General features: G+C 65.2%; 100 protein-coding genes, 1 tRNA gene, 3 pseudogenes and 1 riboswitch (2 of these 105 only partly in view). Of the genes and pseudogenes, 86 read left to right on the top strand and 18 right to left on the bottom strand.

Annotation, left to right across the window (positions count from 1 at the left end; genetic code table 11):
* Positions 1 to 70, top strand: partial view of an iron donor protein CyaY gene (cyaY, locus tag OEJ37_RS18485; RefSeq protein ID WP_175920901.1) — the end only. It extends 257 nt beyond the left edge of the window; only the last 70 of its 327 coding nucleotides appear in the window; its start codon lies beyond the left edge, outside the window; its stop codon occupies positions 68 to 70.
* 93 nt (positions 71 to 163) lie between these two features.
* Here the strand turns inward: cyaY and OEJ37_RS18480 are convergent, their stop codons facing one another.
* A complete protein-coding gene (locus OEJ37_RS18480; RefSeq protein ID WP_175920903.1) occupies positions 164 to 2,557 on the bottom strand; it encodes a penicillin-binding protein 1A in 2,394 nt (797 codons plus the stop codon).
* 221 nt (positions 2,558 to 2,778) lie between these two features.
* On the opposite strand from OEJ37_RS18480, the gene OEJ37_RS18475 reads away from it, so the two are divergent.
* The 12 genes from OEJ37_RS18475 to ugpQ all read left to right on the top strand — a co-directional run bounded on the left by OEJ37_RS18475 (position 2,779) and on the right by ugpQ (position 14,920).
* Positions 2,779 to 3,702, top strand: coding sequence for a competence protein ComA (locus OEJ37_RS18475; RefSeq protein WP_174417416.1), 924 nt, complete (start codon positions 2,779 to 2,781; stop codon positions 3,700 to 3,702).
* Positions 3,699 to 4,346, top strand: a complete 648-nt coding sequence (locus tag OEJ37_RS18470) for a fimbrial protein (protein ID WP_263345062.1) — start codon at positions 3,699 to 3,701, stop codon at positions 4,344 to 4,346. Before OEJ37_RS18475 ends, OEJ37_RS18470 begins: the two co-directional genes overlap by 4 nt.
* Positions 4,343 to 5,209, top strand: coding sequence for a pilus assembly protein (locus tag OEJ37_RS18465; RefSeq protein ID WP_263345061.1), 867 nt, complete (start codon positions 4,343 to 4,345; stop codon positions 5,207 to 5,209). The genes OEJ37_RS18470 and OEJ37_RS18465 overlap by 4 nt, the downstream gene beginning before the upstream one ends.
* On the top strand, positions 5,206 to 6,840 hold the full coding sequence (locus OEJ37_RS18460; protein ID WP_263345060.1) for a type IV pilus secretin PilQ: 1,635 nt from the start codon (positions 5,206 to 5,208) through the stop codon (positions 6,838 to 6,840). The genes OEJ37_RS18465 and OEJ37_RS18460 overlap by 4 nt, the downstream gene beginning before the upstream one ends.
* A 40-nt stretch (positions 6,841 to 6,880) precedes the next feature.
* Positions 6,881 to 7,435 (top strand): shikimate kinase AroK, encoded by a 555-nt coding sequence (aroK, locus tag OEJ37_RS18455; RefSeq protein WP_027788566.1) that lies wholly within the window; start codon positions 6,881 to 6,883, stop codon positions 7,433 to 7,435.
* Entirely contained in the window at positions 7,432 to 8,511 is a 1,080-nt protein-coding gene (aroB, locus tag OEJ37_RS18450) for a 3-dehydroquinate synthase (protein WP_174417414.1), read from the top strand. Before aroK ends, aroB begins: the two co-directional genes overlap by 4 nt.
* A gap of 41 nt (positions 8,512 to 8,552) precedes the next feature.
* On the top strand, positions 8,553 to 9,761 hold the full coding sequence (locus OEJ37_RS18445) for a deoxyguanosinetriphosphate triphosphohydrolase (protein ID WP_174417413.1): 1,209 nt from the start codon (positions 8,553 to 8,555) through the stop codon (positions 9,759 to 9,761).
* 90 nt (positions 9,762 to 9,851) lie between these two features.
* Positions 9,852 to 11,186, top strand: coding sequence for a sn-glycerol-3-phosphate ABC transporter substrate-binding protein UgpB (gene ugpB / locus OEJ37_RS18440; protein WP_175948080.1), 1,335 nt, complete (start codon positions 9,852 to 9,854; stop codon positions 11,184 to 11,186).
* 96 nt (positions 11,187 to 11,282) lie between these two features.
* Positions 11,283 to 12,167, top strand: coding sequence for a sn-glycerol-3-phosphate ABC transporter permease UgpA (gene ugpA, locus OEJ37_RS18435; protein WP_152859225.1), 885 nt, complete (start codon positions 11,283 to 11,285; stop codon positions 12,165 to 12,167).
* Positions 12,164 to 13,009, top strand: coding sequence for a sn-glycerol-3-phosphate ABC transporter permease UgpE (gene ugpE / locus OEJ37_RS18430; protein WP_174417411.1), 846 nt, complete (start codon positions 12,164 to 12,166; stop codon positions 13,007 to 13,009). Before ugpA ends, ugpE begins: the two co-directional genes overlap by 4 nt.
* 32 nt (positions 13,010 to 13,041) lie before the next feature.
* Complete coding sequence (locus OEJ37_RS18425; RefSeq protein ID WP_152859221.1) at positions 13,042 to 14,127, top strand: sn-glycerol-3-phosphate import ATP-binding protein UgpC; 1,086 nt, start codon at positions 13,042 to 13,044, stop codon at positions 14,125 to 14,127.
* A 28-nt stretch (positions 14,128 to 14,155) separates the two neighbouring features.
* On the top strand, positions 14,156 to 14,920 hold the full coding sequence (gene ugpQ / locus OEJ37_RS18420; RefSeq protein WP_263345059.1) for a glycerophosphodiester phosphodiesterase: 765 nt from the start codon (positions 14,156 to 14,158) through the stop codon (positions 14,918 to 14,920).
* Between the two features lie 163 nt (positions 14,921 to 15,083).
* On the opposite strand, the gene OEJ37_RS18415 is transcribed toward ugpQ, so the two are convergent.
* Positions 15,084 to 15,815, bottom strand: a complete 732-nt coding sequence (locus OEJ37_RS18415; RefSeq protein WP_174417409.1) for an OmpW/AlkL family protein — start codon at positions 15,813 to 15,815, stop codon at positions 15,084 to 15,086.
* A gap of 193 nt (positions 15,816 to 16,008) precedes the next feature.
* Between OEJ37_RS18415 and OEJ37_RS18410 the strand changes: the two genes are divergently transcribed.
* The 5 genes from OEJ37_RS18410 to thpR all read left to right on the top strand — a co-directional run bounded on the left by OEJ37_RS18410 (position 16,009) and on the right by thpR (position 25,631).
* Entirely contained in the window at positions 16,009 to 16,722 is a 714-nt protein-coding gene (locus OEJ37_RS18410) for a transposase (RefSeq protein WP_006477151.1), read from the top strand.
* Positions 16,723 to 17,010: 288 nt separating this feature from the next.
* Entirely contained in the window at positions 17,011 to 21,714 is a 4,704-nt protein-coding gene (locus OEJ37_RS18405) for a glutamate synthase-related protein (RefSeq protein ID WP_174417408.1), read from the top strand.
* 85 nt (positions 21,715 to 21,799) lie between these two features.
* A complete protein-coding gene (locus OEJ37_RS18400) occupies positions 21,800 to 23,266 on the top strand; it encodes a glutamate synthase subunit beta (RefSeq protein WP_034183631.1) in 1,467 nt (488 codons plus the stop codon).
* Between the two features lie 323 nt (positions 23,267 to 23,589).
* On the top strand, positions 23,590 to 25,080 hold the full coding sequence (locus OEJ37_RS18395; protein WP_263345058.1) for an alanine/glycine:cation symporter family protein: 1,491 nt from the start codon (positions 23,590 to 23,592) through the stop codon (positions 25,078 to 25,080).
* Complete coding sequence (gene thpR, locus OEJ37_RS18390; protein ID WP_175920912.1) at positions 25,077 to 25,631, top strand: RNA 2',3'-cyclic phosphodiesterase; 555 nt, start codon at positions 25,077 to 25,079, stop codon at positions 25,629 to 25,631. The genes OEJ37_RS18395 and thpR overlap by 4 nt, the downstream gene beginning before the upstream one ends.
* Positions 25,632 to 25,728: 97 nt before the next feature.
* On the opposite strand, the gene OEJ37_RS18385 is transcribed toward thpR, so the two are convergent.
* From OEJ37_RS18385 to OEJ37_RS18370, 4 genes are all read right to left on the bottom strand, one after another.
* Complete coding sequence (locus tag OEJ37_RS18385) at positions 25,729 to 27,012, bottom strand: D-amino acid dehydrogenase (protein WP_263345057.1); 1,284 nt, start codon at positions 27,010 to 27,012, stop codon at positions 25,729 to 25,731.
* A gap of 25 nt (positions 27,013 to 27,037) precedes the next feature.
* A complete protein-coding gene (locus OEJ37_RS18380) occupies positions 27,038 to 28,300 on the bottom strand; it encodes an MFS transporter (RefSeq protein WP_034183636.1) in 1,263 nt (420 codons plus the stop codon).
* Between the two features lie 216 nt (positions 28,301 to 28,516).
* Positions 28,517 to 29,293 carry an SDR family NAD(P)-dependent oxidoreductase gene (locus tag OEJ37_RS18375; RefSeq protein WP_263345056.1) on the bottom strand — a complete coding sequence of 259 codons (777 nt, stop codon included), beginning with the start codon at positions 29,291 to 29,293 and terminating at the stop codon, positions 28,517 to 28,519.
* Entirely contained in the window at positions 29,290 to 31,062 is a 1,773-nt protein-coding gene (locus OEJ37_RS18370) for an ABC transporter ATP-binding protein/permease (protein WP_175920915.1), read from the bottom strand. Before OEJ37_RS18370 ends, OEJ37_RS18375 begins: the two co-directional genes overlap by 4 nt.
* A gap of 269 nt (positions 31,063 to 31,331) precedes the next feature.
* Positions 31,332 to 31,454, top strand: a riboswitch (TPP riboswitch).
* A 231-nt stretch (positions 31,455 to 31,685) separates the two neighbouring features.
* Between OEJ37_RS18370 and OEJ37_RS18365 the strand changes: the two genes are divergently transcribed.
* The 29 genes from OEJ37_RS18365 to tatC all read left to right on the top strand — a co-directional run bounded on the left by OEJ37_RS18365 (position 31,686) and on the right by tatC (position 53,219).
* Positions 31,686 to 32,822, top strand: a complete 1,137-nt coding sequence (locus OEJ37_RS18365) for an FAD-dependent oxidoreductase (protein ID WP_263345055.1) — start codon at positions 31,686 to 31,688, stop codon at positions 32,820 to 32,822.
* Between the two features lie 32 nt (positions 32,823 to 32,854).
* Positions 32,855 to 33,052 carry a sulfur carrier protein ThiS gene (gene thiS, locus OEJ37_RS18360; protein ID WP_027783340.1) on the top strand — a complete coding sequence of 66 codons (198 nt, stop codon included), beginning with the start codon at positions 32,855 to 32,857 and terminating at the stop codon, positions 33,050 to 33,052.
* Between the two features lie 38 nt (positions 33,053 to 33,090).
* On the top strand, positions 33,091 to 33,906 hold the full coding sequence (locus tag OEJ37_RS18355) for a thiazole synthase (protein ID WP_034183640.1): 816 nt from the start codon (positions 33,091 to 33,093) through the stop codon (positions 33,904 to 33,906).
* Positions 33,903 to 35,027, top strand: a complete 1,125-nt coding sequence (gene thiE, locus OEJ37_RS18350; protein ID WP_263345054.1) for a thiamine phosphate synthase — start codon at positions 33,903 to 33,905, stop codon at positions 35,025 to 35,027. The genes OEJ37_RS18355 and thiE overlap by 4 nt, the downstream gene beginning before the upstream one ends.
* A gap of 84 nt (positions 35,028 to 35,111) precedes the next feature.
* Positions 35,112 to 35,933: an ABC transporter ATP-binding protein gene (locus tag OEJ37_RS18345; RefSeq protein ID WP_006477138.1), complete on the top strand. Its 822-nt coding sequence runs from the start codon at positions 35,112 to 35,114 to the stop codon at positions 35,931 to 35,933.
* Positions 35,930 to 36,697: a lipid asymmetry maintenance ABC transporter permease subunit MlaE gene (gene mlaE / locus OEJ37_RS18340; protein WP_152859195.1), complete on the top strand. Its 768-nt coding sequence runs from the start codon at positions 35,930 to 35,932 to the stop codon at positions 36,695 to 36,697. The genes OEJ37_RS18345 and mlaE overlap by 4 nt, the downstream gene beginning before the upstream one ends.
* Positions 36,698 to 36,721: 24 nt before the next feature.
* Complete coding sequence (gene mlaD / locus OEJ37_RS18335) at positions 36,722 to 37,273, top strand: outer membrane lipid asymmetry maintenance protein MlaD (RefSeq protein WP_174417398.1); 552 nt, start codon at positions 36,722 to 36,724, stop codon at positions 37,271 to 37,273.
* Between the two features lie 31 nt (positions 37,274 to 37,304).
* The gene (locus tag OEJ37_RS18330; protein WP_174417437.1) at positions 37,305 to 38,270 is read left to right on the top strand and encodes a VacJ family lipoprotein; all 966 of its coding nucleotides are present in this window, start codon (positions 37,305 to 37,307) and stop codon (positions 38,268 to 38,270) included.
* A gap of 111 nt (positions 38,271 to 38,381) precedes the next feature.
* The gene (locus OEJ37_RS18325; RefSeq protein WP_174417436.1) at positions 38,382 to 39,011 is read left to right on the top strand and encodes a phospholipid-binding protein MlaC; all 630 of its coding nucleotides are present in this window, start codon (positions 38,382 to 38,384) and stop codon (positions 39,009 to 39,011) included.
* Positions 39,008 to 39,283 (top strand): lipid asymmetry maintenance protein MlaB, encoded by a 276-nt coding sequence (locus tag OEJ37_RS18320; RefSeq protein ID WP_174417397.1) that lies wholly within the window; start codon positions 39,008 to 39,010, stop codon positions 39,281 to 39,283. Before OEJ37_RS18325 ends, OEJ37_RS18320 begins: the two co-directional genes overlap by 4 nt.
* A gap of 192 nt (positions 39,284 to 39,475) precedes the next feature.
* On the top strand, positions 39,476 to 40,402 hold the full coding sequence (locus OEJ37_RS18315) for an ABC transporter ATP-binding protein (protein WP_034189820.1): 927 nt from the start codon (positions 39,476 to 39,478) through the stop codon (positions 40,400 to 40,402).
* Positions 40,399 to 41,238, top strand: a complete 840-nt coding sequence (locus tag OEJ37_RS18310; protein ID WP_244130886.1) for an ABC transporter permease — start codon at positions 40,399 to 40,401, stop codon at positions 41,236 to 41,238. The genes OEJ37_RS18315 and OEJ37_RS18310 overlap by 4 nt, the downstream gene beginning before the upstream one ends.
* A gap of 56 nt (positions 41,239 to 41,294) precedes the next feature.
* Positions 41,295 to 41,534, top strand: coding sequence for a BolA family protein (locus tag OEJ37_RS18305; protein WP_006477131.1), 240 nt, complete (start codon positions 41,295 to 41,297; stop codon positions 41,532 to 41,534).
* Between the two features lie 14 nt (positions 41,535 to 41,548).
* Complete coding sequence (gene murA / locus OEJ37_RS18300) at positions 41,549 to 42,898, top strand: UDP-N-acetylglucosamine 1-carboxyvinyltransferase (protein WP_175920920.1); 1,350 nt, start codon at positions 41,549 to 41,551, stop codon at positions 42,896 to 42,898.
* On the top strand, positions 42,895 to 43,548 hold the full coding sequence (gene hisG / locus OEJ37_RS18295) for an ATP phosphoribosyltransferase (protein WP_034183648.1): 654 nt from the start codon (positions 42,895 to 42,897) through the stop codon (positions 43,546 to 43,548). The genes murA and hisG overlap by 4 nt, the downstream gene beginning before the upstream one ends.
* A 24-nt stretch (positions 43,549 to 43,572) precedes the next feature.
* A complete protein-coding gene (gene hisD / locus OEJ37_RS18290; protein WP_175920921.1) occupies positions 43,573 to 44,889 on the top strand; it encodes a histidinol dehydrogenase in 1,317 nt (438 codons plus the stop codon).
* A gap of 132 nt (positions 44,890 to 45,021) precedes the next feature.
* Positions 45,022 to 46,095, top strand: coding sequence for a histidinol-phosphate transaminase (gene hisC, locus OEJ37_RS18285; RefSeq protein ID WP_105391631.1), 1,074 nt, complete (start codon positions 45,022 to 45,024; stop codon positions 46,093 to 46,095).
* 65 nt (positions 46,096 to 46,160) lie between these two features.
* Complete coding sequence (gene hisB / locus OEJ37_RS18280; RefSeq protein WP_011546606.1) at positions 46,161 to 46,748, top strand: imidazoleglycerol-phosphate dehydratase HisB; 588 nt, start codon at positions 46,161 to 46,163, stop codon at positions 46,746 to 46,748.
* Positions 46,749 to 46,810: 62 nt separating this feature from the next.
* Entirely contained in the window at positions 46,811 to 47,431 is a 621-nt protein-coding gene (locus tag OEJ37_RS18275) for a MarC family protein (RefSeq protein ID WP_072443888.1), read from the top strand.
* The gene (gene hisH / locus OEJ37_RS18270; RefSeq protein WP_034183652.1) at positions 47,428 to 48,069 is read left to right on the top strand and encodes an imidazole glycerol phosphate synthase subunit HisH; all 642 of its coding nucleotides are present in this window, start codon (positions 47,428 to 47,430) and stop codon (positions 48,067 to 48,069) included. Before OEJ37_RS18275 ends, hisH begins: the two co-directional genes overlap by 4 nt.
* A 163-nt stretch (positions 48,070 to 48,232) precedes the next feature.
* Positions 48,233 to 48,988, top strand: coding sequence for a 1-(5-phosphoribosyl)-5-[(5-phosphoribosylamino)methylideneamino]imidazole-4-carboxamide isomerase (hisA, locus tag OEJ37_RS18265; RefSeq protein WP_174417392.1), 756 nt, complete (start codon positions 48,233 to 48,235; stop codon positions 48,986 to 48,988).
* A gap of 106 nt (positions 48,989 to 49,094) precedes the next feature.
* Positions 49,095 to 49,868: an imidazole glycerol phosphate synthase subunit HisF gene (gene hisF, locus OEJ37_RS18260; RefSeq protein WP_034183654.1), complete on the top strand. Its 774-nt coding sequence runs from the start codon at positions 49,095 to 49,097 to the stop codon at positions 49,866 to 49,868.
* A complete protein-coding gene (gene hisI, locus OEJ37_RS18255; RefSeq protein ID WP_263345053.1) occupies positions 49,868 to 50,284 on the top strand; it encodes a phosphoribosyl-AMP cyclohydrolase in 417 nt (138 codons plus the stop codon). Before hisF ends, hisI begins: the two co-directional genes overlap by 1 nt.
* A complete protein-coding gene (locus tag OEJ37_RS18250) occupies positions 50,281 to 50,646 on the top strand; it encodes a phosphoribosyl-ATP diphosphatase (protein ID WP_006485344.1) in 366 nt (121 codons plus the stop codon). Before hisI ends, OEJ37_RS18250 begins: the two co-directional genes overlap by 4 nt.
* Positions 50,647 to 50,717: 71 nt before the next feature.
* Entirely contained in the window at positions 50,718 to 51,110 is a 393-nt protein-coding gene (locus OEJ37_RS18245) for a DUF4870 family protein (RefSeq protein WP_034183656.1), read from the top strand.
* Between the two features lie 31 nt (positions 51,111 to 51,141).
* The gene (locus tag OEJ37_RS18240; RefSeq protein ID WP_034183657.1) at positions 51,142 to 51,507 is read left to right on the top strand and encodes a histidine triad nucleotide-binding protein; all 366 of its coding nucleotides are present in this window, start codon (positions 51,142 to 51,144) and stop codon (positions 51,505 to 51,507) included.
* 94 nt (positions 51,508 to 51,601) lie between these two features.
* Entirely contained in the window at positions 51,602 to 51,832 is a 231-nt protein-coding gene (tatA, locus tag OEJ37_RS18235) for a Sec-independent protein translocase subunit TatA (RefSeq protein ID WP_034183658.1), read from the top strand.
* A 26-nt stretch (positions 51,833 to 51,858) separates the two neighbouring features.
* Positions 51,859 to 52,389, top strand: a complete 531-nt coding sequence (gene tatB / locus OEJ37_RS18230; protein ID WP_175948061.1) for a Sec-independent protein translocase protein TatB — start codon at positions 51,859 to 51,861, stop codon at positions 52,387 to 52,389.
* 41 nt (positions 52,390 to 52,430) lie between these two features.
* On the top strand, positions 52,431 to 53,219 hold the full coding sequence (gene tatC / locus OEJ37_RS18225; RefSeq protein ID WP_174417390.1) for a twin-arginine translocase subunit TatC: 789 nt from the start codon (positions 52,431 to 52,433) through the stop codon (positions 53,217 to 53,219).
* Between the two features lie 198 nt (positions 53,220 to 53,417).
* On the opposite strand, the gene OEJ37_RS18220 is transcribed toward tatC, so the two are convergent.
* Positions 53,418 to 54,623 carry a Do family serine endopeptidase gene (locus OEJ37_RS18220; protein ID WP_152859185.1) on the bottom strand — a complete coding sequence of 402 codons (1,206 nt, stop codon included), beginning with the start codon at positions 54,621 to 54,623 and terminating at the stop codon, positions 53,418 to 53,420.
* Positions 54,624 to 54,644: 21 nt separating this feature from the next.
* Between OEJ37_RS18220 and OEJ37_RS18215 the strand changes: the two genes are divergently transcribed.
* The 13 genes from OEJ37_RS18215 (at position 54,645) to OEJ37_RS18160 (ending at position 68,323) form a co-directional block, all read left to right on the top strand.
* Positions 54,645 to 55,391, top strand: a complete 747-nt coding sequence (locus OEJ37_RS18215) for a Nif3-like dinuclear metal center hexameric protein (RefSeq protein WP_174417389.1) — start codon at positions 54,645 to 54,647, stop codon at positions 55,389 to 55,391.
* 218 nt (positions 55,392 to 55,609) lie between these two features.
* Complete coding sequence (gene petA, locus OEJ37_RS18210; protein WP_152859181.1) at positions 55,610 to 56,230, top strand: ubiquinol-cytochrome c reductase iron-sulfur subunit; 621 nt, start codon at positions 55,610 to 55,612, stop codon at positions 56,228 to 56,230.
* The gene (locus OEJ37_RS18205; protein ID WP_174417388.1) at positions 56,230 to 57,612 is read left to right on the top strand and encodes a cytochrome b; all 1,383 of its coding nucleotides are present in this window, start codon (positions 56,230 to 56,232) and stop codon (positions 57,610 to 57,612) included. The genes petA and OEJ37_RS18205 overlap by 1 nt, the downstream gene beginning before the upstream one ends.
* A 21-nt stretch (positions 57,613 to 57,633) precedes the next feature.
* Positions 57,634 to 58,392, top strand: a complete 759-nt coding sequence (locus OEJ37_RS18200) for a cytochrome c1 (protein WP_263345050.1) — start codon at positions 57,634 to 57,636, stop codon at positions 58,390 to 58,392.
* Positions 58,393 to 58,486: 94 nt separating this feature from the next.
* A complete protein-coding gene (locus OEJ37_RS18195) occupies positions 58,487 to 59,098 on the top strand; it encodes a glutathione S-transferase N-terminal domain-containing protein (RefSeq protein ID WP_006400565.1) in 612 nt (203 codons plus the stop codon).
* A gap of 71 nt (positions 59,099 to 59,169) precedes the next feature.
* Entirely contained in the window at positions 59,170 to 59,697 is a 528-nt protein-coding gene (locus OEJ37_RS18190; protein ID WP_175948058.1) for a ClpXP protease specificity-enhancing factor, read from the top strand.
* Between the two features lie 18 nt (positions 59,698 to 59,715).
* Positions 59,716 to 59,791, top strand: a tRNA-Thr gene (locus OEJ37_RS18185).
* 296 nt (positions 59,792 to 60,087) lie between these two features.
* Positions 60,088 to 60,336: a pyridoxal-phosphate dependent enzyme gene (locus tag OEJ37_RS35135; protein ID WP_368041875.1), complete on the top strand. Its 249-nt coding sequence runs from the start codon at positions 60,088 to 60,090 to the stop codon at positions 60,334 to 60,336.
* A gap of 305 nt (positions 60,337 to 60,641) precedes the next feature.
* Positions 60,642 to 63,392, top strand: a complete 2,751-nt coding sequence (locus OEJ37_RS18180; RefSeq protein ID WP_263345049.1) for a type VI secretion system Vgr family protein — start codon at positions 60,642 to 60,644, stop codon at positions 63,390 to 63,392.
* Positions 63,393 to 63,411: 19 nt separating this feature from the next.
* Positions 63,412 to 65,724 (top strand): hypothetical protein, encoded by a 2,313-nt coding sequence (locus OEJ37_RS18175; protein ID WP_263345047.1) that lies wholly within the window; start codon positions 63,412 to 63,414, stop codon positions 65,722 to 65,724.
* Entirely contained in the window at positions 65,721 to 67,202 is a 1,482-nt protein-coding gene (locus tag OEJ37_RS18170; RefSeq protein ID WP_175947808.1) for a virulence factor, read from the top strand. The genes OEJ37_RS18175 and OEJ37_RS18170 overlap by 4 nt, the downstream gene beginning before the upstream one ends.
* A 14-nt stretch (positions 67,203 to 67,216) precedes the next feature.
* Positions 67,217 to 67,474: a PAAR domain-containing protein gene (locus OEJ37_RS18165; protein ID WP_083214384.1), complete on the top strand. Its 258-nt coding sequence runs from the start codon at positions 67,217 to 67,219 to the stop codon at positions 67,472 to 67,474.
* Positions 67,475 to 67,771: 297 nt separating this feature from the next.
* Positions 67,772 to 68,323 (top strand): hypothetical protein, encoded by a 552-nt coding sequence (locus tag OEJ37_RS18160; RefSeq protein ID WP_263345046.1) that lies wholly within the window; start codon positions 67,772 to 67,774, stop codon positions 68,321 to 68,323.
* A gap of 100 nt (positions 68,324 to 68,423) precedes the next feature.
* Here the strand turns inward: OEJ37_RS18160 and OEJ37_RS18155 are convergent, their stop codons facing one another.
* Together OEJ37_RS18155 and OEJ37_RS18150 are read right to left on the bottom strand one after the other, a co-directional pair.
* Entirely contained in the window at positions 68,424 to 69,158 is a 735-nt protein-coding gene (locus OEJ37_RS18155; RefSeq protein ID WP_263345045.1) for a LytR/AlgR family response regulator transcription factor, read from the bottom strand.
* Position 69,159: 1 nt separating this feature from the next.
* Positions 69,160 to 70,182 carry a sensor histidine kinase gene (locus OEJ37_RS18150; RefSeq protein ID WP_411859271.1) on the bottom strand — a complete coding sequence of 341 codons (1,023 nt, stop codon included), beginning with the start codon at positions 70,180 to 70,182 and terminating at the stop codon, positions 69,160 to 69,162.
* Positions 70,183 to 70,653: 471 nt separating this feature from the next.
* Here OEJ37_RS18150 and OEJ37_RS18145 point away from each other — a divergent pair, with 471 nt between their 5' ends.
* Together OEJ37_RS18145 and OEJ37_RS18140 are read left to right on the top strand one after the other, a co-directional pair.
* On the top strand, positions 70,654 to 71,196 hold the full coding sequence (locus OEJ37_RS18145; protein ID WP_263345044.1) for a hypothetical protein: 543 nt from the start codon (positions 70,654 to 70,656) through the stop codon (positions 71,194 to 71,196).
* 364 nt (positions 71,197 to 71,560) lie between these two features.
* Positions 71,561 to 71,764, top strand: a complete 204-nt coding sequence (locus tag OEJ37_RS18140) for a hypothetical protein (RefSeq protein ID WP_174417328.1) — start codon at positions 71,561 to 71,563, stop codon at positions 71,762 to 71,764.
* A 59-nt stretch (positions 71,765 to 71,823) separates the two neighbouring features.
* Here OEJ37_RS18140 and OEJ37_RS18135 read toward each other — a convergent pair whose 3' ends face one another.
* Positions 71,824 to 72,624, bottom strand: a complete 801-nt coding sequence (locus tag OEJ37_RS18135; RefSeq protein ID WP_263345043.1) for a transporter substrate-binding domain-containing protein — start codon at positions 72,622 to 72,624, stop codon at positions 71,824 to 71,826.
* A 368-nt stretch (positions 72,625 to 72,992) separates the two neighbouring features.
* On the opposite strand from OEJ37_RS18135, the gene tssI reads away from it, so the two are divergent.
* The 8 genes and pseudogenes from tssI (at position 72,993) to OEJ37_RS18090 (ending at position 84,008) form a co-directional block, all read left to right on the top strand.
* Positions 72,993 to 76,172 (top strand): type VI secretion system Vgr family protein, encoded by a 3,180-nt coding sequence (tssI, locus tag OEJ37_RS18130; RefSeq protein ID WP_263345042.1) that lies wholly within the window; start codon positions 72,993 to 72,995, stop codon positions 76,170 to 76,172.
* A 57-nt stretch (positions 76,173 to 76,229) separates the two neighbouring features.
* Positions 76,230 to 80,840 (top strand): RHS repeat-associated core domain-containing protein, encoded by a 4,611-nt coding sequence (locus OEJ37_RS18120; RefSeq protein ID WP_317891536.1) that lies wholly within the window; start codon positions 76,230 to 76,232, stop codon positions 80,838 to 80,840.
* A gap of 7 nt (positions 80,841 to 80,847) precedes the next feature.
* Complete coding sequence (locus tag OEJ37_RS18115) at positions 80,848 to 81,279, top strand: SMI1/KNR4 family protein (protein WP_263345038.1); 432 nt, start codon at positions 80,848 to 80,850, stop codon at positions 81,277 to 81,279.
* Between the two features lie 128 nt (positions 81,280 to 81,407).
* Positions 81,408 to 81,541: pseudogene (locus tag OEJ37_RS35130) on the top strand (RHS repeat-associated core domain-containing protein); the annotation flags it as partial.
* Between the two features lie 383 nt (positions 81,542 to 81,924).
* Positions 81,925 to 82,266 (top strand): hypothetical protein, encoded by a 342-nt coding sequence (locus OEJ37_RS18105; protein ID WP_263345036.1) that lies wholly within the window; start codon positions 81,925 to 81,927, stop codon positions 82,264 to 82,266.
* A gap of 378 nt (positions 82,267 to 82,644) precedes the next feature.
* Positions 82,645 to 83,031 (top strand): hypothetical protein, encoded by a 387-nt coding sequence (locus tag OEJ37_RS18100; RefSeq protein WP_263345035.1) that lies wholly within the window; start codon positions 82,645 to 82,647, stop codon positions 83,029 to 83,031.
* A 215-nt stretch (positions 83,032 to 83,246) separates the two neighbouring features.
* Positions 83,247 to 83,525, top strand: a pseudogene (locus tag OEJ37_RS18095) (transposase); the annotation flags it as partial.
* Between the two features lie 144 nt (positions 83,526 to 83,669).
* Positions 83,670 to 84,008, top strand: coding sequence for a hypothetical protein (locus OEJ37_RS18090; protein WP_263345034.1), 339 nt, complete (start codon positions 83,670 to 83,672; stop codon positions 84,006 to 84,008).
* A 97-nt stretch (positions 84,009 to 84,105) separates the two neighbouring features.
* Here the strand turns inward: OEJ37_RS18090 and icmH are convergent, their stop codons facing one another.
* The 3 genes from icmH to tssJ all read right to left on the bottom strand — a co-directional run bounded on the left by icmH (position 84,106) and on the right by tssJ (position 86,945).
* Complete coding sequence (gene icmH, locus OEJ37_RS18085; RefSeq protein ID WP_174417317.1) at positions 84,106 to 84,888, bottom strand: type IVB secretion system protein IcmH/DotU; 783 nt, start codon at positions 84,886 to 84,888, stop codon at positions 84,106 to 84,108.
* Positions 84,885 to 86,231 (bottom strand): type VI secretion system baseplate subunit TssK, encoded by a 1,347-nt coding sequence (gene tssK, locus OEJ37_RS18080; protein WP_174417316.1) that lies wholly within the window; start codon positions 86,229 to 86,231, stop codon positions 84,885 to 84,887. The genes icmH and tssK overlap by 4 nt, the downstream gene beginning before the upstream one ends.
* 102 nt (positions 86,232 to 86,333) lie before the next feature.
* The gene (gene tssJ, locus OEJ37_RS18075; RefSeq protein ID WP_174417315.1) at positions 86,334 to 86,945 is read right to left on the bottom strand and encodes a type VI secretion system lipoprotein TssJ; all 612 of its coding nucleotides are present in this window, start codon (positions 86,943 to 86,945) and stop codon (positions 86,334 to 86,336) included.
* 374 nt (positions 86,946 to 87,319) lie between these two features.
* Between tssJ and OEJ37_RS18070 the strand changes: the two genes are divergently transcribed.
* The 14 genes from OEJ37_RS18070 (at position 87,320) to OEJ37_RS18005 (ending at position 105,842) form a co-directional block, all read left to right on the top strand.
* The gene (locus OEJ37_RS18070; protein ID WP_174417314.1) at positions 87,320 to 87,967 is read left to right on the top strand and encodes a tetratricopeptide repeat protein; all 648 of its coding nucleotides are present in this window, start codon (positions 87,320 to 87,322) and stop codon (positions 87,965 to 87,967) included.
* Between the two features lie 47 nt (positions 87,968 to 88,014).
* Complete coding sequence (tssB, locus tag OEJ37_RS18065; RefSeq protein WP_174417313.1) at positions 88,015 to 88,530, top strand: type VI secretion system contractile sheath small subunit; 516 nt, start codon at positions 88,015 to 88,017, stop codon at positions 88,528 to 88,530.
* Between the two features lie 15 nt (positions 88,531 to 88,545).
* The gene (gene tssC, locus OEJ37_RS18060; protein ID WP_039320274.1) at positions 88,546 to 90,036 is read left to right on the top strand and encodes a type VI secretion system contractile sheath large subunit; all 1,491 of its coding nucleotides are present in this window, start codon (positions 88,546 to 88,548) and stop codon (positions 90,034 to 90,036) included.
* Between the two features lie 70 nt (positions 90,037 to 90,106).
* The gene (locus OEJ37_RS18055; protein WP_006477093.1) at positions 90,107 to 90,610 is read left to right on the top strand and encodes an Hcp family type VI secretion system effector; all 504 of its coding nucleotides are present in this window, start codon (positions 90,107 to 90,109) and stop codon (positions 90,608 to 90,610) included.
* Between the two features lie 62 nt (positions 90,611 to 90,672).
* Positions 90,673 to 91,158 carry a type VI secretion system baseplate subunit TssE gene (tssE, locus tag OEJ37_RS18050; protein WP_072442955.1) on the top strand — a complete coding sequence of 162 codons (486 nt, stop codon included), beginning with the start codon at positions 90,673 to 90,675 and terminating at the stop codon, positions 91,156 to 91,158.
* Positions 91,159 to 91,234: 76 nt separating this feature from the next.
* The gene (tssF, locus tag OEJ37_RS18045; protein WP_175947796.1) at positions 91,235 to 93,070 is read left to right on the top strand and encodes a type VI secretion system baseplate subunit TssF; all 1,836 of its coding nucleotides are present in this window, start codon (positions 91,235 to 91,237) and stop codon (positions 93,068 to 93,070) included.
* The gene (gene tssG / locus OEJ37_RS18040) at positions 93,034 to 94,134 is read left to right on the top strand and encodes a type VI secretion system baseplate subunit TssG (protein ID WP_263345030.1); all 1,101 of its coding nucleotides are present in this window, start codon (positions 93,034 to 93,036) and stop codon (positions 94,132 to 94,134) included. Before tssF ends, tssG begins: the two co-directional genes overlap by 37 nt.
* 52 nt (positions 94,135 to 94,186) lie before the next feature.
* A complete protein-coding gene (gene tssH / locus OEJ37_RS18035; protein WP_263345029.1) occupies positions 94,187 to 96,856 on the top strand; it encodes a type VI secretion system ATPase TssH in 2,670 nt (889 codons plus the stop codon).
* Between the two features lie 56 nt (positions 96,857 to 96,912).
* Positions 96,913 to 98,034: a type VI secretion system protein TssA gene (gene tssA / locus OEJ37_RS18030; protein WP_175920990.1), complete on the top strand. Its 1,122-nt coding sequence runs from the start codon at positions 96,913 to 96,915 to the stop codon at positions 98,032 to 98,034.
* Positions 98,035 to 98,147: 113 nt separating this feature from the next.
* The gene (locus OEJ37_RS18025) at positions 98,148 to 100,706 is read left to right on the top strand and encodes a type VI secretion system Vgr family protein (protein WP_263345028.1); all 2,559 of its coding nucleotides are present in this window, start codon (positions 98,148 to 98,150) and stop codon (positions 100,704 to 100,706) included.
* A complete protein-coding gene (locus OEJ37_RS18020; protein ID WP_263345027.1) occupies positions 100,706 to 101,746 on the top strand; it encodes a DUF4123 domain-containing protein in 1,041 nt (346 codons plus the stop codon). Before OEJ37_RS18025 ends, OEJ37_RS18020 begins: the two co-directional genes overlap by 1 nt.
* Positions 101,706 to 102,560, top strand: coding sequence for a hypothetical protein (locus OEJ37_RS18015; protein WP_411859270.1), 855 nt, complete (start codon positions 101,706 to 101,708; stop codon positions 102,558 to 102,560). The genes OEJ37_RS18020 and OEJ37_RS18015 overlap by 41 nt, the downstream gene beginning before the upstream one ends.
* A 158-nt stretch (positions 102,561 to 102,718) precedes the next feature.
* Positions 102,719 to 103,561, top strand: coding sequence for a hypothetical protein (locus tag OEJ37_RS18010; protein WP_263345026.1), 843 nt, complete (start codon positions 102,719 to 102,721; stop codon positions 103,559 to 103,561).
* A gap of 1 nt (position 103,562) precedes the next feature.
* The gene (locus OEJ37_RS18005; protein WP_263345025.1) at positions 103,563 to 105,842 is read left to right on the top strand and encodes a phospholipase effector Tle1 domain-containing protein; all 2,280 of its coding nucleotides are present in this window, start codon (positions 103,563 to 103,565) and stop codon (positions 105,840 to 105,842) included.
* Between the two features lie 93 nt (positions 105,843 to 105,935).
* Here OEJ37_RS18005 and OEJ37_RS18000 read toward each other — a convergent pair whose 3' ends face one another.
* The 4 genes from OEJ37_RS18000 to OEJ37_RS17985 form a co-directional block, all read right to left on the bottom strand.
* A complete protein-coding gene (locus tag OEJ37_RS18000) occupies positions 105,936 to 106,886 on the bottom strand; it encodes an OmpA family protein (protein ID WP_263345023.1) in 951 nt (316 codons plus the stop codon).
* Between the two features lie 4 nt (positions 106,887 to 106,890).
* Positions 106,891 to 107,880, bottom strand: a complete 990-nt coding sequence (tagF, locus tag OEJ37_RS17995; protein WP_174417303.1) for a type VI secretion system-associated protein TagF — start codon at positions 107,878 to 107,880, stop codon at positions 106,891 to 106,893.
* Entirely contained in the window at positions 107,877 to 111,821 is a 3,945-nt protein-coding gene (gene tssM, locus OEJ37_RS17990) for a type VI secretion system membrane subunit TssM (protein ID WP_175921006.1), read from the bottom strand. Before tssM ends, tagF begins: the two co-directional genes overlap by 4 nt.
* A gap of 301 nt (positions 111,822 to 112,122) precedes the next feature.
* Positions 112,123 to 112,968, bottom strand: a complete 846-nt coding sequence (locus OEJ37_RS17985) for a M15 family metallopeptidase (protein ID WP_174417301.1) — start codon at positions 112,966 to 112,968, stop codon at positions 112,123 to 112,125.
* Positions 112,969 to 113,089: 121 nt separating this feature from the next.
* Here OEJ37_RS17985 and OEJ37_RS17980 point away from each other — a divergent pair, with 121 nt between their 5' ends.
* Together OEJ37_RS17980 and OEJ37_RS17975 are read left to right on the top strand one after the other, a co-directional pair.
* Entirely contained in the window at positions 113,090 to 114,034 is a 945-nt protein-coding gene (locus OEJ37_RS17980; protein WP_263345022.1) for a phage tail protein, read from the top strand.
* 206 nt (positions 114,035 to 114,240) lie between these two features.
* The gene (locus OEJ37_RS17975) at positions 114,241 to 115,269 is read left to right on the top strand and encodes a transporter (protein ID WP_175947789.1); all 1,029 of its coding nucleotides are present in this window, start codon (positions 114,241 to 114,243) and stop codon (positions 115,267 to 115,269) included.
* Positions 115,270 to 115,293: 24 nt separating this feature from the next.
* Here OEJ37_RS17975 and OEJ37_RS17970 read toward each other — a convergent pair.
* A pseudogene (locus tag OEJ37_RS17970) lies at positions 115,294 to 115,343 on the bottom strand (DUF1427 family protein) (its annotated part continues 95 nt past the right edge of the window); the annotation flags it as partial.

Genomic DNA, 115,343 nt, shown 5'->3' with positions numbered 1-115,343 from the left:
CGAGTTCTACGCGGCGCTCACCGAATACGCGACGCAGCAGGCCGGCCTGCCGATCACGTTCAGCGCGTGACGGCCGGGGCGCCGGGCCCCGAACGTCGTACCAAAAGAAAAAGCGCCCCGCAGTTCATTCACGGGGCGCTTTTTTCATGTCCGGGGCCGCGGGTCAGTGGCCGCGGAACAGGTTCATGATGTCCTGCTTTTCCTGATCGTCGACATGCGGCACTGCTTCGTCGACGTTCTGCGCGGCCGGCGCCTGCGGCACACCGACCGTCGACACGAAACCGTGCCCCGGCGTGAAGTCGGTGAAGTACAGCTCGCTGCCGAGCGACTCGACGCCGTCCGGCACCGTCGGCTTGAACTCCGGCACGCCCTTCAGCGCGGCGCCCATATAGTCGATCCAGACCGGCAACGACAGGCCGCCGCCGGTTTCGCGATCGCCGAGGCTGCGCGGATTGTCGTAGCCGATCCATGCGATCGCGGCGAGCGTGTGCTGGTAGCCGGCGAACCACGCGTCGTGCGAATCGTTCGTCGTGCCGGTCTTGCCCGCGAGGTCGGTGCGCTTCAGGATGTTGGTCCGCGCGCCCGTGCCGCGCTGCGCGACGCTCTGCAGCAGGCTGTTCATCACATATGCGTTGCGCGCGTCGATCGCGCGCGGTGCGTTCTGCTCGGCGACGAGCGGCTGTGCGCGCGCGACGATCGCGCCGTTCGGATCGGTGACTTCGGCGATCAGGTACGGATTGACGCGGTAGCCGCCGTTCGCGAAGACCGAGTACGCGCCGGCCATCTGCAGCGGCGTGACCTGGCCCGCGCCGAGCGCCATCGGCAGGTAGGCCGGATGGCGCTCGGCGTCGAAGCCGAAGCGCGTGATGTACTGCTGCGCGTACTTCGTGCCGATGTGGTTCAGGATCCGGATCGACACGAGGTTGCGCGAGCGCTGCAGCGCGGTGCGCATCGACATCGGGCCTTCGAAGCCGCCGCCGTAGTTCTTCGGCTCCCACGGCTGTCCGCCCGTTTCGGCTGCGCTGAAATACAGCGGGCCGTCGTTGATCACGGTTGCCGGCCCGAGGCCCTTGTCGAGCGACGCCGAGTAGATGAACGGCTTGAACGACGAACCCGGCTGCCGCCACGCCTGCGTGACGTGGTTGAACTTGTTCTTGTTGTAGTCGAAGCCGCCGACGAGCGAGCGGATCGCGCCGTCCTGCGGGATGATCGACAGGAACGCGCCTTCGACCTGCGGCAACTGCGTGATCGACCATTTGCCGGTGTCGTTCTTCACGACGCGGACGATCGCACCGGGACGGATGCGGCGGTTCGGCTGCGCGTTGGTCGATAGCGCGCCCGACGCGAAGCGCAGGTTGTCGCCTTCGATCGTCGCAGTGCTGCCGTCGATGAACGCAACCGTGATCTGGCGCGGGCTCGCGGCCGTGACGACCGCGGCAATCAGCTCGCCGTTGTCGGGGTGCTCGAGCAGCGCGTCGTCGATCGCCTGTTCGCGGTCGTCCGCACCGGCCGGCAGCTCGATGAAGCCTTCCGGCCCGCGATAGCCGTGCCGGCGCTCGTAATCCATGATGCCCTTGCGCAGCGCGGTATACGCGACCTGCTGGTCAGCGGAGTCGATCGTCGTGACGACGTTGAAGCCGCGCGTGTAGGTTTCCTCGCGGTACTGCGCGTACATCATCTGTCTGACCATTTCCGCGACGTACTCGGCGTGCACGCTGAAATCGCGGCCCGGGCCCTTGACGACGAGCGGCTGCGCGACGGCCTCGTCGTACTGCTCGCGCGTGATGAAGTTCAGCTCGAGCATCCGCTGCAGGATGTATTCCTGGCGCACCTTCGCGCGTTTCGGATTCACGACCGGGTTATACGCGGACGGCGCCTTCGGCAGCCCCGCGAGCATCGCCGCCTCCGCGAGCGTGATGTCCTTCAGGTCCTTGCCGAAATAGACCCGCGCGGCGCTCGCGAAGCCGTACGCACGCTGGCCGAGATAGATCTGATTCATGTAGACCTCGAGAATCTGATCCTTCGTCAGCGCGCGCTCGATCCGGTACGCAAGCAGCATCTCGTAGATCTTGCGCGTATAGGTCTTCTCGCTCGACAGGAAGAAGTTGCGCGCGACCTGCATCGTGATGGTGCTCGCGCCCTGCGACGCATGGCCGTTCGTCAGCGCGACGAAGCCGGCGCGGATGATGCCGGTGAGGTCGACGCCGCCGTGATCGTAGAAGCGCGCGTCCTCGATTGCGAGGATCGCCTTCTTCAGCGAGTCGGGCACGTCCTTGAAATGGACGACGTCGCGGCGCTCCTCGCCGAATTCGCCGATCAGCACGTGATCGGACGTATAGATGCGCAACGGCACCTTCGGGCGATAGTCGGTCAGCGCGTCGAGCGACGGCATGTTCGGCCACGCGACGACGAGCGCATAGCCGAGCACGAGGCCGCCGGCCACGACGAGGGCCACGCACATCGCGGCGAAGCCGAGCAGGACTTTTTGCCACCAGGGCCGCTTTTTCGGCTCCGGGGCGGGAGGCGGGGACGTAGGAGTCGTGGATTGCATAGGCATACCGGAAAACAGTCTCGCGATTATAGCTGCCCGGTAAGACCGGTCCTGACGCGGGGGGCCGCCCGCCGGAAAGCCGTGGGTTGCCGTGTCTTCAGCATAGCCCGCGCACGGCTGTTCCGAGCCGATGCTGGCCGTTCGGCCGACTGTCGGCCGAACGCGCCGCTTTGCAGAATCTAGTCTCGGAAACGCGGCGTGGGCCGCGACGATCGCGGGAGGCAGGGATGGCGGGACGATGGATGGCGCGGTTCGCGCAGGGCAGGCACGGGGCGACGGGCATCGACGTCGGTGCGAACGAGGTGAGGGTGGTCGTGCTGAGCCGGCGCGGCCGTGCCGCGGATGTGCGCATCGAGGGGCTCGAGCGGGAGCCGGTCGGGTTGGCGGGCGGGCCGGAAGACGCGCGCTGGGCGGCGGTCGCGCGCTCGCTGGCGGCGGCCGTGTCGCGGCTGGCGGCGGCGGGTGTGCGGTGCGACGCGTGTGGCGTGATGGCGCTGTGCGACGACGAGATACGCACCGCGACGCTCGACCTGGCCGGGCGTGACGACGTCGAGGACGCCGCGCGGCAGGCGGCCGAGCGCATTTCGGGGCTGGCGCCGGACAGCCTCGCGTTCGACTGGCGGCAGGACGGCGGCGCGCAGTCTGGCGAGATCGAGGTTGCCGTGGCCCCGCTGGCGCTGCTCGAACGGCGGATCGACGTGGCCGCCCAGGCCGGTGTCGACCTGACGGCCGTCGACGGCGAGTCGGCGGCCGCGCTGCGCGCGTTGCGTTATGCGGCGCAGTTCGAGCTCGACGCGCACGGTCCCTATGCCGCGCTCTGGTTCAGCGACTCGGGCGTGCGAGCGTGGCGGGTCGACGGTGCGCTGGCCGCGCAGGTGCTCGCGCTGTCAGGCGCCGTGCCGGAGGCGTTCTCCGACGCATTGCGCCAGCGCGTGCTCGGGGCCGTGCGTTGCGTACTCGTGGCCGGGGACGAGCGGTGCATCACCCGCTTCGGGACGTCCGTCGCCGATATCGGCGACGTGCTCGGCGCGGTTGCGGTGCCGTTCGACTGCACTGGCTGGGATGGGCAGCCGTGCCCACCCGCCGGCATGCCGGGCGGCCCGGCATTCGCCGTCTCGTTCGGGCTGGCGTTGCGCGGGGTGTGGGAATGAGGGTCGGTCGTATGCCGGCAAGCGGGTCAGGGCCGGCTGCGGTCGATCGTGCGGGGCTCGGCGGCTTCAACCTGCTGCCGTACCGCGAGCGGCTGGCGCAGGCGTTGCGACGTCGCCGGGCCGCGCAGTGCGGGACGGCAATCCTGCTCGGCGTGCTCGGCGCCGTTCTGTGGACGGGCGCTGCCGCATGGTTGCGGTGGCGCGTGGACGCCGAGCGCGCAAGCGTGGAGACGCGGCTGCGGCAGTTTCAGCCACAGGTGCAAGCCGCGACGCGCGCCGCCAGCGCAGCCGCAGCCGCCGCTCAGAGCGGCGCGCAGGCTGCCGCGCTTGCGGCGCCTTACCGGCGCGTCGCAGCGCTGCTGGCGACACTGGCGCGAGTGCGAGACGACGCGGTTCGGCTCGACACGCTGCGCACGACGCCGACGGGTGCCGAGCTCGATGCGCGCGCCACGAGTTACCGGGCGGCCGAGCGATGGCTTGCCGGAATGGCACGCGAGCAGCGCGACTGGCGGATCGATATCGACGCGTTGAAGCCTGCTTCGGATACACCGGTCGCCTCGGCGGGGATGTCGTTCCGGTTCTCGGTCCAACTGCGCTGGCACGACGCGATGTCGTCGCGGAAAGCGTCGGGAGGTGGCGTATGACGGTGATCGTGCATCGGCCTGCGCCGCCCGGCGAAACATGGCTGCGCGGCATGCGGCGCGTGTCGCCCGCAGCTGCACATGCTGGCGGCTGCGTGCTGGCGTTCGCGGCGGTGCTGGCGGGCGGCATTCATCTGGCGAATGTCGCCGACTGGAGCGGGCTCGCGCACAGTCGCGCGTTGCTGGCAGCGGCGCAGGGGCGTGAGGCCGGCGCACAGCGCGTGCTTGCGGCCGCTGGGCAGCGACGCGACGAACGTCCGGCACCAGCGCGCGACGACCGCTTGTCGCCTGCGCCGGAATGGGCCGCGCTGATGCTGGAACTGGCCGATCTCGCAGCGTCGAGCGGGCTGCGTCACGTATCGATCGAACCGCGGCAAGCCGGCGGTGAGGCGCCGGACGGCCGGCGCACGGTGCGTATTGTCGCGGATGGCGGCTTTCGCGCGTTGTTGCACATGGTCGGCGGGCTGGCGGGCTTCCCGGTGCTGGCAGTGCCGTCGGCGCTGCGTGTCGAGCGAGGATTACAGGCGGCGCGCGTGGAAATGGCCGTCGACGTTTTTCCGGCGCTGCCGGCTGCAATGGTCGCTGGCGGCACGGTGCCGGTTCCGGCCGCGGCGCTCGACGACGACCCGTTCGACACGGCTGGCTTGCCCGCGGCGGATGGTCAGGCGGCCCGCCTGGCCGGCACGATTCGCGATTCGCGTGCCGGTCTTGCGCTGTTCGACGGCGGCGACGGCACGTTCACCGCCGTGGCGCCCGGCGAAGCGTTCGGGGTTGCGCGCGTGGTGCGTGTCGAGCCCGCGGCCGTGACGCTTGCGACGGTGGACGGGGCGCACCGGCTCGTCCTCGACGACGGAGGCCGGCCATGATGAAGTACGGATGTCGGGCGCTCGCCGTCGTCTGGGTCGGATTGATGGCGGCCGGGGCGAGCGCGTCATTGCCACCGCTGCCGGCTGTCTGGCCAGCAGCGGCGATGGATGCGCAGGTGCCGGGCCTGCCACTGCCCGGAGGCTTGGTCGATGGCGTGGGTGAAGCGGTGTCGGCGGAGGTCGGCCCGCAACGGATCGATCAGGCGGCTCACGCGGTGCTTCAGGCGGAAACAGCCACACCGGCTCCCCGGTTGGAGGGGCCGCCGATCCCGTTGGCGCCGCCGGCCCGGATCAGCGACGACGCGTCACGGCAACCGGGCGATGCGGACGATGCGCGGCGGATCTCGCTGAATCTGCAGGGCGTCGGTCTCGCGGCCGCGTTCGACGCGTTCGCGCGGTTCACGGGGCTCAATATCGTTGTCGGCGAGCAGGTGCGCGGCACCGTCACGTTACGTCTGAACAATGTCCGCTGGCGTGATGCATTCGACACGCTGCTCGATACGCACGGGCTCGCGATGTCGCGGCGCGGCAACGTGATATGGGTCACGCCGGCGGCAGAGTTGGCCGCGCGCGAACGCGAGCGCTTCGAAATGCACGCGCGTGCTGCCGATCTGGAGCCGCTCGCAAGCCGTACGTTCGCGCTGCACTACCCGCGCGCGCAGGACGTGCAGCGGCTGCTGGCAGGCGCGACCGGCCAGCACCTGCTGTCGAAGCGCGGCGCCGCGGCGGCCGATCCGCGCACGAACCTGCTGTTCGTCACCGATCTCGAACCGCGTATCGCACAGATCGCGGGCCTGATCGACGCGATCGACCGTCCGTCGCGGCAGGTCCGGATCGAGGCGCGCATCGTCGAGGGCGAACAGGGCTTCTCGCGCAATCTCGGCGCTCGCGTCGCGCTGCGTGCGCAGGGGCGCCCGCCGTCGGGCGACGGCACCACGTTCACGACGGACGTGCGCAACGCGCTCGACCTTGCCGCGCGGCCGCTCGGCGGCTTCGAGGCGGCAACTGCCGGCTTCACGCTGTTCGCCGCGCCGCTCAGCCGGGTACTCGACGTCGAACTGAGCGCGCTCGAGGCGCAAGGGCGGGGCCAGATCGTTTCGCGTCCGCGCGTGGTGACCGCCGATCGCGTCAAGGCCATCGTCGAGCAGGGTTCGGAGCTGCCGTATCAGGCGAAGGTCGGCAACGGCGTGAGCGGCGTGCAGTTTCGCCGCGCGACGCTCAAGCTCGAGGTCGAGCCGCAGATCACGCCCGACGGGCGCGTGGTGCTCGACCTGGACGTGACGAAGGACAGCGTTGGCGAGCCGACGGCGGCCGGCCCGGCGATCCATACGAAGCACGTGAAGACGCGCGTCGAGGTCGAGGACGGCGGGACGGTCGCGATCGGCGGGATCTACGAGCAACTGCGCCGGAACGATGTGACGCGCGTGCCGCTCTTGGGCAAAATACCGATTCTGGGCGCGCTTTTCCGGCACCGCGCGCAGCGCGACCAGCGCAGTGAACTGGTCGTTTTCATCACGCCGACCGTCGTCGATGCGCGCTGCGACGCGCGCGGCGCGGCGGGCGCGAATCCCGAGAAAACGGGGCCGGAAGCCGCCGGCGCAGGCTCGACAAGGCAGCCGCTTTGCCAGTAAGCTGCGCCACACACCAGCAAGATTGAAGCAGAGGAAGCCGTTGCAAGCGCGGGACCCACATGCAAACGTATTTTTCGTCGGCCTTATGGGAGCGGGTAAGACCACCGTGGGCCGTGCGGTCGCGCGTCGTCTCGACAGGACGTTCTTCGACTCCGACCACGAAATCGAGGCCCGCACGGGCGCGCGCATTCCGGTGATCTTCGAGCTGGAGGGCGAGGCCGGGTTTCGCGATCGCGAAACGCAGGTGATCGCCGATCTCACGCAGCGCGAGAACATCGTGCTTGCGACGGGCGGTGGCGCGGTGCTGCGCCCGGAAAATCGCGATTGCCTGAAAAGCAATGGCATCGTCGTCTATCTGCGTGCCAATCCGCACGATCTGTGGCTGCGCACGCGCAAGGACAAGAACCGCCCGCTGCTGCAGACCGAAGATCCGAAGGGGCGTCTCGAAGCGCTGTACGAAGTGCGCGACCCGCTGTACCGCGAATGCGCGGATTTCGTCATCGAGACCGGCCGTCCGTCGGTCAACGGCCTCGTCAACATGGTGCTGATGCAACTCGAACTGGCGGGCGTCATCGCCAAGCCGCTACAAGCATGATTACTGTCAACGTCGATCTGGGCGACCGCGCCTATCCGATTCATATTGGCGCCGGCCTGATCGGCCGCGCCGAGCTGTTCGCGCCTCACATCAAGGGTTCGTCCGTCACGATCGTCACGAACACGACGGTCGATCCGCTTTACGGCGACGCGCTGCGCGCGGCGCTCGCACCGCTTGGCAAGCAGGTGTCGACGGTCGTGTTGCCGGACGGCGAGGCGTACAAGAACTGGGAAACGCTGAACCTGATCTTCGACGGCCTGCTGACCGGGCGCGCGGATCGCAAGACGACGCTCGTCGCGCTCGGCGGCGGCGTGGTGGGCGACATGACGGGCTTCGCCGCCGCATGCTACATGCGCGGCGTGCCGTTCATCCAGGTGCCGACGACGCTGCTGTCGCAGGTCGATTCGTCGGTCGGCGGCAAGACGGGCATCAACCACCCGCTCGGCAAGAACATGATCGGCGCGTTCTACCAGCCGCAGGCCGTGATCGCGGACATCGGCGCGCTGACGACGCTGCCCGAGCGCGAACTGGCGGCCGGCGTCGCCGAGATCATCAAGACCGGCGCGATCGCCGATGCGGAATTCTTCGACTGGATCGAGGCGAACGTCGACGCGCTGAACCGTCGCGAGCCGGCTGCGCTCGCGCACGCCGTGAAGCGCTCGTGCGAGATCAAGGCGAGCGTGGTCGCGGCCGACGAGCGCGAAGGCGGCCTGCGCGCGATCCTGAACTTCGGTCACACGTTCGGCCATGCGATCGAGGCCGGGCTCGGCTACGGCGAGTGGCTGCACGGCGAGGCGGTCGGCTGCGGGATGGTGATGGCGGGCGACCTGTCGGTGCGGCTCGGCCTGCTCGACGAAGCGTCGCGGCAGCGGCTCGACGCGGTGATCGCGGCCGCGCACCTGCCGACCCGCGGGCCCGCGCTCGGCGATGCGCGCTACATGGATTTGATGCGCGTGGACAAGAAGGCTGAAGCTGGCGCGATCAAGTTCATCCTGTTGAAGCGATTCGGCGATACGCTGATCACGCAGGCGCCGGACGAAGCCGTATTCGCTACACTGGCGCAGACGACCCGCTAATGGCGGCCCGGATGCCCCGGCGCCCCTGACATGGAGGAGACGTGAGCGAGACATCCAGCAGCACACTGCCCGAAGCCGGCCGCGCATCCGTTGCGCCGGTGGCCGAGCCGCCGACGCTGGCGGCGCTGGAAGCCCATCTCGCTCCGTATGCCGCACACGCGTCGCAGTCGCGCGGCCGCCGCCATCCGGAAACGCCGCCGGCGGCGCGCACCGAATTCCAGCGCGACCGCGATCGCATCGTCCATTCGACCGCGTTTCGCCGGCTCGAATACAAGACGCAGGTCTTCGTCAATCACGAAGGCGACCTGTTCCGCACACGCCTCACGCACAGCCTCGAAGTCGCGCAGATCGCGCGTTCGGTCGCGCGCAACCTGCGCCTGAACGAGGATCTCGTCGAGGCGATCTCGCTTGCTCACGATCTCGGCCATACGCCGTTCGGCCATGCCGGGCAGGACGCGCTGAATGCATGCATGCGCGAGCACGGCGGCTTCGAGCACAACCTGCAGAGCCTTGCCGTCGTCGACGAGCTCGAGGAGCACTACGGCGCGTTCAACGGGCTGAACCTGTGCTTCGAGACGCGCGAGGGCATTCTGAAGCACTGCTCGCGCGAGAATGCGCGCAAGCTCGGCGCGCTCGGCGAGCGCTTCCTGCAGGGCCGCCAGCCGTCGCTCGAAGCGCAGCTCGCGAACATCGCGGACGAAATTGCCTACAACAACCACGATGTCGACGATGGCCTGCGTTCCGGCCTGATCACGATCGAGCAACTCGCGGAAGTCGAGCTGTGGCAGCGCCACTATGAAGCGGCGCTCGCCGAATTCCCGCACCTCGAAGGCCGCCGTCTCGTGCACGAGACGGTGCGCCGCATCATCAACACGCTGATCGTCGACCTGATCGACGAGACGACGCGCAATCTCGCGCGCGTCGCGCCCGCGTCGCTCGACGACGTGCGCGCCGCGCCGCCGCTCGTGTCGCACAGCGCGACGGTCGCCGAGCAGGCGGCCACCCTCAAGCGTTTCCTCTTCAAGAACCTGTATCGCCACTACAAGGTGATGCGCATGGCGAGCAAGGCGCAGCGCGTCGTCACGGGGCTGTTCGACGCGTTCATCGACGATCCGCGCCTGCTGCCGCCGCCGTACCAGTCGGACGACACGGCGCAGCAGCCGCGTCTCGTCGCGCACTACATCGCCGGAATGACCGACCGCTTCGCGCTGAAGGAATATCAGCGCCTGTTCGTCATCAACGACAACTGACTGTCACAAACGATCACTAGACTTCGCCGGTTCAATGGCGACGGGAATGTTGCATACGCTGTTGGTAACGTTTTCATAGGAGAGAGGTCGATGAAGAAGAAGCCTGCGGGGACCCTGGTTCGTTCGATCGCGCTCGGCGGCGCGCTGATGTTCGGTGTGCAGCACGTGGCGCTCGCCGCGACGGAGATCCAGTTCTGGCATGCGATGGAGGCCGCGCTCGGCGAGCGGGTCAACGCGATTGCCGAGCAGTTCAACGCGTCGCAGAGCGACTACAAGATCGTGCCGGTCTTCAAGGGCACCTACGACCAGGCGCTTGCTGCCGGTATCGCCGCCTATCGCAGCGGCAACGCGCCGGCGATCCTCCAGGTCTATGAAGTCGGCACGGCCACGATGATGCAGGCGAAGAAGGCCGTCGTGCCCGTCTACGACGTGTTCAAGCAGGCCGGCGTGCCGCTCGACGAAAAGGCGTTCGTGCCGACCATCTCGAGCTATTACAGCGACGCGAAGACGGGCCATCTCGTGTCGATGCCGTTCAACAGCTCGACGCCGGTGCTGTACTACAACAAGGACGCATTCAAGAAGGCCGGGCTCGATCCGAACCAGCCGCCGAAGACGTGGGCCGACGTGCAGGCCGATGCCGAGAAGCTGCGCAAGTCGGGGATGGCGTGCGGCTTCACGACCGGCTGGCAGGGCTGGATCCAGCTCGAGAACTACAGCGCATGGCACGGGCTGCCGTTCGCGAGCCGCAACAACGGCTTCGACGGCACCGACGCCGCGCTCGAATTCAACAAGCCGCAGCAGATTGCGCACGTCGCGTTCCTGCAGCAGATGGCGAAGGACGGCACGTTCACGTACGCGGGCCGCAAGGATGAAGCGTCGGCGAAGTTCTACAGCGGCGACTGCGGGATCCTGACGACGTCGTCGGGCGCGCTCGCGAACGTGCAGAAATTCGCGAAGTTCAGCTACGGCACGGGCATGATGCCGTACGACGCGAACGTGAAGGGCGCGCCGCAGAACGCGATCATCGGCGGCGCGAGCCTGTGGGTGCTGGCCGGCAAGGATCCGGCGACCTACAAGGGCGTCGCGAAATTCCTCGCGTACCTCGCATCGCCGGCCGTCGCCGCGAAGTGGCACCAGGACACGGGCTACCTGCCGGTCACGACCGCCGCGTACGACCTCACGCGCCAGCAGGGCTTCTACGCGAAGAACCCGAGCGCCGAAACCGCGATCAAGCAGATGCTGAACAAGCCGCCGCTGCCGTACACGAAGGGGCTGCGTCTGGGCAACATGCCGCAGATCCGCACGATCGTCGACGAGGAGTTCGAGCAGGTCTGGGCGCAGAAGAAGTCGCCGAAGGACGCGCTCGATTCGGCAGCCTCGCGCGGCGACGAGCTGCTGCGCCGCTTCGAGAAGTCGGGCGGCTGAGCGCGCATCGCTTCGTGCCGCCGGCCGCGCCGCGCTTGCGTGCGTGCGGTCCGGCGGCGCGGTTTCCTTTCCGTTTCGCCTGACCGGATATCCGCGATGCAATCCCGTTCCCGCTTCGGTACGAGCCTGGTGCCGTACCTGCTGATCGCGCCGCAGCTCGCGATCACCGCCGTGTTCTTCCTGTGGCCGGCCGGCGTCGCGCTGTGGCAGTCGACGCAAATGCAGGACGCGTTCGGCACGTCGAGCGAATTCGTCGGCTTCGCGAACTTCACGCGCCTGTTCGCCGATCCGCTGTATCTCGATTCGTTCCGCACGACGCTCGTGTTCAGCTCGCTCGTCACGGTGAGCGGGCTCGTCGTGTCGCTGCTGCTCGCCGCGTGCGCCGACCGTGTGATCCGCGGCGCGCGCGTGTACCGCACGCTGCTGATCTGGCCGTACGCGGTCGCACCGACGATCGCGGCCGTGCTGTGGGCGTTCCTGTTCAACCCGAGCATCGGCCTGATCACGTATGCGCTCGCGAAGGGCGGCATCGTGTGGAACCACGCGCTGAACGGCGGGCAGGCGATGTTCCTCGTCGTGCTCGCATCGGTGTGGAAGCAGGTGAGCTACAACTTCCTGTTCTTCTATGCGGGTCTGCAGGCGATCCCGCGCTCGCTGATCGAGGCGGCGGCGATCGACGGCGCGGGGCCGGTACGGCGCTTCTTCAACATCGTGCTGCCGCTGCTGTCGCCGACGAGTTTCTTCCTGCTGGTCGTGAACCTCGTCTACGCGTTCTTCGACACGTTCCCGGTGATCGATGCGGCCACCGGCGGCGGCCCGGCGCAGAGCACGAAGACGCTGATCTACAAGATCTTCGCGGAGGGCTTCCAGGGGCTCGACATCGGCAGCTCGGGCGCGCAGTCGGTCGTGCTGATGATCATCGTCGTCGGGCTCACGGTGATCCAGTTCCGCTTCGTCGAACGCAGGGTGCAATACGCATGATCGAAAATCGCAAGGGCTTCGACCTGTTCTGCCACGCGGTGCTGATCGCGGGCATCGTGCTGATCGTGTTCCCCGTCTACGTCGCGTTCTGCGCGGCGACGATGAACGCGCGCGAAGTGTTCACGGTGCCGCTGTCGCTGGTGCCGAGCACGCACCTGTTCGAGAACATCGCGTACATCTGGGGGCACGGCAGCGGCGGCACGACGGCGCCGTTCGGCCGCCTGCTCGTGAACAGCTTCGCGATGGCGCTCGGCATCGCGGTCGGCAAGATCGCGATGTCGATCCTGTCCGCGTACGCGATCGTCTACTTCCGCTTTCCGTTCCGCAACACGGCGTTCTGGCTGATCTTCGTCACGCTGATGCTGCCGGTGGAAGTGCGGATCTTCCCGACCGTGCAGGTCGTGTCGACGCTGCACCTGACGAACACCTACGCGGGGCTCACGCTGCCGCTGATCGCGTCGGCGACCGCGACGTTCCTGTTCCGCCAGTTCTTCATGACGCTGCCCGACGAGCTGATGGACGCCGCGCGCATCGACGGCGCGGGGGCGCTGCGCTTCTTCTGGGACGTCGTGCTGCCGCTGTCGAAGACGAGCATCGCGGCGCTGTTCGTGATCACGTTCATCTACGGCTGGAACCAGTATCTGTGGCCGATCCTGATCACGACGGAGGCGTCGCTGTCGACGGCGGTGGTGGGCATCAAGACGATGATCGCGAGCGGCGACGCCGCGACCGAATGGCAATACGTGATGGCGGCGACGCTGCTGGCGATGATTCCGCCGCTCGTCGTCGTGCTGGCGATGCAGCGCTGGTTCGTGCGCGGCCTCGTCGATTCCGAGAAATAAATGACGGACGGCAACCGGGAGAAAGACCAAGTATGGCTGCGCTGAGCTTGAAGGGCGTCAGGAAATCCTACGACGGCAAGCAGCACGTGCTGCATGGCATCGACGTCGAGATCGCCGACGGCGAATTCATCGTGCTGGTCGGCCCGTCGGGCTGCGGCAAATCGACGTTGCTGCGGATGATCGCGGGGCTCGAGAGCGTGACGGACGGCGAGATCGCGATCGGCGAGCGCGTCGTCAACGCGCTGGAGCCGAAGGATCGCGACATCGCGATGGTGTTCCAGAACTATGCGCTGTACCCGCACATGACGGTCGCGCAGAACATGGGCTACGGGCTGAAGATCCGCGGGATCGAGCGTGCGACGATCGACTCGCGGGTGGCCGCGGCCGCGAAGATCCTCGAGCTCGAGCCGCTGCTCGCGCGGCGGCCGCGCGAGCTGTCGGGCGGCCAGCGGCAGCGCGTCGCGATGGGGCGCGCGATCGTGCGCGAGCCGTCGGTGTTCCTGTTCGACGAACCGTTGTCGAACCTCGACGCGAAGCTGCGCGTGCAGATGCGGCTCGAGATCCAGCGGCTGCATGCACGGCTCGCGACGACGAGCGTCTACGTGACGCACGACCAGATCGAGGCGATGACGCTCGCACAGCGCGTGATCGTGATGAATCGCGGCTACGCGGAACAGATCGGTGCACCGGTCGACGTGTACGAGAAGCCGGCGACGGTGTTCGTCGCGGGCTTCATCGGCTCGCCCGCGATGAACCTGCTGCACGGCCGGCTGTCGGACGACGGCGCGACCTTCACGGTCGCGGGCGGCGGCCCTGCGCTGCCGGTCGCCGGCGCGCCCGGTATCGGCGCGGAGATCGCCACCGGGCGCGACTGGGTGCTCGGCGTGCGCCCCGAACACATGACGCCGCAGCCGGGCGTCGCGCAGGCGACGCTGCCCGTCGACTCGTGCGAGCTGCTCGGCGCGGACAATCTCGCGCACGGCCGCTGGGGCAATCACGATGTCGCGGTGCGCCTGCCGCACGCGGACCGTCCTGCGCGCGGCACGGCGTTGGCGGCCGCGTTGCCCGCGCACCGGCTGCATTTCTTCGATCCCGAGACCGGCAAGCGTGCCGGCTGAACCGGCAGGCCTTGCAGAGAGACCGACGATGATTTCCCGTACCGACTGGCCCTATCCGCGTGTCGTCGCTCATCGCGGCGGCGGCACGCTCGCGCCGGAGAACACGCTCGCCGCGCTCGACGAGGGCGCGCGACGCGGCCACCGGATGGTCGAGTTCGACGCGAAGCTGTCGGCCGACGACGTGACGTTCCTGCTGCACGACGACACGGTCGACCGGACCTCGAACGGCCAGGGGGCGGCGGCGGGCATGCGTTATGCGGCGCTGGCCGCGCTCGACGCGGGCGCGTGGCTCGACGCGCGCTTCGCGGGCGAGCGGATGCCGACGCTCGAGGCGGCGGCGGCGCGCTGCATCGCGCACGGCCTGGCCGCGAATGTCGAGATCAAGCCGTGCCCGGGACGCGAGCGCGAGACGGGGCGGCGCGTGGCGGCCGATGCGGCCGCGTACTGGCGTGATGCCGCGATCCCGCCGCTGTTGTCGTCGTTCTCGTTCGATGCGCTGCAGCAGGCGCGTGCGACCGTGCCGGCGCTGCCGCGCGGGATGCTCTACGAGACCGTGCCGGACGACTGGCATGCGCAGGTCGTCGGCGCGCTCGGCTGCGTATCGTTGCATGCGGACCACAAACGGCTCGACGAACCGCTGGTGCGCGCGATCAAGGCGGCCGGGCTGCGCATCCTGGTGTACACGGTGAACGACCTCGAACGGGCGCGCGAACTCGCGCGCTGGGGTGTCGACGCGGTCTGCACGGACCGGATCGACCTGATCGGCCCCGATGCGCTGGACGACATCGCATAGCGGCAGGCACCGCGCGACGGCGGGTGCGGGAAGACCCTGAGACAAAAAAACGACGCCCCGGCGGGATTTCGCCGGGGCGTTTTGCATCGTGGAGACGTTACGTCACGAAAATTCCGCTACAAATTGCAGCAGGATTAACCATTCCCCAAATATTCGACTACGCTTAGAAGCGGTAACCAACGTTCAGGTACGTGACGATCGGGTTGAGCGAGATCTTCGCTTTCGACGTTTCGGTCAGCGTACCGACCGGCGTCCGGCGGGCCGTCGTGAAGGTCGCGGTCACGCTGACCGGGATGTACGAGATCGACAGGCCCGCGAACCAGTGTTTCGTGAAGTTGTACGAGAAGCCGGCGTTGAACACGGGCGCCCACTGGTTGCTGGTCGTTGCGCTGGTCGGGCCGCCGAGCACGCCGTTCTCGAACGTGCCGTTCGTGATCTTTGCGCCGGTGAACCAGACATACGTGGCGCCGACGCCGACATACGGACGGAACTTCGCGTTGGCGTCGTTGAAGTGGTAGCGAAGCAATACGGCGGGGCTCCACTGGTACGCACGGCCGAGTACGCCGAACTTTTCGAACTGACCCTTGCCGGTAATGTCGAACTTCGGCGGTATCCCCATGACGAGCTCGGTGGAGATGTGGTCGGTGACGAAGTAGCCAGCGGCGAGCCCAAGCGTATCGGCGTCGTTGATGCCGGCGCCCGTGTTGGGAATCGATTGGTTGATGGGCGTGCCGCCAACGCCGTACACGAACAGCGGATCGCTGCTGTCCTGCGGCGAAAGGTGCAGCCAGCCGGTGCTGACGTAGAAATCACCTGCGGATTGTGCATGTGCCGTACCGCCCGCGAACGTGAATGCGAGCGCTGCGGCCCCCGTAATGGCCAGTTTTCGTTTCATTGTGTCTCCTCCGATCAAAGGCGTGCTCATTATGACGACTGCGTTTAAAACCAAACAAGCTCGTAAGTTAGAGTTTTCACCCTAGGATTAGTACGACCGTACGTATCCGCGCACCGACAGGACGGGCATTCTACGCAGGTGCGCACTTTCGGACCTCCGGGTATTTCCTAACGCGTTCAAACGGACATTCAGCATGGCACGGTTAGCACGACTCTACGTTCCCGACCAGCCGCAGCACGTGATACTGCGCGGCCTGGATCAGCAACCCGCGTTCGTCGACGACCAGGACTACGAACTCTTCATCGATTGCCTGAAGGCCGCCGCACGCGATCATCACCTGTCGGTGCATGCCTACGTGCTGCTGCCGCGCCAGGTGCAACTTCTCGTGACACCGAGCGACGAGGCAAGCCTGCCGAAAGCGATGCAGGCCGTCGGTCGCCGCTACGTCGCGCATTTCAACCGGCGCTATTCGCGGCGCGGCACCCTGTGGGAAGGCCGCTATCGCGCGACGGTGATCGAAGGCGAGCGCTATTTCCTGCTCGCGAGCCGCGTGGTCGAGATGAGCCCGGTGCGTGCGCAACTCGTTGCGACGCCCGAAGCCTATCGGTGGTCGAGCTACCGGCATCACGTCGGGCTCACCGTCGACAGCCTGATTACCGACCATCCGCTCTACTGGGCGCTCGGCAACACGCCGTTCGACCGCCAGCGCGCGTACAAGGAGCTGTGCGAGCAGCCGCTCGACGAGCGGCAGGCCGACCAGTTGCAGCAGGCGACGCTGAAGGGCTGGGTGCTCGGCGGCGAGAACTACCGCGAGTGGGCGGCGCGCACCGCGAACCGGCGCGTGTCGCCGCTGCCGCGTGGACGCCCCAGAAAGGTGCGCGAGAATACGCCGCCGATCCAGCAATAACGCGGGAACGGCAGCCGGGAAGCGGCGCTGCGGGCGCCGCTTCTTTTTGCACCAAGTCGATACGGCCCCAATAAAATGGCACCAGATCGAAGCATTCATTTAATTGGGGATCGAACAAGCGGTTTTTGTTGCTATTCCTTTGATTCGTCGCGTATATTCCGAATTCCGGTGGCCCGGGCGAAGCATGCCCATCCACTGTCGGCCGCGCCGTCTCCCGTCGGGAGCGGGATCGACGGCAACAAAAAACGGTTCAACGGCCCTCCAGGCCCCCTTTACGACGGTGTCCCCATGAACGACCACCAGCAGCCGCTCACCGCGGTGCCCGCCGCACAAGGTCTGTACGACCCGCAAAACGAACACGACGCCTGTGGCGTCGGCTTCGTCGCTCACATCAAGGGCAAGAAGAGCCACGAGATCATCCAGCAGGGTCTGAAGATCCTCGAGAACCTCGATCACCGCGGCGCGGTCGGCGCCGATCCGCTGATGGGCGACGGCGCGGGCATCCTGATCCAGATTCCGGACGCGTTCTATCGCGAGGAAATGTCGAAGCAGGGCGTGATGCTGCCGCCCGCCGGCGAATACGGGGTCGGGATGATCTTCCTGCCGAAGGAAAACGCATCGCGGCTCGCGTGCGAGCAGGAGCTCGAGCGCACGGTGAAGGCCGAAGGCCAGGTCGTGCTCGGCTGGCGCGACGTGCCGGTCGACCATGCGATGCCGATTTCGCCGACCGTGAAGGCGAGCGAGCCGCTGATCCGCCAGATCTTCATCGGCCGCGGCAAGGACATCATGGTGACGGACGCGCTCGAGCGGAAGCTGTACGTGATCCGCAAGACGGCGAGCCACCGCATCCAGGCGCTGAAGCTCAAGCACGGCAAGGAATACTTCGTGCCGTCGATGTCGGCGCGCACGGTCGTCTACAAGGGGCTGCTGCTGGCCGGCCAGGTCGGCGTGTATTACCGCGACCTGCAGGACGCGCGCGTCGTGTCGGCGCTCGCGCTCGTGCACCAGCGCTTCTCGACCAACACGTTCCCGGCATGGGAGCTGGCCCACCCGTACCGGATGATCGCGCACAACGGCGAGATCAACACCGTGAAGGGCAACGTGAACTGGCTGAACGCGCGTACCGGCGCGATCGCGTCGCACGTGCTCGCCGACGACCTGCCGAAGCTGTGGCCGCTGATCTACCCGGGCCAGTCGGACACCGCATCGTTCGACAACTGTCTCGAGCTGCTGGTGATGGCCGGCTACCCGCTCGTGCACGCGGTGATGATGATGATCCCGGAAGCGTGGGAACAGCACACGCTGATGGACGAGAACCGCCGCGCGTTCTACGAATACCACGCCGCGATGATGGAGCCGTGGGACGGCCCGGCCGCGATCGCGTTCACCGACGGCCGCCAGATCGGCGCGACGCTCGACCGTAACGGCCTGCGCCCGGCGCGCTACATCGTCACGGACGACGACCTCGTCATCATGGCGTCGGAAGCCGGCACGCTGCCGATCCCCGAATCGAAGATCGTCAAGAAGTGGCGCCTGCAGCCGGGCAAGATGTTCCTGATCGACATGGAACACGGCCGCATCATCGACGACAAGGAACTGAAGGACAACCTCGCGAACGCGAAGCCGTACAAGAGCTGGATCGACGCCGTGCGCATCAAGCTCGACGAGATCGAGCCGAAGGCCGAGGAAGTCGCGGCCGGCCGCACGCAGGGCGCCGCGCTGCTCGACCGCCAGCAGGCGTTCGGCTATACGCAGGAAGACCTGAAGTTCCTGATGGCGCCGATGGCGCAGCAGGGCGAAGAGGCCGTCGGTTCGATGGGCAACGACTCGCCGCTCGCGGTGATGTCGAACAAGAACAAGACGCTCTATCACTACTTCAAGCAGTTGTTCGCGCAGGTCACGAACCCGCCGATCGACCCGATCCGCGAGAACATGGTGATGTCGCTCGTGTCGTTCATCGGCCCGAAGCCGAACCTGCTCGACACGAACAACATCAACCCGCCGATGCGTCTCGAAGTGTCGCAGCCGGTGCTCGACTTCAAGGACATCGCGAAGATCCGCGCGATCGACCAGTACACGGGCGGCAAGTTCAGCGCGTACGAACTGAACATCTGCTACCCGGTCGCGTGGGGCAAGGAAGGCATCGAGGCGCGCCTCGCGTCGCTGTGCGCGGAAGCCGTCGACGCGGTGAAGTCGGGCTACAACATGCTGATCGTGTCGGACCGCAAGACGGACGCCGAGCACGTCGCGATTCCGGCGCTGCTCGCCACGTCGGCGATCCACACGCACCTCGTCCAGCAAGGGCTGCGCACGAGCACGGGCCTCGTCGTCGAAACGGGCTCCGCGCGTGAAACGCACCACTTCGCGCTGCTCGCGGGCTACGGCGCGGAAGCCGTGCACCCGTATCTCGCGATGGAAACGCTCGCGAAGATGGCCGAAGGCCTGCCGGGCGACCTGTCGCCGGAGAAGGCCGTCTACAACTTCACGAAGGCGGTCGGCAAGGGCCTGCAGAAGGTGATGTCGAAGATGGGCATCTCGACGTACATGTCGTACACGGGCGCGCAGATCTTCGAAGCGCTCGGCCTGTCGAGCGACCTCGTCGAGAAGTACTTCAAGGGCACGGCGTCGAAGGTCGGCGGCATCGGCCTGTTCGAAGTCGCGGAAGAGGCGATCCGCCTGCACCGCGACGCGTTCGGCGACAGCCCGGTCCTGCGCGACATGCTCGACGCAGGCGGCGAGTACGCGTACCGCGTGCGCGGCGAAGACCACATGTGGACGCCGGATTCGATCGCGAAGCTGCAGCACGCGACGCGCAGCAACTCGTACCAGACGTACAAGGAATACGCGCACCTGATCAACGACCAGACCAAGCGTCACATGACGTTCCGCGGCCTGTTCGAGTTCAAGGTGTCGCCGGCGAAGGCGATTTCGATCGACGAAGTCGAACCGGCGAAGGACATCGTCAAGCGTTTTGCGACGGGCGCGATGTCGCTCGGTTCGATCAGCACCGAAGCGCACGCGACGCTCGCGATCGCGATGAACCGGATCGGCGGCAAGTCGAACACCGGCGAAGGCGGCGAGGACGAAAAGCGCTATCGCAACGAACTGCGCGGCATTCCGATCAAGGCCGGCGAGACGCTGAAGTCGGTGATCGGCGACGAGATCGTCAGCGACATTGCGCTGAAGGACGGCGATTCGCTGCGCTCGAAGATCAAGCAGGTCGCGTCGGGCCGCTTCGGCGTCACCGCCGAGTACCTCGCTTCGGCCGACCAGATCCAGATCAAGATGGCGCAGGGCGCGAAGCCGGGCGAAGGCGGCCAGCTGCCGGGCCACAAGGTGTCCGAATACATCGGCAAGCTGCGCTACTCGGTGCCGGGCGTCGGCCTGATCTCGCCGCCGCCGCACCACGACATCTACTCGATCGAGGATCTGGCGCAGCTGATCCACGACCTGAAGAACGTGAACCCGAGCTCGAGCATCTCGGTGAAGCTGGTGTCGGAAGTGGGCGTCGGCACGGTCGCGGCCGGTGTCGCGAAGGCTAAGGCCGATCACGTGGTGATCGCAGGCCATGACGGCGGCACGGGCGCATCGCCGCTGTCGTCGGTCAAGCACGCAGGCACGCCGTGGGAACTCGGCCTCGCCGAAACGCAGCAGACGCTGGTGCTGAACCGCCTGCGCGGCCGTATCCGCGTGCAGGCCGACGGCCAGATGAAGACGGGCCGCGACGTCGTGATCGGCGCGCTGCTCGGCGCGGACGAATTCGGCTTCGCGACGGCGCCGCTCGTCGTCGAAGGCTGCATCATGATGCGCAAGTGCCACCTGAACACGTGCCCGGTCGGCGTCGCGACGCAGGATCCGGTGCTGCGTGCGAAGTTCCAGGGCCAGCCCGAGCACGTCGTGAACTACTTCTTCTTCGTCGCGGAGGAAGTGCGCGAGATCATGGCGCAGCTCGGCATCGCGAAGTTCGACGACCTGATCGGCCGCGCCGACCTGCTCGATACGCGCAAGGGCATCGAGCACTGGAAGGCGAAGGGCCTCGACTTCTCGCGCGTGTTCTACCAGCCGGAAGAGTGCGAGGACGTCGCGCCGCGTCACGTCGACGTGCAGGATCACGGCCTCGAGCGTGCGCTCGACCACGTGCTGATCGAGAAGGCGAAGGCGGCGATCGAGAACGGCGAGCATGTGTCGTTCATCCAGCCGGTGCGCAACGTGAACCGTACGGTCGGCGCGATGCTGTCGGGCGTGATCGCGAAGAAGCACGGCCATGACGGCCTGGCGGACGACGCGGTGCACATCCAGCTGAAGGGCACGGCCGGCCAGAGCTTCGGCGCGTTCCTCGCGAAGGGCGTGACGCTCGACCTCGTCGGCGACGGCAACGACTACGTCGGCAAGGGCCTGTCGGGCGGCCGGATCATTATCCGACCGACCAACGACTTCCGCGGCAAGTCCGAGGAAAACATCATCTGCGGCAACACGGTGATGTACGGCGCGATCGAAGGCGAAGCGTTCTTCCGCGGCGTCGCGGGCGAGCGCTTCTGCGTGCGCAACTCGGGCGCGACGGCGGTCGTCGAAGGCACGGGCGACCACGGCTGCGAATACATGACGGGCGGCACGGTCGTCGTGCTCGGCGAGACGGGGCGCAACTTCGCGGCCGGCATGTCGGGCGGCCTCGCCTACATCTACGATCCGGAAGGCACGTTCGCGGCGAAGTGCAACAAGTCGATGGTCGCGCTCGAGCCGGTGCTGCAGCAGGCCGAGCAGGAGCGCACGGTCGACCGCGCACTCTGGCACGCGGGCACGACGGACGAAGCGCTGCTCAAGGGGCTCGTCGAGCGTCATTTCCAGTTCACGGGTTCGCCGCGCGCGAAGTCGCTGCTGGAAAACTGGGACGCGGCGCGCCGCCAGTTCGTGAAGGTGTTCCCGCACGAATACAAGCGCGCGCTGGGCGAGATCGGTGCGAAGAAGGCGGCGAAGGAAGTGCTGGCTGCCTGAGCGACGAACGACATAGCGAATGCCGCGCGCGCATGATTGCCGCGCGCGGCTCCCCCACCCGATACACCGAACAGAAGAGCACCTTATGGGCAAGGCAACCGGTTTTCTGGAGTTCGAACGCCGCCACGAGGCGTACGAAGCACCGCTCACGCGCGTGAAGCACTACAAGGAATTCGTCGCGGCACTGACCGACGCGGACGCGAAGGTCCAGGGCGCGCGCTGCATGGATTGCGGCATCCCGTTCTGCAACAACGGCTGCCCGGTCAACAACATCATCCCGGACTTCAACGATCTCGTTTACCGCCAGGACTGGCAGCAGGCGATCGAAGTCCTGCACTCGACCAACAACTTTCCGGAATTCACGGGCCGCATCTGCCCGGCACCGTGCGAGGCCGCGTGTACGCTCGGCATCAACGAAGACCCGGTCGGCATCAAGTCGATCGAGCACGCGATCATCGACAAGGCATGGGCGGAAGGCTGGGTGAAGCCTGAGCCGGCCGCGCACAAGACGGGCAAGAAGGTTGCCGTCGTCGGCTCGGGCCCTGCGGGCCTCGCCGCCGCGCAGCAGCTCGCGCGCGCGGGCCACGACGTGACGGTGTTCGAGAAGAACGACCGTGTCGGCGGCCTGCTGCGTTACGGGATCCCCGACTTCAAGCTCGAGAAGTGGCTGATCGATCGCCGCATGCGCCAGATGGAAGCGGAAGGCGTGACGTTCCGCACCAGCGTGTTCATCGGCAAGGATCCGCTGCCCGAGTCGATCGGCAGCCTCGCAAAGGAAACCATTTCGCCGGACACGCTGAAGGAAGAATTCGACGCGGTCGTGATCGCCGGCGGTTCGGAAACGCCGCGCGACCTGCCGGTGCCGGGCCGCGAGCTCGCGGGCGTCCATTTCGCGATGGACTTCCTGCCGCAGCAGAACCGCGTGAACGCGGGCGACAAGCTCGTCGACCAGTTGCTCGCGAAGGGCAAGCACGTGATCGTGATCGGCGGCGGCGATACGGGTTCGGACTGCGTCGGCACGTCGAACCGTCACGGCGCGAAGCAGGTCACGCAGTTCGAACTGCTGCCGCAGCCGCCGGAAGAGGAAAACAAGCCGCTCGTGTGGCCGTACTGGCCGATCAAGCTGCGCACGTCGTCGTCGCACGAAGAGGGTTGCGAGCGCGACTGGGCGGTCGCGACGAAGCGTCTCGAAGGCAAGAACGGCAAGGTCGAGAAGCTGATCGCGGTGCGCGTCGAGTGGAAGGACGGCAAGATGCAGGAAGTGCCGGGTTCCGAGTTCGAGATGAAGGCCGATCTCGTGCTGCTCGCGATGGGTTTCACGCAGCCTGCAGCGCCGGTGCTCGACGCGTTCGGCGTCGCGAAGGATGCGCGCGGCAATGCGCGCGCGGCGACCGAAGGCGATCGTTCGTATTACACGTCGGTCGACAAGGTGTTCGCGGCGGGCGACATGCGTCGCGGCCAGTCGCTGGTGGTGTGGGCGATCCGCGAAGGCCGCCAGTGCGCGCGCTCGGTCGATGCGTACCTGATGGGGCATTCGGAGCTGCCGCGCTGAGCTGAATAGCGCGAGCGGGTTTCGATGAGAACCGGGCGTCCGAAAGGGCGCCCGGTTTTTTTGTCGCTGGCGCGCGCCGATGCCCGTCGGCCAGCCGGTACCGCGCGTTCCCCGACGCCGTTCGATCCGGCCGCGTCGCTGCCCTGCACTGCGCTCGCCATTTTCGCGAAGCGTCGCCTAATCTGAGCACATCCGCCGCTGATTTTCCGTCATCATCTTTCCTTTCGTTTTGTAATATTCCTTGCAAACTGTCATATCATGTCGCCCCTCGGGCCGCGTTCGCGGTGGCTGCATGTGACTGACCCTATTTACAAGGACTCTGGATGGAAGCACTCCTGCATGGGCTGATCGACGCCGTCAACGGCGTGTTGTGGAACTACGTGCTGATTGCGCTGCTGCTCGGCGCCGGTGCGTGGTTCACGCTGCGGTTCCGGATGATCCAGTTGAAGGCGCTGTTCCTCAGCATGAAACTGGTCGGCAGCAAGGGCGAGCCGGGCAGCATCTCGTCGTTCCAGGCGTTCGCGACCGGGCTCGCGAGCCGCGTCGGCACCGGCAACATCGCCGGCGTCGCGGTCGCGCTGACGGTCGGCGGGCCGGGCGCGATCTTCTGGATGTGGACGACGGCGCTGGTCGGGATGTCGTCCGCGTTCGTCGAGGCGACGCTCGCACAGATCTTCAAGGTGTCGCACCCGGACGGCAGCTATCGCGGCGGCCCCGCGTACTACATCCAGACCGGCCTGCGTTCGCGCGGCTTCGGCGTGCTGTTCTCGCTGTCGCTGATCCTCGCGTTCGGCTTCGTGTTCAACGCGGTGCAGGCCAACGCGATCGCCGACGCGTTCCATACGTCGTTCGGCTGGAGCCGCGAGACGGTCGGCCTCGGTCTCGTGTTGCTGAGCGCGCCGATCATCTTCGGCGGCATCCGCCGCATCGCGACGGTCGCGCAGGTGATCGTGCCGCTGATGGCGATCGGCTACCTCGCGCTCGCGGTCTACGCGGTCGCCACGCACATCGCATTGGTGCCGGACGTGATCGCGCTGATCGTGAAGAGTGCGTTCGGCCTCGAGCAGGCGGCGGGCGGCCTGACGGGCTATGCGGTCAGCCAGGCGATCGCGATCGGCGTGAAGCGCGGGCTGTTCTCGAACGAGGCGGGGATGGGCAGCGCGCCGAATGCGGCCGCGACCGCGAGCACGCGGCACCCCGTCACGCAGGGGCTGATCCAGATGCTCGGCGTGTTCGTCGACACGATCGTGATCTGCAGCGCGACCGCGTTCGTGATCCTGCTGTCGGGCCAGTACGAGCTCGGCACCGGCATGGAAGGCGCGGCGCTCACGCAGCGCGCGATCTCGAGCCACGTCGGCGGCTGGGGCGGCATCTACATGGCCGTCGCGATCTTCTTCCTCGCGTTCTCGTCGGTGATCGGCAACTACGCGTATGCGGAAGGCAACGTCGAATTCATCACGAAGCGGCGCGGCGTGCTGCCGCTGTTCCGCGTCGCGGTGCTCGGGATGGTGATGTTCGGCAGCGTCGGGCAACTGCCGCTCGTGTGGGCGATGGCCGATACGAGCATGGGGCTGATGGCGATCATCAACCTGATCGCGATCCTCGCGCTCGGCAAGTATGCACACGCCGCGTGGGCCGACTATCGACGCCAGCGCGCGGCAGGCATCGCCGATCCGGTGTTCACGCGCAACACGATCCCTGAACTTGCTCGCGTGCTGCCGGCCGACGTGTGGGGCGAGCACGGCCCGCTGCCGCAGCGTCCCGTTTCGGCCGACGCGGTGAGCGCGCCGCGCGCCGCGGTGAGCGAGTCATGAACGGCGACCGGCTCCGTGCGTTCGTTGCGCTGGTGCCCGATGCGGCGTCGCGCGACGCGCTGCACGCGTTGCCGGTCACCCGCGGAGCGCGGCGCACGCTGCCCGCGCAATTGCACGTGACGCTCGCGTTCATCGGCGCGATCGAACGGGAACGGTGCGACGCGCTGGCCGCGCACCTGCCCGCGCTCGCAGCCGCGCATGCGCTGCCGCTGCTGCCGGTCGAGCGGATCGCGTGGTGGCCGAGCCTGCCGCGCGCGAGGCTGATCGTCGCGGAACTCGAGGCCGATCCCGCCTGCGTCGCGTTGAATTCGGGGCTGGCGGCGCTGCTGGGCGAGCTCGGCGTGCCGGTCGACCGGCGGCCGTTCCGGCCTCACGTGACGCTCGCGCGGCTGCCGCGCGATGCGGTCGGCCAGCCCGCGCACGGCGGCGCGCCCGGGCGGCCGGTCGTGCTGCGCATCGAAGCGCTGACGCTGTTCGAAAGCCGGCTGTCGCACGAGGGCGTGTCGCATCGGCCGATCGTATCGGCGCCGATCGCATGGGCGGAAGGCTGAGCGGTGTGGTGAGCGGCGCTCGCGATGCAATGCGATGGCCGGGCGCTGCACGTAGCACGACAGCGCATCGCGCAGACGGTGTCGCCCGGCGTCGAGCCTACCGGCCGTAACGCGCGAGCGTCAGGCCCGACAGGTCGATCTCCGGCTCGCGCCCGGTAACGAGATCCGCGACCACCTTTCCCGAACCCATCGACATCGCCCAGCCCGTCGAGCCGTGGCCGACGTTGAGCCAGAGCCCGTCGATCCCGCTCGCGCCGAGCAGCGGCGGCCCGTCGGGCGTCATCGGCCGGCGGCCGACCCAGAAGCGTGCCGACGCGCGATCGGCTGCGTGCGGGAACCAGTCGTCGAGCACCTTCATCAGCGTATCGAGCGCCTGCTGCCGCAGCGCCGCGTGCCGGTTGCCGAGCTCCGCGGTGCCCGCGACGCGCAGCGTCGGGCCGAAGCGCGTGATAGCCGTCTTCAGCGATTCGTCCATCAGCGCGGCGCGCGGCGCCTTTTCATCGTCGACGACTGCGAGCGTCGCCGAGTAGCCTTTCACCGGATACAGCGGCACGTCGATGCCGTGCGGCCGCAGCAGGCCGGCGCTGTCGACGCCGAGCGCGACGACGATCGCGTCGGCGGCGAGCGGGGCGTTGCTTCGCGCGGTAGCGCCTTCGTCCAGTGATTCGACCAGCACGCCGCGCACCTTGCCGCCCGCGACGTCGAGCGTGCGGATCGCGGTACGAAAGCGGAACGTCACGCCGTTCGCCTCGCACAGTGCACGCAGTTCACGCGTGAAGCGTGCGCAGTCGCCGGCTTCGTCGTCGGGCAGGTAGATGCCGCCGACGGGCGCCTGCCGCGCCCAGCGCAGGCCCGGCTCGATCGCCGCGCAGCCGGCCGCGTCGAGTTCGCGAAACGCGATGCCGGCATCGCGCAGCACCTTCAGCGCGGGCTGCACCATCTCGACGTCGAATGCGCCGCGCAACAGTTGGAGGTAGCCGCGGCTCGCGCCGTAATCGAACGGATAACGGTCGCGAAACGCATGCAGGCACGCGCGGCTGTAATACGCGATGCGCTGCATCCGCTGCTTGTTCACGCGGAACCGCTCGAACTCGCATTCACGCAGCCAGCGCGCGATCCAGCGCCACTGCGCGGCGTCGAGCGTCGGCCGGAAGATCAGCGGCGAAGCGGGCTTGAACAGGTACTTGAGGATCTTGCCGGGCATCCCCGGCGCGGCCCACGGCGTCACGTAGCCGGGCGCGATCACGCCCGCGTTGCCGAGGCTCGTCGCCTGCGCGACGTCGGCCTCGCGTTCGATCACGGTGACGTCGCAGCCTGCTTCGCGCAGGTGCCACGCGGTGGTGACGCCGATCACGCCGGCGCCGAGAACGATCACGTGCATGCGGTTTCCGGAACGAAGAGGGCGCTCACGACGCGACGGCCGGATCGTCGACGAGCGACTTGCCGCGCGTTTCCGGCAGCACGAGCGCGGCGACGATCACGAGCAGGTAGCCGCCGCCCGCGACGAGGCCGATCGCCTTCACGAGCGACATCGACTGCGACAGCGAGCCGACGAGGATCGGGAAGAACGAGCCGAGCCCGCGGCCGAGGTTGTAGCAGAAGCCCTGGCCCGAGCCGCGGATCGCACCCGGATACAGCTCCGACAGATACGCGCCGACGCCCGCGAAGATCCCCTGCACGACGATGCCGAGCGGGAAGCCGAGCAGCAGCATCGCGGTATCGGTGATCGGCAGCATCGTGTATGCCATGCCGAGCGAGAACGAGCCGATCGCGAACAGGATGAACGACGCGCGGCGGCCGAGCCGGTCGGACAGGATCGCGCCCACTACATAGCCGACGAACGAGCCGACGATCAGCACGACGAGATAACCGCTCGTGTTGAACACGGACAGGTGGCGGACGGTTTTCAGGTAGGTGGGCAGCCACGTCGTGATCGCGTAGTAGCCGCCGAGCATCCCGGTGCACAGCGCGCTGCCGAACAGCGTCGCGCGCAGGTGCGGCGGCGAGAAGATCTCGAGGAAGTGGCCCGACACACGGCCTTCGTCGCGCGCGCGGCGCGTGGCCGTGTAGATGTCGGGATCGCTGACGTTGCGGCGGATGTACAGGATCCACAGCGCGGGCACGATGCCGATCCAGAAGCATGCGCGCCACGCGACCTGCTCGGGCAGCAGCGCGAAGAACGCCCAGTACAGGATCGCGGCCGCGGCCCAGCCGAACGACCAGCTGCTTTGCACGGTGCCGACGGCCTTCGCGCGATGCTCGGGCGAGCGGATCGTCTCGGCCATCATGATCGTCACGACCGACCATTCTCCGCCGAAACCGAAGCCCTGCAGCGTGCGCGTCGCGAGCAACTGCCAGAACGAATGCGTGAAACCGGACAGGCACGTGAACAGCGCGAACGTCGCGATCGTCCACTGCAGCACGCGCACGCGGCCGTAGCGGTCGGCGAGGATGCCGGCGGCCCAGCCGCCGACTGCCGACGAGATCAGCGAGCTCGTCGCGATCATCCCGGCCTCGCTCTTCGTCATTCCCCACGTGGCGATCAGCGTCGGGATCAGGAACGAGTAGATCATGAAGTCGAACGCATCGACCGCGTAGCCGCCGAATCCGGCGTACAGCGTCTTGCGCTCGCGCGACGACAATTCGTTGAACCACTGGAATGCCTGCATGCTTGCCGCCCCCTCTCGTCGTCTCTCGTATCGCGTTGCCGCGTGGCGGTTATTTTACGGGCGGGATCGGGCGCGCCAAAAAGGCTGAAGCAACGCTGCTCGGAAGCGGCTGCGACCGGCGATCGATGCGAAACGCGGGCCGGGCCGGCGGAAGCTGCCGGGAAAGACGCGAGGGGCGGGCGCGACGCCGGCGTTCGGCAACGATGCGTCCAGGCTTCAGAGCGTCAGGCCGCCGTCGACGTGGATGACCTGGCCGGTGATCTGCCGTGCCGCGTCGGACAGCAGGAATGCGATCAATGCGGCGACGTCGTCGGGTTCGGCGATCCGGCCGAGCGGTGTCGCCTGTTCGGCCTGCGCCCACGCGGCGGTGTTGCCGGCGCTCGGCCCGTGGTCCTTGCGCGTGAAGCCGGGCGCGACGGCGTTGACGGTGATGCCGCGCGCGGCGAATTCGGCGGCCGCGGTGCGCACCAGCGATTCGAGCGCGGCTTTCGCGGCGGCGGTGGCCGCGAACGGCGCGTCGGCGCGGTAGCGATGCGCGACGAACGAACTGACCGCGACGATCCGCGGCGCGGCCGACGCTTCGAGCAGCGGCCGCGCGCGGCGCGCGAGCGCGGAGAACGCGCCGGGCATCGCCGCGAAGGCGGACGCGAGCGCGTCCGCGGAAAGATCGGAGAAGGCCTGGCGCACGGCGAAGCCGGCGTTCGCGACGAGCTGGTCGAGCCCGCCGAAGCGCGTGGCGGCTGCATCGACGAGCGTGGCCGCGATGCCCGGCTCGGTGAGGTCGCCGGTGAGCGTGATGCACTCCGCGCCGGCCGCCGTGCAGGCGCGCGCGACTTCGGCAAGCCGGACCCGCGCCGCATCGTCGGCGCCGCGCGCGTGCAGCGCCAGCGCGATGCCGGGCGCCGCGAGCCGCCGCGCGAGCGCCGCGCCGATCCCCGAGCCTGCGCCGGTGATCAGCGCGATCCGCACGATGTGCGCGGCGCGTACGCTCACGCAGCCACCTTGTCGCTGGCGTTCACGCGCTCGACGTTGATGGTGCCGACGTGGAATGCGGCCAGCGACTCGCGGTGCGCGATGCTGACGATCGCGGCCTTCGGCAGCCGTTCGGCGAACAGGTGGTAGAGGCGTGCCTCGTTGTCGGCGTCGAGCGCGCTGGTCGCTTCGTCGAGGAACAGGAAGTCGGGCTTGTGCAACAGCACGCGTGCGCCGGCAAGGCGCTGCTGCTCACCCGGCGACAGCACGCGGGTCCAGTGCGCGGTTTCGTCGAGGCGCTCGACGTAATCCTCGAGGCGGCATGCGCGCAGCGCGTCGCGGCACGCGTCGTCGCTGAACGTGTCGGGCGTCGCCGGATAGGTGAGCGCGGCCTTCAGCGTGCCGATCGGCAAATAGCTCGTCTGCGGCACGAACATCATCCGCGCGCCGACCGGCGCGTCGATTGCACCGTCGCCGAACGGCCACAGGCCCGCGAGTGCGCGCATGAACGTGCTCTTGCCGGAACCCGATTTACCGATCACGAGCCAGCGCGAACCCGGCTCGATCGTGACGTTGCCGATGTCCGCGAGCGCGTTGCCGTTCGGCAGCGCGAGCTTGAGCGACGACGTCGACAGCTTCGCCGCGTCGACGTAGTGCAGGTTGATGCCGCCGTGCTCGGTCGCGGGCGACAGGCTTTCCTTCAGGTGCGACGTGCCCATCACGCGCTTGAATTCGCGCAGACGGTTGACGGTGGCGCGCCATTCGACGAGGGTCGAGTAGCTGTTGATGAACCACGAGAACGAATCGCTGACGGTGCCGAACGCGGACGAGATCTGCATCAGCACGCCGAACGAGAACGCGCCCGCGAAATAGCGCGGTGCGGCGACGACGAGCGGGAAGATGATCGCGATCTGTCCGTAGAAGCTCAGCACGAACGTGAGCCGCTTCGTGTACTTCATCACGCGCCACCAGTTGTCGCGGATGCGCATGAAGAGGTTTTGCGCGTTGCCGGTCTCGGTCTTCTCGCCGTCGTAGAACGCGATCTGCTCGGCGTTCTCGCGCACGCGGATCAGCCCGAAGCGGAAGTCGGCCTCGACGCGCTGCTGCTGGTAATTGATCGACACGAGCGGATGGCCGACCTTCTGGATGATCAGCGAGCCGACCACCGCGTACAGCGCGGCCGCCCACACCATGTAGCCGGGAATCGAGATCGGCGTGGCGCCGAGTGTGAACGTCAGCGCACCGGCGAGCGACCACAGGATCGTGATGAACGACACGAGCGTGACGACCGTCGACAGCAGGTCGAGCGACAGCGCGAGCGTCGTGGTCGCGAACGACTGGAGGTCGTCGGTGATCCGCTGGTCGGGGTTGTCCGCGAGGCGGTCGCGCTCGATCCGGTAGAACGCGCGATCGCCGAGCCACTGGCCGAGAAAACGGTCGGTGAGCCACTGGCGCCAGCGGAAGCCGAGCATCTGCCGCAGATAGCGGCCATACACGGCGAGGATGATGAACGCGAACGCGAGCGCGGAGAACTGCATCAGCAGGTTCGGGAAGTCGTGGACGTCCTTCGACTGCAGCGCGTTGTAGAACTCGGCGTTCCACTTGTTGAGCCGGACGTTGATCCACACCACGCAGAGGTTGATCGCGATGATCGTGACCAGCAGCCCCCACGCGATTTTCCATTCGGACGACACCCAGTAGGGCTTGATGAGGCTCCATGCGGATACCGGGCGCTCGTCCTGCGGCGCGTCGAAGGCGGCGGAGCGGACGGGATCGATCGATTGGGTCATGTGCTTCCTGATGAGTAGCCGGCGCGCGGGCCGGGCGAAGCCGGGCGCGCGCCGCGATACGGCAAGCCGGGGCGAGGCGCCGACTGACGGCGGGCGTCCGGATGGTCGCCCGCGCGTCTTAAACGGCGCTTAAGGGCCGGCGGTGACGCGGCAACCGGCCGCTCGAGCGGCCGGCCTGCGGGCATTGTGCCAGAGCGGCGCAGCGCGACGGCGAATTTGCCGCAAGGGGACAGTTTGCGGCGCTTTCCGCTTTTATGGTCTAATGGCCGACGACGAAACAGGGGTGCTTTGCATGCGGCCGGCGGAAGTTCAGCGCGGTGCGGCGAGGCTGAGAAAGACCCTTCGCACCCGATCCGGGTAATACCGGCGAGGGAAGTTTCTGATCCCGCCGGGCCGCGCTGGCTGCCATCCCACATGGTCAGCGCCCGAGTCCCGCCCGGCCGGCCTTTGTTGCCGGTTTCGTCCTTTTGGGTACGCGTATTGCGCGTTACGGAAGGAATGATGACCGCACAATCTTCAGTCTTTTGCATGGCTCCCGGCCCGATGTCGCGTGCGTTCGCACGTGGCGGCGCGTGCGCGTCGACGTTCGTCCGCGCTCGCGCGGTTCGCGAGGAGCGTGCGCGATGAACGTCCAGGATTCACGGCCGGATTTCGCGGTGCTCGGCGGCGGCCTCGTCGGCCGCCTGATCGCATGGCGGCTCGCGGGCGACGGGCATCGCGTCGCGCTGTACGAGCGCGGCGGCCCGGACGGCGAGCAGTCGGCCGCGTGGATCGCGGCCGCGATGCTCGCGCCGCTCGCAGAAGCGGCGAGCGCCGAGCTATTGATCACCGAGCTCGGCGTCGCTTCGCTCGCTCGCTGGCCGCAGTGGCTCGCCGAGCTGCCCGAACCCGTATTCTTCCAGCATCACGGCACGCTCGTCGTCTGGCATCACGCGGACCGCGCGGAGGCACCGCTGTTCGAGCGACGCGTGCGCGCGAACGCGCCGGCTGACCTGTTCGACGGCGGTTTCGTCACGCTCGCGGGTACGCAGGTCGATGCGGCCGAGCCCGCGCTCGCGGGCCGCTTCGCGCGCGGCCTGCTGCTGCCGCGCGAAGGCCAGCTCGACAACCGCCAGGCGCTGCGCGCGCTCGCGGCGGGCCTCGTCGAACGCGGCGTCGACCTGCACTGGCACGTCGCGATCGACGACGCGAACCTGCCCGCCGCGCATTTCACGATCGATTGCCGCGGGCTCGGCGCGAAATCCGTGTTGCCCGCGCTGCGCGGCATCCGCGGCGAAGTCGCGCGCGTGCATGCGCCCGGCATCGGGCTCACCCGGCCGGTGCGGCTGCTGCATCCGCGCTATCCGCTGTATATCGCGCCGAAGCAGGACGATCTCTACGTAATCGGCGCGACCGAGGTGGAGGGCGAGGACATGTCGCCCGTCAGCGTGCGCTCCGCGCTCGAACTGCTGAGTGCGGCGTTCTCCGTGCATCCGGCGTTCGGCGAGGCGCGCATCCTCGAACTCAATGCGCAGTGCCGGCCGACGCTGCCCGATCATCGCCCGGCGGTGATCTGGGACGGCGGGTCGACGCTCGCCGTCAACGGCCTGTACCGGCATGGCTTCATGATCGCGCCGGAAGTCGCACACGCGGCGGTCGCGTTCGCCGAAGCCGCGCTCGGCGGCGTGTTCGGCGATGCCGACGCGTTTGCCGCGTGGCGCGACGCCGCGCGCTGGCCGACGCTCCTTCATCACCGCAACGACGCGCGCCAGCCGGCCTGACGCGCGCCGCCGACCGAATCCGACGAAGCCTCATGGATATCCAGATCAACCAACAGACCCTGACGCTGCCCGACGGCGCGACAGTGGCCGACGCGCTCGCCGCGTACGGCGCGCGTCCGCCGTACGCGGTCGCGCTGAACGGCAACTTCGTCGCGCGCACGCAGCATGCGGCGCGCGCGCTCGCGGCGGGCGACAAGCTCGACGTCGTGCACCCCGTCGCGGGCGGCTGAGCGCCGCCGGTTCGTCCCCGCACTTCCAGGAAAACGACATGACGTCCCTCACATCCGCCGACGCGCTGACGCTGTACGGCGAAACCTTCGCAAGCCGCGTGCTGCTCGGCACGTCGCGCTACCCGTCGCTGCAATCGCTGTCCGATTCGATCGCCGCGTCGCGGCCGGGGATGGTGACGGTCGCGCTGCGCCGCCAGATGACAGGCGGCACGGCCGAAGCCGGCTTCTTCGACCTGCTCAAGCGCCACGCGGTGCCGCTCCTGCCGAACACGGCCGGCTGCCAGACCGTCGCCGAGGCCGTGACGACCGCGCACATGGCGCGCGAGGTGTTCGGCACCGACTGGATCAAGCTCGAGTTGATCGGCGACGACTACACACTGCAGCCCGACCCGGTCGGGCTGATCGAGGCCGCCGCGCAACTGGTGAAGGACGGTTTCAAGGTGCTGCCGTACTGCACCGAGGATCTCGTGATTGGCCGGCGCCTGCTCGACGTCGGCTGCGAGGCGCTGATGCCGTGGGGCGCGCCGATCGGCACGGGCAAGGGGGTCGTGAACCCGTACGGCTTGCGCGTGCTGCGCGAGCGGTTGCCCGACGTGCCGCTGATCGTTGACGCGGGGCTGGGCGTGCCGTCGCACGCGTGCCAGGTGATGGAGTGGGGGTTCGACGGCGTGCTGCTGAACACGGCCGTGTCGCAGGCCACGCACCCCGAGATCATGGCGCGCGCGTTTGCGCAGGGCGTCGAGGCCGGCCGCGCCGCGTATCTCGCCGGGCCGATGGACGCGCGCGAAACGGCGCACGCGAGCACGCCGGTCGTCGGGATGCCGTTCTGGCACCAGGACGGGGGCGGCGCATGAGCGCGCGTTTCGCCGACACATTCTGGCCGCCGGCCGACGAACTGGCCGAAGCGGCCGAGCGGATTCGCGCACGGCTCGGCGACTGGCCGGGCACTGCGGCACCGTGGCGGCTTTGCATGGCGGCGCCCGACATGCCGGCCGACGGCGACGTGCTGATCGTGTCGGCCGGCGACCGCACCGCGCAGGCGCGCGCGTCGGCCGCGTCGCGGCCGGCATCGCCGGATGCGGTCGCGATCGAATTCGGCGAGCAGGGCGCGGTGCTGCATGCAGCGGGCGCGCGCTACGCGCTCGACGCCGCACATCCGCTCGCGGACGACTGGATCGCGGCGCTTGCCGCATTTCTCGATTGCGGCTTCGCGCCGGTCGACGCACTGGTGCTCGCGCTGGCGTGGCGCGACGGCGACGAGACGCGCGCGGCCGACGCGTGGCCGGTCGACGCCGCGCGGTTTCCGCGCGTCGCCGGGCTGCCGGCCGCGCCCGAGCCCGCGTTCGCGCCATGCCCCGCGCGGCTCGGCCTCTATCCGGTCGTGCCGGACGCCGAATGGGTCGAACGCGTGCTCGATTGCGGCGTGCGGACCGTGCAACTGCGCGTGAAAGGCGCGACGCCGGACGCGTTGCGCCGGGAAATCGTGCGTGCGGTCGCGGCCGGGCGTCGTTATCCCGATGCGCGCGTGTTCATCAACGATCACTGGCAGATCGCTGCAGATGAAGGTGCATACGGCGTTCATCTGGGCCAGGAAGACCTCGAGACGGCCGATCTGGCCGCGATCGCGCGTGCGGGCCTGCGGCTCGGGCTGTCGAGCCATGGTTATTACGAAATATTGCGGGCGCTGCACGAGCGCCCGAGCTATCTCGCGCTCGGCCCCGTGTACGCGACCGCGACCAAGGCCGTTGCCGCGCCGCCGCAGGGCCTTGCGCGGATAGCCCGCTACGCGCGTTTTGCGGGCGCGCGGGCGCCGCTCGTCGCGATCGGCGGAGTCGGGCTCGACACGCTGCCGGACGTGCTGGCGACGGGCGTCGGCAGCGTCGCGGTGGTCAGCGCGGTCACGGCCGCGGCCGACTATCGGACTGCGCTTATTGCGTTGCAGCAATGTTTTCCCGGACAATTTGACATTCATTGACCGCAGGGCCCGGAACGGCGTCACGACATCATTCCAATGCAGGCCCTATAATTCGGCGTTCTGCGTAAAAGGACTGTCAGCTCCGTGAGCCCCACTCCTACCGAGACCCTGCTGGAACTTCGCGATGTCGACTTTGGCTATGGCGACCGCCTCGTCCTGTCCAACCTGAACCTGCGTTTCGGGCGCGGGCAGGTCGTCGCGGTCATGGGCGGGTCGGGTTGCGGCAAGACGACCGTGCTGCGCCTGATCGGCGGCCTCGTGCGCGCGCGCCGCGGCCAGGTGCTGTTCGACGGCGCCGATGTCGGCGCGCAAACGCGCGACGGCCTGTATGCGCTGCGCCGCAAGATGGGCATGCTGTTCCAGTTCGGCGCGTTGTTCACCGACATGTCGGTGTTCGAGAACGTCGCGTTCGCGCTGCGCGAGCACACCGACCTGCCCGAAGACCTGATCCGCGACCTCGTGCTGATGAAGCTCAACGCGGTCGGCCTGCGCGGCGCGCGCGACCTGATGCCGTCCGAGGTGTCGGGCGGGATGGCGCGCCGCATCGCACTGGCGCGCGCGATCGCGCTCGATCCGCAGCTCATCATGTACGACGAACCGTTCGCGGGCCTCGATCCGATCTCGCTCGGCATCACCGCGAACCTGATCCGCACGCTGAACCAGGCGCTCGGCGCGACGTCGATCCTCGTCACGCACGACGTGCCGGAATCGTTCGCGATCGCCGACTACGTGTATTTTCTGGCCAACGGCGGCGTGCTCGCGCAGGGCACGCCCGACGAGCTGCGCGCGTCGACCGACCCGAGCGTGCGCCAGTTCATCGACGGTGCGCCGGACGGCCCGTTCAAATTTCATTACACGAGCCCGCCGCTTGCAGCGGATTTCGGGCTCGGCGGAGGGCGCGCATGATCAGCGCGATCGGACGTTACGTCATCGGCGGCCTCGAGCGCACGGGCTACGGCACGCGCCTGTTCGTGCGCCTCGTGCTGGAATTCTTTGCACTGCTGCGCCGGCCGCGGCTTGTCACGAAGCAGATCCACTTCCTCGGCAACTATTCGTTCGTGATCATTGCCGTGTCGGGGCTGTTCGTCGGCTTCGTGCTCGGCCTGCAGGGCTATTACACGCTGAACCGCTACGGATCCGAGCAGGCGCTCGGCCTCCTGGTCGCGCTGTCGCTCGTGCGCGAGCTCGGGCCCGTCGTCACCGCGCTGCTGTTCGCGGGCCGCGCGGGCACGTCGCTCACGGCCGAGATCGGCCTGATGAAGGCCGGCGAGCAGCTCACCGCGCTCGAGATGATGGCGGTCGACCCGATCAAGACGGTGATCGCGCCGCGCATGTGGGCGGGCATCATCGCGATGCCGTTCCTGGCCGCGATCTTCAACGCGGTCGGCGTGCTCGGCGGCTACTTCGTCGGCGTCGTGCTGATCGGCGTCGATCCGGGCGCGTTCTGGTCGCAGATGCAGGGCGGGGTCGAGGTCTGGGCCGACGTCGGCAACGGCGTGCTGAAGAGCATCGTGTTCGGGTTCGCCGTGACCTTCATTGCGCTGTACCAGGGGTATGAAGCGAAGCCCACGCCCGAGGGCGTGTCGCGCGCGACCACCAAGACGGTCGTGTTCGCGTCGCTCGCCGTACTCGGCCTCGATTTCCTGCTGACCGCGCTGATGTTCAGCTAGGCCTCAGCCAAGCCATATTTTGGGATGACGATGAAAAAGACTGCTCTCGACTTCTGGGTCGGCCTGTTCGTGGTGGTGGGCTTCCTTGCGGTGCTGTTCCTGGCGCTGAAGGTCGGCAACATGAGCTCGCTGTCGTTTCAGCCGACCTATGCGGTGAGGATGAAATTCGACAATATCGGCGGGCTGAAGCCGCGCGCGGCCGTGAAGAGTGCCGGCGTCGTGGTCGGCCGCGTGAAGTCGATCGGCTTCGACACGAACACCTACCAGGCGCTCGTGACGATCGATGTCGACGGCCAGTATCAGTTCCCGAAGGATTCGTCGGCGAAGATCCTGACGTCGGGCCTGCTCGGCGAGCAATATATCGGCCTCGATCCGGGCGGCGACACCGAAATGCTGAAGGCAGGCGACACGATCACGATGACGCAGTCGGCGATCGTGCTCGAGAACCTGATCGGCCAGTTCCTGTACAGCAAGGCCGCCGATGCGGGCGGCGCGAAGCCGGCAGCCGGCGCGTCGGCCGCGCCCGCTCCGGTGGCGGTGCCGGCGTCCGCCGCGTCCGGTTCGGCAGCGCAATAACCACACGAGAGAATACAAGAGGGGAATGACCATGCAGACGATCCGCATCAGGCACGCCGCGCTCGCGGTGGCGGCAGTCGCCGCGTTGAGCGGTTGCGCGACCGTGCAGACGCCGACCAAGGGCGATCCGCTCGAAGGCTTCAACCGTACGATGTACAAGTTCAACGACACGGTCGACACGTACGCGCTGAAGCCGGTCGCGCAGGGTTACCAGAAGGTCGTGCCGCAGCCGGTGCGCGACAGCGTGACGAACTTCTTCTCGAACATCGGCGACGTCTACGTCGCGGCGAACAACATCGTGCAGTTGCGGATCGCGGACGGCGTCGGCGACATCATGCGCGTCGTGATCAACACGGTGTTCGGCGTCGGCGGCCTGTTCGACGTCGCAACGATCGCGAAGCTGCCGAAACACACGGCCGACTTCGGGGTCACGATGGGCCGCTACGGCGTGCCTTCGGGCCCGTATCTCGTGCTGCCGCTGCTCGGCCCGAGCACGGTGCGCGACACGGCCGGCCTCGGTGTCGACTACGTCGGCAACCCGCTGACCTATGTGAAGCCGGACGGCCTGAGCTGGGGCCTGTTCGGCGTGAATCTCGTCAACACGCGCTCGAACCTGCTCGGCGCGGGCGACGTGCTGGACGCTGCGGCGCTCGACAAGTATTCGTTCGTGCGCAACGCATACCTGCAGCGCCGCCAGATGCTGATCGACAACGCGCGCGGCGAGGCCGGCTCGACGGCAAGCAACGACGCGCTGCCGAAGTACGACCTGCCGGACGACGGCGCGGCACCGGCGGCAGCCGGCGCAGCCGGTTCGGCGGGCGCAGCGGCGGTGGGTGGTGCGACCGCGCCGGCGGGCGCATCGGGCGCGGCAGTTGCCGCGCCGGCGTCGGGCACGGCCGTTTCGCCGAACCCGGCCAGCGAAACGAACGTGCCGGCGATGCAGGTGGCGCCGCCGTCTCCGGGCGGGTTCCGCTTCCCAAGCATCAGGCTGCACTGACGGATTTACATTCGTTACAGCCGGAAACGATTCAGTCGGTAGCGCACGCGAACTTGCGCGTAAGCTACCTTCTCCAATCTTTGCATCGACTCATTCATGCAGGTCACCATGATGAAAAAACTGTTCCTGATCCCCGTTTTCGCGGCGCTGTTCTCGTTCGGCGGCGCAGCTCACGCGCAAGTCGACCAGTCGAACCCGCAGGCGCTGATCAAGACGGCGACGCAGCAAGTGCTCGACGAAGTCAAGCAGCAGACGATCAAGCAGGGCGACACCAATCGCATTATTACGATCGTCAACAAGGACATCCTGCCGTTCACCGATTTCCGCCGCACCACGCAGCTCGCGATGGGCCGCAACTGGCGCACGGCGACGGCCGAGCAGCAGCAGCAGATTCAGGAGCAGTTCAAGCTGCTGCTGATCCGCACGTATTCGGGCGCGCTCGCGCAGTTGAAGCCGGACCAGCAGATCCAGTACCCGCCGTTCCGCGCGGATCCGGCCGATACCGACGTCGTGGTCAAGACGGTCGCGATGAACAACGGCCAGCCGGTCCAGATCGATTATCGCCTGTACAAGTCGGCGAGCGGCTGGAAGGTGTATGACCTGAACGTGCTCGGCGCGTGGCTGATCCAGACGTACCAGCAGCAGTTCAACGAGAAGATCCAGCAAAGCGGCGTGGACGGCCTGATCCAGTTCCTGACGCAGCGCAACCAGCAGCTTGCCTCCGGCAAGCAGGCGTCGTGAGCGGCTTCGAAGCAGGGTCCTCGCTGACCGTCGCGAGCGCGAAGTCCGCGCTCGCGGACGGTCTTGCGCGCGTCGGCGCGGGTGCGACCGCCGTCGATTGCGCGGCGCTGACGCAGTTCGACTCGTCCGCGCTCGCCGTGCTGCTTGCATGGCAACGTGCCGCCAAATCGCGCGGCGCGACCCTCGACATCCTCAATCTCCCCCCGAAGCTCGCCAGCCTCGCGCGCGCCTATGGCGTCGACGCGCTCATCGAAGGCGCCGAGCGACATTGACGCTGTCCGACCGGAGCCTGCCGCGCCAGCCGGCGCGTGCAAGCTTCAGGCCGCGCGCCTTCTGCGCCGGCTCCACCAGCCGGTTTGCCCTATAATCAAGCGTTTTGCGGGGCAGCCAATCGGCGTCCGGCCCCCATTTTCTTTCGCAGCAAGCACAGAATAGGCGTCGCGGCCATTGCGTCGCGCACAGTCATGTCAGCCATAGAAATCCGTCACGTCAAGAAGCGCTACAAGTCGCTTCAGGCGCTCAAGGGCGTCAGCCTGTCGGTCGAGGAAGGCGAGTTTTTCGGTCTGCTCGGCCCCAACGGCGCAGGCAAGACCACGCTCATCAGCATCCTCGCCGGGCTTGCCCGGGCCGACGAAGGCAGTATCTCGGTGCGTGGCCACGACGTCGTCAAGGACTTCCGTGGTGCGCGCCGCGCACTCGGCGTCGTGCCGCAGGAACTCGTTTTCGACCCGTTCTTCACCGTCCGCGAGACGCTGCGAATCCAGTCCGGCTATTTCGGGCTGCGTCGCAACGACGACTGGATCGACGAAGTGATGGCCAATCTCGATCTCACCGAGAAGGCCGATGCGAACATGCGCGCGCTGTCGGGCGGGATGAAGCGCCGCGTGCTCGTCGCGCAGGCGCTTGTGCACCGGCCGCCCGTGATCGTGCTCGACGAGCCGACCGCCGGCGTTGACGTCGAATTGCGCCAGACGCTGTGGAAATTCATCTCGCGCCTGAACCGCGAGGGTCACACGATCGTGCTGACCACCCATTACCTCGAGGAAGCCGAGTCGCTGTGCGACCGCATCGCGATGCTGCGCCGTGGCGAAGTGGTCGCGCTCGACCGCACCGACGCGCTGCTGCGCCGCTTCGCGGGGCTGCAGCTTTACCTGCGCCTGGCGACCGGCGCGCTGCCGGCCGAGCTGCGCGGGCTGGAGACCGATCCGGCCGCACGCGCGCCGGGCGAGCACCTGCTGCGCCTCACGAGCTACGACGATGTCGAACGCATCCTCGCGCAGTGCCGCGCGGCGGGCTGCACGTTCGACGAGATCGAGGTCCGCAAGGCCGACCTCGAGGATGTGTTCGTCCAGGTGATGAACGGGGCCGAGGTGATCGAGGGATTGGCATGAAACAAGAACCCCCACGCTCTCTGCGTTCGCTTCCCCCCGAGGGGGCGCCCGACACTCTTGGGGCGGCCCGGCGAGTGCCGGGAAGCGGTTTTCAAACGCTGTTCTACAAGGAACTGCTGCGCTTCTGGAAGGTGTCGTTCCAGACCGTGTGCGCGCCGATCGTGACGGCGCTGCTGTATCTGACGATCTTCGGCCACGCGCTGTCGGGCCGCGTCGAGGTGTATCCGGGCGTCGAGTACGTGAGCTTTCTCGTGCCGGGCCTCGTGATGATGAGCGTGCTGCAGAATGCGTTCGCGAACAGCTCGTCGTCGCTGATCCAGTCGAAGATCACCGGCAACCTCGTGTTCATGCTGCTGCCGCCGCTGTCGTACCGCGACATCTTCGGCGCGTACGTGCTCGCGTCCGTCGTGCGCGGGCTCGCGGTCGGCACGGGCGTGTTCGTCGTGACGATCTGGTTTATCCCGATGCATTTCGCGGCGCCGCTGTTCATCATTGCGTTCGCGCTGCTCGGCTCGGCGATCCTCGGCACGCTCGGCTTGATCGCCGGGATCTGGGCCGAGAAGTTCGACCAGCTCGCCGCGTTCCAGAACTTCCTGATCATGCCGCTGACGTTCCTGTCCGGCGTGTTCTATTCGACGCACTCGCTGCCGCCCGTGTGGCGCGAGATTTCGCGTCTCAATCCGTTTTTCTACATGATCGACGGCTTCCGTTTCGGGTTCTTCGGCGCGTCCGACATCAACCCGTTCGCGAGTCTCGCGATCGTCGCCGGTTTCTTCGTGCTGCTCGCGATGGTCGCGATGCGGCTGCTCGCGACCGGCTACAAACTGCGTCATTGATATCGACAGGCAGCGGCCGCCCCCGGGGCGGCGCGCGCCGACAGGAGCCTTACACCATGTTGCCGACTCCCGAACAGGTCAAGCAATACATCGCCGGCGGTCTCGCCTGCACGCATCTGGAAGTCGAAGGCGACGGCCAGCATTTCTTCGCGACGATCGTGTCGGCGGCCTTCGAAGGCAAGCGGCCGATCCAGCGGCACCAGCTCGTCTATGCGGCGCTCGGCGATCGCATGAAGCAGGAAATCCACGCGCTCAGCATGAAGACGCTGACGCCCGCCGAATGGCAGAACGCATAACCGGAATTCACTGAGTGCAAGTCACCGTCAACGAGCGCGACGCCGTCCAGAGCGTCGCCACGGCACACCCGGCCGCCAACGGGGAATTGCAGGGGCATGGGATGGACAAGCTCGCGATCGAAGGCGGCCGCCGCCTGTCCGGCGAGATCGTCGTGTCGGGCGCGAAGAACGCCGCACTGCCGATCCTGTGCGCGGGGCTGCTCACCGCCGATCCGGTCGAGCTCGACAACGTGCCGAACCTCAAGGACGTGCGCACCACGCTGAAGGTGCTGAACCAGATGGGCGTGAAGAGCGAGACCGACGGCTGCCGCGTGCAGCTCGACGCGTCGCGCGTCGACAACCTCGTGGCGCCGTACGAGCTCGTGAAGACGATGCGCGCATCGATCCTCGTGCTCGGGCCGCTGCTCGCGCGCTTCGGCGAGGCGAAGGTGTCGCTGCCGGGCGGCTGCGCGATCGGCGCGCGTCCGGTCGACCAGCACATCAAGGGCCTGCAGGCGATGGGCGCCGAGATCAGCATCGAGCACGGCTTCATCGAAGCGCGCGCGAAGCGCCTGAAGGGCGCGCGCATCGTGACCGACATGATCACGGTGACGGGGACGGAAAACCTGCTGATGGCCGCGACGCTCGCGGACGGTGAAACGGTGATCGAGAACGCGGCCCGCGAACCGGAAGTGAGCGATCTCGCACACTTGCTGGTCGAGATGGGCGCGAAAATCGACGGCATCGGCACCGATCGCCTCGTGATCCAGGGCGTCGAGCGGCTGCACGGCGCGCGCCATTCGGTGATTCCCGATCGCATCGAGGCCGGCACGTTCCTGTGCGCGGTCGCGGCGGCGGGCGGCGACGTGATGCTGACGGGCGTGCGCCCGCACATCCTCGACGCGGTGATCGACAAGCTGCGCGAAGCCGGCGTGTCGATCGAGGAAGGCGACAGCTGGCTGCGCGTGAAGATGGACCGCCGGCCGTCGGCGGTGACGATCCGCACGTCGGAATACCCGGCGTTCCCGACCGACATGCAGGCGCAGTTCATGGCCCTCAATACGGTCGCGACGGGCACCGCGCAGGTCGTCGAAACGATTTTCGAGAACCGCTTCATGCACGTCCAGGAGCTGAACCGGCTCGGCGCGAACATCACGATCGACGGCAACACCGCGCTCGTGACGGGCGTCGAGAAACTGTCGGGCGCGAACGTGATGGCGACCGACCTGCGTGCGTCGGCGAGCCTCGTGATCGCCGGGCTGCGTGCCGACGGCGAAACGATCGTCGACCGCATCTATCACCTGGACCGCGGTTACGACCGCATGGAAGCCAAATTGACCGCCGTCGGCGCGAACGTGCGCCGCCTCTCCGGGAGCCAAGCATGAGCGTGCCGCTGACCCTCGCCCTGTCGAAGGGCCGGATTTTCGAGGAAACCCTGCCGCTGCTCGCCGCAGCCGGCGTGCAGGTGGCCGAGGATCCGGAAACGTCGCGCAAGCTGATCCTGCCGACGACCGACCCGAACCTGCGCGTGATCATCGTGCGCGCGAGCGACGTGCCGACCTATGTCGAATACGGCGCGGCCGATTTCGGCGTGGCCGGCAAGGACGTACTGGTCGAGCACGGCGGCTCGGGCCTGTACCAGCCGATCGATCTGAACATTGCACGCTGCCGGATGTCGGTGGCCGTGCCGGCCGGCTTCGACTACGCGAACGCGGTACGCCAGGGCGCGCGCCTGCGGGTCGCGACGAAGTACGTCGAAACCGCGCGCGAGCACTTCGCGGCGAAGGGCGTGCACGTCGACCTGATCAAGCTGTACGGCTCGATGGAACTTGCGCCGCTGGTCGGCCTGGCCGACGCGATCGTCGACCTCGTCAGCTCGGGCGGCACGCTGAAGGCGAACAATCTGGTCGAGGTCGAGGAGATCATGGCGATCTCGTCGCGCCTCGTCGTGAACCAGGCTGCGCTGAAGTTGAAGCGCGCGGCGCTCAAGCCGATCCTCGACGCGTTCGAACGCGCGTCGCAGAATGGCGGTTGAGCGCATCACCGTAACGGAACTCCCATGGCCATCACCATCCGCAAACTCGATTCGACGAGCGACGGCTTCGACGCCGCGCTGCGTGCGCTGCTCGCATTCGAGGCGAGCGAAGACGCGGCGATCGAGCAATCGGTCGCGCAGATCCTCGCCGACGTGAAGTCGCGCGGCGACGCCGCGGTGCTCGAGTACACGAACCGTTTCGACCGGCTGAGCGCGGACAGCGTCGCCGCGCTCGAACTGCCGCAGGATGCGCTGCAGACGGCGCTCGACGGCCTCGCGCCGAAGGCGCGCGCGGCGCTGGAAGCGGCCGCGGCGCGTGTGCGCGCGTACCACGAGAAGCAGAAGATCGAGTGCGGCACGCATAGCTGGCAGTACACGGAAAGCGACGGCACGGTGCTCGGCCAGAAGGTCACGCCGCTCGACCGCGTCGGCCTGTACGTGCCGGGCGGCAAGGCCGCGTATCCGTCGTCGGTGCTGATGAACGCGATTCCCGCGCGCGTCGCGGGCGTCGGCGAGATCGTGATGGTCGTGCCGACGCCGGACGGCGTGAAGAACGACCTCGTGCTCGCCGCGGCGCTGCTCGGCGGCGTCGATCGCGTGTTCACGATCGGCGGCGCGCAGGCGGTCGCTGCGCTCGCGTACGGCACGGCAACGGTGCCGCCCGTCGACAAGATCTGCGGGCCCGGCAACGCGTACGTCGCGTCGGCGAAGCGCCGCGTGTTCGGCACGGTCGGCATCGACATGATCGCGGGGCCGTCGGAAATCCTCGTACTGTGCGACGGCACGACCGATCCGAACTGGGTCGCGATGGACCTGTTCTCGCAGGCCGAGCACGACGAACTCGCGCAGTCGATCCTGCTGTGCCCGGACGCCGCGTTTCTCGAGCGCGTCGAGAAGGCGATCAACGAGCTGCTGCCGTCAATGCCGCGCCAGGACGTGATCCGCGCGTCGCTCGAAGGCCGCGGCGCGCTGATCAAGGTGCGCGACATGGCCGAGGCATGCCGGATCGCGAACGACATCGCGCCCGAGCACCTGGAAATCTCGGCGCTGGAGCCGCAGCAATGGGGCCAGCAGATCCGCCACGCGGGCGCGATCTTCCTCGGCCGCTACACGAGCGAGAGCCTCGGCGACTATTGCGCGGGCCCGAACCACGTGCTGCCGACGTCGCGCACCGCGCGTTTCTCGTCGCCGCTCGGCGTGTACGACTTCATCAAGCGCTCGAGCCTGATCGAGGTCAGCGCCGAAGGCGCGCAGACGCTCGGCGAGATCGCGTCCGAGCTCGCGTACGGCGAGGGGCTGCAGGCGCACGCGAAGAGCGCCGAGTTCCGGATGAAGGGGTAACCCGCGCGTTCCGCGCGGGGGCCGGGGGCGGGCGCTGCGGCGCCGGCGCCGGCTGATGAGACGCAGCGCAGGGCGGCAGCCGCCGCCTTGCCGACCATTTGATGCCGGCGCGGTGCACGCCGGCTTGAGACCATGACGACGCCACAAGACATCATCCGCCGCGACGTGCTCGCGATGACGAGCTACCCGGTGCCGGACGCGAGCGGGTTCGTGAAGCTCGACGCGATGGAGAACCCGTATCCGCTGCCCGAACCGCTCGCTGCGGCGCTCGGCGAGCGTCTCGCGCAGGTCGCGCTGAACCGCTACCCGGCGCCGCGCCCGGCCGCACTGCTCGACAAGCTGCGCCACGCGATGGGCGTGCCGGCCGCATGCGACGTGCTGCTCGGCAACGGGTCGGACGAAATCATCAGCATGATCTCGGTCGCGTGCGCGCAGCCTGGCGCGAAGGTGCTCGCGCCGGTGCCGGGCTTCGTGATGTATGAACTGTCGGCGAAGCTCGCGCAGCTCGAATTCGTCGGCGTGCCGCTGAAGGCCGACCTGACGCTCGACGTCGACGCGATGCTCGCGGCGATCGCCGAGCACCGCCCGGCGATCGTCTATCTCGCGTACCCGAACAACCCGACCGGCACGCTGTACGACGATGCCGACGTCGAGCGGATCGTCGCGGCCGCGCGGCACAGTCTGATCGTGATCGACGAGGCGTACCAGCCGTTCGCGGAGCGCTCGTGGCTGCCGCGCGCCGCCGAGTTCGACAACGTCGTCGTGATGCGCACGGTGTCGAAGCTCGGCCTCGCGGGCATCCGCCTCGGCTATCTCGTCGGGCGGCACGCATGGCTGACCGAATTCGACAAGGTGCGCCCGCCTTACAACATCAACGTGCTGACCCAGGCGACCGCCGATTTCCTGCTCGACCACCTCGACGTGCTCGACGCGCAGGCGGCCGAACTGCGCGCGGAACGCACGCGCCTCGCGCAGGCCGTGGCCGCGCTGCCGGGCGCGACGGTGTTCCCGAGCGCCGGCAATTTCCTGCTGGTGCGCGTGCCGGACGCGGCTGCCGTGTTCGATGCGCTGCTCACCGAGCGGGTGCTGGTCAAAAACGTGAGTAAAATGCATCCGTTACTGGCCGAATGCGTGCGGCTGACCGTCGGTTCTCCCGACGAAAACGCCCGCCTGCTGGCCGCTTTGAAACTCGCGCTGCCCGGTTGAGCCCAGGGCGCGGCGGCGCGCGACGATCAATCCCCATTTACATCAGACTCAATCAAGGAATTGCCATGCGTGTGGCGGAAGTCGTTCGCAATACCAGCGAAACGCAGATCCGTGTGAAGCTCGATCTCGACGGCACCGGCCGGCAGAAGCTGGCCACCGGTGTGCCGTTCCTCGACCATATGCTCGACCAGATCGCGCGACACGGTCTGGTCGATCTCGAGGTCGAAGCGCATGGCGACACGCATATCGACGACCACCACACGGTCGAGGATGTCGGCATCACGCTCGGGCAGGCCGTCGCGAAGGCGATCGGCGACCGCAAGGGCATCCGCCGCTACGGCCATTCGTACGTGCCGCTCGACGAGGCGCTGTCGCGCGTCGTGATCGACTTCTCGGGCCGGCCGGGCCTCGAATTCCACGTGCCGTTCACGCGTGCGCGGATCGGCACGTTCGACGTCGACCTGTCGATCGAATTCTTCCGCGGTTTCGTGAACCACGCGGGCGTCACGCTGCACATCGACAACCTGCGCGGGATCAACGCGCACCATCAGCTCGAGACGGTGTTCAAGGCCTTCGGCCGTGCGCTGCGCGCGGCGGTGGAGCTGGACGAGCGTGCGGCGGGGCAGATTCCGTCGACGAAGGGCAGCCTCTGAACTTCCGAACGGACGGACGCTAAGGACAACCTCACGGCTTCGGCGTACGGCGCCGGCTTGCGATGGATCTGCTCAAATCGTTCATTTCGCTGCTCGCGCTGATCAACCCGATCGGCGCGGTGCCGTTCTTCCTGAGCCTGACGGCGCAGCAGACGGACATCGAGCGGCGCCGCACGATCCGGATCGCGTCGGTGTCGGTGTTCTGCGTGATGACGGTGACGACGCTGCTCGGGCAGCAGATCATCGACTTCTTCGGCATTTCGGTCGGTTCGCTCGAAGTAGGCGGCGGGATCATCATGCTGCTGATGGCGATCAACATGCTGAACGCGCAGATCGGCAACACGCGATCGACGCCGGAGGAGCGCCACGAGGCCGAGCTGAAGGACAACATCGCGGTCGTGCCGCTGGCGATTCCGCTGCTCACGGGCCCCGGCTCGATCAGCACGGTGATCATCTATGCGGCGAATTCGCGTCACTGGTATGAGCGGGCCGGGCTGGTCGCGATCGGCGCGGTCCTGGCCTTGCTGTGTTTCGTCGCGATGCGGCTTGCCGAGCCGATCGCGAACTGGATCGGCCGCACGGGCATCAACATCGCCACGCGGCTGATGGGTCTGATGCTGTCGGCGCTGGCGGTGGAATTCATCGTCAATGGACTGAGGGCACTACTGCCTGCACTGAGATGAAAACTTCGATTGCGATTGTGGATTATGGGATGGGCAACCTGCGCTCGGTCGCGCAGGCGCTCAAGAAGGCCGAACCGGCCGCCGACGTGGCGATCGTCGACACGCCGGCCGCGATTCGCGCGGCCGACCGCGTCGTGCTGCCCGGCCAGGGCGCGATGCCCGACTGCATGCGCTGCCTCGGCGAATCGGGCCTGCAGGAGGCCGTGATCGAGGCGTCGCGCACGAAGCCGCTGCTCGGCGTGTGCGTCGGCGAGCAGATGCTGTTCGACTGGAGCGCGGAAGGCGACACGAAGGGTCTCGGCCTGCTGCCCGGCAAGGTCGTGCGCTTCGAGCTCGACGGCCGGCTGCAGGACGACGGCTCGCGCTTCAAGGTGCCGCAGATGGGCTGGAACCGCGTGCGTCAGACGCAGCCGCACCCGCTGTGGGACGGCGTGCCCGACGACGCGTATTTCTACTTTGTGCACAGCTATTACGTGAAGCCGGACAACCCGGCGCATACGGTCGGCGAAACGGCATACGGCGCGCCGTTTACGTCCGCGGTCGCGCGGGATAACCTCTTCGCGACCCAATTCCACCCCGAGAAAAGTGCGGAGGTCGGGTTGCGTCTGTATCGCAACTTCGTACACTGGAAACCGTGAACGTCGCGTGCGTGCCACAGTCGGCGGGCCGGAGAGGCCCGTCTTACGGGGCTCGCGCGCCAAAGCGCCGAAAGAGTTGTACTAAACTAGCGAGACGGCGCGGTACCGGGTTGGCCGGTACGCGCCGGATTCTTTTCTTCCTCCACGACGATACCCGATTGCTATGTTGCTGATTCCGGCCATCGATCTCAAAGACGGTCAGTGTGTGCGCCTGAAACAGGGCGATATGGACCAGGCCACGATTTTCTCCGAGGACCCGGCGGCGATGGCCCGCAAGTGGGTGAATCTCGGCGCCCGGCGGCTCCATCTGGTCGACCTGAACGGCGCGTTCGCCGGCAAGCCGAAGAATCTCGAGGCGATCGAAGCGATCCTCGACGAAGTCGGCGATGAAATCCCCGTACAGCTCGGCGGCGGCATCCGCAGCCTCGAGACGATCGAGAAGTACCTCGACGCGGGCCTGTCCTACGTGATCATCGGCACGGCGGCCGTGAAGGATCCGGGCTTCCTGCAGGACGCATGCACCGCGTTCGCCGGCAACATCATCGTCGGGCTGGACGCGAAGGACGGCAAGGTCGCGACCGACGGCTGGAGCAAGCTGACGGGCCACGAAGTGATCGATCTCGCGCAGAAGTTCGAGGACTACGGCGTCGAATCGATCGTCTACACGGACATCGGCCGCGACGGGATGCTGCAGGGCATCAACATCGAGGCGACCGTGAAGCTCGCGCAGGCGGTCGGCATTCCGGTGATCGCGAGCGGCGGCCTGTCGAACCTCACGGACATCGAGAATCTGTGCGAAGTGGAAGAGCACGGCGTCGAAGGCGTGATCTGCGGCCGTGCGATCTACTCCGGCGATCTCGATTTCGCGGCCGCGCAAAAGCGCGCGGACGAACTGAACGGCGAACTCGACAACGCGTAAGCGCGGTTGTCCCGTTCGCCGGGGCTGCCTGCAGGCGGCCCCGACCGGAAGCCTCGCGCGAGGCTTCCGTAACCGGCCGTCCCATCGCGGCATTTGGCGCAACATCATGGCTCTAGCTAAACGCATCATCCCCTGCCTGGACGTGACCGCCGGGCGTGTCGTCAAGGGCGTCAATTTCGTCGAACTGCGCGACGCGGGCGACCCCGTCGAAATCGCCCGCCGTTACGACGACCAGGGCGCCGACGAACTGACGTTCCTCGACATCACCGCGACGTCCGACCAGCGCGACCTGATCCTGCCGATCATCGAGGCGGTGGCGTCGCAGGTGTTCATTCCGCTGACCGTCGGCGGCGGCGTGCGCGCCGTCGAGGACGTGCGGCGCTTGCTGAACGCGGGTGCGGACAAGGTCAGCATGAATTCGTCGGCGGTCGCGAACCCGCAGCTCGTGCGCGACGCGGCCGACAAGTACGGCTCGCAGTGCATCGTCGTCGCGATCGATGCGAAGCGCGTGTCGGCCGACGGCGAGACGCCGCGCTGGGAAGTGTTCACGCACGGCGGCCGCAAGGGCACGGGCCTCGACGCGATCGAATGGGCGCGCAAGATGGCCGAGCTCGGCGCGGGCGAGATCCTGCTCACGAGCATGGACCGCGACGGCACGAAATCGGGTTTCGACCTCGCGCTCACGCGCGGCGTGTCGGACGCGGTGCCGGTGCCGGTGATCGCATCGGGCGGCGTCGGCTCGCTGCAGGATCTCGCGGACGGCATCAAGGACGGCCGTGCCGACGCGGTGCTGGCCGCGAGCATCTTCCACTACGGCGAGCACACGGTCGGCGAGGCGAAGCGCTTCATGGCCGACCAGGGCATTCCGGTGAGGCTGTGATGAATACGGAAACGAAATCCCTGCCCGCGTGGCTCGACAAGGTCCGCTGGGACGACCACGGCCTCGTGCCGGTGATCGCGCAGGAAGCGTCGACGAACGACGTGCTGATGTTCGCGTGGATGAACCGCGAGGCGCTGGCGAAGACGGTCGAGACGCAGCGCGCGGTCTACTATTCGCGCTCGCGCAAGCGCCTGTGGTTCAAGGGCGAGGAGTCGGGCCACGTGCAGCACGTGCACGAGGTGCGGCTCGACTGCGACGAGGACGTCGTGCTGCTGAAGGTCGAGCAGGTGTCGGGCATCGCGTGCCACACCGGCCGGCATTCGTGCTTCTTCCAGAAATTCGAGGGCACCGTCGACGACGGCGACTGGGTCGCGGTCGAACCGGTGCTGAAAGATCCCGAACACATCTACAAATGACGCAATCGACCGAAGACACGCTGCTGCGCCTCGCGGCCGTGATCGATAGCCGCAAGGGCGGCGATCCCGACCAATCGTACGTATCGCGCCTGTTCCACAAGGGCGACGACGCGGTGCTGAAGAAGATCGGCGAAGAGGCGACGGAAGTCGTGCTGGCCGCGAAAGACGTGCGCCAGGGCGGCGCGCCGACCGCGCTCGTCGGCGAGGTGGCCGACCTGTGGTTCCACTGCCTCGTGATGCTGTCGCACTTCGATCTGAGCCCGGCCGACGTGATCGCCGAGCTCGAGCGCCGCGAAGGGTTGTCGGGCATCGAGGAGAAGGCGCTGCGCAAGCGTCGCGAGCGCGAGGAAAACGGCGGGTGACACGCTTGCGCCCGCCGCGGTGGCGACAGTGCGGTAAGCTGTAAGAATTGTCATCTAACGGGGGTAGCATCATGACCGACACACCAAGCCAGTTTCCGCCGCCGTCGGTGCCGGGGGCCGCGGACGCCGAACGCCTGAACGGGCTGCGCACGCTGACTCACGTGCTCTATGGCCTCTACGCGTTTCATTGGCTGACGGGCGGCGTCACGGGCATCATCGCGATCATCATCAACTATGTGAAGCGCGGCGATGTGGCCGGCACGCCGTACGCTGATCACTTCGAGTGGCAGATCCGCACGTTCTGGCGCGCGCTGATCGCCTATGTGATCGGGTTCGCGCTGGCGTTCGTGGTGGTCGGATTCGCAGTGATGTTTGTCACATGGATCTGGACGCTGTACCGTATCATCAAGGGTTGGCTGTACCTGAACGACAACAAGACGCTCGATCCGCAGGCGTGGTTCTGACCGGCCGCGGCGGGCGTTTCGCAGGAGCAACATGAGTCACGATCCGAATTGCCTGTTCTGCAAGATCGCGGCAGGCGAGATTCCGAGCACGAAGGTGCACGAGGACGACGAATTCGTCGCGTTCCGCGACATCCGCCCGGCGGCCGAGACGCACGTGCTCGTGATTCCGCGCCGGCACCTGCCGACGCTGTCGGCGGTGAGCGACGGCGATGCGCCGATGCTCGGCCGGCTGATGCTGTTCGTCGCGCGCCTCGCCGACCAGCTCGGTGTCGCGTATACGGGCGGCGAAACCGGTTTTCGCACGGTGATCAACACGGGCCCCGGCGGCGGGCAGGAGGTTTATCACCTGCACGCGCATATCCTGGCCGGCCCGCGTCCGTGGCATCGGATGGGTTGACGGCGCGGGGCGTTTTCCCCGCATCGATAGTCGAAGCCGGCGCGTCGCCGGCGATTTGCGCCGCGCAACGGCGTGGTTGAGGAGAGGTTTCATCATGGGTGGATTGAGCATTTGGCACTGGCTGATCGTGCTGCTGATCGTCGCGCTGGTTTTCGGTACGAAGAAGCTGCGCAACATCGGCAACGATCTCGGCAGCGCGGTGAAGGGTTTCAAGGACGGCATGAAGGAAGGCGAAACGCCGGCCGACGCGCAGCAACTGCCGCGCTCGGGCTCGGTCGACGTCAACGCGAAGGAAACGACGCGTTCCGATTCGAACAAGGCGTAACGCCGGCACGCTGACAGGCATTCGCGATGCTGGATCTCGGTCTTACGAAGATGGCGCTGATCGGCGTCGTCGCACTCGTGGTGCTCGGCCCCGAGCGCCTGCCGCGCGTCGCGCGTACGGCAGGCGCATTGTTCGGCCGCGCGCAGCGGTACATCAACGACGTGAAGGCCGAGGTCTCGCGCGAAATCGAACTCGACGCGCTGCGGACGATGAAGACCGATTTCGAGTCGGCCGCGCGCAATGTCGAGACGACGATTCACGACAACCTGCGCGAGCACGAGAAGGAACTGAACGACACGTGGCATTCCGCGGTCGGCGGTCTTAACGAGGCCTCCGGCGACACCGGGTCGTACGGTTCCGACACGCCCGCGGCGTCGTCGTGGCGCGGCAGTACGGCCGCGCTCGCGCCGAAGCGCCGCAACTGGCGTGTCAAGCAGGCGGCGACGCCTGTCTGGTACAAGCGCGCGACCACCCGCCGCACGCACGTGCAGTCGGGCGCCGCGCGAGTCGCGCGCCACCAGCCGGCCAGCCTGCGCCGGCCGACGCGCTTCTTCTGAGCCGAGCGCATGCTCGCTCGTCAATCCTACCGAGGGCCGGTGTGAGCGACCCCCAGCAGAACCCGGGCGACGCCCCGGAAGAAACCTTCATTTCCCATCTCGTCGAGCTTCGCGATCGCATCATTCGCGCGGGGCTGGCCGTGATCGTCGTGTTCCTCGGGCTCGTCTACTGGGCGCCCGACATCTTCAAGCTGCTCGCGCGGCCGCTGATGCAGAACCTGCCGAAGGACGGCAAGATGATCGTCACCGACGTCACCGGCTCGTTCTTCGTGCCGATGAAGGTCACGATGCTCGTCGCGCTCGTGATCGCGCTGCCGGTCGTGCTTTACCAGATCTGGGCGTTCGTCGCGCCCGGGCTGTACCAGCACGAGAAGAAGCTCGTCGTGCCGCTCGTCGGCAGCAGCTACATCCTGTTCCTGTGCGGGATGGCGTTCGCGTACTTCCTCGTGTTCCCGACGATCTTCCGCGTGATGGCGCACTACAACGCACCGCTCGGCGCCGAGATGACGACCGACATCGACAACTACCTGAGCTTCGTGCTCGGGATGTTCATCGCGTTCGGGGTCACGTTCGAGGTGCCGATCGTCGTCGTGCTGCTCGTCCGGATGGGCGTGCTGACGGTGAAGAAGCTGAAGGAGATCCGGCCGTACGTGATCGTCGGTGCGTTCGTCGTCGCCGCGGTCGTCACGCCGCCGGACGTATTCTCGCAACTGATGCTCGCGTTGCCGCTGATCGTGCTGTACGAGGCCGGGATCCTGGCCGCACGGTTCTTCGTACCGAAGAAGCCGGCCGAAGAGGGCGAGGCGGAGAACGGCGAAGCCGCGAGTTGACGACGGTGCGCCGGGCGGCGGGTGGCCTTCTTCCGGCCATGCCTGATGCGGCCCGGTGGCGTTGGCGGCCGGAAGGCGGGCGTTGAGGCCACGTCCTCGGCAACAAGGTCTTCGATGCAAAGCAAAAGGGCAGCCGCCGGCTGCCCTTTTTCATTTTCGCCCGCGGCCGGCACGCGTCGGCGCGCCGCCCGCCGAACGTCACTCGGTGTCGCTATCCTGTTCGTCGAGCGTCTGCTTCGGCGGCGGCGGGCGCTTGCCGATCACGACGCTCATGTCGAACTCCTTGCCCTTGCGCACGACGTGCACCTTGGTCGGCGTGCCCGGCTTGATCTGCGCGACGACGTTCAGCAGCTTCGTCGTATCGGTGATCTCCTCGCCGTTGACCGTGACCAGGATGTCGCCCGGCTTGATGCCGGCCTTGTCGGCCGGGCCGCCCTGCAGCACGCCCGCAACGATCGCGCCCGATTTCTGCTGGAGCCCGAACGATTCGGCGATCTCCGGCGTGACGTCCTGCGGCTCGACGCCGATCCAGCCGCGCGTGACCGAGCCCGTCGTGATGATGCTTTCGAGCACCGTGCGCGCGGTCGATACCGGAATCGCGAAGCCGATGCCGAGCGAGCCGCCCGAGCGCGAGTAGATCGCCGTGTTGATGCCGAGCAGGTTACCGTTCACGTCGACCAGCGCGCCGCCCGAGTTGCCGGGGTTGATGGGGGCGTCGGTCTGGATGAAGTTCTCGAACGTGTTGATGCCGAGATGGTTGCGGCCGAGTGCGCTGATGATCCCCATCGTGACCGTCTGGCCGACGCCGAACGGGTTGCCGATTGCGAGCACGACGTCGCCGACCCGCGACTGGTCGGAGCGTCCGAGCGTGATCGTCGGCAGGTTCGTCATGTTGATCTTCAGCACGGCGAGATCGGTCTCGGGATCGCTGCCGATCACCTTCGCGGTGGCCGTGCGGCCATCGGCGAGCGCGACTTCGATCTGGTCGGCGCCGTCCACGACGTGCTGGTTCGTTAGAATGTAACCTTCAGGGCTCACGATAACGCCCGAGCCGAGGTTGGCTGCCGGTTCGTCCTGCTGCTTGCGGGCGTTGCGGTCGCCGAAGAAGTAGCGGAACAGCGGATCTTTCGCGCGCGGGTCGGGCGGCAGCGAGCCGTCCTTGCTGGAGAATACGTTGACGACGGCCGGCATCGCCTTCTGCGCGGCTTCCGCGTACGACGTGGTCGCCGGTGCGCCGCCGATGCCCGGTGCGACTTCCCGCAGCGCAACGATCGGCGTGGCGAGCTGCTTGCCGAGCTGTCCTTGCCGTTGCAGCCATTGCGGCTTGAGCGTCACGACGATGAACATCAGCGCGAGCAGCACGGTAACCGCCTGCGCGAAGAACAGCCAGAAGCGTCTAAGCATCTGAATGGATTAGAGGTTTATATGGATCGGATCGAACTTGAATTGTACTTGAACAATACCCTTGAAACCGCGCGCTTCAAGGACTATTGCCCGAACGGCCTCCAGGTCGAGGGGCGCCGCAAGATCGAGAAGATCGCCACCGGCGTGACCGCGTCGCTCGCGTTCCTCGAAGCCGCGCTCGAATGGGGGGCAGATGCCGTGCTCGTTCATCACGGCTATTTCTGGCGCAACGAGGCCCCGCAGATCACCGGCCGCAAGTATCAGCGCCTGAAGCTGCTGCTCGCGAACGACCTGAACCTGTTCGCGTTCCACCTGCCGCTCGACGCGCACCCCCGGTTCGGCAACAACGCGCAGCTCGGCGAGAAGCTCGGGCTGATCGGCGAGCAGCGTTTCGGCGACGGCGACCTCGGCTGGATGGCGACGCTGCCGATGCCCGTCACGCTCGAGCACTTTGTCGCGAAGGTCGAGCGCACGCTCGGCCGCACGCCGCTCGTGCTCGGCGATCCGGACCTGCAGCTGCGCCGCATCGCGTGGTGCACGGGCGCCGCGCAGAGCTACTTCGACGCGGCGATCGACGCCGGCGCAGACGTGTACCTGACCGGCGAGGTATCCGAATACGTGACGCACACGGCCGCCGAGAGCGGTGTCGCGTTCGTTGCGGCAGGGCACCATGCGACCGAACGCTACGGAATCCAGGCGCTTGGCGCCCACTTGTCCGAGGAATTCGATCTCGAACACCTTTTTATCGATATTCATAATCCGGTCTGAACGCCGGATTTGCGGCAGTGCATCGAAATCCACCAATGTAGCGGATGCTTAAAAGAGAAATGATTTAATCGCTCCGATAGTGGGGGATAACCCTTAACTATCAATCACTTCGAAGGGATTTTCATCTCCGGGCCTTGTAAATGGCGACTCCATTCGAGCAAACTAGCGGCGGAATGGAAAGTCGTGACGGAAAATCCAACTCAGAAGTGGGGCGTGTGATGCGAGACAAGGAAGAGAAACGCGTCGACAGCGGCCGCCGTACCTGGCTGATTGCGACATCCGTAGCAGGTGGCGTGGGAGGCGTAGCCACCGTCATACCTTTCGCGGCGTCGCTTGCGCCGTCCGCGAAAGCGAAAGCGGCCGGTGCACCGGTCGAGGTCGACATCAGCAGCCTGAAGCCCGGCGAGATGGTCACCGTGCCGTGGCGCGGCAAGCCCGTCTGGATCCTGAATCGCACCGATTCGATGCTGGCCGACGTGGTCAAGGCCGACAAGGAAGTGGCCGATCCGACCACGAAGTCCCCGTATTCGATGCCGTTGCCCGCGTATTGCGCCAACGAATATCGCTCGCGGACCGATCGCAAGAACATTCTCGTCGTGATGGCCGTGTGTACGCACCTCGGCTGCACGCCTAGCCAACGCTTCACGACGGGTCCGCAGCCGAACCTGCCGGACGACTGGCCGGGCGGTTTCCTGTGCCCGTGCCACGGTTCGACCTACGACCTCGCCGGCCGTGTGTTCAAGAACAAGCCGGCGCCTCAGAATCTCGACATCCCGCCCTACATGTTCACGTCGGCGACGACCCTCGTGATCGGCAAGGACGAGAAAGGAGAAGCGTGATGGCCGCCGACAACAAGGAAGTCTCCACGACAGGTCTCACCGGCTGGATCGACCAGCGCTTCCCGCTCACGTCCACCTGGAAGAAGCACCTTTCCGAGTACTACGCACCGAAGAACTTCAACTTCTGGTATTTCTTCGGCTCCCTCGCGCTGCTCGTGCTCGTCAACCAGATCGTCACGGGCATCTTCCTGACGATGAACTACAAGCCCGATTCGACGCTCGCGTTCGCGTCGGTCGAGTACATCATGCGCGAGGTGCCGTGGGGCTGGCTGATCCGCTACCTGCACTCGACCGGTGCATCGATGTTCTTTGTGGTCGTCTACCTGCACATGTTCCGCGGGCTGCTGTACGGGTCGTACCGCAAGCCGCGCGAGCTCGTGTGGATCTTTGGCTGCGCGATCTTCCTGTGCCTGATGGCCGAGGCGTTCTTCGGCTACCTGCTGCCGTGGGGCCAGATGTCGTTCTGGGGCGCGCAGGTGATCGTGAACCTGTTCTCGGCGATCCCGTTCGTCGGCCCCGATCTGTCGCTGTGGATTCGCGGCGACTACGTCGTGTCCGACGTCACGCTGAACCGCTTCTTCGCGTTCCACGTGATCGCGATTCCGCTCGTGCTGATCGGCCTCGTGATCGCGCACCTCGTCGCGCTGCACGAAGTGGGGTCGAATAACCCGGACGGCATCGAGATCAAGGCGAAGAAGGACGAGAACGGCATTCCGCTCGATGGCATCCCGTTCCATCCGTACTACTCGGTGCACGATTTCCTCGGCGTGTGCGTGTTCCTGATGGTCTTCGCGATGATCGTGTTCTTCTCGCCGGAGATGGGCGGCTACTTCCTCGAGGCGAACAACTTCGTCCCGGCGAACCCGCTGCAGACGCCGCCCGAGATCGCGCCGGTCTGGTACTTCACCGCGTTCTACGCGATGCTGCGCGCGACCACCGACCCGTTCAAGATCGTGCTGATGATTGTGATCGCGGTACTCGGCGTGCTCGCGCTGATCCGCGCGCGCGGCAAGTGGAAAGTCGGGCTGCCGGTGCTGGCCGCGGCGATCGTCGTGTTCATGTACCTGACGGAGTCGAAGTTCTGGGGCGTCGTCGTGATGGGCTCGGCGGTGATCACGCTGTTCTTCCTGCCGTGGCTCGACCGCAGCCCGGTGAAGTCGATCCGCTACCGGCCGCTGTTCCACAAGGTGTTCCTCGGGATCTTCGTCGCGGCGTTCCTGACCCTCGCGTTCCTCGGCACGCGGCCGCCATCGCCGGTTGCGACGCTGATCGCGCAGGCCTGTGCGCTGATCTATTTCGCGTTCTTCCTCGGCATGCCCGTCTGGACGCAGCTTGGCACGTTCAAGCAGCCGCCGGAGCGGGTGCGCTTCAAGCCCCATTAATGTGAGCGAGGAGAGAACGACATGAAGAAACTGCTTTCGACACTCGCACTGATCGGGGCGACCGCGTGTGCGCTGTTGGTGGCGCCGGGCGTGCGGGCGGAAGGTAATTTTCCGCTCGACCGGGCGCCCGATAACACGGAAAATCTCGTTTCGCTTCAGCACGGCGCGCAATTGTTTGTAAACTATTGCCTGAACTGTCACAGCGCGAACCTGATGCGCTACAACCGTCTGACGGATCTGGGCATATCCCCGAAGGAGATCGAAACGAATCTCCTGTTCACGACCGACAAGGTCGGGAGCACGATGTCCGTCGCGATGCGGCCCGAAGACGCGAAGAACTGGCTCGGCACCTCGCCGCCCGACCTGTCGGTCGAGGAGCGCGCGCGCGGCCGCGACTGGCTGTATACGTATCTGCGGAGTTTCTACCGCGACGATACGCGGCCGTCCGGCTGGAACAACGCGGTGTTCGAGAACGTCGGCATGCCCCATGTGTTGTGGCAACTGCAGGGGCAGCGCATCGCCAAATTCGAAGACAAGACGGACGAGGAGACGGGCGAGAAGGCCCACACGCTCGTCGGCTTCCAGCAGGTCACGCCGGGGACGTTGTCGCCACCGGACTATGATGCTGCGGTTGCCGACCTGGTGGCCTATATGACATGGATGTCCGAGCCGGCCCAGCATACCCGCAAGCGCCTCGGCGTGTGGGTGCTGGTCTTTCTCGGTGTCCTGACTTTCCTGGCCTGGCGGCTCAATGCCGCGTACTGGAAAGATATCAAGTAAACACGCCTGACCGGCGTGGGGCCGGCGCAACGCGGAACCCGTGAAAGGGGTTTCGCCGCGTGCCGGCCCTCGGCTTTTTTGAGGAAACGCAAATATGATGGTTCTGTATTCCGGCACAACTTGCCCGTTCTCCCAGCGTTGCCGGCTGGTGCTGTTCGAGAAGGGCATGGACTTCGAAATCCGTGACGTCGACCTGTTCAACAAGCCGGAAGACATTTCGGTGATGAACCCGTATGGTCAGGTGCCGATCCTGGTCGAGCGTGACCTGATCCTGTACGAATCGAACATCATCAACGAGTACATCGACGAGCGCTTCCCGCATCCGCAACTGATGCCGGCCGACCCCGTGCAGCGCGCACGCGCGCGCCTGTTCCTGCTCAACTTCGAGAAGGAACTGTTCGTTCACGTCAGCACGCTCGAGAACGAGAAGGGCAAGGCAGCGGAGAAGAATCACGAGAAGGCACGCCTCGCGATCCGCGATCGCCTGACGCAACTCGCGCCGATCTTCGTGAAGAACAAGTACATGCTCGGCGAGGAGTTCTCGATGCTCGACGTCGCGATCGCGCCGCTGCTGTGGCGCCTGGATCACTACGGCATCGAGCTGTCGAAGAACGCTGCGCCGCTGATGAAGTACGCGGAGCGGATCTTCAGCCGTCCGGCCTATATCGAAGCACTGACGCCGTCCGAAAAGGTCATGCGTCGTTGATGATGCAATGAAGGCAAGACGGAGAGGGCGGCGCGGCGTGCCGCGCGCCCGCTCCGGGTTCGAGGATTGTGATGCAAGAGATTTCAACGAAGCCTTATCTGCTGCGCGCGTTGTACGAGTGGTGCACCGATAACGGTTACACGCCGCATATCGCGGTGAGGGTCGACAACTCGACGCGCGTGCCGCGTCAGTTCGTGCGTGACGGCGAGATCGTGCTCAACATCAGCTTCGAGGCGACGAGCCAGTTGCAGATGGGCAACGAGTGGATCGAGTTCACTGCCCGGTTCTCCGGGAAGGCGCACAAGATCGAGATTCCGGTTGCCAACGTGCTCGCGATCTATGCGCGCGAGAACGGGCAGGGGATGGCGTTCCAGGTCGATGCGGTCGCGGGCGAAGGTGAGGATTCGGGTGCGTTCGACGAAGATGCGGCGCAGACGGATGATGCGCAGCGCGACGAGTCGCCGGCTGTGTTGACGCCGGTTGCCGACAGCGGCGCGAACGAGGAACCCTCCGAAGGCGCCGATGAACCGCCGAAAACCGACGGTGACGGCGATGGCTCGAAAGGTGGCAGCAGACCTCGCCTCAAGATCGTGAAATGAGGTAGAATCTCGCGCTACGCCGGCTTAGCTCATCTGGTAGAGCAGTTGATTTGTAATCATCAGGTGGCGGGTTCGAGTCCTGCAGCCGGCACCATATTGAACGAAGGGCCGGGAGATTGATTCTCCCGGCCCTTTGTCTTTTCGGTGGTCGCTTTTCCGGTCGGGGGGATTGTCGTGTGTCCCGAGCCGCGACACGCAGCTTAGCGTTTCGACTTCGACCGATACGTCGAACGAATCTCCATCGCAAGAACATACAAGCGTCGCTTCGACACGCTGGCTTCAGTGCGTCGCATCGCAATTGATGCACTCCGAATCAGGAGGCCATCATGAGTAAAGCGCTCAATTCCATCGTCCACGCAATCGGCGTGACACCACTCGTTCCTCGACAGGCTGACGAAAGCACGCGGCCTCGAAGGCATCATTCTCGCGAAACTTGACTACCAGAAACCCGAACTCCCCAAGAAGGAGCGCGCGGCGCGGGGCATCATTGACGAAGCTGAACGCAGCGGCACGTCGCAGCCGGGCCAGACCGTCGTCGAACTGACGTCGGGCAGCATGGGCACAGGCCTCGCGATCATCTGCGGCGTGAAGGACTATCCGATGGTTGCGATGATGTCGGAGGGCAACTCTGCCTATTGATCGGGCATTAGCTGTGAGAGACGTCATTTTCCCGAGCGCGTATCTCCTGAAGCAACCCTTGGTGAAGGCTTGGAAATAGATGACAACGTAACTCGCCTTTGCCACCGATAAGTATCGTCTGATTCCAGAATCGATTCGTGGGCGGATTCCCGACCGCCTTGCGCGTTAGAGGCAGCGCTCTGTGGAATATTGTCAATTTCTGGAGGCGACGAACGTATTTTTATGACAGTTTGATAAAATCGCGCGAAACAGCGACAGCACACTGGAAGTCAGCGTGCCATAACGAATCAAACTGAGAGACCGTCGTGAATATCCGAGAAGCGTTCCGCAATTTCGTATCGGGGATTGATACGAATCGGCGCCCCGTGACACTGAACTGGGGCGCTTCGCAAAAAGATCTGGGCGCGCAGCTCGCCTTGCAGCATGTGAGTATCCGCGAAAGCATGATGACCGGCATCGATGGCCGCCTGACTTGCGTTTCGCAAAACGGAAACCTCTCGCCCAAGCTTTTTATCGGTACACCCGTATCGGTCGGGCTGGTTACCGATCGCGGCGGCAAGCACGCGATCAACGCAATCATCAGCGCGGTTCAGGTCGGACGATCCGATGGTGAGCTCACGATTTACCAATTCACTGTGACCGATGCGGTAAATCTGCTCCACAAGCGCACTAATTCCCGAATTTTCCGAAACGTCAACGTAATCGACGTGCTCAACGTCGTGCTTAATGAATGGCGGCAGCGTAGCCAGACCCTTGCTCGTGCATTTGAGTTTGATCTGTCCGGACTGAATCTGTCCCGGTATCCGAAGCGTTCGTACATGCGCCAGGTCAACGAGTCGGATGCGCGCTTCGTGTCGCGACTCTTGCGTCGCGACGGCATCACGATGTTCGTCCGTCCCGGGCGCGCGAGCGGCCAATCGAAAGACGGTGAGCCGCCCGTGCATACGATGGTGTTCTGCGACGACCCGCACAAGTTGTCCGAAGCGCCGTCGGGTACGGTGCGGTTGCATCCGCGCGATGCGGGCACCGAAGAGCGCGATACGATCACGGTGCTGACCATGCGCCAGGAACTGATCTCGGGCGAAGCAAGCCGGCCGACATGGGACTACCGGAAGGCGAACGTGGACCAATCGAGCCGACCGGCCGGCCTCGATCAGGGCGAGGCGGGCAACGACTTGGCTCAGTTGTTGACCGATATCGTGATCGAGAGTCCGCACGTGGCGGACTCGTGGGCGGATCTCGACCGGATCACTGAAGACCGGATTCTGGCGCGCGAAGCGCACGCGGTCCGTTACGACGGCAAAAGTGGCATCCGCGATCTCCAGGTCGGCACCTGGGTGACGATCACGGGAGATTCGGACTGGAATGCACGGCCCGCCGAGCAGCGACAGTTCGTGATCACGTCGCTGTATCACAACGTGTGGAACAACTTGCCGAAGGAGCTGAGCGAACGGGCGCAGACGTTGTTCTCGACCAGTCACTCGCTCGAGCAGCCGCCGGTGACGGGCAACCAGGATCCGGCCGATCAGGATACGCGCTACGAGAACCAGTTCACGTGTGTGCCGCGAGGCACGCCGCTGACGCCGATCTACGACACGAAAATCGATTTGCCACTCACGCCGTTGATCACAGGACGCGTGGTCGGGAGCGGATCGGACGAAGTCACTTGTGACGAGACTGGCTGCGTGTACGTGATGGTCCTGGGTCAGGACTCGGCGGATCACAAACATGCGCAAGGTGCGGGAACGAACGGGAACCTGGGCGACAGCGCGCCGATCCGTGTCGCATCGAGCCTGGCGGGGCCGACCTTCGGCCAGACCATTCTGCCGCGCGTCAATACCGAAGTGCTGCTGGGCTGCCTGGGCGGCGATCCCGATCGCCTGATCATCCTCGGGGTCCTGCCGAACGGCGCCAACATGCCGGCGGCATTCAGTCATACCGGTAGTCTGCCTGGTAATCGCTACCTGACCGGCATCAAGACGAAAGAGATCACCGGGCAACGGTATAACCAGCTTCGACTCGACGATACGCCGCAGCAAATCAGTGCGCAGTTGGCGTCCGAGCATGCTCATTCCCAGTTGAATCTCGGGTATCTGACCCAGCCGCGCGATAACGGGCAAGGCGCCGATCGCGGCCAAGGCGCAGAACTTCGGACCGATGCCGCTGCGGCATTGCGCGCTGCGCAGGGGATGCTCTTGACGACTTACGCGCGTACCCAGGCGAGCGGCGGCCAGCTCGATCGTGACGAGCTGATCCAGTTGCTCCAGCAGTGTACGGATCTGTTCAAGTCGCTTGGCGACTATGCGGGGCAGCACGGCGGGCAGGCGACCGACACGGCGGGGCAGTCGACGCTCTCCGCCGCGTTCAAGGACTGGGGGCCGGGAGCCGGTGGCAACGGTGCCTCGCAGGCGCTGATGGCATTTGGCGCGCAGGCCGGTTCGTTGAACATTACGCCGAAAACGCACGTGACCTACGCGGGCGAGAACATCGATCAAGTTGCCGCCAATCATCTGCAATTCACGAGCGGCCAGAAGCTGAACATGCAGGCCGGTAACGGGCTGTGGTTGTTTGCACAAAGCGCGGGCATCACGACGATCGCGAATCAGGGCAAGTTGCTGATGCAAAGTCAGAACGACGATACGCAGATCGATTCCGCGAAGAATTTCCAGGTGACGGCGGCGGGCGGCAAGGCGTCGGTGCTGGGCAAGGACCAGGTCGTGCTGATGACGTCCGGCGGGGCGTACCTGAAGCTGGACGGCGCGAATATCGAATTGGGCTGCCCCGGAACGTTCACGGTGAAGTCTGCCGGCCACTCGTGGCAGGGCCCCGCCAGCATGAGTGGCGAACTGCCGGCGTTCAGCCATTCGCCGCTCGGGCGGGTGCCGAAGCTGGTGCGGGCGACGGATGGGCAGCCCGCACCGGGATTCGATGCCGAGGTCAAGAAGGTGTCCGGCGACTTGCTGGACCAGAAAACCGATTCGGCAGGCAAGCTGCCGCCAATCAACGGCAATCAGTTCGAGCAACTGACCGTGCAATTCATCAAGAAAAATATCTGAGCATTCCGGGGAATAACGCATGACCGATTCATTTCTGAATCCACTGGGCCCCTCGTCGCCCGGTGCGCCGCCGGCTGCGGGCGGCAATGCTGCCGCAAACGCGAGTGAACCACCAAGCATCGTGATCGGCGAAGGCCAGGGGCCGACGCTCTTCGATATGCAGAACGAACTGATCTGCGTGAAGCAGCAGCCACTGCCCGGCGTGATCATTTTCGTACACGGCGTGAACTCGGAGGGTGAATGGTACAAGGGCGCGGAAGAGGGTTTGTGCAAGGGGTTGAACCGGCGGCTCGCCCGGCTCGATGATCAGTTGAATCATACGGGCGTGATCGGCGGTCAGATGAGTCCCGTCGCGTACACGGACGGTTTGACGCCTGATGGTTTTATCAATCCCGCGCTTCTACCGGATACCTACATCAAGCCCGATCCCGCATTTTCTCCGGTGATCCATTTCCGTTGGGGCTATAAGGCCAACAAGGAAGAGTTGAAGGAATACGGGGACAAGATTTTCCTGAACGAACAGAACTATTGGGGAGGTGGTCCGTTTGCGAACGGCTGTTCGAGCTTGCCGGATCTGTGGCACGAGGGGATCGACGACCGGATCTTCGGGTGGATTTCTGTCCAGGCGCTGAATCCGACGACGCGCCCACTGTACCGAACCCCGCCCCGTACTTATGGAGTGCTCGCCGCGCTGCGTCTGGCCAAACTGGTGGAATCGATTCGCAAGAAGCAGGCGAACGTGCCTATCACGATCGTGTGCCACAGTCAGGGGAACATGGTCGGATTGACGGCGGCGTTCTTCGGCGACCAGTTGGAGGCGGTGACCGACCGCTGGGGCAACTCGGGGCGGTGCGTTGCCGATGCCTATGTGCTGGCGAATCCTCCCTATAGCGTCGCCAATACCGACACGGGAATGGATACCTGGGCTCAGCGGGATATCAAGGATTCCAAACACCGGCGTGGCCGCGAGACTTATGATGCCCGCACAAAGACACTACGCGCGTTTCTCGACATCATTCGTGCCCGCTCTGCGTTCGAAATGCCTGCGGACAAGCTCGATAGAGAGATGGGCAATTGCCGGACATCGGAGAAAGGCAAACCGTATTCGGCCGATGCCGATCGGAAGTCACACGGCTTGAACGGCTACACCCATGGTCGCGTGACGCTGTATTGCTGCCCTCACGACCAGGTGATTTCCGCCGTAACGGTTCAGGGAATAGGATGGCGCGGGCTCGGGTATATCGACGATGACAAGAAAGAGCCGTCGAAGGAGCTGATAGATATCGGTGCGGAAGGCGTGCTCACGCAGCGGGTGTTTGCGACGCACTGGAAGGTGGGTGAAGTCGGCGACTATCGTTATTGGGAAAATGACTGGCGTCACGGGAAGGAGGGCACGACACCCGGTTTCTGGTTTCCGCCTTCCCCGCCGGCAAAATTTGGTCTGGTCCGCGCGTGGAGCGGAAACGAGAATCCGATCGCCAAGCTCTTCACCACGGCTTCCGCACCGGTTTTCTACCTGGTGACGCTGGTGACGTCGAGTTTCAAGATGTTTCCTGTCAATGCGGATCCTCCGAAATACTGGACGGTGACCGCAAACGCGCCAGCGCTCGACGAGCCGTTCGCGCCGCAGACGTTCCGAAGTAATGATCCGCACAACCCGATCCTGATAAAGGATGGTAACGCCGAGAGTGATTTCAACGACGGCTACGATACACCCGCTGCGGCTCGGAACGCCGAGAAGGCGGACAAGAAATCCGACGATCCCTACGATACTTACCAATCGCAGTCGCCCGACGATGTAGCCAAAGGTGATGTCGGGAGTGAAGCTTCGCAACGATACGAGGATCACGCGATCCTTCGAATGCGTGCGCGTCGTGACGGTCGCAAGGCTTGGGTAGACGACAACGGCAACGTGATCGGCGAGGATGGCAAGAGCGACGCACCGGAAGGCTATAAGGACTGGCATAACGAGCAGGTAGTGGAGATTCTCGATGCCGGAAAATTAAACAACCCGACCAATCATTCGACCACGATGACGAATCCGGATCATGCGCAGAAAGCATTGGCGTACGATGTGGCAATCGGGTTGTGCTACTTGTCGCCCAAGGATTTGACCGAATTGCGGATCGAGGCGGATTGGCGATTTGGTGGAGCGCTGCCTGATAGTCATCTAAGCAAGCAATATTCAACGTATTTCACAAAGGGAGTATTGGGGGACGATGATGCACCTGTGCAAGAGTGGGTCAAGAATGCTAAAGAGGCGAAGCGTCCGGAAAAAATTGTCGACGAGCGTGAGAACGAGCTTTATCTGAAAATTGGAGGGGTGGTATGAGTAGGTTGATCTCGACCCAGCCCCGTAGACTGGTTGTCGCCATCGTGGTGTTGATGGTCGCGATGGGTATCATGTACAACTTGAGCGCTTTTGCTGGACATACGCCTCTTGACGAATTAAGCATGGGAGATTGGATGAAACGATTGTTGATAGTGCCATCTCTGGCTGCGATTTTGACGTTTGTGGTGTCGACCATCATGATGGCGGCGCCTGTACGGGCAGCCACCCCGGGTCAGAAAGATACAATGGCCGCGAATGCGAGTGACAGTGCTGTGCCATTCGTAGCGCAGGTTGTCGGGCTGGAATGGTTGAACCCGCTACAGCGGCGCGACTATTCGACGGAATGGCAGATTCTCTGGACTTTGGGTCTTGTTCAACCGAACAAGAGCGACGATATGGTCCGGACGATGCCACAGAAATTTTCGAAGCTTCAGTCAATTGGTGCGCTTGTGTATGGCAACCAAGGATCGGAAACGTTCAAAGGCTTCTATCACAAATACGTCGATAAATTGATGGGGCTGTTCGGTGACCGCTATGTGATGAACACAAAGTATTTCTACACGGTCAAATCAAAGAATAAAGATGACTGGCGTGAATTGGCCGGCATCCGTGTGGAATTTGCCGCCCCAGATAGATTGGATGCTGGCGAGGCACAGTCTTATTTGCAAAAAAGCATCATCAGTGAATTCAATATTGGGAATAAATATTTTCTCGATCTTTGGAGCAAAAACACCCCCCCCGACGTCCACGTCAACCAAGGCGGAGCGAACGCCGGTTTCACGTCGCTGAACCGCGCGCTGGATTACCTGCAGGCCAACCCGGACAAAAGCGCATGGGTCATGAACTGGGACGCGCCGAGCTTCCCGCCGAAGGACGCGCAGATCAACGAGAACATGGTGGTGCTGTTTCTCGTAGGGCCGAACTTCAAGACGGAGCGTGAGCCGCTTGCATGGATCGGTCGCGCGGCGACGGGTAACGTCAGGGACTTCGAGGCGAAGGCCGGCACCACGCGCGCCGTGCAGGCGTGGAAAGCCGTGATCGACAGCGCTGCCCGCAACGCGGGGGTAACGGTGCCGTCGCTGAATTACGTGGTGCATGACGCCGGGCGCGGCGGCGACGCGGCGTCGGAACGGATCGGTGCGCTGTCGCAGACGTTGACCGAAGTACTGCCGGACTACAACTTCAGCAAGCAGACGTTCAATACGCCGGCGTTGCTGGGCCCGATGGGAGCGGGTACGGCGTTGACGGACGTGGTGCTGGCGATCGGGCGAGCGAATCACCTTGGCGAGAAGGTGTTGGTTGCAGGGACGACGGATGCGCAGCACCCGACGGCGGTGGTGGTGGTGCCGCCGTCGAAAGTCACGCCGATCGACCCGGACAAGGACTGGTTCCGCGCGCGGGGCGAGAACAATGCCTATCTGCCGTGGTGGGGCCGCCGTCACGACACGGACTACGGCATGCAGGGTTATTCATACTGATCGGATGGCCGACCATGCGAGGGATCATTCGAGTGGGCGACGTCCATAGTCACGGTGGCTATGTCGAGACGGGTGCGGCAAACAGCGATGTCATGGGGCGCGCGCCGGCGCGCGTCGGTGATCGCTGCACGTGTCCGTTACATGGCCCGTGCGTTGTCGTCGAGGGGGATGGGCAGTTCGACATCGAGGGTGCGCATGCGGCATTTGAAGGCCACAAGACGTCATGCGGCGCCGTTCTGATTTCTTCGTTGCCGACGTCAGGGCGCTCGTAATTCGTATTCTCCGGACAATCGCGCTGCGGTGACGGAGGGTTCGAGGCCGGTAACCGCCACGCTGTCCAACGAAGGGCTACGCGATGCTTGCGTAGCCCTTCGTCGTTTCCAGGCCGGTTTTCAGTCGGCCGGTTGGCCTACCTGACGGCCGACGAGTTCAAGCAGCGGTATTGTTCAACTGAAGTAATCGAGGCCATTCCCCAAGATTGAAATGGCCCGAAGAAATCAGGCAGGTCAAGAGCACGCCGAAAGACCTCAACAACGAGTTTCACATTACCTTTGCTCAGAAAAAGAAAAATGCAGATCGTTAAGACGTGGTACATCACCGCCCTGGTTTCGGTGCTGGCCGGCGGCAGTACCGTCGCATTTTCCCGACCGTTGGCGCAAGACTGCCTGACGCAAGCCGAGGTCAAGCAGATGGACCGCGATTTCTGGGCGACTTTCCCGTCGCCGGATGGTTTCGCCGCCTACGCAGCGCCGAAGTTTTCGCTGGGTACCAATATCACGGAGCTTTCGCAGTCGCTTGCAGCGACTACGAGTGGTCCTGCGCGGGCGCGTGCCGTCGCCGCATTCCTTGCCCAGCATCCGGACGTGTTCGGATCGTTCAAGACCGCGCACGACTCGGCATACCTCTACTATCCCGGGCACGATCACAGTCCGGATGCCGTGCGTACTTCGTCGACGTTCCCTGTCGGGCAGTGCGTTTCCGAATTCAATTACTCGACCGATCTGAGTCATGCCCAGTGCGTCGCCGGGCAGCGTATCCGGGCATACAGTCTGTCGTTCATCAAGGACAAGGGGCGCGTGATGCTGCGAACGGGCGTGCTCGGACTCGACTCCTGCAACTGAACTGCGCGCCGCTGCACGGACTGACGCCCTGAGGCTTCTGTCGGGTAAGCGGCATGACGGCGGCAAGTTGCGACAGTCCTGCGCATAGAGGCAGATAGCGTCACATCTGCCTGAACAACCCCGCATACGCACGACTGACCGGCAGCATTTCCCTCTGCCCGCGCACCCGAATTCGCAACCTTCCCAGCAAATCGCGCTCGATTCGATCGATCGCCGCATACGCGACGATCACGCCGCGGTGCACCTGAGCGAACCGCTCCGGATCGAGCCGCTGCATCAGCTCCTTCAACGGCGTGCGAATCACGAGCCGTTCGCCGGCGGTGACGACTTCCGTGTACTTGTCGGAAGCCTGGAAATACAGCACGTCGTCGACCGATACGAGCCGCGTCGCATCCTTGACGCCCACGGTCAGCCAGCGGATCGGCGCGGCGTCTCGCGATTGCGCCGCCTGCGCGAGCGCATCGGCGTGCGCGACGGCCGGCCCGCCGCGCTGGAGCTTCGCGATACAGCGCAACAGCCGCTCGTCCGTCACAGGTTTCAGCAGGTAGTCGACCGCCGCGCGATCGAACGCGTCGACCGCATATTCGTCGTAGGCCGTGACGAACACGACATGGACGTCGGGCACCAGCGCAGCCAGCCTCAACCCGTCGATGCCGGGCATCCGGATGTCGAGAAACGCGATGTCCGGGCGCGGCGGCGCGTTCAACGCGGCCAGCGTTTCGATGCCGTTGCGCGGCATCGCGACGATCTCCAGTTCGGGCCAGAGCTGTCGCAGCCGCTGCGCGAGCGATGCGGACAGGTTCGGTTCGTCGTCGGCGATGAGGGCGGTCGGCATGTCAGTCGATCGGAATCAGCAGGGTTGCGGTGACACCGTGCGCGGCGCCGGTGTTCGTCTCGACGGTGACGCGGCCGCGCTCGCCGTGCAGCGTCCTGATGCGTGCGGCGACGTTGGCGAGCCCGACGCCGCCATGCAGGCGCGTGTCGCCTTTGCCGAGGCCGACGCCCGTATCGATCACGTTCAGTTCGAGCCTGTCGCCTCGCATCCTTCCGCGAATGACGATTACGCCGCCGTCGATCGACGGCTCGATCCCGTGCAGCAGCGCATTCTCGACGAGCGGTTGCAGTAGCAGCGGCGAGAACGGCAACGTGTGCAGATCCGCCGGCACGTCGATCGCATACGACAGCCGCTCGCCGAGCCGGATCGACGCGATCTTCAGCAACGCGTCGACGAGTTCGAGTTCTTCGCCGAGCGTCGACGTCGTATTGCGCGTGCGTCGGAGGCTTGCACGCAGGTATCGGTTCAGGCTGTCGAGCATCGTCGATGCGCGCGCCGGATCGCGCCCGATCAGGCTCTGCACGTTCGCGAGCGTATTGAACAGGAAGTGCGGTTCGATCTGCGCCTGCAGCAGCGCAAGGCGCGCCGCTGTCTCGGCCTGGCGCGCCTCGGCGGCCTCGCGGCGTTCGGTTTCGAGCGTCGCACGCATGCGCATGGACTGCAGGAACAGCGACACGCACACGAACAGGACAACCGAAACCAGGAACGACGGCCCGTAGTTGTCCCACGTGACGATGCGTGCCGAACCGAACACATGCGGCAACTTTCCGCCGACGATCGCCGCCGCGATCTCGAAACCGGCGAAGACGCTGACCGGTGCGATCACGACGGCCTTCAGCGCAAGCCCCGACACGCGTGGCAGCAGCCGGTTGGCGGCAACACTCGACAGCAGCGCGCAGAAGCCGATGGCGTTGGCGACGACGAGGTAGGGGACGACGGGTTCGTTGAAATGGATGACCCAGAAGCCCACGCCGACGACCGAGTTGAAGCACGCAAACCCGAGCAGCGCCATCGGGTCGCGCAGCCATCGCGGCGCGCTGCCGGCGGGCGGCTGCGGAATCGGCGAAGTGTCGGACCTGGCTCGCATGATGTCGGGTGAGTATGGGCGCGTGATGCGCATAGGGCCTGACCTTACCGCCGGATGTGCCGGCAGCGCACGAGCTGCGACGAACGGTGCGCGGCTTCGACGAAGCGCATCGGCCGCCGACGGTTGGCCGGTTTCGGTCACGAGTTTAGTGGAACGCGTTGCAGAAGGACATCGGGCGACACCGGTTTCGCGCCGCGCACGAAACGCCGATCGGTCGTCGAAGCGGGGCTTTCGGATGTTGTCGACTGCCGGATTCGATGGCGCGTCAATCCTACCGGTTCGCCGAACGACCGTCGCGACGACGCGCAACTCGTCCGCGAATTCCTGCCTCCCGTCGCAAGCCGCGCCGCTCGAAGGGGCCGGGCAGTACGGTGTAGCCGTGTCCATACCGATCCGGCGACTCCAACCATGTCCACGCTCTTTCACCTGAAGCCTTACGTGTACGTGATGTTCTGCGTGCTGCTCTACATCGGCATCAAACGTTGTTTCCCACGCGAGGTGCCGGCGGCACGACCGCTGATCTCGCCCGTTGCGTTCGGGATGCTCGGCATCGTCAGCCTGAACGGACTTTTTCCGCACGCGGGCGTCGACGCGAATGCAATCGCGCTGGCTGCTGTCCTGGCCGGCGCGGCGCTGGGCTGGCTGCATGCGAGCCGCTGGCGGCTCGCGTTCCGTGCGACGCCGTCGGGCTTGCGTGTGCGCTTACCCGGCGATGCGAGCCTGCTCGTCACGCTGATGCTGACTTTCGTCGCCGAAACCTGCATGCATTACGCGGTTGCCGCACGCGAGCCGTGGGCGGCGGCAAGCGGTTTCGTGATGCTGTCGTTCGCGGTTTGGGGCGCGCTCGTCGGGATGCCGCTCGGGCGTGCGGTCAACGTGGTCGTGCGCTGCATGCGCGATGCAGGCGAATCGGCACGCAGCGGCATCCCGTATTCGGTCGATTCGCGCTGACGGGCGCGAAACGGAAAGCGGGAAAGCGCGCGGCTGGCAGCCACGAACGCGAGGCAGTTCATCTTCGGCAACCGGATCGGCATCGGGCCGAACGCGCGCGTGGCGCGCGCCGTTGCGCCCCCGTTTTGCTGTCACGGTCGCGTCACGATGCGCCCATAAGGTTGCACGTTCCCGTCGTGGCGGCATCGCCGGAACCGGGGCGTGTGCAGCCTGCTTCCGACGACGTGCCCGCGTCGCAGGCGGGCAACCGGGATCTCGCTCCCGGCGGCGCACCGTTCACGCATTCCACCATTTCATTCGAACATTCGAAAACACGGTCGACGCCGATTCGAGCAGGATCGCGAACGATCAGGAGACTGGGACCATGTTGAGTCCGCATGAATTCTCGATGCTGCTGCGCATTGCGCGTGCGCCGGACAGCGTCGATCAATCGAATCAGGCCTTCGCCGTGCTGGTCGAAAAGCGGCTGGTCGTCGATACGCAGGTGCGCATGAACGCGGTAGCCGTGCGCCCGGCGCTGACGCCGATCGGCCAGATGCTGCTGGCGCGCTTCGACGAAGCGGCCTGAGAGGAAGCGTCACGTCTTCATCGAGACGAAGGCCGTGACGCGTCGAAACGCCGAGCCGCTTACTGCGCGACCGGCACCGTCACGTCGCTGCCGAACCAGTGCATCGAGATCTTCTTCAGCGTGCCGTCCTTTTGCAGCGAAGCCAGTGCGTCGTTGATCGCCTTCTCGAACTTCGGGTTGCCCTTGCGGAACGGGATCGCCATTTCCTGTTTGCCGCCGTTCAGCACCGCGCCCGCGCGCAGCGGCAGGTTCGACGTCTTGATCATGTACGGCAGCATCAGGCGATCGTCGAGCGTCGCCTCGATCCGGCCCGCGGCGAGGTCGCGCAGTTTCTCCGGCGCGCCCGGATACGTCTGCACCTCGATGCCCGGCACGGTGCGCGCCATCTGGTCGTAGTTGGTGCCGAGCGTCACGCCGAGCTTCTTGCCCTTGAAATCGTCGAGCGACTTGAAGTTGCGCGTGTCGTCCTTGCGCTGGATCAGCTGCGCGGCCGAGTACGTGTACGGCTGGCTGAAGTCGAGCACTTCCTTGCGTTGCGGCGTGATCGTGACCTGGTTGACGATCACGTCGAACATGCCGGCCTGCAGGCCCGCGATGATGCCGCTCCATTCGGTCGGGATGAACTGCGTCTTCACGCCGAGCTTGCCGGCGACCGCGTTCGCGACGTCGACGTCGAAGCCTTCGAGTTGACCCGACGTACCGCGCGAGTTGAACGGCGGATACGTGCCTTCGAGGCCGACGCGCAGCACGCCGGCTTTCTTCACCGAATCGAGCAGGTCGTCCGCGTGAGCGGCGACGGCCGTGAAACCGAGGGCCGACGCGAGCAGCAGGCCCGACAGCAGGAACTTCGAACGTTTCATCGCAGATCTCCAGTGTTCAGTACGGTGTTGTGGTGAGCGCCGGGCGCTGGCCGCGCCCGGTGGGCCGCAATACGGGCACGTAGACACTACTCGCAACCGCGCCGCACCGAAAGTCGAATTGGCCCTGATTGCAATCGATTTCATGGGGAGAGGCGACTGACTTCCTGTGGCGTGGACAGGAATCGGCTCGGCTGGGGGCGAGCAATTCGGTGAGCAGTCCCGCTCGGATATTTTCCGATTGCACTCGAAATGTTCTTTTAAATCAGGTCATATTTCGGGTTCGTGCCGTAATTTATCTGTAAAATCGCGCGAGCGGAATCAAATACCGGCGCCATCCGAGGGCGCGTCAAAAGAAGAAAAGGCCGTTCATGAACATGCAGAACACAATTGCCGCATTGCGCGGCGGGTTGCTTCAGCAGGGCCGGCTGCTGAAGCTCGATACGCCGTTAGGGGCCAATGTCCTGACCGTGCAGCGGGCAGTCGGCCGTTCGCGCATCGGGCGTGCGTACGAGTTCACACTCGACGTGCTGTCGACCGACAGCGATCTGGAACTTAAAAAGCTGATCGCGCAGCCCGTCACGTTGTGGATTCAGCAGGGCGACCGCAGCTACCGGCCGATCAACGGATACGTGCATACCGCGCGCCGGCTGGGCGCCGACGGCGGGCTCACGACATATCAGCTCGCGTTCGCCGATTTCACCCATTTCCTGAAGTTCCGCCGCGATCAGCGGCTCTGGAACGACACGACCGTCGACCAGATCATCAGTGACGTGCTGAACAAGCATCCGCAGGCGCAGGGCCATTTCCGCTTCGCATTGTCGAAGCCGCTGCCGAACCGTTCGTACACGCGCCAGCACGACACCGACTGGCATTTCGTGCATCGGCTGATGGAGAACGAAGGGCTCTACTGCGCGTGGCAGCAGGCTGACGACGGCAAGTCGCATACGCTCGTGATCACCGACAACCTGCAGGCGTTCGCGCCGCTGTCGCCGGAGACCGTGCGCTTCTATCACGGCGGCGCGGCAAGCGAAGCCGACGCGTTCACGCAATGGTCGGGCACGCGTACGCTGCAGAGCGTGACGCGCACGACGCGCACGTTCGACTACAAGAATCCTTCGCAGCCGTCGAACCCGAAAGGCACATCGCTGCCGACGATGGGCGGCCAGGGCGAGTTGCCCGACCAGCTCGAAGTCTACGAGTACACGGGCGCTTATACATACCTGGACCAGACGCGCGGCGACCATCTGACAAAGGTCAAGATGGAGGAATGGGAGTCGCAGGCAAAGCGCTTCCATGGCGCGGGTGGCGTGCGCGCGATCGATGCGGGCAGACGCTTCACGCTGGCCGACCATCCCGAGCACGATCGCGATCCCGCCGATCAGCGCGAATTCGCCGCGATCGAGGTGGCGTGGTGGATCGAGAACAACCTGCCCGTCGCGAGCGACAGCGCGGACTTTCCATACAGTCTGCGCGAGGCATTGACGCAGGTGCAGGAGAGCTACGGCGCCGATCCCGCATTTCGCGTGCCGCACGAGGATGGCTCGACCGGCTTCTATCTCGTCGAAGTCGAAGCGCAACGCGCGAGCGTGCCGTATCGCAGCCCGTTCGAGCATCACAAGCCGGAGATGCATCTCGAGACGGCGATCGTCGTCGGGCCGCGGGGCGAGGAAGTCTATACGGACGCGTTGAACCGGATCCGTGTGCAGTTCGTCTGGGACCGCCTGAACCCGGGCAACGAGAACGCGTCATGCTGGGTGCGCGTCGTGCAGTCGGATACGGGGGGCGGCTACGGCGGCGTGCATGTGCCGCGCATCGGCGAGGAAGTGCTGATCGACTACGTCGGCGGCGACTGCGACCGGCCGCTTGCGGTCGGGCGTGTGTACAACGGCGCGAACCAGCCGCAGTGGCATACCGACGGGATTTTGTCCGGATATCGGTCGAAAGAGTATTCGGGTGGCGGTTACAACCAGCTCGTGATGGACGATGCGACCGGGCAGAACCGCGTGCAGCTGATGAGCAGCAGCGCGAACAGCCTGCTGCATCTCGGTTACATCATCGACCAGAGCGGCAATTCGCGCGGCGCGTATCTCGGCAGCGGGTTCGACTTGCGCTCGGATGCGTACGGCGCGGTGCGGGCGAGCCAGGGCTTGTACGTGACGACGCATCCGAAGTCGGCGAACAGCCAGCCGCTCGACGTGAAGGAGGCGCAGCAGCAGCTCGTGACGGGCGAGAGCCTGGTCGAGGCCATGTCGGGCGTGAGCGAGCAGCATCAGGCTGAAAGCCTGAAGGACGCGCAGGACACGATGCGCGCGTTCACGGACGCGACGCAGGACAGCGCATCGGGCAGCGCGTCCGGCGGACGCACGGCAGGCGGCGGCACGGGCAACGCGAACGCGTTCAAGGAGCCGGTGATGTTGTTCGGCAGCCCGTCGGGAATCGGGATGTCGACGCAGCAGTCGGTGCACATGGTTGCGAACGATCACGTGAACGTTGCGAGCGGGCAGAGCGTGCACGTTGCGGCGGGCAAGTCGCTGATCGGCAGCATCGGGCAGACGCTGAGCCTGTTCGTGCAGAACGCAGGGATGAAGCTGTTCGCGGGCAAGGGCAAGGTCGAGATCCAGGCGCAGTCGGACAACGTCGAAGTGACCGCGCAGAAGGCGGTGAAGATCGTGTCGGCGACCGACCGGATCGAGATCGCGGCCGATCAGGGAATCCTGCTGACGAGCGGCGGCGGGTATATCCGCATTCAAGGCGGGAACATCGAGATTCACACGCCGGGTGCGGTGGATGTGAAGGGCGCGTCGCATACGTTCGCTGGGCCGGCGAGCATGGGGTATCCGTTGCCGAGTCCGCGGCCGGATCAGCCGGGGCAGCTCGAGCTGTTTCACAAGTACGTGAACGGCGAGGCGGTGAAGGGCGGGTTGTTCACGGTGAAAGACGTGAACGGCGCGGTGCTGAAGAAGGGTGCGCTCGACAACAGCGGCTACACGGTCGTGAGCGGGCTGCCGCCCGGTGCGGTGCGTGTCGAGTTCGGCAAGGACCCGCGCGAGTCGGATGAGCCGGCGAACTACTTCAAGCAGGCGAAGTGGCCGGCGGAGCCCGTCGAGCCATCGCCGGAAGCCGCGCAGGCCGCGGCGACTGGGCAGCTTGCCAGCCAGTTGCAGGGGATGACGCCTGCCGCGGCGACCGCGGCGATGGGGCTCGTGAGCGGTGGCAGCGCGGGCGCTGCGCTCGGCGGGCTTGCGAGTTCCGCGTTGCCGGCTGCGGCGAGTGCGCTCGGTGGCGCGGGCGTGGCGTCTGCGTTGCAGACGGCTTCGAGCCTGAGCGGTGCCGCGAAGCAGGTGGCCGGGATGGTGCAGGCTGCGCGGCAAGGCGGTTTCGCGGCGCTGGCCGCGCCGGCTGCGAACGCGGCATCCGGGGTTCTGCAGAGCGCGCTGCCCGGTGTTGCCGGGATCGCGGGCAAAGGCGCGACGACGGTGGCGTCGGCGGCCGGTGCGACCGGCATGAAGCTGCCGACAAGCGGGTTCGGCGGACCGCTGAAATCCTGAGAGGGCGGCGCATCAGCCGTCAAGAACAACTAAATCGCGATTCGAACGAAAAACGACATGGCACAACAACTACCGCCGGGCGCCGAGAAGGAACAGGCCGTTACCTGGCTCAGCGATGTTTCCCCCAAGGACGTCGCCGCAGTCGGCAACCGCTTCGACGCGTGGTTGCGCCGGATCAGCGGCAACCACATCACGTTCGAGGACGTGAAGACGTTTGCCGGTGCGGTGCCGATCGTCGGCAACATCATGGCGATGGTCGATGCGCTTGGCGATATCGCCGAAATCATCGAAAAGCGCGGCGGTCAGGTGCTCGACTACATGAGCCTCGCGATCAACCTGCTCGGCATCATTCCGATTCCGCCGACGCTCGCGCCGTTCCGGATGTCGGCGCGCCCGCTGCTCGCGCTCGTTCGTCATGAATTGCTGGCGACGCGCAACAATCTCGGCGCGGCGCTCATCTCCGTGCTGGTTACGCACATCAACGCGACCTGCGCGACCGAGATCGAGGATTTTCTCAACAAGCTGAAGGCCGGCCTTGCCGAGTTGCTCGACGGATGCGCATCGAAATGCGAGGAACTCATGTTCGCGCTGGCGACCGGCATGGACAAGGCGCTGCATGGACAGCTCTTCGACGCCGGCGGCAATTTGAAGCGCCAGCAGCAGCTCGCGCAGAAGATGGTCGACAACCGGCCGTGGTACAGCCCGAGTCGGGTCGGCGACGGTATCCAGTTCGCGTACGAGGGCACCAAGGCGCTCGGCAAGAAGGTCGCCAACAAGACGGCGGGCACGATGGCGAAGCTCGCGCCCGATGCCTGGCTCGAGCCGTTTCGCGGCACGGTGACATTCCTTCGGACCGAGGCACCGAAGATCGCGACGTCGATCCGTTCGCTCGCCGGCAGCGAAGAAGGCAAGATGATGTGGCTGGTGTTGCAGCTGATCGAGGCGGTCGGGCGCGTCAAGGCACGCGCGAAGCTTCATGAGCAGAGCGCCGATGTGAAGGCCAACGGAAAGAGTCAGGCGAAGAAGACGCGCGAGCAGGAAGGGCTGGAGAAAACCAACGGGCAGGCGCCGGCCGAAGGGCCGGGGAAGAGCGCGTGCAAGGCATGCGGGCTCGGGTCGTCGCCGGCATCGATCGATTTCGCGTTCGGTGACGAGACGTTCTCGCATGTGGATTTCGACCTGCCGGGGGCGCTGCCGCTCGTTTGGGAGCGTACCTATCGTTCCCGACTGTCTGCGTATGACGACGGCGAACTCGGTGCGCGATGGATCACGCCCTATACGACGCGTATCGACATCAGGAATGGTCAGTGGATCTATCGCGATGCGGAGGGGCGCAGCATCGACTATCCCGCGCTCGCGGCGGGGGCTGTGCACGACGATCTGTCGGAGAACCTGACGCTGTCGCGGCTCGACGATACGTGGGTGACGATTGCATACGGCCATGACGTGCTGCATGTATACGAGCGCCATGGCGACGCGTTCCGGCTCGCGATGCAGAAAGATCGCGCCGGGAACACGATCACTTTCGACTACGATGCACTTGATCGCCTTGCGCGCCTGATCGACGCGAGCGGCAATGTGCTTGCGTTCGAGCACGACCGGCATGGGCGGATCGTGCAGATCGAGCACGTGTTGAAGGGCGGCGAGCGCCGCCTGCTGGCGAGCTACGAATACGATGCGAACGGCGATCTCGTGCGCGCGGTCGATCGTCACGGCAACGCGCGGACCTATCAGTATCACCGTCACCTTGTGACGCGCTATACCGATCGCACCGGCCGCGGAATGACGCTCGAATGGGAGGGTGCGGACGCCGACGACAATGCGGACGCGAAGTGCGTCCGCGAATATGCGGATGACGGCAGCTTCGACATCCGGCTCGCATGGAATCCCAACATCCGCCTGACTTACGTGACCGACGCGCTGGGTCAGATGACGCGGTACTACTTCAACATTCACGGCTATGTGTACCGGATCGTGTATCCGGACGGCAATCAGGAGTGGTTCCGGCGCGATGCGCATCACAATCTGGTGCTGCATATCCGTCAGGACGGCAGCATCGAGCGCCGGGAATACGATGCGCGCGGTAACCTCGTTCGGCATGAGCGAGCGGACGGCAGCATTGTCGAGATGGCGTACGACGACAAGGATCAGATGGTGCGGCTCGTCGATCCGAACGGGCATGTGTGGCAGCGCAAATACGACGACGCGGGCAACCTCGTCGAGGAAATCGATCCGCTCGAGCATTCGACGAAGTACGAATACAACGACAACGGGTTGCCGACGCAGATTACCGATGCGAAGGACGGCTCGAAGACGCTCGAATACAACGACGCCGGGCAGATCGCAAGCTACACGGACTGCTCCGGGAAAAAGACGGAGTGGCGCTACGACGATACGGGCCGCGTGATCGAGACAAAAGATGCGGCGGGCGGCGTGGTTGCGTATCGGTACGGCCCGAACGGGCAGCTGACCGAAGTTCGCTCGCCTGCCGGTGTCGAGCAGGTGCAATACGATGCCGAAGGCCGCTTGTTGCGGCATACCGATCAACTCGATCGCTCGACGCGATACGGCTACGACGCGGCGGGTCGCATCGCGAGCCGCGCGGACGCGCTGGGCCAGACGATCGCGTATCGCTACGATCGCCTCGGCAGGCTGACTGCGCTGACCGATGCCAACTTTGCGACGTACCAGTTCCACTACGATCCGGCCGGGCGGCTGATCGAGGAAGTCGGCTTCGACGGCAAGTCGACGCGCTATCAATACGATCCGGACAGCGGCAGCCTTGTTTCGGTCGATGAGGCCGGTTGCGTGACGTCGATCGACGTCGATGCGAACGGCCGGCTGCTGAAGCGCGTCGCGGGGGAGAGCGAGGAGCGATTTGCGTACGACCCGAGCGGCCGGTTGATTGACGCGGTGAATCGGTACAGCCGCGTGCAGTTCTTCTTCGATCCGGTCGGCAATCTCGTGCGAGAACATCACGCATACGATCTGTTCGGCGAGCGACGCAGCTATGTGTGGCATCACGAATACGACGAACTCCGTAATCGGCGACGGACGGTGCGGCCGGACGGGCATGCGGTCGACTGGTTGATGTATGGCTCAGGGCATGTGCACGGGATGCTGCTCGATGGCGAGGAGCGTGTGCAGTTCGAGCGAGACGATCTTCATCGCGAGACGGTACGCGTGCTGTCGAGCAAGCTCGGGCAGCGCACGCACTACGATCCGGCCGGACGCATGCTGCAGCAGACGATCCAGCGATCGACGTCTCCGGCGCCGCTTGCCGAGCGGCGGTATCGCTATGATGCGGCGGGGCAGTTGTCGCGAATCGAGGATAGCCGCAAGGGCGGGACCGACTATCGGTATGACCCGGTCGGGCGGTTGATCGAGGCGGTTAGTCCCATCACGAAGGAGCGGTTTGCATTCGATCCGGCGAGCAACATCATCGATCCGGTGCTGACCACGGAGATGCCAGCATCTCGTCCTAGCCCGGTGCGGCCGGAAAGCACGTTGCCGGTTGAGGTGCCGAAGGTGCTGGGCAACCTGCTGAAGGCGTATGCGGGGACGCACTTTGAGTACGATGCCCGCGGGAATCTGGTGCGCAAGCGTACGCCGGCGGGGGAGCAGGAATACGAGTGGGACGAGTGCAATAGGTTGCTGTCGGCACGGGTTGCGGAGACGTCGCGGCAGAGTCAGGCGCGGTATTTCTATGACGCGTTCGGTCGCCGGATTGCGAAGGAGGTGAACGGCGAGCGGACGGTGTTCGGGTGGGATGGCGACACGCTGGCGTATGAAAGCGACAGCGAGCGTGGTACGCACTATCTCTACGAGCCGGGGAAGTTCGTGCCGTTGGCGCAGTATGTGGCGGAACCGGTAGAGGGAATCACCACGCCGGAGTGGAAGAGTACCGATCGCTATGTGCCGGAGGAAGATCCGCTGCAGAAGATGCCGGAGCGGCGGGGTGGCGCCGTGCTCTTCTACTACCACTGTGACCAGATCGGCACGCCTCAACTGCTGACTGATGACAACGGTGACGTGGTGTGGGAAGCGTCGTACAAGGCGTGGGGTGAAGCGCGGGAGGTGATCGCTCGGGCGTCGAAGGCGGCGGGGATCGTAGCGAAGAATTCGTTGCGGTTTCAGGGGCAGCGGGTTGATGATGAGACGGGGCTGCACTATAACCGGTATCGGTACTATGATCCGCAGAGCGGCCGGTTCATCAGCAAGGACCCGATCGGGCTCGCCGGCGGAATCAACGTATATCAATATGCACCCAATCCGGTGCAGTGGATTGATCCGCTCGGGTTGGCAAAGCTTTGCTGCTGCGGCGAGCCGTATGTCGATCCTGACGCGCGCTGGCGAGATGTCATGAATGACCCGAACACACCGAGTTCAATGCGTGGTTGGCTCCAAAATCAAGCACGTCGCGTAGACGCTGGCCAGCAAGCCAATATCAAAGCCCCACCGGGATATGAGCTTGCACATCGGCCACGATTCGAAAACGACTCTGGCTTCGATTATTCACATGCAGACCCGATGCTAGCGGCGGACCATCGAGGTATTCAGCATCGCTATTGGCGCAAGCGCAACGGGTGCTGGTCAGCAAAGATGCCGAACTCGGGTTCACCTGGAACGGGCAAGCTGAGTCTCCCGAAGCCGGGCTCTTTACCGTAAGTGAGAAATGATGGCTAAGGCGCGAGTGATAGGCACAACAGTAGATGCGATCCATGCAGCTGAGACGGAATTGGCGCGAACCTTGCCTAAGTCCTTCTCAGATTGGTTGTTGGACAACAACGGCAAAGCATTGGGCGCTCTGGTCGTGTTTCCTGTATTCGATGCACGCGATCCCCGCAAGACGTGGGAGTCGATAGTTCGTCGCTTCAAAGGAGAGTGGCAGGAGTGGCAAGACAATTTCTCCGGTAGCTCTATCGACTTCTCTCAGTTGCTACCGTTTGCCGAATTTGGAACGGGCGATTACTACTGCTTCGACTACGGAACGCTTGGTAACACCGGAGAGCCTGTTGTCGTTCTTTGGTCGCATGAGACAGGGCGGACATCGGCGATTGCTGACAGCTTTGAAGCCTTCTTAACCGTGCCCGGTCGCCCTGGATAACGATAGAAGCTCAAGCATCTTGGGGCCGCGTAAGCGGCCCCTGCTGTTTCTGGACGTGATACTCGACGCGACTCGGAATTCGGTCAACGCGCACTTCCGCGATTCTCCCCCTCGATTGGGGAGAATCGCACTATAACCGGCATCGATACTATGATCCGCAGAGTGGTCGGTTCGTATCGAAGGATCCGATTGGACTGGCCGGCGGCATCAACGTCTATCAGTACGCGCCCAATTCCATTGAATGGGCGATCCGTTGGGGTTGGATCGTCTGGGAGGCGGCAAGAACATGGGGATGCAGGGACGTACATGTCCCCAATGCTGCCCTGACAAGCCGAAGCTTCACGGGCCGTTCCATCGCGTCGAGTCACCAACGCAGCCGCCCGAGCGGGCTGCTCAACAGGAAGCAACGGGCATGCATACCGGGACCGCGTCGCACAAGGGTATGGGAGTGGTTCGAATCAATGCATATGATGGACCTCTGCCAGACGGGCAGCGAGGACTTGAGTTCTTTACACCGGCTAAACCAACCAGTGTCATTCCGGGCGGCTTGGTGACGTGGCACCCTGACCACGACCCTCATTGCACCCTGACAGACGGTGGTGATGTGGCTCAAATTCCAATCACGGTAACCAAGAACACGCAAAAATGACGACTCATTACTCTTCCATGGATGAGGCCTTTAAGGCAAATCCGACGAAAGTCGCGGATTGGGGGTATATCAAATGCTCTGAGGCGCAACTGGCTAGGTTCGGGCTCCAGTTCTTCGATGATGTCGATGATCCTGGCCCTTGCAGGCGATCCGCATTTCTTGGAAAAAATGATGCATTTTTCATCTTGACGATCGACAACCATTCGAAGACCGATGCGGCGATATTCGCTTCAAACGAAAAGATAATTAACGATGGCGATTTGCTGCGATTCCTCCCGCAGGAGTATTCTCGAATCGTTAGCGAATTTGACGTGGTTTATTTTGGTATTCCGACGTAGTCGACGGATATGCGAGAGCGTATCAACATGACGCCACTCTGACAGTGAAACGGTGCGTCTTCGTTGGTTAGCGTTTCGATCGCAAGAGTGACCTGCACTAGACGGTCCGACCTCGAAACGAAGAAGGGCCGCGCAAGCGGCCCTTCGTTCGTCTGCGGACTACTGACATCGATCGGTGTGGTCGGTTAAAACCCGGCAGTAGCCTATCCGGCAGTAGATTAAAATTGTGCCGGCGCAAATCCGTTGCTATCGCCGGATAGGCTTGCGCCGGTTGCCATATCATGCGAAGCGATGCGCACTTTGCCAACTTGGGCGTAACAGGTGATACGCCGACCCGAATGCCGGGAAATCGAAACAGTTCGACTCGGAGGTGGTAGCGTGAACGGATGGATTACATCGGCGATGGTTTCGGAAATCATCAAAATATGTGCTCTGATTTCAAAGGATGATTTTGTTCGCTTAGAGGCAGATGGAAACTTTGAAGTGAGCACATCATCCGAAATAAAGACTGGGATTTTGGAGTACCTGGGAGGGGATTTTCCGAATGAGAGCGACTTGGTGCGAATCGGAGTCCCGGATGAGAGTTATGTTCTCAGTCATTCCGCCGTGTACGAAATAAATCCAAGTTCACCATCGGATCGTGACAGGCGAATTCAAATGAATTTGATAGTCGATGGTGTTGAGAGTGACCTGACTCTGATTTTACGTGCTCACAAGCGAGAAGAGGGTGATGAAGTCCGTATTTACGGTGCTCTCACGCTTTAGGCCGGCACGGGCCACGTGCGCGTGACCGACAAGCTCGAACGCCTGAATGTCGGTCTGGCACTACGAATATGACGAGTTGGGCAATCGTCGGCGGACTGTACGGCCCGACGGTCACGCGATCGACTGGTTGATGTAGGGATCAGGGCATGTGCACCGGATGCTGCTGGATGGCGGGGAGCGCATGCAGTTTGAGCGTGATGAGCTCCATCGCGAAACGGTGTGGATGGGAGCACGTCATACCGTTCTTCGTGTTTCCGCCGGAGATTCGGCAGGTTGTGTACACAACGAATGCCATTGAAAGTCTGAACATGCAGCTGCGCAAGATCATCAAGACGCGCGGTCACTTCCCGTCGGACGAGGCCGCGCTCAAGCTGCTCTGGCTGGCGCTGCGCAACGTGCTGGCCAAGGCCGCGCGGGCCGCTTTCGATTGGAAATCAGCGATGAATCAGTTTGCTATCCTGTTCGGCGAGCGATTCACGCAGGCACACGGATAACGCGCTGTTCAACTGCCTCGCCCACAAAAATGCGGACAGGTTCGCTAGACCAATTTCACAGTCGCGGAATTGGCATAATGATGGCCTGCCAACGTGACCCTACGGCGCGCCGCCAAGCCCTTCCCCGTTACAACCGCACTACCCATGTCGACCACCACCGCGACCCCCGCGTCGCTGAAACACATCCTTGAAAACCCCGGCGATTTCTCAGGCTGGCTCTGTCTGCCGCCGATGCCGTGGACGCTCGATACAGAAGGCGCATTCACCGAAGACGCCGAAGACACCGAAGACACCGAAGACACCGAAGACGCCGACAGCACCGAAGCCATCGCACTCCAACCCGGCTGGCGCATCACACTGAACAGCGCAACGATCGAAGACATCGTGATCAACGCGCATGATCAGGTCGACGAACCGAGCATCGTGCAACTGCTCGACGCATTCGTGTACTACGTCGAAAACGACGAGTTCATTCTGCTCTGACGACGCACACTCCGCGCCACAGTCAAAAAGGACCGCCGGGCGGTCCTTTCTTCATCAAGCAGCCGGTGTTCGAACGAAGCACTACGTCTACGGCCCCTCAAGGCAACGAAATCGTCAAATTAGCCGACTCCGGCCCGACCTTGATCACCTGCGAATAAGGCGCCAACGCCTGCAGCGTCTTGTCCTTCAGATACGAGTTGAGCCCGAGGAACCCCAGCAACGCCACCAGCGCAAACACCGCCCCGATCGCCCACACCGGCACCTCGCGCTTCAACCGATGCGCGATCTGATCCGGCAACGGCCAATGCGGCGCGAACGGCGCACGCTTGCCCTTCATATGCGCGATCTCGTCCCCCAGCCGCGCCGTCAGATACGCCAGCTTCTCCGGCCCCTCGAGCAGATACTTCCCCTGAAACCCGAGCAGCAGGCACATATGAAACACCTCGAGCGACTGCAGCCGCGCCGCACCTTGCGCACGACAATCCTCGAGATACTGAAAGAACTTCTCGCCCGCCAACTGCTCGCCGAACAGCACGAGCTGCAGCGGCCGGCGCTCCCAGTCCGCGCGGATCTTGAACTGCGACGACAGCACCATCTCGTCGATGGCCGCACAGAACGCGAATTTCGCGGCGTACACATCCTCGGCTGCGATATTCAGCTTCTTCGCACCGCGCTCGAAATCCGACAGGAATTCCTGGATCCGCGTGCTGAACTCGCTCGCGCTGTCCGGCTCGCGGCGGTTCTTGAGCAGGAACAGCATGAAGAAGCCGTCGTACAGCAGGTCGAGCAGCGAACGGGCCTGGAACGCGGAGTCCGTCGACGCCGGGGTATGCATGGGTGCCGGCGCGTTGTCGCCGAACAGGGAAGGCGCGTAGCTCATGATGTGACCGCGATCAGTTCGAACTTCAGGTCATTGATGCCAGTCGGCGCATAGATCATCGCGGACTGGGCCTGCAGCATGCGTTCGTACAGCGCGCCGCGCGAATCGAGCGCGAAGTAGCACGCGCCGGGCCGCACCGGAATCGCGGGCGGCACCTGCGGCGTGTACGACAGCCGCACGCCGGGCATCGCCGACAGCACGAGCTTGTCGACGTCGTCGGGTGCGCCGACCTTGAAGCGGGCCGGCACGGCATCGACGAGCTCGACGCTCGGCATGTCCGCGGACACCGCCAGGTAGAACTCGGTCTTGTCGTCGATCTTGCCCGAATCGAGGCGGCCGAGGTGGAACGACGGACGCACCTCGTCGAGCGTGATCGCGAAGTAGCGCGTCGAGATCACGGTGTCGAGCAGCTCGCGCAGCATCAGGTCCAGACGCGCAAAACTCGGGCCCGGATCGTCGTGGCGGTACACGGGCAGGTCGGCGAGCGAATAGCCCTTCGAGAACGTCATCAGCTGGCCCGCGAGGCGCAGCAGTTCCTGGAACAGCCGCTCCGGATGCAGCGCCGCGTGCTGGTGCAGGTGCGCGAGCGTCGCAAAGGCGGCGTTCGCGGTATGCAGCAGCCAGAACGACGCGATGTCGCCCGAGCGGAATTCGATGATGTTCTTCGACGGCTCGCGGTGGAAGCCGTACAACGCGTTCACCTTCGCCTGCAGTGCGTCGACCAGCTGGCGCAGCCGCTGGTGCAGGATCGGCGACGCGTCGATCGCGAGGCACGGCGGCACGAAGCTGTCGTCGATCTCGAAACCGGAGGTCGCGGTGCGGCGCACGCGCACGAGCGGCACCGACAGCAACTGGTCGCGCGGTTCGCTGTGAGCGATCAGCTTGACCTGCGTCTTCAGGAACGTGATGTCGGCTTCGGCGGCGTCGGTGAAGTTGTCGGCGACGCTCGTCTGCTCGCTGACGAAGCGCGTCATGAAGCCGGCGGCCGGATCGTCGCTGTAGTTGGTGCCGTTCTCGCGCAGCGGGTGCAGCGCGAGATAGAACACGAACTCGTTGATGCCGTCAGGCAGCGTGTCCAGCGCGATCGGCGGTGGCAGGTCGTCGGCCTGCGGCGCGGCATACAGCGCACCGTCCGGGAACACGAGCGCGAGCTCGGCAACCCGCAGCACGTTGCTGCCGAGCGCGTCGCGGTCGATGCGCACCGAGCGCACCCCCCAGTTGTACGGCTGGATCGCCTGGATGGACTCGAACAGGCGCGCCTCGTGGTACGCGTCCTGCCGCTGAAAGTGTTGAGGCCGGAGGAACAGCCCTTCCCCCCACAGCACCTTGGCCGAATAACTCATGTCAAATCCGGTTAATGTGGCGTTGCGATGTAATCGATTTGGTCATGCCCGAATTAAATCGCCAATTGTTAACTCTTGTTAATTGACATTCGTGCGTCATGCTTAACCGCAGGAGACCGAAGACAGCATATTCAGCGGTTGTGAAGGCGCACCCTGTTGCGGCGCGATGACGGTGCCATCGGTGACCGTCATCGCGCAATTATGCAGGCCGATGATTATGCCGGATTTCTCCGACTTCACCGGATCGAACGTCAGTTTCCATCGTTGTAGTGCGGGATCGCGGAACAGCGCGACGATGCCGAACGCCTGCGCTTCGCGCGAGACTTTCTCGGTCGCGGTATAGCGCTGGCCCGGAATCAGCGTGATTTCGCGCACATTCAACAGGTCGGCGCCGAGCGCGGCCTTCTCCTTGGTCGGATCGGTGAACGCGTCGAACGGCGCCTGCTGGAACGACGTCGGATCCTTCAGCGCGTAGAGCCGCACGACGAGCGCGAGCGGCTTGTGGTCGGTCGCGGCATTCAGGTTCGGCGCGGCAGCGAGCGTGATCCCGAGATTGCGCGGCGGCTTCTGCGAGTCCGGCAGTTCGGGTTTGCCGATGCCGGCGGCCTGCATCACGGCGCTCGCGGCCGAGCCGAGCAGCGGGGCGGCCGCGCATCCGGCCAGAAGAGCGCAGACGACCAGCGGCAGCGCGTAGCGAATCATGGACGATCTCATCGTGTTTCCGGCGTGCCGCCTTTATCCCTGTCAAAACTGCCGGGTATTTCCGCGTTCGCCGCGTATCCCCGACACTGCAACGCTCAACTATTAAGCACGCTTGCGTCGCGGCAAGCGCCCGGAAAAATTTTCCGCTACCCGTGCGGCACGTCGTGCAACCAGTAAAACTTGCGCGCCCCGGCCGAAAGAAAAACTGCTGCGAGCCCGCAGCGGGAGGCCATTCGAGGGGGTAGCGCCCGGTTTTAAAAGGAATTACTCTTCACACGACGATTGAATTATGAAAAATTGATCGGTACTATACCCGCGCGCTTCTTGCAAAGCAAAAGAACCAGATTCTCAACGATTTTAAAACTCACGCGCCGGTGGATATAACGATGAAAGACCGTCTCTTCGCAAAACTGTCTGGGGTAGTGCTGGCTTGCGGCGTGATCGCCGGCTGTGCGAGCCAGTCGACCACGCCGCCGAGCGCCGAGGTTTTCAACAAGTCGCTGGCCGATGCGGACGCCGTTGCGAAGGCGGGTGATCAGGACAAGGCGCTCGGCCTGTACCAGCAGCTCGCGAAGTCGGATCCGACGCGCGAGGAGCCATGGTCGCGCATCGCGCAGATCCAGTTTGCCCAGAACCACTACGGCCAGGCGATCGTCGCCGCGCAGGAAGCGCTGCAGCGCGACGCAACCGATCGCCAGGCGAAGAGCGTGCTGGCCGTCGCGGGCCTGCGGATCGCGACGCAGTCGCTCGGCGAATTGCGCCAGGATGCGTCGCTCGCGGGCGACGCGAAGTCGGACGCGCAGACGCTCGCGAAGCAGCTGCGCGACACGCTGGGCGAATCGGCGCTATTCCCGCCGGAGCAGAAATCGCAAACGAAGAAGATTCGCCGCCCGATTCACCGCCCGAAGGTGGCAGCCGGCACGGCGGCAGCAGCGGACAGCGGCGCCACGACGCCGCCTCCGCCCCCGCCGACGTCGAGCGGCAGCGCGCCGCAGAAGGGCGGCGCCGATCCGTTCAGCGCGCTGCGCAACTGACGCGAAAGCAACTGACGCGAAAACCACAACTAACCTGGGAGCCGTCGATGGCCAAGAAAGAAAGCATTCAGAAAAGCTTGCAGAAAATACGGCCGCCGCGCGTCCAGCTGACCTACGAGGTCGAGAAGGGCGACGCGATCGAGGTGAAGGAACTGCCGTTCGTCGTCGGGGTCGTCGGCGATCTGGCGGGCCAGTCCGAAATCGAGCAGCCGAAGCTGCGCGACCGCAAGTTCGTCAATATCGACCGCGACAACTTCGACGACGTGATGAAGGCGATCGAGCCGCGCGCCGCGTTCCAGGTGGAAAACCGCCTGAGCCCGGAAGGCGGCAAGTTCGCGGTCGACCTGAAGTTCCGCTCGCTGTCGGATTTCAGCCCGGACGACGTCGTCGAACAGGTCGAGCCGCTGCGCCGCCTGCTCGAGGCGCGCTCGAAGCTCGCCGACCTGCGCAACAAGCTCGCCGGCAACGACAAGCTCGAGGATCTGCTGTCCGAGGTGCTGAAGAACACGCAGCAGCTGCAGGAGCTCGCGAAGGGCACCGGCGGCGACAAAGACAGCGAATGACGACGGAGTGTTGAGATGAACCAGCAAACGGCTGCTGCACAAGCCAGCGGCGCGGAATACGCCGCCGGGACCTCGCTGCTCGACGACATCGTCGAGAAGAGCAAGGTCGCGAAATCCGATTCCGAACATGCGCGTGCGAAGGACCTGATCGGCGAACTCGTGCACCAGGTGCTCGACGGCACGGTGATCGTGTCGGACAACCTGTCGGCCACGATCGATGCGCGCGTCGCGGAACTCGACCGCCTGATCTCGACGCAGCTTTCCGCGGTGATGCACGCGCCGGAATTCCAGCGCCTCGAAAGCACGTGGCGCGGGATGGATTACCTGGTCAAGGAAAGCAATACGGGCCAGACGATCAAGATCAAGGCGCTGCACGCACCGAAGCGCGACCTCGTGCGCGATTTCAAGGGTGCGAGCGAGTTCGACCAGAGCGCGCTGTTCAAGAAAGTTTACGAAGAAGAATTCGGCACGTTCGGCGGCTCGCCGTTCGGTGCGCTGATCGGCGATTACGAGATCTCGCGCCAGCCGGAAGACATGTACTTCATCGAGCAGATGTCGCACGTCGCGGCGGCCGCGCACGCGCCGTTCATTGCGTCGGCTTCGCCCGAACTGCTCGGCCTCGAGTCGTTCTCCGACCTCGGCAAGCCGCGCGATCTCGGCAAGGTGTTCGATACCGTCGAATACGCGAAGTGGAAGTCGTTCCGCGACGCCGAGGATTCGCGCTATGTCGGCCTGACGCTGCCGCGCTTCCTCGGCCGCCTGCCGTTCAATCCGAAGGACGGCCAGACCGCGGAGAACTTCAACTTCGTCGAGGACGTCGACGGCACCGAGCACGACAAGTACCTGTGGTGCAACGCCGCGTGGGCGTTCGCTGCACGCCTGACGGCCGCGTTCGACGACTTCGGCTGGTGCGCGGCGATCCGCGGCGTCGAAGGCGGCGGCCTCGTCGAGGATCTGCCGACCCACACGTTCAAGACCGACGACGGCGAAGTCGCGCTGAAGTGTCCGACCGAAATCGCGATCACCGATCGCCGCGAGAAGGAGCTGAGCGACCTCGGCTTCATCCCGCTCGTCCATTGCAAGAACTCAGATTACGCCGCGTTCTTCGCTGCGCAGTCGGTGCAGAAGCCGAAGAAATACAGCACCGACAGCGCGAATGCGAACGCCGTCCTGTCCGCCCAGCTTCAGTACATCTTCTCGGTATCGCGCGTCGCGCACTACCTGAAGGCGATGATGCGGGACAAGATCGGCAGCTTCGCATCGGCGCAGAACGTGGAGACTTTCCTCAACCGGTGGATTTCGCAGTACGTCCTGCTCGACGATAACGCCTCGCAGGAACAGAAAGCGCAATTTCCGCTGCGCGAGGCATCCATACAAGTGTCGGAGATTCCGGGCAAGCCGGGCTCGTATCGTTCGGTCGCGTTCCTGCGTCCGCACTTTCAGCTCGACGAACTCTCGATTTCTCTGCGACTTGTCGCTGATCTGCCCAAACCGGCAAATTCATAAGCGAGTAGATCGCCCGGGCGGGCCGCCTGGGTAGGACGTTAAAACCACCTCTTTGGGGAGTCGAAGGGCCATGTTACATATGCACTTGCAGTTTGGTAGTCCGGCGGTGAAGGGCGAATCCGCGGACAAAGACCATCAGGGCTGGATCGAACTGAAATCGTGGGATCACTCGATCGTTCAGCCGCGTTCGGCAACCGCATCGACCGCTGGCGGTCACACGATGACGCGTTGCGAGCACGGCGACATGATCTTCACGAAGGAAATCGATTCGTCGAGCCCGCTGCTGTACCAGCACGCCTCGGGCGGCACCACGTTCGACGAGGTGACGGTCCATTTCTCGCGCGCAGACGGTGAAGGCAAGCGCGTGCAGTATCTGGAAGTCAAGCTCAAGTACGTGATCATCTCGAGCATCGCCCCGAGCGTTCGCGAGGAAGGTCTGCCGCTCGAGACGTTCTCGCTGAAGTACGCGGCCGTGCAGTGGAAGCAAACCCAGCAGAAGATCGGCGGCAACCAGGGCGGCAACACGCAGGGCGCCTGGAGTCTGACGAAGAACGACAAGACCTACGCGGTCTAAGGTCGGTTGCGGCAACGGGGCGCACGGCGTCCCGTTGCCGTTTTCGTAGTTCATACCGGCCGATGAAACGATTCGAACCCAGTTTTCTCGACAAGCTGTTCGACGACGAACCGCACCTGCCGGCCTCGGCAGCGATGCGGCAATTGTCGCTGGACGAGCTCAAGACCACGGTCGCCCGCGACGTCGAGGCGATCCTCAACACCCGTATCGCGCACACCGAGAACGAGCTGGCCGAGCTGCCGGAATGCCAGAAATCGGTGCTGACCTACGGGCTGAACGATTTCGCGGGGCTGAGCCTCGCGAGCCACTACGATCGCGCGTTCATCTGCAAGTCGATCCAGCAGGCCATCGCGCGCCATGAGCCGCGCCTGCAGCAGGTACAGGTCACGTTCGAGCTGAACGAGCAGGCGACCAATGCGCTTTACTTCGCGATCCAGGCGCTGCTCGTCGTGCACCCGGCCGAGGAGCCGGTGAATTTCGACGCGATGCTGCAGCCGTCGACGCTGCAGTATTCGGTCACGCGCGCACGCGCCGCGAGAATGCAGTAAATCAAGCCGCCGAGCGGGCCGGACCGCCCGGTGGTCGATCAGGTCCGGCAGGAAATATTGAGGTTCGGGGTCGTCGATGGAAGAATTGCTGCCGTATTACGAGCGCGAATTATCGTTTTTGCGGCGCTATTCGCGAGATTTCGCCGAACGCTATCCGAAGATCGCGGCGCGGCTCGCGTTGTCCGGCGAGCATTGCGAGGATCCGCACGTCGAGCGGATGATCGAGTCGTTCGCGCTGCTCGGCGCGCGCATCAACAAGAAGCTCGACGACGACTACCCCGAATTCACCGAAGCGCTGCTGGAAGTGCTGTATCCGCACTACCTGCGGCCGTTCCCGTCGTGCTCGATCGCGCAGTTCACGCCGGCTTCGCCCGGCCAGCAGACCGAACCGGTCGTGATCGACCGCGGCACCGAGCTGAAGAGCCGCCCGATCCGCGGCGTGCAGTGCCGGTTCCGCACCGCCTACGACGTGACGCTCGCGCCGATCCGCATCTCGGAAGCGCGCTACACGCCGGTCGCGCTCGCGCCGAGCGCGACGGTGCTGCCGTCCAACGCGACGGGCGTGGTCTCGATCACGTTCGAATCGCTCGCCGCGCAGCTCGACCTCGGCGCGCTGAAGGTGCCGACGCTGCGCGCGCACCTGCACGGCGAGCAGTCGTTCGTCGCCGCGCTGACCGACTGCCTGTTCGTCAACGTGCTCGGCGCGTATGTCGAGCCCGAACGCAACGGCCGCTGGACCGCGCTGCGCAAGCTGCCGATCGCGCAGGCCGGCTTCGACGAGCACGATGCGCTGATCGACTATCCGGCGAAATCGCATCCCGCGTATCGCCTGCTCACCGAATACTTCGCGTTCCCCGACAAGTTCGACTTCGTCGATTTCGACCTCGCGGCGATCGCGCGCGCGTCGGGCCGCTGCCAGCGCGCGACGCTGCATCTGGTGCTGCAGGACGTGCGCAGCGATTCGCACGTCGCGCGGCTGCTCGAGCTGCTGACGGCAAGCCACTTCCGGCTGTTCTGCACGCCGATCGTCAACCTGTTCCGCCAGCACGGCGAGCCGATTCGCATCACGCACCGTGCGGTGTCCTACCCGGTGATCGCCGAGGCGCGCCGCGCGTTCGCGTACGAGGTGTATTCGATCGATTCGGTGAAGCTCGTCAGGCAGCAGGCGCATGAAGAATCGGTGATCGAGTTCCGGCCCTTCTATTCGCTGCATCACGGCGAATCGGCGCGGATCGGTCACTACTGGTTCGCGCGCCGCAACGACTGGGTCGCGCAGAAGAGCCCCGGCTACGAAACCGAGATCTCGATCGTCGACATCGATTTCGAGCCGACGTCGCCGCAGACCGACACGCTGAGCCTCGATCTCACCTGCACGAACCGCGACCTGCCGGCGATGCTCGCGTTCGGCCTCGAAGGCGGCGACCTGTTCCAGGAAGGCGGCGCGCAGACCAGCGGCATCTCGATGGTGCGCCGCCCGACGCAGAGCGTGCGCTTCGAGCGCGGCCGCGCCGCGCACTGGCGGCTCGTGTCGCACCTCGCGCTCAATCACGTGTCGCTGGTCGCGCACGGCCTCGCGCCGCTGAAGGAAATGCTGACGCTGTACGACCTGCGGCGCACCGCCGTGTCGATGCGCCAGATCGACGGCCTGGCCGGCATCGAGCAGCGCGGCGCCGTGCAATGGCTGCCCGGCAAGCCGTTCGCGACCTTCGTGCGCGGCATCGAGATCCGCCTGACGATCGACGAGGAGCACTTCGTCGGCGCGAGCCTCGCGTCGTTCGTGCGTGTGCTCGACAGCTTCTTCGGGCTTTACGTCCACCTCAACAGTTTCGTTCAACTAGTCGTCGTGTCGAAACGCACCGGCGAGGAGATCATCCGATGCAAGCCCCGAACCGGCGAATCGATCCTGGCGTAGTCGACGCGCTGCTCGACGAGCCGCACCGCTTCGAATTCTTCCAGGCGGTGCGCGTGCTCGAAGGGCTGTTCGCGCGGCAGGCGTCGGATGCACCCGGCGCATGGCGGCAGGGCGACGTCGTCGCGCAGCGCATCGAATTCCGCAACACGCTGTCGCTCGGTTTCCCGCCGAGCGAGATCGAGGGCGCGCGCTCGTTTGGCGACGACGGCACGCTGCTCGACTCGGGCGAGCAGCGCGGCGCGGCGCTCGCGGCCGGCGAACTCGGCCACGTCGAGCTGACGCCCGCGTTCTTCGGGCTGCTCGGCGGGCAGGGCGCGCTGCCGCTGCATTACACCGAGCAGATCGTCGCGCGGGAGCACCTGAAGCGCGACCACGCGGCGCGCGCGTTCTTCGACGTGTTTTCGAACCGCGCGACCGCGCTGTTCTATGCGGCGTGGAAGAAATACCGGCTGCCGTTCCATTACGAGCTCGACCGCGACGAGCGCTATTTGCCGCTGCTGCTCGCGATCGCGGGCGTGCCGAGCGACGAGGTGCGCGACAGCCTGGCGGCCGGCGCGGGCGGCGTGCTCGACGAAGCCGTTGCCGGCTACGCGCTGGCCGCGCGGCACCGGCCGATGTCGGCCGCGTACCTGCAGCGCACGCTGTCCGACTATTTCCGCGTGCCGGTGAAGATCGACCAGTTCGTCGGCAAGTGGTACGACGTGCCACCCGACCAGTTGAGCGTGCTCGGCGAGGTCAACGCGGTGCTCGGCGCGACGGCGCTCGTCGGCGAACGCGTATGGCAGCGCGACATGCGCGCGCGGATCGTCGTCGGCCCGCTGTCCAAGCGCGACTACGAGGCGTTCCTGCCCGGCGGCCCGCAGGCCGTCGCGCTCGAACGGATGCTGACGCTGCTCGCCGGCGTCACGCTCGAATACGAGGTGAAGCTGGTGCTGAAGCGCACCGAGGTCGGCGCGAGCGTGCTCGGCACGGGCTCGCGGCTCGGCTGGGACGCATTCCTCTGCACGCGCGACGCGATCGACGACCGCTCGGACGCCCGCTATGAACTGCACGTGATTCACTGATTCACCGATTCCGAACGACAACAAACACGCAATCGAACCTGAGATCGACGCCATGAGCACGCCTCTGAAGACCCTGATCACGAAACTGAACCCGCTGTGCCGGCGCGCGACTGAGCGTGCGGCGAGCGCGTGCCTGGCGCGCGGCCACTACGAGGTCGATCTGGAGCACCTGTTCCTCGCGCTGCTCGAAGAGCCGGCGGGCGACCTGCCGCTCGCGCTGCGCGCGAGCCGCGTCGATCCGCATGCGCTGCGCGCGGATCTCGAACGCGAGCTGACGCGCCTGAAGACCGGTAACACGCGTACGCCGGTGTTTTCTGTGCACCTGATCGCGCTGTTCGAACAGGCGTGGCTGATCGCATCGCTCGATTCGCAGCTCGGTCGCATCCGTTCGGGGCACCTGCTGCTTGCGCTGCTGACTGCGCCGGATCTCGCGCAGTTCGCGCAGCGGATGTCGTCGCAGTTCGCGGAAGTGAACGTGACGGACCTGAAGCACAAGTTCGACGAGATCGTGGCCGGATCGAGCGAAGCCGAGCCGCGCCAGGCGGAATCCGACGATGGTGGCGTGGCGCCGGCGGGCGACGGTGCGGCACCCGTGGCCGGCCCGTCGAAGACGCCCGCGCTCGACACGTACACGACCAACCTCACACAGCGCGCGCGCGACGGCAAGATCGATCCGGTGATCGGCCGCGAAGCCGAGATCCGCCAGGCGATCGACATCCTGATGCGCCGCCGCCAGAACAACCCGATCATGACCGGCGAGGCCGGCGTCGGCAAAACGGCGGTCGTCGAGGGCCTCGCGCTGCGGATCGCGGCCGACGACGTGCCACCACCGCTCTCCGGCGTCGCGCTGCACGTGCTTGACATGGGGCTGCTGCAGGCCGGCGCGAGCGTGAAGGGCGAGTTCGAGAACCGGTTGAAGAGCGTGATCGACGAAGTGAAGAAGAGCGCGCATCCGATCATCCTGTTCATCGACGAGGCGCACACGATCATCGGCGCGGGCGGCCAGGCCGGCCAGAACGATGCGGCGAACCTGCTGAAGCCGGCGCTTGCGCGCGGCGAGCTGCGCACGATCGCCGCGACGACGTGGAGCGAATACAAGAAGTACTTCGAGAAGGATGCGGCGCTCGCGCGGCGCTTCCAGGTCGTGAAGGTCGAGGAGCCGAGCGAGCCGCTCGCGGCCGCGATGCTGCGCGGGATGTCGGGCCTGATGGAGAAGCACTTCAACGTGCGGATCCTCGACGATGCGATCACCGAGGCCGTGCGCCTGTCGCACCGCTACATCAGCGGCCGCCAGCTTCCCGACAAGGCGATCAGCGTGCTCGACACCGCGTGCGCGAAGGTCGCGCTCGCACACAGCGCGACGCCGGCCGCGATCGACGACACGAAGAAGCGCATCGAGCGGATCGACGCGGAAATCGCGTCGCTGGAACGCGAGGCAGCGGGCGGCGCGCCGCACGACGAGCGTCTCGCCGAGCTGCGCAGCGCGCGCGACACGGCGCTGGAGCAACTCGCGAAGGACGAGGCGCGCTACGAAGCCGAGCGCGCGATCGTCGCCGAGATCACCGAATTGCGCGAAACGCTCGACAAGGCGCGCGGCCCGTCCGAGGACGGCCAGCCGGTCGACGTGCAGGCGACGCGCGACAAGCTCGCCGAACGCGTGGCGGCGCTGCACGCGCTGCAGGGCGGCGAGCCGATGGTGCCGCTGCAGGTCGACGGCCACGTCGTCGCCGAGATCGTCGCCGCGTGGACGGGCATTCCGCTCGGCCGGATGGTGAAGGACGAGATCGACACCGTGCTGAACCTGCAGCCGCTGCTGACCGCGCGCGTGATCGGCCAGGACCACGCGCTCGACGCGATCGCGCAGCGCGTGCGCACCGCGACCGCGAACCTCGAGGATCCGAACAAGCCGCGCGGCGTGTTCATGTTCGTCGGGCCGTCGGGCGTCGGCAAGACCGAGACGGCGCTCGCGCTGGCCGACATCCTGTACGGCGGCGAGCGCAAGATGGTCACGATCAACATGAGCGAGTACCAGGAAGCGCACAGCGTGTCGGGCCTGAAGGGCTCGCCGCCCGGCTATGTCGGCTACGGCGAGGGCGGCGTGCTGACCGAGGCCGTGCGTCGCAACCCGTATTCCGTCGTGCTGCTCGACGAGGTCGAAAAGGCGCACCCCGACGTGCTCGAGATGTTCTTCCAGGTGTTCGACAAGGGCACGATGGACGACGCGGAAGGGCGCGAGATCGACTTCCGCAACACGCTGATCATCCTGACGTCGAACGTCGGCTCGTCAGCGGTGATGCAGGCGTGCCTGAACAAGCCGGCCGAGGAGCTGCCCGATCCGGACGCGCTCGCCGAGACGCTGCGTCCGCAGCTGTACAAGACCTTCAAGCCCGCGTTCCTCGGCCGGATGAAGGTCGTGCCGTACTATCCGATTTCCGACGACGTGCTGGCCGAGATCATCGAGCTGAAGCTGGAGCGGATCCGCCGCCGGATCGACGCGAACCACAAGGCCGCGTTCGAATGGGACGAGTCGCTCGTCGATGCGGTGCTGGCGCGCTGCACCGAGGTCGATTCGGGCGCCCGCAACGTCGACCATATCCTGAACGGCACGCTGCTGCCGGAGATCGCGGGCCACGTGCTCGGCCGGATCGCCGACGGCGAGGCCATCGCGCGCATCGCGGTGCGTGCGGACGAGGCCGGCGAATTCGCCTATACGGTCGAATGAGCGGTCGAATGAGCCCCCGCGCGCGACATCTGATGCATCAACGGATTCACTGAACCATGCCGATCAATCTCCCCGAGTTGCTGACGCCGATCAGCGACGCGTCGCCCAGCGGCGACGACCTGCTGTTTTCGAACGAATTCGACGCGATCCAGGACGCGCGGCGCTACGACGATCCGACGCTCGACCAGGGCGAATGGGTGACCGAGATCAAGGAGGCCGACTGGGGCTTCGTCGTCGACCATGCGGGCGAGCTGCTGCGCACGCGCACGAAGGACCTGCGGCTCGCCGTGTGGCTGACCGAGGCGCTCGCGCTCGAGGACGGCATCACCGGCCTCACCGAAGGTTATGCGCTGCTCGAGGGCCTGTGCCGCGAGTTCTGGGACAGCGTGCACCCGCTGCCCGAAGGCGACGACACCGAGTACCGGCTCGGCAACGTCGCGTGGCTGGCAGGCCGCACGGCCGAGCTGCTGCGCGCGGTGCCGTTGACGGACGGCGCGTCGAACGCGTTCAGCACGCTCGACTGGGAAGTGGCGCAGCACGTCGCGCAGTCGATCAAGCGCGACCCCGAACACGCGGACGACATCGCGCGCGGCAAGCCGTCGATCGACCAGATCGATGCGTCGCGGCGCGTGACGTCGATCGCGTTCTACACGGCGCTGCTGGCGAACCTGAAGGCGTTCGAATTTGCGCTCGACGCGTTCGAGGAGCGGCTCGTCGAACGTGCGGGCGATTCGGCGCCGAGCTTCCGGCAGGCGCGCGACGCGTTCGAGACCGTGTACCGGCTCGCCGAGCGCTTCGCGCGCGAGCAGGGCTATACGGGCAGTGCGCCGCACACGCAGGCGGCACAACAGGCGCAGCCCGAGCGCATCGAGCCGGTGTTCGGCAATTCGATCAAGACCGAGGAGACCCACGTGCAGTCGCAGACCGCTTTGCGTCCTCCGGTGACGCAGATGATCGCCGGCATCCAGAACCGTGCGCAAGCCGTCGACCAGTTGCGTGCGGTGGCGCGTTATTTCCGTCAGACCGAGCCGCACAGCCCGGTCGCGTATCTCGCCGACAAGGCCGCGGAGTGGGCCGACATGCCGCTGCACAAGTGGCTCGAGAGCGTCGTGAAGGACGACGGCTCGTTGTCGCATATTCGCGAGCTGCTGGGGGTGAGGCCGGACGAGCAGTCGTAATGACCGCGTCGGGGCAAGGTTACTCGGGGGTGTCCGAGGTGCCGTGAGAGAAAGGCTGTTTCCTGAGAGCGCGGGCCCACGCGGGATCGCGGTGACAACAAGATGGATGACGCATGAACGTGACCGAACTCGCACAGGCGATTCGCGGTGGCCTGATTCAGCAGGATCGTCTGCTGAAGACGGACATTCCGTCGTTGCCGAACAATGCACTCGTGCCGCGTCGGGCCGTGACCCGTTCCGAACTGGGGCGCGATTTCAGCGTCACGCTCGATCTCGTTTCCACCGCGAGCGACATCGAGCTCAAGACGCTGATCGCGAAGCCGATGACGCTGTGGATCCAGCAGGCGAACCAGTCGTATCTGCCGATCAACGGCTATATCCATACGGCGCGCAGGCTCGGCGCGGACGGCAGCCTGTCGAGCTACCAGCTGACTTTCGCGTCGTGGATGCACTTCCTCAAGTTCCGCAGCGACATGCGGTACTGGCAGGACCAGAGCGTCGACGCGATCCTCGCCGATGTGTTCGACGCGCATCCGCAGGCCAAGGGGCAGTACCAGTTCGCGTTGTCGAAGACGCTGCCGTCGCGCTCGTACTGCCGCCAGAGCGAAACCGACTGGAACTTCGTGCATCGCCTGATGGAAGACGAAGGGCTGTTCGGTTTCTGGCGGCATGGCGAGGACGGCAACGCGCACACGCTCGTCATTACCGACGACCTGCATGCCGTCGATGAACTGTCGCCGAAAACCGTCAGGTTCGACCGCTCGGGAACGGGTAGCGAAACCGCGGGCTTCACGCAATGGGCCGCGTCGCGGACCTTGCAGAGTTCGTTGCACACGACGCGCACGTTCGATTACAAATCGCCGTCCTCGGCCGGCAATCCGAACGGCACCACGTTGCCGACGAAGGCCGGTCAAGGGGATCTGCCGGACCAGGCAGAAATCTACGAATACACCGGTGCGTACACGTATGCGGGCCAGGATCGCGGCGAACATCTGTCGAAGATTCGCCTCGAAGAATGGGAGTCGCGCGCGAAGCGCTTCTTCGGTGTGGGCGGCGTGCGCGGGATCGACGCCGGGCGGCGCTTCACGCTGGCGGATCACCCCGAGCACGACCGCGATGCGGCGCAAGACCGGGAATTCGCGGCATTGAAGGTGTCGCGGTACATCGAGAACAACCTGCCGATCTCGGACCACGAAGCGAATTTTCCGCACAGCCTGCAGGATCGGCTGGCGCAGGTGAAAGCCGGCCACGGTGAAGCGGCTGCATTCGAAGTCGGTCATGACGACGGTTCGGCCGGGTTCTATCTCGTCGAAGTCGAAGCGCAACGCGCGGCCGTGCCGTATCGCAGCCCGTTCGAACATCGGAAGCCCGCGATGCAGCTTGAAACGGCCGTCGTCGTCGGGCCGAAGGGCGAGGAGGTCTACACGGACGAACTGAACCGGATCAAGGTCATGTTCGTCTGGGACCGGCAGAGCGAAGGTCGCGAAAACGCGTCGTGCTGGATGCGCGTCGTTCAGTCGGATACCGGCGGCGGTTACGGCAGCGTCCATATTCCGCGGGTCGGCGAGGAAGTGATGATCGGCTACATCGGCGGGGACTGCGACCGGCCGATCGTGATGCATCGCGTCTACAACGGCGCCGCCAAGCCGCAATGGCATAGCGACGGGATCCTGTCGGGCTTCCGGTCGAAGGAGTATGCGGGCTCGGGTCACAACGAGATGGTGCTCGACGACGCGACCGGGCAGAACCGTGCGCGCCTGTTCAGTAGCAGCGCGAATTCGCTGCTTCATCTCGGCTATCTGATCGAACAGAGCGGCAACACGCGCGGCGCGTATCTCGGCTCGGGTTTCGATCTGCGCACGGATGCTTACGGTGCGGTGCGTGCGGCACAGGGGCTGTATGTCACGACGCATCCGAAGCAGGCGAACAGCCAGCCGCTCGATGCGAGCGAAGCGCAGCAGCAGCTTGCCAATGCCGACGGGCTGCTCGAGTCGATGTCGCAGGTCAGTGAAATGCATCAAGCCGAAAGCCTCGGTACCGGGCACGATGCGCTGAAGCAATTCACCGACGCGACGAAGAACAGTGTGGCGGGTGCGTCGTCGGGCGGCAGGACCGCGGGCGGCGGGACGGGCAGCGCGAATGCGTTCACGGAACCGGTGATGTTGTTCGCGAGTCCGGCGGGGATCGGGTTGGCGTCGCAGCAGTCGGTGCACCTGTCTGGCGATCGGCAGGCCAATATCGTCAGCGGCCAAAGCACATTCATTACCAGCGGGAAGTCGTTGATCGCCGGTATCCGGGATCGCATCAGCCTGTTTGCCCAGAATGCCGGGATCAAGCTGTTCGCGGGCAAGGGCAAGGTCGAGATTCAGGCGCATGCGGACAGTATCGAGATGACCGCGCAGAAGGTCGTCAAGATCGTGTCGTCGACCGAGAACGTCGACGTGGCCGCCAAACAGGAGATCCTGCTGACCTCGGGCGGCGCGTACGTACGGATCAAGGGCGGCAACATCGAGATTCACGCGCCGGGGAAGATCGACATCAAGGGCGCCCAGCACGCATTCAGCGGCCCGACGAGCATGCCGTATCCGCTGCCCGCCATGCCGGGCGGCACGTGCAAGCAATGCGTGCTGAATGCGCATAGCGGGCGCGAATCGATGGTCGAGGCGGATTGATGGGTGACGTGAGCAACATCGGCGACGTGGGCGATGCAGTCGACATGAGCGAGGCCGTTGACGCCGCGCCGAATCCGCGCGGGCCGGAATGGCCGGTATTTCTGGAGGCGCTGAAGGCGTCGCTGAGGGGCGGGACCTCCGAGGGCCGGCCGATGCGACTGTACGCGATCGTCGATACGCGCGGTTATCAGGAGCTGGATACGCAGCTCGTGACGGTGCACGGCCTGCGCTACGCGTCGCTCTGGACGGATACCGGTCTCGACGCTTATACGGATATCGCACCGTACCTGATTGCCTTCGACCGCCAGGCACTCGACGAGGAGGGGACCGAGCAACATCGGCTGCTGCGCCAGCTGTGGCTGGACGCGGTCGATCTGCACGCGGTGACGTGGCTGTGGTCGACGTGGTCGTTCGATGCGCTCGACGCGCATCTGCGCAGATATGTGAAGTACGCGCTGCCGAACGGTCGCGCGTATTACCTGTTCTTCTTCGACAATCACGTATTCGGACGGCTACGGCTGGTGTGGAGCGATACGCAGGCGCAGCAGTTCGTTGCGCCGTTCGGCGAGATCCGCTATCGCAACCGGCGGCTTGAGGAGGTCGTGTGGCGCAACGATGCGCCGGCGCCTGCCGGGGCCGCGCAGGCAGGCGATGTGCAGGGCTTGAGCGAGAAGCAGCATGCGCACCTGATCGAACTCGGCTATCCGGACAAGCTCGTGCTGAAGTTTCGCGAGACGATGGCGGCGGCGGTCGATCACCTGTCCGACGGGGAGCTGTACGAGCAGGTTGTCGAGCAACTCGATCGCGCGGCGGGGCACGGGATCTCCGGCGAAGCGGAGCTGCTGTGCTACGTGGTGATGGGCGTGCAGGTCGCGCCGAAGTTCGACGAGCATCCGGCGGTCAAGGCGCGCCTCGAAGCTGCGTCACACGGGGAAACCGGCGTCGATACGGCGCTGATGGCAATCGACGATGCGATATGGGATGCGATTCGCGATGCGCATGAGCGGGAATTGCTGGAGGCGCGCGGTGGTGTGGCGTAGGTCGGTGCTGGCGCTGGGCCTGGTTGCGATGGCCTTGAGCGCGTGCGGGAAATCGGAGCCGGTGTATAGCGGGATTTCGGTGATGGGCCGGAATTATCTGCCGTACAACATGAGCGGCTTTACCATCACCGATGCGTTCGGCAACAAGGCGAGCGGAGGCGGGGACGACCCGCCAGGTGCGGGGGGCGGCAGCATGAAATGTTGCTACAAGATCAAGGGCACGGAATTTGTCGTCAAGTGGAATTACTACGATGTCGACCAATGGCACAAAGGGGACAAGCAGATGTTCCGCGGCGAGACGAAAGTGTCGATGCCGCAGTCTCAGTTGCCCGACGAGGTGGGTTCCCGGATTCTCGAGGTGCATTTCTTCCCGGACCGGCATGTCGAGTTCCAGCTTCCCGGCAAGATGCTTGATGATGCACGCCTGCCGATTGTCGATGTTGTGAGATGGATGACGCAGTATCAGGCGCAACTGGACAAGCGATACGACGAGCGCGAAGACCAGCAGTTTCGCCGGATCGCTCGTATCGTTGCGTCTGCATGGTTGAAATACCGGTTGACGGACCGTGACGATCTTGAGCAATACACGTACTTCAGTCTGCTCGTCAACAGCCGATTTGATGCCCATCCCGAGATTCAACGCGGTTTGCAGGCAGCGGCCGGTCGGCCGGGTGCGTTCGCAAGGGCGATGCATTCGCTGCCGAAGAATGTGCTGTCTGCGTTGACGAGTAACAGCTTCGAGCCCGTGACTGTCCCGCTGATTCTTGACGGTTTGCTACCGCCACCGCGTGCGCCAGAGGCGAGGCATGGCTGAGCCGGGTACATTTGATCAAGATCGTGGGCAATTACCAACCCGCATTACACGCAAGACGGAATTCGAATCGTGTGCGAAGGTGGTCGAGTCACGCACGCAAACAGACGCCTGCTCGCCACGGTACGGCGTACGAGGTGTCGCTCAGAAGGGAAACATCGATGCATAGAGGAACGAGGTTTTCGCATCTAACGAGTCGTGCTCTTGCGACTTGCCTGTTATTAGTGGCTGTGACGGCTTGCGGCAAATCGGAACAGACGTACAGCGGGATTTCGGTCATGGGCCGGAATTATCTGCCCTACAACATGAACGGCTTCACCATCATTGACGCTTATGGCAACAAGGCGAGCGGCGGCGGAGATGATCCGCCCGGCGCCGGTGGGGGGAGCGTCACGTGCTGCTATAAGCTCAAGGGCACTCAGTTCACGGTCAAATGGAAGTATTACGACGCAGATCGGTGGACGATGGACGACTCGCATGCGCAGCAAGTCGAGACAAAGGTCGTGATGCCACCGTCGACCATCCCCGAGAAGGTCGGTAGTCGCATTCTCGAAGTTCATTTCTATCCTGACCATCACGTCGAGTTCCAGTTTCCCGGCGAACTTCTGGATGAGTCGCGCATTCCGATCGTGGATGTTTCCCGATGGATGGCGACTCATTATCAGGAGCAACTGGACAAGAAATTCGACGACACGGATGGGCAGTCGCATCGTCGCATTGCGCGTGCGGTGGTCTCGGCGTGGCTGAAATACCAACTGACCGACCGGAACGATCTCGAGCAGTATGCGTACTTTAGCTTGCTCGTGAACGGTCGATTCGATGCTCATCCGGAGGTACAGCGAGTCTTGCGGGCAGCCGCCGGAAAACCCGGTGCGTTTGCAAATTCGATGCAATCGTTACCCAAGAACGTACTCGCTGAATTGGCGAGCGACAAGTTCAGGCCGGCTGCCGTGCCTGCGGTCCCTAGCGGCTTATTGCCACCGCAGCGCGTAGAGGAGAAGTAGCATGGCTGAGAGAATCAAGCTCGATCCGGATGACGCGACACCGATGTCCACATACATGCAGCTTGTCCGCCAGGATGCAAGCATGTATCCGAAAGGTGATTGCTTGCCATGTGGCGCAACAATTCGCATGGGTTTTTTCTTCGATGCGTTTGGTAGAAGTCGTGATATCGACGACAAGTCGAGCTCTCAATACTCGAATATCTGTCGTTTGTGGGAGGCGCACCGGGACAACGATGACAGGCATCGGCCGGTTAACCAGTTCTGGTACCGCTTCTATTATTCAGGGCTGGGTACGCCGCTCAACGAGTCGGCCAAGTCCAATGACTGGGTTAATGCGGGTGTGGCCGCTGCCAAGATGGTGGGCAAGAAGGCGCTGAGCGGAGCGAAGTCGGTTGCCGAGTCGTTCACGCGCGTCAATACGCCAATCAAGCAGGCCAGCGTGAAAAAGCGTGTCGACGACGTGAAGAAGCAGTTCCTCGAGGGGGATTTTTCACTTCGGCCAATTGCGAAGGCGTTTGAGGATATCCGGAAGGATATTGAGCACATTCCCACTCAGGCGCGACGTGTCATGAATGTATTGAATGCGTCACCGGAACGGTACTGGGAGCGGACCAAGGCTACCGGAACGCTGCTGTGGCGCAACGCCAAGAACGACTTCAAGAACAACGTCAAGGGAACGCCGATGAAGGCGGCATGGGCGGTTGCACGCAGCCTTTTCGTTGGCATAGCGATGGAGAATGTGCCGATCGTACGCGACAATTCCGTCATGGCCGAAGCGTTCGGAACGGGCGTTGATACCCGGTTGATCGCAGCCAAGGACCAGTTCGAAGCTGCGTACAAGGCAGTCAAGAAGCAGATGCCGAAGGTTCGGGTCATCGAGGTATCGGTATTTGGCGCGGACCGGGGCTGCGTGCTCGCACGTGCGTTCATCAACGACCTGGCGGAGAAATACAAGCGCAGGGACGATACGGATCTCGCTATTGACGGCGTATCGATCCAGATCAAGTTCGTCGGTCTGCTCGATGCCGTTTCGTCGGTCATGTCGGAAGAGGCCGGCGAGCTGATTGGCATGGTGCCGTATCTGGGGATGCTCAAAACCAGCTATAAGGATCGCTCCCTCGGCATACCGGCTAGCGTGCAGCGCTGTGTTCATTTTGCCGCCGCGCACGAGATGCGCTTTTATCAGCGTCTCGACAGTATCGAGAAAACTCGTGGCGAACAGTTCCTTTATCCAGGCACGAGCTGCGATGTCGTGGGCGGTGCACCTAACGGTTCACTTGGCTTCAATGCCGAACTGACGCGGATTCCTCTGCGAGACATGCTGTTGGAAGCGTTGAAGGCAGGTGCCGTCATGGACACGATGGAAGACCTGCGGGACAAGAAACCTGACACCTTCCGGAAATTCACGATCGCCCAACCCATCAATTGCAACGGCAAGCAATACCGCATCAAGCAACTCGTCGACGCTTACCGCGCCCTCATCCCCCGCAAACCCGGCGTCGACTTCATGGAGCATTCGAAAGTCTTCATGCGCTGGATCGCGGCCCGCTACCAGGACCCCGCGTTCCGTCGCACGATGTCCGATCCGGTTGCCGACTGGAAGCGAAACATGGCCGATGCCGACCTGCAGCGCAAGACGGCGAAGTCTCAGCTCGACTGGGAGCTGCAGCGGCAAGGCATCAACATGAGCATGCTGGCCAGCCGCAGCCCGGCCGACCAGGCGACGTTGCGGGGAATGAAAGCGGCCAGCGACGCGGCGCAGAAGCGTTACGAAAAGCTGATCGCGGAAGCGCCGAAGGACTACACGACCGTGTGGGAGCGACTTCACAAGGAGTCGGAAAAGATGCTGCGCCGCGCGTCCCTCCAGGACGGCCTGCGGCAATCCGCGGAGCGCATCCGCAACATGCCGGATTCGTGGGATTCCAACAACAAGGCGAGCGCGGATGCGGTCGAGGCGGCCATGCTGCCCGAAGCCCAGATGGAGCTGGTGTCGGCCTGGAAGGAAGGGATCGAAGGCAAGCATCCGCTTCCGCCGGACGTGATGGCGTTGTTCGACATGCTCGTCCACGATACGTTGCTGACGAGCTGGCAGGATCACGTGCTCGCGCCGTCGCTGTACTTTCGCACGCGGGACAAGGACGAATTCGGCACGTCCGATATCGAAAAGGAAGCAAAGAAGCGCAAGAAGGACGATCTTGCCGCTGCGCGTATCGACCAGGCAGCCAAGCAGAGCCAGGAGTGGGCGAGGGGCTACAAGGGGGGCGCAACCCCCACCCATTGAGGGCCGTTCACCGCAAAAGAAAACGGGCGGCAGCATCGCTGCCGCCGCCCGTCGTGTGCCGTGCTGCCCCGCAAAGGAGCACCGATCGATCCGTTACTGCCCCACCCGGAACTCGATCCTCCGATTCCTCGCCCTTCCATCAGCCGTATCGTTCGGCGCGATTGGCTGATCCGGCCCGACACCCGTCGTCGTCATCTGCTGCGGCGGGATGCTCTTCGTAATCAGGTATCCCTTCACCGCGTCCGCGCGCGCCTGGCTCAGCGCGATATTCGAGGTCCGGTTCCCCGAGTTGTCGGTGTGGCCGATGATGTCGACCGTGCGGTTCTGCATCTTCGCGAGCGCGGCCGCCATCTGGTCGAGGATCAGCTTGCCCTGCGGCGTCAGCGTCGCGCTGCCGGTCTCGAACTCGATCGTCCGGTTCGCGAGCGTCTGGTCGAGCACACCCTGCTCGGACGCCGACACGCGCAACCCGTTCTTGATCGTGTAGGTCGGGTTCAGCGTGTTCGCCATGTCGCTCGCGAGTTGCTGGCGCTGCGCCTCGTTGTGCACCTCGCCCTTCATCTCGATCTGCGTGCCGTTGATCTTCAACTGCCCCTTGCTGATCTGCTTGAGCTGCGCGCCGAGCAGCTTCTGCACGTTCGCGCTCCAGTTCGGCGGCGTCGCGACGTCGCCGACCTCGATCTGGTCGACGACGTTCGTCGCGCCGTAGGTATCGCGCAGTTTTTGCAGCACGGCGGCCTTGGTCGCCTCGTCGGGCACCTTGCCGCCGGCGACGACCTGGCCGGGCGCCGCGTTCGCGGGCGGCGGCGTGATCGTGCCGGCCGTGCCGTGCACCACCGTGCCGGACGCGGTCGCAGGCGCGGCGCCGGGGTTCGGGTTCGACGACGGCAGCGCGGTCGTCGCGACCGAGCCGTTGCCGACCGGCGTGACGGTCGCGCCGGTGTTCTGCGCGAAGGCTGCGCCGCTGACAACGAGGCCGGCGGCGAACAGAGCGGCGAGGGCGGGCGACAAGCGCGGGCGCCAGGCGTGAATCGTGCGATGCATCCCGTCAGCCTCCGATGAACGCTTCGCGGAACGCGTCGATGGCGACGCGCAGCGAGAGTTGCGGTTGGTCGAGGTAGCTGACGAGCTTGCTGATCTGGTGATCGTTTTGCGCATGGGCGTCGATCCACTCGGGATCGTCGATGTCGATGTTGTGGGCGGCGTAGGTCTGCGGATCGACGACACTCAGCAGCGTCTTCGCCGACGCGCCGTTGAAGCCGATGATGAGCCGTTCGCGCTCGGCGATCGAGCCGATGAAGATCGCGAGCTCGAAGTCGGCCTGCGCGACGAACGGCGCGATCAGTTCGAGCCAGAACGCGGCGACGAGGCTGCGGTAGAACGGATCGACCGGCAGCGGCAACGTGAGGCCGCGCTCGATGTGCGACGAGCCGCTCTGCATCACCGGCCGCAGCAGCGAGCCGAGCGCGAGCATCGCGCCGCGCAGCCGCACGGGATGGCCGCTTTCGAGCAGCATCTGCTGCAGGCCATACAGCGACTGGTGTTCGATGAAATCGTTGAAGGTGCCGTCATGCGACGTGCCGGGGCCGCCGACGTCGATCGGCACTTGCGTGTCGCCGAGCGCCTGCAGCGCGCCGGGCGGCTCGTCCTTGCCGAGCAGCGGCGGGATCTGCGTGGCGACGCGCGACCACAGCCGCGCGAACGCGAGCGGGCTGCGCGCGAGGAACGCGAGCGGCCGGTCGACCTCGAGTGCCGTCGCGCCGAGGAACGGGAAGCGGCGCATCGACACGTCGTGGCTCGCGACCATGTGGCCCGCGATGGCGAGCTTGCTGCGCGAGCCGAGGAATGCGAAATGCATCGGCTTCGCATCCTCGTAGACGATCTTCCAGCGCGGATCTTCCGCAAGCAGTTCGAGCGCCTGCGCGATCCAGTGATCGAGCGTCTGCAGCAGTTGCGGATTGTGCGCGCTCTTCACGAAGTCGCCGCGCGACGGAATCTTGCCGAAATAGGCGATTTGCGCCTGTACGGTTTGCGTCATTGCGCCCCCTGTGCATTCGTTGCGTTGGCGGCCGCGATGGCCGGCGCTGCGCCCGGCGTGCCCGTGCCGGACTGCGTCGCGTTCTGCGCGGCGCCCGCGCTCGCGTCGGCGACCGACGACGGCAGCTGCAGGCCGCGCAGGCTCTGCTGCTGCGGCTGGTCGCCGCCGCCGCCCGTCGGTTGCGACGTGCTGATGATGCGCATCGTCACCGACACGTTCACGCTGCCCTGCACCCACGTCAGGTCGAAGGTGCCGTCCGGACGGCGCTTGCGTTGCGCCGAGTTGATCAGCTTCTCGAGACCGTAGCGGCCCGGCTCGTTGACGAGCTGCACCGTGCGGCCGTCGAAGGTCGTCGCGGACAGCGTCGCGCCCGGCGAGCCCTGCGGGTTAGGCCACACGAAGTTGGTCCACTGCGGCGGCGTGTTGCGGTAGCGCAGTTGCTGGCCGTCGATCGCGATCGTGTATTCCGTCGTGCCCGTGCTCGGCTGCGGCAGGATCTGGAACACCGTCTGCGGCTCGGACGCCGCGGCCGCGCCGCCTGCCGCCCCGCCCGCGAGCGGTGCGACCCAGCGTGCGAAGCCGTTCGTGAAGTCCGGCGTGAGCCCGATGCCCATGTCGCCCCACGTGCGGGCGGCGAGCGTGTCGCCGCGGCGCACCGCGAGCGGCCCGAGCGTCGTGCCGACGAACTTCGCGATCGAGCCGTCCGGACCGAACACCTGCGCGATCTCGCCGGCGCCGGCCTCGACCTTCGCGTTGGCCGCGAACGGATACTTCGTCGCGAGCGAGTTCTGGAACGGCTGGTAGACCTGCGCGTTCCACACCTTGTTGACTTCGGCGCTGGCCGGCTGGATCACGACCGCGAACGCCTGCATCAGCGGCCGCACGAGCAGCGGACGCAGCGACTTGCGTTGCGAATCGGTGAGGCCCGTCAGCATCTGCTCGTCGACGAGCTTCAGCGACTCGGCGAGTTCCGAACCGTTGCCGTCGAGCGTCTGCTGCATCAGCTGGCGCGCGCCGGGGCCCGGGTCGCCCTGGTTCTTGATCACGTTGAAGCGGGTCCGGACCTTCGACAGCGAATCCATGTAGCCCTTGAGCATCGACGTGCCGTCATGCGTCGCGACGATCCGCGCGAGCCCGATGAACTCCTGGCCGACCGGACCCATCGGCACCTCGGCCGGATTGCCGTTGATGTCGATGTTGGCGGCCGCCACCTGGCCGGCCTGCGAGCGCGAGAACAGCTGCTTGACCCAGTTCACGACGCCCGTCTGCGCCTTCTTGATCGTCACGTTCGCGAGCGACGGGTTGTCCCACGACGTCTGGTCGTACGCGGTCTCGAGGATCTTGCGGATCGGCGAATCCTGCGGGTCGCCGAGGCGGTTCATCCCGTCGACGGCCTGGCCGAAGCTGCTGAAGCCCTGCACCGCGATGCCCTGCATGAACTTCTGCCAGTGCTGCGCGTACTCGGTCTTGTACATGCCGACCAGCGTCTTCTGGATCTGCTCGGGGCTGCCCTCGAGCGTCAGATCGTCCTGCGTCGACGTATTCAGCACCCAGTCCTTCGCCTGCAGTTCCTTGGTCGCCGCGTCGCGGATCGCCGGCTGCACGTAGTCGAACCACGCTTCGCGCGTGAACGTGCCCGGAATCGCGTAGCTGCCGGCCACCAGCCCCTGGTTGCCGTCGCCGACGATGCGCGCGATGGTCATCGGCGCGAAGCGGGTCGACGCGCGTGCCTTGATTTCCTCGTAGACGCGCTGGCGGGCCGGCATCCCGCGTACCACGCGGCGCAGGTTCTCGCGGGTCTGGTCGACGAGCGCGAGGTTCGCGTCGATCATCGGCCAGTCGTTGTCGTTCACGCGGGCGAGGTAGAACGAGATCATGCGCTCCGCGCTCTTGATCATCTCGTCACGCGGCATGTTGCCGCGATTCGTCTCGAGCCAGCCGCGCCAGAAGCGGGCGAGCTGGTCGGTCAGGTGCGCCTGCTCGACGTGCCGCTTGTCGGACAGCATCAGGTACGTCTTGAGCGCGTTGTACGCGTCCTGCACGTTGGTCGGCGACGCGTCGCTGTAGAGGCCGCCCTGCGGCGCGGCCGGCTGTTGCGGCGCGGCGGCCGGCGCGGTGCCGGACGCGGCCGGTGCGGCACCGGCCTGCGGTGCGGCGCCCGCCGCGTTCGTCGAGACCGGCATCGTGCCGCCCTGCACGGCGCCCGATTCGGGCGGGCGGGTCATCGGCACGAGCTGTTCGGGGTGCGCGTTCACGTCCTTCATGAACGACGCGAGGTTCTGCGACACGGGGGCCAGCAGGATCTGGCGCACGCCGTTGTAGTACTCGGTCAGCAGGTGCTGCTCGAGACGGTCGCCCTGGTACAGGCCGAGCGACACCGACAGCGGCTTGTCGCGGCGGAACTGCTCGAGCTGCTCGATTCGGTCTTCCAGGATGTCCATCGCCTGCAGGCGCGACTGCAGGTCGTTGCGGCCCTGCTGCAGGCGCGTGACGTTGTCGAGGTCGGCCTGCACGTTCGAGACGAGCTGCTGGTTGCCGATCGTCGACCAGGTCCAGCCGCCGAGCGCGAGCGCGAGCGCCGCGACGAAGCCGAAGAAGGTCGCGTAGCGCAGCCGCGTCTTGGTCGGGCTGGCGAACTGGCGCACCGTCTGGCGGTCCGCGAAGATCACCTTCGAGAACAGGTCGCGCAGGAAGAAGCCGTTCTTCGAGAATGCGCTGTGCGGCTTCGGCAGCGCGTTCGCGTCGAGGCCGAAGCGGTGCGCGATGCGCTGCGCGGCCGTGCTGTTGGTTTCGCCTTCCTGCAGCGCGCTGGTGAAGTAGAAGCCGCGGAAGATCGGCTTGTACTGGAACGGGTTGTTCTCGAACAGCGTCGCGAGGAACGCGCGCAGCGACGGCTTGATCGTCGAGAATTCGAGCGGGAAGCTCAACTGGCCCGGCGAAAGCTGGTTGCCGCGCGACAGCGACAGCTGCGCGACGCTGATCTCCTTCAGCCCTTCGTAGAGTTCCTCGAAGTGCGTGTCGAACTGCGCGACGACGTCGCGCTTGTCGTCGGGCTCGTAGGGCAGGGTGGCGCCCCACACGCGGTCGTATTCGTGCTTGTCGCTGCTGCTGAAGAATTCGGTGAAGCCGGTGATCAGGTCGGCCTTCGTGAACATCACGTAGACCGGCGCGAACACCTCGAGCTTTTCCGTCAGCTCCTGAACGCGCTGGCGGAGGTTTTTCGCGAGGTTGATCGCGAATTCGGGGCGGTTGCCGGTGAGTTCGGCGATGCTCGCGGTGACGATGATGCCGTTGATCGGCGCCTTCGGACGATAGCGCTTGAGCAGGCCGAGGAAGCCGAGCCACTCGCTGCGGTCTTCCTCGTGCACCGAATAGCGGCCGGCCGTGTCGAGCAGGATCCCTTCGGTCGTGAAGAACCAGTCGCAGTTGCGCGTACCGCCGATGCCGTGGATCACGGCGCTGTTCTTGTCCGCGAACGGGAACTGCAGGCCGGAATTGAGCACGGCGCTGCTCTTGCCCGCGGCCGGGTTGCCGATCACGATGTACCACGGCAGTTCGTACAGCGCGGAGCCGCCCGAGACCTGGCCGATCTTCGACGTCTTGATCGTCTTCACCGCGTCCGACAGGCGCGTGCGCAGCACGTCGAGGTCGGCCGTCTTCGCGTCGGGCGCGAGCGCGGCGGCGGCGGGTGCCGCGATCTTGCCGGTTTCCGCCTGCTCTTCCAGCACCTGGCCGAGCTGCTGGTTCGCGCGCTTCACGCGCCAGCGGCGCCACAGCGCGACGACGAGCCACAGCGCGAGGATCGCCGCGAACGCGATCGCCGCCCACAGGAGCGGCAACTGCAGCATGTCGGCGACGATGAAGAGGATGGCCGCTAGCGCGACGATCCCGACGATCGAGAGCGTACGCGGATGAGTCAGCACGTTGAGGATGCGTTGCATAGGACGTTCAGGTTCCGGTGCGATTCGGTGAGGCGACGCAGGCGCGCCGAGCGGCAAGGGTGGCGCCGCGATGTGTCGCCATGCTGTCAAACGGGATGAAGGGGGCTGGCATCAATGCGCCCGCGGCATCGGAGAAGGCGCGCGCATTAATGAAAGGACGCTGTGAGATTTAAAACGGAAGCGGCGGCCGCAAAAAGTCGCGCACCGGAATGCCCGATTTTTTGCGCCGCCCGTATCGTTTCCTGCCGGGATATTAAAAAGCCCCATGCCGCCCTCATTATTTCCTGTCCGGCAGCCCTGGCTAGCTGCCGCGTCCCAGTTTAAAACCGGGTTTATGGTATTCCACGTGCCCGAGATCCATCATTTTCCAGCGGCCCCCCCAGGTCAGGCCGACCTGCTCGGCGACCTGGCCGTACAACTGGTAGCCGCGCATCGCCCACGGATCTTTCTCGGAAATGACCAGCTTGCCGTCGCGCAGGAATGCGTTGTCAGCCGCCAGCCCGAATTGGTGATAACTCTGGAAGGCCGCCGCATTGGTCACGTTGCTGCCCATCTGCGCCAGCCGGTTTTGCCGTTCCGGGCTCCGGTAACCTTCCAGCAGCGCCATTTCATAACCATATTGTTCGTGCATGATCTTGTAGACCAGCAGCAAACGCGTACGGAAATCCGGGTCCAGCAGGTTCCAGTCGCGGCTCGCATCCTTCAGCGCCGGGCGCACCTGTTCGACTTCCCGGGTGGCGAAGACTTCCGGCGGCAGCGGCGGCGGCGGCACGAGCTGTTCGCCCTGCAGCAGCGCGGCGATCTTCTCGTCGGGCACGCGCGCCGTGTCGTCGTACTGGAACAATTGCCGGCCGCGTAACGCAATGGCGACCAATGGCGGCGTCGCAAGAATACCTGCCGATACCATAATCATCAAGCGCCGCCGAACCAGTAAATTTTGCACATCGTTTAATGCACCGCGCGTAGCGCTTGCCGATTTAACAATCTGACTTCGCGTACGGGCGGCGCGATCGTTCGCACGGCGCGTAAGACGGCCGTGAAACTGGGCGACCGATTCGAAAACGGTCGCGCGGATACCCGGTAAAAGCAACAGTGCCGCAACCGCGACGGCAAGGGCGAAATAGGCGACGAGTGCGACGGCAATCAACGAAATCCCCGGAAATTGGAATTGATTGTGTTTTGCAATGCTTGCTCTTAGAATCAGGCTGCTTCGAGAGGCCGGGCTATATTATCGCGGTGAATTAAACCAGGATTCAATGAGACGCTGAATGAGTGCGCCGGAAAATTCAAATTCGAAAACTCCGCCCAGCCTGCTGTCCGATACTAAACCGGCAGGCGAGGGAGGACCTCAGCAATCGCGCATTCTCGCGAATCTGGAAGGACGTGTCACGCCGCCCGCCGAAACGGCGCGCCGTTCGCTGAAGGCGCCGATCGCGGCCGTCGTGGCATTGGTGGTTGCTGTCGGCGGCTGGGGCGCATGGCGCATGCAGCAGCAGTCGGGCGAGCAGGCCGTCGTTGCCGCGGCCCCCGCAGCGGCTGCGCCGGCCAAGGCTGCACCGGCCAGCAATGCCGCCGTGCAGGTCGCGCAGAATGGTGCGTCCGCCGCGCAACCGGCCACGATCGTCAACGACGATTCGGCCTCCCAGACCGTTGCATCCGCATCGTCCGCGTCCGGCGCGGACAGCAGCCGCCTGTCGCGCGCGCTCGCCAATGGCGCGGACGACGCGTCGGGCGCGGCCACGGCCGGTGCTGCCGCAGCCGCCACGGCCGCCGCGGCAGCGACGACGAAAACCACGAAGGCTGACGCCGCGAAGAACGCGAAGGTCGCGGCGCAGGGCAAGGCCGAGACGAAGGCCGAAGCCCGCAAGCATCGCAAGGAACAGGAAGCCGAACTCGCGCAGGCGAAGAAGCGTCGCGATGCGGCGTCGACGCGTACAGCGAATGCGAAGGCGGCCGGGAAGGACGATCCGGATGCCGATCTGCTCGCGGCGCTCGTCGCGCGCACGAAGCCGGCCGACAAGAAACTTGCCGCGCAGAAGGCGCAGGCCGTGCCGACCAAGACGGCGGCGGCCGGTTCGCTTGGGGCGCGCGTGAAGGAGTGTTCGGAGCGTGGCTTCTTCGAGGATCAACTATGCCGCTGGCGCGTCTGCGACGGTCACTGGGGCAAGGATCCGGCATGCCCGAACGCCGCGCAATCGGAGACGCGGCAGTAACGCGTCCTGCCCAAGCCGCCATGCCGTATCCGCGCCGCCCGTTGGGCGGCGCGTTGCTTTTGCGGCACGGAAGCCGCCGGTTTCATGCCGTGTGACACTGTCACGAGTGCGTCACGACCGTCGGGCATACGTGTCCTTTCTTTTCCCGGCGCGGGCCCGCGACCCGCGATGTGCGGCGCACCGCGCGCCGCACGACTTTCGACACGATGGACCTGATCGTACAGACTTACGGCGCCGATACGTCCGGCATGGTGTGCGGCTTCCGCTTCGTTCCGGGCGGATCCGGCGCGATGTTCGACGCCGATGCGGCCGCCGCGTGGCTGCGCACGTGCCGCGCGCGCGACGCGGTCGAATCGGACGATTTCGTCTGGCTGCACTTCAATCTCGCGCACGGTGCGAGCGAGCGCTGGATGCGCACGCATCTCGGGCTGCCGGACAGCTTCTTCGAATTTCTTCACGAAGGTTCGCGCTCGACGCGCATCGAGCAGGAAGACGGCGCATTGCGCGCGATCGTCAACGACGTGATGTTCAATCTCGAGCTGACGCCGTCGGAGATCGCGACGCTGTTCGTCCACGTAGAGCAGCGCATCATGGTCACCGCGCGGCTCAAGCCGCTGCGCTCGGTCGACACGCTGCGCGCCTGCGTGCGCGACGGCGAGCAGTTCAGGTCGCCCGCGGAACTGCTCGTGCACCTGCTGCGCGACCAGGCCGACCTGCTGATCCAGATCATGCGGCGCACGAGCGTCGACGTCGATCGCATCGAGGATCGCTTTTTGTCGCAGCGGCTCACGTCGAGCCGCATCGAGCTCGGCGCGATGCGCCGCACGCTGACACGCCTGCAGCGCATGCTCGCGCCCGAGCCCGGTTCGATTTTCCGGCTGCTCGCGAAGCCGCCCGCGTGGCTGCACGCGGAAGACCGGCAGGAGCTGCGCGAATCGACCGAAGAGTTCTCGCTGGTGCTTGCCGATCTGTCGGGGCTCAACGAGCGGATCAAGCTGTTGCAGGAAGAGATCGGGTCGCGTCTCGACGAGCAGAACAACCGGACGCTGTTCACGCTGACGCTCGTGACCGTGATCGCGCTGCCGATCAACATCGTCGCCGGCTTCTTCGGGATGAACGTCGGCGGCGTGCCGTTCTCGGAGAACAAGCACGGCTTCTGGCTGATGGTGCTGCTCGTCGCGGGCTTCACGGCGCTCGCCGCATGGTGGGCGTTCCGGCGTCGCGACGATCGCTAGCGCCGGCGCCGCTTCAGCTCGTCAGCGCAGCAGCGCGATCGCGCGTTCGCCGATCACCATCCCGAGCAGGCCGA

Source organism: Burkholderia sp. BKH01 (assembly GCF_025685725.1).
Taxonomy (GTDB): Bacteria; Pseudomonadota; Gammaproteobacteria; order Burkholderiales; family Burkholderiaceae; genus Burkholderia; species Burkholderia pyrrocinia_C.
This window is presented reverse-complemented; position numbering and strand designations above follow the sequence as displayed.

Coding starts and splice junctions, on each gene's coding strand:
- ugpB (WP_175948080.1), top strand. CDS start 9,852: ATGAAGAAGAAGCCTGCGGGGACCCTGGTTCGTTCGATCGCGCTCGGC.
- tssM (WP_175921006.1), bottom strand. CDS start 111,821: ATGCAACGCATCCTCAACGTGCTGACTCATCCGCGTACGCTCTCGATC.
- OEJ37_RS18025 (WP_263345028.1), top strand. CDS start 98,148: ATGAACGTGACCGAACTCGCACAGGCGATTCGCGGTGGCCTGATTCAG.
- OEJ37_RS18470 (WP_263345062.1), top strand. CDS start 3,699: ATGAGGGTCGGTCGTATGCCGGCAAGCGGGTCAGGGCCGGCTGCGGTC.
- OEJ37_RS18275 (WP_072443888.1), top strand. CDS start 46,811: ATGGATCTGCTCAAATCGTTCATTTCGCTGCTCGCGCTGATCAACCCG.
- ugpE (WP_174417411.1), top strand. CDS start 12,164: ATGATCGAAAATCGCAAGGGCTTCGACCTGTTCTGCCACGCGGTGCTG.
- hisG (WP_034183648.1), top strand. CDS start 42,895: ATGAGCGTGCCGCTGACCCTCGCCCTGTCGAAGGGCCGGATTTTCGAG.
- tssF (WP_175947796.1), top strand. CDS start 91,235: ATGGAAGAATTGCTGCCGTATTACGAGCGCGAATTATCGTTTTTGCGG.
- icmH (WP_174417317.1), bottom strand. CDS start 84,888: ATGAGCTACGCGCCTTCCCTGTTCGGCGACAACGCGCCGGCACCCATG.
- OEJ37_RS18200 (WP_263345050.1), top strand. CDS start 57,634: ATGAAGAAACTGCTTTCGACACTCGCACTGATCGGGGCGACCGCGTGT.
- OEJ37_RS18380 (WP_034183636.1), bottom strand. CDS start 28,300: ATGCAGGCATTCCAGTGGTTCAACGAATTGTCGTCGCGCGAGCGCAAG.
- OEJ37_RS18205 (WP_174417388.1), top strand. CDS start 56,230: ATGGCCGCCGACAACAAGGAAGTCTCCACGACAGGTCTCACCGGCTGG.
- tatB (WP_175948061.1), top strand. CDS start 51,859: ATGCTGGATCTCGGTCTTACGAAGATGGCGCTGATCGGCGTCGTCGCA.
- aroB (WP_174417414.1), top strand. CDS start 7,432: ATGATTACTGTCAACGTCGATCTGGGCGACCGCGCCTATCCGATTCAT.
- OEJ37_RS18425 (WP_152859221.1), top strand. CDS start 13,042: ATGGCTGCGCTGAGCTTGAAGGGCGTCAGGAAATCCTACGACGGCAAG.
- OEJ37_RS18395 (WP_263345058.1), top strand. CDS start 23,590: ATGGAAGCACTCCTGCATGGGCTGATCGACGCCGTCAACGGCGTGTTG.
- tssI (WP_263345042.1), top strand. CDS start 72,993: ATGAACATGCAGAACACAATTGCCGCATTGCGCGGCGGGTTGCTTCAG.
- OEJ37_RS18160 (WP_263345046.1), top strand. CDS start 67,772: ATGCAGATCGTTAAGACGTGGTACATCACCGCCCTGGTTTCGGTGCTG.
- OEJ37_RS18325 (WP_174417436.1), top strand. CDS start 38,382: ATGAAAAAACTGTTCCTGATCCCCGTTTTCGCGGCGCTGTTCTCGTTC.
- OEJ37_RS18005 (WP_263345025.1), top strand. CDS start 103,563: ATGGCTGAGAGAATCAAGCTCGATCCGGATGACGCGACACCGATGTCC.
- OEJ37_RS18015 (WP_411859270.1), top strand. CDS start 101,706: ATGAGCGGGAATTGCTGGAGGCGCGCGGTGGTGTGGCGTAGGTCGGTG.
- tagF (WP_174417303.1), bottom strand. CDS start 107,880: ATGACGCAAACCGTACAGGCGCAAATCGCCTATTTCGGCAAGATTCCG.
- OEJ37_RS18250 (WP_006485344.1), top strand. CDS start 50,281: ATGACGCAATCGACCGAAGACACGCTGCTGCGCCTCGCGGCCGTGATC.
- OEJ37_RS18365 (WP_263345055.1), top strand. CDS start 31,686: ATGAACGTCCAGGATTCACGGCCGGATTTCGCGGTGCTCGGCGGCGGC.
- OEJ37_RS17980 (WP_263345022.1), top strand. CDS start 113,090: ATGAGTGCGCCGGAAAATTCAAATTCGAAAACTCCGCCCAGCCTGCTG.
- OEJ37_RS18385 (WP_263345057.1), bottom strand. CDS start 27,012: ATGCACGTGATCGTTCTCGGCGCCGGCGTGATCGGCGTCACCACCGCG.
- OEJ37_RS18410 (WP_006477151.1), top strand. CDS start 16,009: ATGGCACGGTTAGCACGACTCTACGTTCCCGACCAGCCGCAGCACGTG.
- ugpA (WP_152859225.1), top strand. CDS start 11,283: ATGCAATCCCGTTCCCGCTTCGGTACGAGCCTGGTGCCGTACCTGCTG.
- OEJ37_RS18135 (WP_263345043.1), bottom strand. CDS start 72,624: ATGAAACGTTCGAAGTTCCTGCTGTCGGGCCTGCTGCTCGCGTCGGCC.
- OEJ37_RS18000 (WP_263345023.1), bottom strand. CDS start 106,886: ATGCATCGCACGATTCACGCCTGGCGCCCGCGCTTGTCGCCCGCCCTC.
- OEJ37_RS18415 (WP_174417409.1), bottom strand. CDS start 15,815: ATGAAACGAAAACTGGCCATTACGGGGGCCGCAGCGCTCGCATTCACG.
- OEJ37_RS18405 (WP_174417408.1), top strand. CDS start 17,011: ATGAACGACCACCAGCAGCCGCTCACCGCGGTGCCCGCCGCACAAGGT.
- OEJ37_RS18215 (WP_174417389.1), top strand. CDS start 54,645: ATGGATCGGATCGAACTTGAATTGTACTTGAACAATACCCTTGAAACC.
- thpR (WP_175920912.1), top strand. CDS start 25,077: ATGAACGGCGACCGGCTCCGTGCGTTCGTTGCGCTGGTGCCCGATGCG.
- OEJ37_RS18480 (WP_175920903.1), bottom strand. CDS start 2,557: ATGCCTATGCAATCCACGACTCCTACGTCCCCGCCTCCCGCCCCGGAG.
- OEJ37_RS18315 (WP_034189820.1), top strand. CDS start 39,476: ATGTCAGCCATAGAAATCCGTCACGTCAAGAAGCGCTACAAGTCGCTT.
- OEJ37_RS18140 (WP_174417328.1), top strand. CDS start 71,561: ATGTTGAGTCCGCATGAATTCTCGATGCTGCTGCGCATTGCGCGTGCG.
- OEJ37_RS18165 (WP_083214384.1), top strand. CDS start 67,217: ATGCGAGGGATCATTCGAGTGGGCGACGTCCATAGTCACGGTGGCTAT.
- OEJ37_RS18355 (WP_034183640.1), top strand. CDS start 33,091: ATGACGTCCCTCACATCCGCCGACGCGCTGACGCTGTACGGCGAAACC.
- tatA (WP_034183658.1), top strand. CDS start 51,602: ATGGGTGGATTGAGCATTTGGCACTGGCTGATCGTGCTGCTGATCGTC.
- tssE (WP_072442955.1), top strand. CDS start 90,673: ATGAAACGATTCGAACCCAGTTTTCTCGACAAGCTGTTCGACGACGAA.
- OEJ37_RS18170 (WP_175947808.1), top strand. CDS start 65,721: ATGAGTAGGTTGATCTCGACCCAGCCCCGTAGACTGGTTGTCGCCATC.
- OEJ37_RS18070 (WP_174417314.1), top strand. CDS start 87,320: ATGAAAGACCGTCTCTTCGCAAAACTGTCTGGGGTAGTGCTGGCTTGC.
- OEJ37_RS18055 (WP_006477093.1), top strand. CDS start 90,107: ATGTTACATATGCACTTGCAGTTTGGTAGTCCGGCGGTGAAGGGCGAA.
- tssA (WP_175920990.1), top strand. CDS start 96,913: ATGCCGATCAATCTCCCCGAGTTGCTGACGCCGATCAGCGACGCGTCG.
- OEJ37_RS18220 (WP_152859185.1), bottom strand. CDS start 54,623: ATGCTTAGACGCTTCTGGCTGTTCTTCGCGCAGGCGGTTACCGTGCTG.
- thiE (WP_263345054.1), top strand. CDS start 33,903: ATGAGCGCGCGTTTCGCCGACACATTCTGGCCGCCGGCCGACGAACTG.
- hisF (WP_034183654.1), top strand. CDS start 49,095: ATGGCTCTAGCTAAACGCATCATCCCCTGCCTGGACGTGACCGCCGGG.
- OEJ37_RS18240 (WP_034183657.1), top strand. CDS start 51,142: ATGAGTCACGATCCGAATTGCCTGTTCTGCAAGATCGCGGCAGGCGAG.
- hisB (WP_011546606.1), top strand. CDS start 46,161: ATGCGTGTGGCGGAAGTCGTTCGCAATACCAGCGAAACGCAGATCCGT.
- tssC (WP_039320274.1), top strand. CDS start 88,546: ATGAACCAGCAAACGGCTGCTGCACAAGCCAGCGGCGCGGAATACGCC.
- tssB (WP_174417313.1), top strand. CDS start 88,015: ATGGCCAAGAAAGAAAGCATTCAGAAAAGCTTGCAGAAAATACGGCCG.
- OEJ37_RS18305 (WP_006477131.1), top strand. CDS start 41,295: ATGTTGCCGACTCCCGAACAGGTCAAGCAATACATCGCCGGCGGTCTC.
- OEJ37_RS18465 (WP_263345061.1), top strand. CDS start 4,343: ATGACGGTGATCGTGCATCGGCCTGCGCCGCCCGGCGAAACATGGCTG.
- thiS (WP_027783340.1), top strand. CDS start 32,855: ATGGATATCCAGATCAACCAACAGACCCTGACGCTGCCCGACGGCGCG.
- OEJ37_RS18090 (WP_263345034.1), top strand. CDS start 83,670: ATGTCGACCACCACCGCGACCCCCGCGTCGCTGAAACACATCCTTGAA.
- OEJ37_RS17975 (WP_175947789.1), top strand. CDS start 114,241: ATGGACCTGATCGTACAGACTTACGGCGCCGATACGTCCGGCATGGTG.
- OEJ37_RS18020 (WP_263345027.1), top strand. CDS start 100,706: ATGGGTGACGTGAGCAACATCGGCGACGTGGGCGATGCAGTCGACATG.
- hisC (WP_105391631.1), top strand. CDS start 45,022: ATGACGACGCCACAAGACATCATCCGCCGCGACGTGCTCGCGATGACG.
- OEJ37_RS18460 (WP_263345060.1), top strand. CDS start 5,206: ATGATGAAGTACGGATGTCGGGCGCTCGCCGTCGTCTGGGTCGGATTG.
- OEJ37_RS18115 (WP_263345038.1), top strand. CDS start 80,848: ATGATGGCTAAGGCGCGAGTGATAGGCACAACAGTAGATGCGATCCAT.
- OEJ37_RS18010 (WP_263345026.1), top strand. CDS start 102,719: ATGCATAGAGGAACGAGGTTTTCGCATCTAACGAGTCGTGCTCTTGCG.
- mlaE (WP_152859195.1), top strand. CDS start 35,930: ATGATCAGCGCGATCGGACGTTACGTCATCGGCGGCCTCGAGCGCACG.
- OEJ37_RS18310 (WP_244130886.1), top strand. CDS start 40,399: ATGAAACAAGAACCCCCACGCTCTCTGCGTTCGCTTCCCCCCGAGGGG.
- OEJ37_RS18175 (WP_263345047.1), top strand. CDS start 63,412: ATGACCGATTCATTTCTGAATCCACTGGGCCCCTCGTCGCCCGGTGCG.
- OEJ37_RS18195 (WP_006400565.1), top strand. CDS start 58,487: ATGATGGTTCTGTATTCCGGCACAACTTGCCCGTTCTCCCAGCGTTGC.
- OEJ37_RS18245 (WP_034183656.1), top strand. CDS start 50,718: ATGACCGACACACCAAGCCAGTTTCCGCCGCCGTCGGTGCCGGGGGCC.
- OEJ37_RS18145 (WP_263345044.1), top strand. CDS start 70,654: ATGTCCACGCTCTTTCACCTGAAGCCTTACGTGTACGTGATGTTCTGC.
- hisA (WP_174417392.1), top strand. CDS start 48,233: ATGTTGCTGATTCCGGCCATCGATCTCAAAGACGGTCAGTGTGTGCGC.
- hisI (WP_263345053.1), top strand. CDS start 49,868: ATGAATACGGAAACGAAATCCCTGCCCGCGTGGCTCGACAAGGTCCGC.
- ugpQ (WP_263345059.1), top strand. CDS start 14,156: ATGATTTCCCGTACCGACTGGCCCTATCCGCGTGTCGTCGCTCATCGC.
- hisH (WP_034183652.1), top strand. CDS start 47,428: ATGAAAACTTCGATTGCGATTGTGGATTATGGGATGGGCAACCTGCGC.
- OEJ37_RS18120 (WP_317891536.1), top strand. CDS start 76,230: ATGGCACAACAACTACCGCCGGGCGCCGAGAAGGAACAGGCCGTTACC.
- tssK (WP_174417316.1), bottom strand. CDS start 86,231: ATGAGTTATTCGGCCAAGGTGCTGTGGGGGGAAGGGCTGTTCCTCCGG.
- OEJ37_RS18330 (WP_174417437.1), top strand. CDS start 37,305: ATGCAGACGATCCGCATCAGGCACGCCGCGCTCGCGGTGGCGGCAGTC.
- OEJ37_RS18190 (WP_175948058.1), top strand. CDS start 59,170: ATGCAAGAGATTTCAACGAAGCCTTATCTGCTGCGCGCGTTGTACGAG.
- OEJ37_RS18475 (WP_174417416.1), top strand. CDS start 2,779: ATGGCGGGACGATGGATGGCGCGGTTCGCGCAGGGCAGGCACGGGGCG.
- mlaD (WP_174417398.1), top strand. CDS start 36,722: ATGACGATGAAAAAGACTGCTCTCGACTTCTGGGTCGGCCTGTTCGTG.
- tssG (WP_263345030.1), top strand. CDS start 93,034: ATGCAAGCCCCGAACCGGCGAATCGATCCTGGCGTAGTCGACGCGCTG.
- petA (WP_152859181.1), top strand. CDS start 55,610: ATGCGAGACAAGGAAGAGAAACGCGTCGACAGCGGCCGCCGTACCTGG.
- OEJ37_RS18370 (WP_175920915.1), bottom strand. CDS start 31,062: ATGACCCAATCGATCGATCCCGTCCGCTCCGCCGCCTTCGACGCGCCG.
- OEJ37_RS18105 (WP_263345036.1), top strand. CDS start 81,925: ATGACGACTCATTACTCTTCCATGGATGAGGCCTTTAAGGCAAATCCG.
- tssJ (WP_174417315.1), bottom strand. CDS start 86,945: ATGAGATCGTCCATGATTCGCTACGCGCTGCCGCTGGTCGTCTGCGCT.
- tssH (WP_263345029.1), top strand. CDS start 94,187: ATGAGCACGCCTCTGAAGACCCTGATCACGAAACTGAACCCGCTGTGC.
- hisD (WP_175920921.1), top strand. CDS start 43,573: ATGGCCATCACCATCCGCAAACTCGATTCGACGAGCGACGGCTTCGAC.
- OEJ37_RS18400 (WP_034183631.1), top strand. CDS start 21,800: ATGGGCAAGGCAACCGGTTTTCTGGAGTTCGAACGCCGCCACGAGGCG.
- OEJ37_RS18155 (WP_263345045.1), bottom strand. CDS start 69,158: ATGCCGACCGCCCTCATCGCCGACGACGAACCGAACCTGTCCGCATCG.